Below are 108,464 nucleotides of genomic sequence, written 5' to 3'. Positions count from 1 at the left end.
CTGTGGTGCGCCTGGGGCGACAGCCCCTGGCGCGGCAATAGCAGGGTGCATGACTGTCTAGTTCAAAGAATGCATAGAGGCGATTCACATGCCCAAGATTCCGTCGCGCTACAGCTATTTCGCCTATGGCGTTATCCAGGCCGGCCTGACCTGCTCCATCGCTGCTGCCATCGCAAGCCTTCCATTTGCAGAGGAAGGCCGGTTCCTTCAGCACTGGCTAAGGTCCTGGAGCGTTTCCTGGCTGACCATGCTGCCGGTCGTCGTGTCGGCCACGCCCATCATTCGCCGCCTGGTCGATCGCATGACAAACCACTCTTAGGTCATACCGTCCTTGTCGATGGCCTAGTTGAAAACGATGAACATGTGCCTGTTGACTGTGTCATCGCTCAACTACATTGAAGCCTGCACAACCAGCACGCATCGGCACCATGACCAAGAACCTGACGCTCGGACATGCGGAAACGGAGGCCGAGATCCGTGCCTGCTTCCCTGTCATGCGGCAACTGCGCCCCAAGCTGCAAATGCCGGAAGACTTTCTCGACACCGTCATGGTGCAAAGCGGACAAGGGTACCGGCTGCTCGCGCTCTGGGACGATGGCAAAGCTGTTGCGCTGGCCGGATATCGGCGTCTTGACAACCTGATCCACGGGCGCTTTCTGTACGTCGACGACCTGATCACCGATGCCGAAGGCCGGGGGCAGGGTCACGGCGAGCGTCTGCTGCAAGCGCTTTGCGAGCTTGGACGCACAGAAGGCTGCCAGCGACTTGTCCTGGATACCGCACTCGCGAACGCGCTGGCCCAGCGCTTCTATTTCCGTTCCGGCCTGCTTGCCAAGGGCCTCCACTTCTGCATGGAGCTGCAATGAAGCTCCTCAACCTGCTGCTGCTCGATTGCTGCCCGCGCCGTGACTATTCCACGAGCCGGCGCTCCGAGTCGATCTGGCGCGGGGATGCCGCGTTCCCTAACATGGAATCGTTCCACCTTCCTCAGCACGGAGAAGAATCATGAAGATTGTCATCATTGGCGGGACCGGCCTGATCGGCTCGAAGACCGTTGCCATTCTGCGCCAGGGCGGCCACGAGGTCGTGGCCGCCTCGCCCAGGAGCGGTGTCAACAGCATCACTGGCGAGGGGCTCCAGGAGGCCCTGACCGGCGCTCAGGTGGTGATCGACCTTGCCAATTCCCCGTCGTTTGAAGACAAGGCGGTGCTGGAATTCTTCGAGACTTCCGGCCGCAACCTTCACGCGGCGGAGACCGCTGCGGGCGTTCAGCACCATGTCGCGCTGTCCATCGTCGGCACCGACCGGACGCCCGAAAACGGCTACTTCCGCGCCAAGGTCGCGCAAGAAAAACTGATAGAGGCCTCCGGCATCCCCTACACCATCATCCGCTCGACCCAGTTCATGGAATTCATCGGCGGCATCGCCGATTCCAGTGCGCAAGGAAATGTCGTCCGCCTTTCGCCTGGGCTGTTCCAGCCGATTGCTGCGGACGACGTCGCCGCCCTCGTTGCCGATGTAGCGCTCGCGCCACCCCGAAACGGCATCGTCGAGATCGCCGGCCCGGAACGAGCCCCGTTCAACGAGATCGTCGCCCGCTATCTCAAGGCGGTTGGCGACCCGCGTGAAGTCGTGCGCGACCCCGAGGCCCGCTACTTCGGCGGCCGGGTCGAGGAACATTCGCTGGTGCCGTTGGGCGAGGCGCGCCTCGGGCGCATCGGCTTAGAGGAATGGCTGCGTCAATCGCAGCAACGATAGTCCGCAGGGCGCATGCCCACGTAAGCAGCACCGCTTTCGTCAGTCCCACATTGAGCAGATCACCAGGAGCAAATATGACCCAACGTACGAATTACTTCCAGCAATCCCCGGAACTGTCCAAGAAGCTCATGGAGTTCGGCGCGCTGTTCCAGAAGACCACGATCGAAGAGCCCATTCGCGAGCTTGTCGAGATTCGCGCATCGCAGCTCAATGGCTGTGCGTTCTGCGTCGACATGCATATCAAGATGGCGAAGATCCACGGCGAGCGCGAATTGCGCCTGCACCATGTGGCGATCTGGCGCGAGTCGACGCTGTTCTCGCCGCGCGAACGCGCCGCGCTGGCCTGGACCGAGGTGCTGACCAGGCTTCCCGCCGAAGGCGTGCCCGACGATATCTATGAGCGCGTGCGCACCCAGTACAGCGAGAAGGAACTGTCTGACCTCACCTTCCTGGTGGGGGCGATCAATACCTGGAACCGCCTGAACGTGGCATTCCGTATGGTGCCTGGTTCGTCGGACAAGGCGTTCGGGCTCGACAAGGCCAACCTGGAGTGATGCCATGAAGACGGTCACTTCCGTTGCGGCAGCCCTTGTGTTGTCGTGCCTGACGGTTGCAAAGCCGGCCGCCGCCGCGCCGGAGGCGAGTGTCACGCCCCTGGCCAAGGAAGCGTTGCCCGAGTATCCGGGGAAGGAAGCCGAGATGATCATCGTGGAGTATCCGCCGGGCAGCGCCGATCCCGTGCATCGCCATGACGCCCACGCCTTCGTCTACGTGCTCGAGGGCAGCATCGTCATGGGCCTCAAGGGCGGAAAAGAGGTAACGCTCAAAGCGGGCGATACCTTCCACGAAGGTCCCAACGATATCCACACCGTCGGACGCAATGCCAGCAAGACGCAGCCAGCAAAGTTTGTCGTGTTCCTGCTCAAGAAAAAGGGCGCGCCGATCCTGACGCCGGTGAAGTAGTCGTCGTCCATTCAGGCACCGGCAATGCCGGTGCGCACTGTCCGGCACGGCAAGAGCGGCGCTACCGCATGCTCTTGCCGTGCCGCTGTTTTCCAGGGTGGCGTGAAGGGTTGTGGGACGGAAATTGATACTACGTCGGTTTCTTGGCAATATCACCATGACAAAACCAGGTCCCGGGCAGCGACCTGGTCGGTGGTGATGGCGGTTGGCCGTGCTGCCTGCCGGCAGTTCGGACCTTGGACCCGCGACCTGCCGCACCCCGCGAGACGCGCACCATGCACCTGGGAAAATCGTACACAATATCCGAGTTCACGTTCTGGTCGAGACGGCAACTTTATGCCTCGCTAGCATGCGGTTCGCTGCCGGTAGTCCTTTATCAGTTCTTCGGGCTGAAATGGCTGTCGGTCCCGGTCTCGGTTGTGGTGCTGCTGGGCACGGCCACGTCATTCATCGTGGGTTTCCGGAACGTGCAGACCTACAGCAGGGCCCTGGAGGCACAGCAGATCTGGACTGAGATCCTGAATGGCAGCCGGTGTCTGGGTGTGATGAGCCGGGACTTTCTGGCAGGGCAGGCGGCCGGGCGGGATCTGATGCTCCGGCATTGCGCGTGGCTGACGGCGCTCCGCTATCAACTGAGAACCCCAAGGATCTGGGAAAGCGCGGGCAAGGCATCCAACGTGGAGTACCGGAAGTACTACCGAGTTCCAGAGTGGGAGACTCCATTGCACGAGACGCTTGCGCGGTATCTGCCACAGGCCGAACTCGACTCGCTTGCGCACGCCGAGAGCAAGACAAGCCGGTTGCTGGGAACGCAGTCGGCGACGATCAGGCGGCTCCTTGACGCTGGCGAGATCGGCAATGCCTTCTATCTGGAGTTGGTAGGATCGATCAAAGGCTTCTTCGTGCAGCAAGGACGGGCGGAGCGTATCAAGGACTATCCGTATCCCAGGCAATACGCGGTCGTCAACAAGCTCTTTGTCCGTACTTTTTGTCTGCTACTGCCTTTTGGCATTCTTACGGAATTCGAAAAGCTCAATGCCAGCGTTTCAGGCGTCATGCATGGCAGCATGATCTGGCTGGTCATTCCATTTAGCACGATGATCTCCTGGATGTACCTCGCGCTGGAGCAAGTGGGCGAAAGCACGGAGAACCCGTTCGAAGGAAACGCCAATGATGTGCCCATGGCACAGATCTGCCGGAAGATCGAACACGAACTCATGGACATGCTTGGCGAGAAGTGCGATATCCCCGCGCCAACGGCCGAGCACGGTATTGTCCTCTGACCACTCAAGGTTATCGCTTTAGTCAGGCGTCCTGTCATGACTGCGGGACGTGCGTCGTCTGTTCACTCAGTGCGCAGCCGCTGCAGCGGCCGCGGAGCCGCCCCTGGCGGGCTTCGTGAGCCAGATCAGCGGCACGATGGCGACGAAGATCACGCCCGAGATCCAGAAGATGTCGTTCAGGCCCAGCATGATGGCCTGCGTGTTCAGGCCGCGTTCGAAGTAGGCGGCGGCCTGGCCCTGCGTAAAGCCCATCGTCGCTTGCAGCGATTCGATTGTCCTGGCGTACAGCGGGCTGTGCACGCTGGCCTGTTCCGACAGCTGCGCGTGGTGCAGGATGGCGCGGTTGTTCCAGCCGGTGGTCGCGAGCGAAGTACCCACCGCACCGCAGAACACGCGGACGAAGTTTGACAGGCCTGCGGCGGCGGGAACCTTTTCGGCCGGCTGGCCGGACAGGATGATGGCCGTCAGCGGCACGAAGAAGAGCCCGGTCGGAATGCCTTGCAGCAGGGTAGGCAGCACCAGCGTGTAGGTATCCACGCCCGTGGTGTAGTGCGAGCGCATGAAGTACACCGCCGCGAATCCCAGGAAGGAGAGGGTGGCGAGCACGCGCAACTCCGACTTCGGCAGGATCTTGCCCACCACCGGGGCCATCAGCACGGCGAAAATGCCCAGCGGCGCGGTCACCAGCCCGGCGTTGACGGCCGGGTAGGCCAGATACTGCTGCATCCACTGCGGCAGCACGACCAGGTTGGCGAAGAACACGGCAAAGGCGACCGAGATGGCAACGGTGCCGGCCAGGAAGTTGCGGCCCTTGAACAGGCGCAGGTCGATGATCGGATTCGGTTCGGTCAGCTCCCAGATCACAAAGAAGATGAAGCTGAGCAGCGCGACGATGCCCAGCCCGATGATGACGGGCGAACTGAACCAGTCCAGGTCCTTGCCCTTGTCGAGCATGATCTGCAGCGACGCAACCCAGGTGACCAGCGATGCCAGGCCCACCACGTCGATCGACAGCTTGCGCGTCGGCGTTTCGCGGTCGCGGTAGATCGCCCAGGTCACGGCAGCGGCGAACAGGCCGACCGGCACGTTGATGTAGAAGATCCACGACCACGCGTAGCTGTCGGTCAGCCAGCCGCCCAGCGCCGGGCCGGCGATGGGGCCGACCGTGGCGGTGATGGCCCACAGCGCCAGTGCGGTGGCGCTTTTTTCCTTGGGGTACGACGACAGCAGGATCGATTGCGACAACGGGATCAGCGGCCCGGCCACGGCGCCCTGCAGGATGCGCGCGGCGAGCAGCGTGGTCAGGTTGGGCGCCACGCCGCATAGCCAGGACGACAGCACGAACAGCAGGATGGCGCCGACGAACAGGCGGACCTGTCCGATCCGCTGCGTGAGCCAGCCGGTCAGCGGGATCGCGACAGCATTGGCCGCGGCGAACAGCGTGATCACCCAGGTGCCTTCGTCGATCGACACACCGAGGTTGCCGGCGATCGTCGGGATCGCCACATTGGCGATCGACGAATCCAGCACGTTCATGAAGGTGGCCAGGGCCACGGCGAAGCTTCCGATCAGGAGCTTGCCGCCGGTGAGCGGGGCTGACACGAGTGAGGTCTGGGCTTGGGGTTGCAAGATGCGCTCCGGGGTTTTGGGCCGCTTTTTCTGATGGGTCAGTTAAATTGGCGCGGGAAGGCGATTGGCGTGATGCCGCTCATGCGCCGGAGGCGGGGCCGGCAGCTTGCGCCGTGCGCTTGATCGCCTGAGGCTGCTGCGCAACTTGCGAAGCTGGCGATGATTGCCCCACAGCCGACTTGCCGTTGCTGTTCTGCGCGATGATCCGCGTGATCTCGCGGTCGGCCTCTTCGCCGTAGCGCTGGAATACTTCGGTGCGATAGGCGGTGCGTTGCGGTACTTCCGCGCCCGGGCTCAAGGGCGAACCGGAATCCATGCGCGTTTCCACGTCGACCTGCATCGACAGGCCGATCTGCAGCGGATGCTTGCGCAGCTCCGCCGGATCGAGATGGATGCGCACCGGCAGGCGCTGCACGACCTTGATCCAGTTGCCCGTGGCATTCTGCGCCGGCAGGGCCGAGAATGCGCTGCCGGTGCCGGCGGACAGGCCGATCACCTTGCCGTGATAGGTCACGCTGCTGCCATACAAGTCGGCGTGGAGCTTGACCGGCTGGCCGATGCGGATGTGCTTGAGCTGGACCTCCTTGAAGTTGGCATCGACCCACACGCCGTCGAGCGGCACGATGGCCATCAGCGGGTTGCCGGGGGCAACGCGCTGGCCCACCTGCACCGAGCGTCGCGCCACATAGCCGGTCACGGGTGCCGGCAGCGTGTTGCGGGCGTTGGCCAGGTAGGCGTCGCGCACCTTGGCGGATGCGGCCTGCACGCTGGGGTGGTCGGCTACGCTCGTCTTGTCGGTCAGCGCATGGTTGGCAGCAAGCTGCTGGCGGGCGGTCTCGAGCGCGGCTTCGGCGGTCTTGACGGCGTCACGGGCATGCGCCACATCTTCCGCCGCGACGGCGCCGGATTCGGCCACCCCGGTGCGGCGGCGCAGGTCGTCCCAGGCGCGGTCCAGGTCAGCCTGGCGTTGCTTGACGGTGGCACCAAGCACGTCATTGGTGACATAGAGCGCGCTGACCTGGCGCACGGTCTGGCCGAGGGTGGCCTCCGCATTGGCCAGCGCCACCGTTGCATCGGCAGCGTCGAGCGTCACCACGGGCTCGCCGGCCTTCACGATCTGCGTATCATCGGCATTCACCGCGATCACCGTGCCGGCGACCTGCGGCGTGAGCTGGACGAGGTTGCCGTTGACGTAGGCATCGTCGGTGTCCTCGTGGAAGCGGGCCACGGTGTAGTAGTAGGCGCCATAGCCGGCGGCGGCGAGCGCGCTGGTCAGGCCGAGCAGGGCCAGCAGGCGCTTGCGGGTGTTCCTGGCGGGCGTCGGGGCGGCCGCGGCGGATGCGGTTTGTGGGTCGGCCGGGGTGGTCTTGGTCATATCGTTCATGGCGTCAGCTGCAACTGTGTTTGTTTGCGTCGAGAGGAGAGTCAGCGGACCAGGGCCGCCTTTGTGGTCGATTCGGAAGCATCGGTAAAACCGCCGCCCAGCGTGGCGGCCAGCGCAATCTGCCGGTCGCGGCGGTTCATGCGCAGGTTGGCCACCACCTGGCTGCTGCGCAGCGCGTTGGTCTGTGCGTTCAGTACGGTCAGTTGCGTGGTCAGGCCGGCCTTGTACTGCGCCAGCGCCAGTGTCAGGGCGCGTTGCGCGGCCGTGTCGCTGCGTACGGCGTTGTCGATCTGCGCGTCGACGGCGCGGATGTCGGAGAGCTGGGTGGCCACGTCGGTCAGGGCGTTCACCAGCGTCTCGTTGTAGTTGGCGACCGCGAAGTCGAACTCTGCATAGCGGCCCTTGAGCTGGGCGCGCAGCGCGCCGCCGTCGAAGATCGGCAGGTGGATCGCGGCGCCGGCCGAGGCGGTGCGGCTGGCGGCGCGCAGGAAGCGCCCCCACCCGATGGCATCCAGGCCGATCATCGCCGTCAGGTTGATGTCCGGGTAGAACTCGGCCTTGGCCACCTTGATGTCGTGCAGGGTGGCGTCGACGCGCCAGCGCGCGGCAACGATGTCGGGGCGGCGCGAGACTAGGTCGGCCGGCAGGTTGTCGGGCAGGCGGACGTCGTCGCCGGCGCCGAGGTTGGGGCGGGCGATCGCCAGGCCGCGGTCCGGGCCCTGGCCGAGCAGCGCGCCGAGCTGGTAGCGGGTGCGCTGGATGCTGCCTTCCAGCGCGGCGACGGCGACTTCGCTGGCGGCGAGATTGGCCTCGGCGGTGCGCTTCTCGACTTCGGTCTCCAGGCCCATGGCCACCCGGCCGTTGGTCACGCGCAGCACTTCGCGGCGCTGTCTGACTTCATCCCTGGAGATATCGAGCAGCGTGTAGAGGCGGGCCAGTTCGTTGTAGGCGCGCGCGATGGCGCTGCTCAGCGTCAGCTTCACCTGTTCGGCCTCGGCTTCGTCGGCATGCACACCAGACACCGCGGACTTCAGCGCCTCCCGGTTCTTGCCCCACAGGTCGAGGTCATACGAGGCGTTGATGAACGCCTTGTTCTCCGACTGCCACGTCCCGGCGAACTGCGGCGGCACCATCGCGTTTTCCGTGTAGCGCTGGCGGTTGAACGAATAGCCTGCGCCTACCTGCGGCTGCGTGTTGGCATTGGCGCTCTCGCTGAACGCCACCGCGGAGGCCACGCGGGCACGGGCCTTTTCCAGCGATGGGCTGCCCTGCAGCGCTTCCGCGATCAATGCCTTGAGCTGGGCATCGCCGAACTGGTCGGCCCAGCCCACCGAAGGCCAGTGGCCTTGCGCGGCGGGAATGCTCTGCGTGGTGGTGTAGGTGGTAGGTTCGGCGATTTGCTTGTCGCTGCGGATGCCGGCGTAGTTGGCACAGGCGCTCAGGACTGCAGCTACCAGCACCGAGAGCAGGAGACCGGCAAAGCGGCGGGCCACGCGGGGCGCGGCCGGGCGAGTAATTTGACTGAGCATTGTCTGATTTGTCAGTTAAATGGGTAAAAAAAGGCGGGCACAGGCCCTGGCACCTTTTGACCAAATCCACTAAATGGGCAAAAAAGACGCGTTCAGGCGTCCGCAAACTTGGCGAGCAGCCGGCGGAACTCCGCAAATTCTTCCTTGCTGAAGTTCCTGAGCCGCTGATTGAGTACTTTGGGGGCCACATCCGGGATGCGCTCGGCAACTTCCTGGCCCTTTCGGGTCACCGTCAGGTTGACCACACGGCGATCGTCGAGACTGCGGCTGCGTGACAGCAGGCCCTTGGCCTCCAGCTTGTCCAGCATGCGGGTCATCAGGCCGGTGTCGATGCCCAGCAACTTGCTCAGCTCGAACGGGGTGGTAGCGACGCCATGCGTGAGCGACATCAGGATCCCCATCTGCTGGCCCGTGATGTCCAGGTCCTTCAATGCCGCATCCATTTCCATCAGCAGCGTGTTGCGGGCGCGGTTGAGGAAGAAACCGATGCTCTGGGTGATCTGGAAGTCTTCCTTTGAGTAGTGGTCCATGGCGGGTTTCCTTGCTTGCTGACGAGACAATAGCTGATCTGTCAGTTAGTTGCAAGGAGGGGTTATCGAATGAGGGGGCGACTCTATTTCTCGCGATCACAGGGCCGTAAGGCGGCTGGCCGAACTGCACCTATAATGCTTGATAACGCAACGATTGATCGAGCAATAAAATGACCCCACAGCCAGAGAAGTCCGAGGCCAACGGCCAGGTTCTGCCGTTTCGCGAGTCCCTGCTGGCCATGCTGGGCGTGGCCTTTGTGGTGATGCTGGTGGCGCTGGACCAGACCGTGGTCGGCACGGCGCTGCCGACCGTGGTGGCCGAGTTGCAAGGCTTCGAGTACTACGCCTGGGTTGCCACGGCCTACCTGCTGACATCGGTGATCACCGTGCCGGTGTTCGGGCGGCTGGGGGACTATTACGGGCGCAAGCCGTTCGTGCTGGCATCGATCGTGGTCTTCTCGGTGGCCTCGGCGCTGTGCGGCATGGCGCCGAGCATGCCGTTCCTGGTGCTGGCGCGCGCCCTGCAGGGGATTGGCGGCGGCATGCTGGTCGGCACCGCCTTTGCCTGTATTGCCGACCTGTTTCCGGATACGCATGTGCGGCTGCGCTGGCAGGTGATGATGAGCGCGGCATTCGGCATTGCCAATGCGGTGGGGCCGTCGCTGGGCGGGCTGCTGACGGAGTGGTATGGCTGGCGCGCGGTGTTCTATGTCAACCTGCCGGTGGGCGTGCTGGGGCTGTGGTTTGCGTGGCGCTACCTGCCGCACCTGCGCCAGCAGGCACATAGCGGCCCGATCCGCGTGGACTGGCTCGGTGCCTTGCTGATCGCAGCCGGGCTGGGGTGCGTGCAGCTGAGCGTTGAACTGCTGCCGGCGCGCGGGATCGACGCCTATACCGGCGGCTTGCTGGTGCTGGCGGCGGTGGCACTGGTGGCGCTGTGGCAGTGGGAGCAGCGCTGTGCCAACCCGATCCTGCCGGTAGAGATGTTCCGCAACCCGGGGCTGGCGCCGTTGTTCCAGCTGGCGGTGTTCACGGGCTTCACCATGTTCGCGTTGCTGCTCTATGCGCCGCTGCTGTTCCAGGGCGGCTTTGGCTATTCGCCGAAGGAGGCGGGCATCCTGATCACGCCGCTGGTGGTCTGCATCACCGTGGGCAGTATTCTCAACGGCCGCATCGTCACGCGCATCCGGCGCCCGAATACCATGCTCTATGCCGGCTTTGGCATGCTGGCGGTGTCCTGCCTGGGCCTGTCGCAGGCCACGCGCAGCATGCCGCACGGCGTCTTGCTGACGATCATGCTGATCGGCGGGTTCGGGCTAGGCTTCATCATGCCGAACCTGACGGTGTTTGCGCAGCAGACGGCAGGGCGCGAGCACCTGGGCATTGCCACGGCCATGCTGCAATCGCTGCGCATGGTGGGCGGCATGGTGGGCACTGCGATCGTGGGCACGCTGGTCACACGCAGCTATACCGGAGGTGTGGAACATGCGCTGGCCGCCGCCAATGCCGGACAGTGGACGGCGCGCATGGCGGATCCGCAGGTGCTGATCGACAAGGCGTCGCAAGTCGCGTTGCTCGGCCAGCTTGAGCAAGCCGGGCACAATGGCGCCCTGCTGCTGGAGCAGGCGCGCGTGTCGCTGGTCAGTGCCATCCACCTCGGCCTGGTGGTGGCTGCGGTGGCCGCCGCGCTGGGCGTGTGGTGCGCCCGCCGGGTACCGTCGATCAAGCTGAGCCGGGCGCCGGCGCCCGCCATGGCCGCCGACTGACGCGCCGGCCTGCAACGTAACCTGAGGAAAACGGATGGAACTGGAGCGACAAAGCGTGGCCGTACTGCAGCAGTTCGGCCGCACCTACCGCGCCTACGCGGCCGCGTTCGAGCAGCGCCTGGGGCTGCCGCTGCCCCGCTGGCGCATCCTGCATGCGCTGCATCACCAGGAGGGCGCGATCGGCCAGAAGGCGCTGGCTGACCTGGTCGGCATGGACCCCGGCGCGCTGACGCGCCAGCTCAAGGCCATGCAGGAGCTGGGCTGGGTGGAGCGCAGCACCTCGGAACGCGACAACCGCGTGACGCACGTCACGCTGTCACGGACCGGCCAGCAGGTGGTGGCGCAAGCCATGCCGCTGCGCTCAGCCTTCCTGGAGGATGTGCTGGCGGAGGTCTCGCCGTCGACCATGCGCGAGCTGTCGCGCGGCCTGGCGCGGCTGGAGGCCGGCATCGCCTACGCGCAGGCCCACGCGGCGGCCGACGCCGCCTGATACGGCTGCGCCCGTGCCGCTGGCGCTCAGGCAGTCAGCAGCATGCCGTTAAGCGCCGCAAATTCGAACAGTTCCCGGTCGTTGGTGACGCCGAGTTTCTGCATGGCGCAGTTCTTCTGCCGGCTGATGGTCTTGACGCTGCGGCAGAGCAGGACAGCGATCTCGCTCACGGACCGCCCGGTCAGGTACAGCCGCAATACTTCCATTTCACGCCGGGACAGGCGCTTTGCGCCGGCCTGGCCGGGTGCGGCCGGGTTGCCCGGATCGGCCTGCGACAGGACTTCCAGCGCGGATTTGCCGATGTAGTGGAAGCCCCGCTGGATACGGCAAACTACAGTCACCAGTTCTGACAGCGGCGAGTCCTTGAGCAACAGGCCGTGCACCTGGGTGTCGAGGATGGAGCGCAGCACCAGCGGATTGGTGATCATGGTCAGGACGATCACGGCCAGCGACGGATGCCGCCGCCGCAGGCTGGCAAACAGGCGCAGGCCGTCGCTGTTGCCCTCGCCCTGCGCGGGCATGTGGTAGTCGGTGATCACGACATCGGGACGCAGGCTTTCCACGCTGTTCAGCAAGGCCGTCGCGCTGGTCACGCTGCCGCACACCTCCCACCCGGTCTGGGTATGCAAGCGGTCCGCTACGGTCGCGCTGACCAGGGGGTGGTCGTCGGCAAGCAGGATCCTCAATGTCATCTGGTTGCTCCTCGATTCTGGTTCGTGGCAGCGCCGGCATCAAGAAAACGCCGCACGTCAGCGAGACGTGCGGCGCAAAAACGACGCCAAACAATACGACGCCAGACAACTGCATGCATTGCCCCGGGACCGGGCCAAACGGGAGACGGCCGGACCGCTGCAATGCCATTGCAGGATATCGGCAGCGCGGTCTGGCGAAACTAGGAGGATTCGCAAAGCGCCGCCATGGCGCATCGGCCTGAGCGGGCCAAAGTCGCGCGAGTGTAGCGCAAGGTCAGCGCTCGGAAAAATGTCTCAAGACTGTAATAAAGACAGACGCCGCCGCTGCTGCGGGGCCAAAGAAAAAGGCGCTGGCGCCATACGGCTGCCAGCGCCTTCCGGGCGCCGCTGCTGCGGGAGTTGCGTCAGGCCGGCGCGGGCTGCGCGTGGGCCGCGGGGCGCCCGTTGCGGCGGCCGTCGATGGCCTTGAGCGGGTCGCGCAGCACGGCGCTGCCGACGTCCATGATGTCGCGCAGCACGCCCTTGTCGCCGCTGCGCTCCGGTGCCCAGAAATGCAGTGCGGCCCATTCCGGGAAGCTGCTTGGCGGTGCCAGCAGGCGCGTGGTGCGCTCGCGCGTGACCAGCGGCACGTTGAAGTCCAGCACCGGGCAGATGCCCCCGGCCGAATGCAGCAGCGTGATCTGGGTATGCCATGACGGGACCACGGTCTCGCGATGCCCCGGGGTGCTGGCCTGGCGGCTCAGGAAGGTCCGCAGCGGGCTGCCGGCCTCGCAGTCTTCCTGCAGCAGGATCCAGTCGCTTTCGCTTTCGCCTTCGTCATGGCTGCCGCCGCGCGTGGCGCTGACCAGCCGGCGCGGCGTGGCCATGATGTTGTGCTGGCGCACGCGTTCGGGATCGTGGCCGCTGTCGACGACGAAGGCGCAGTCAAGTTCGCCGCTGCCGAGATGGCCGGCAAGGGCGGCGTCGGCAATCACCGGACGCGTGACAAAGCTGTCTTGCGGAAACTGCTCGCACAGTGCCGTCAGGATCTCGGTGATGACCGGGTCGCCGATCGACGATGAAAAGCCGATCGAAACGCGCCTGCCGTCGTCACGGCGCTTGCTCAGGCCAGGCTCGCCGGGGCGCACCAGATGGTTCCATTTGGCGAGGATCTGCCGCGCCGTCTGCTCCAGGCGCAGGGCGTGCGGAGTGGGTTCGAGCATCCCGTTGCGCTTGACGAATAGCGGATCGCCGGTGATTTCGCGCAAGCGCGCGAGGCTGTAGGCCACCGTGGGCACGCGTCCCTGCGTGCAGGCTGCAACGGCGCTGAGGTCCCGGTATTCCATGACGAGGACAAAGACATGCAACAACTTCGTGCTGACGTGACGCATTCCGACTTCTCCCGATCCACGACTTTGTTTTCGCTTTTTTTTTTGTTTGTCCGACGCGCACGGCACTGCGTCGGACATGGGGCGCAAGAGCGGCCAGGTGTCAGGGCAATGATCCGGTCCGTGACAGGGACAGGCGCAAACGGCATGTACGGCGCGCGCTGCGGGCATGTCCGGATGAAAACCAGGCGGGCAAAGGCCCGGGCAGGATGCTGCGAAAACGCATGGCACGACTCCTAAATGTCCGACTTGCGTCGACAAATGGCGCAGTGACGACTCGATCCTTCAGGCCCGGTACAGGTTGGCAGCGTGGAATGCGCACCGTACAACGTCATGGTGCCAGCTGCCTGGCCGCTCTTCTGCCGGCGCCGCCAGGGCGCCGCGCGAAGGCGTGCGAAATTTAGTTGTGCCGAGGAAGCTTAATACATGCTCAGCGAAAGTCATAGAAACTTGAACTGAGGGCAGTCTTCTAATTTTCTTTAGTACGTCTTTGTCCGTACATCAATACATGGCTTGAAATCGGGGTTGCGGGCCGATTCATGCACGACCACCGCCGTGCAGAAGGCCGTCATGCCCATGTGATATGGGGGCCGGCATCTCCGTTTCCGCGACGCGCAGCGCTAATGGCCTAACTAGACTCCAAATTGGCTTAACGAAATTTGGCAATGCGCGCCAGCGCACGCGGCAGCTTGCGCAGAGATAATTTTCTTAACTCGCGCAGCGAAGACACTGAATTGCCTTTTGGCGCGCCCCTGGGCTAACGTAGGGCCAGAGTCGGCACGGTTGGCGGCGCGGCTGGCGCCGCTTGTGGCCCGCTGCTGTGATGCGGAGAGATTCGTGAACAGACGGTATTCGGAAGAGCAGATCCGCAGCTACCTGGCCGAGGCGGCCAGTGGCGTGCCAGTGCGTGAGCTGTGCGCGCGCTATGGTTTCAGCGATGCTTCGTTCTACGGATGGCGTGCCCGTTATGGTCAGCCCAGCCAGGGTGATGCACGTGACGGGCGCAAGCTGCGCGAGCTGCAGGAAGAGAATGCCCGGCTGAAGAGTATGCTTGCGGATGCGCTGCTCAAGCTTGAGCTGATGCGCAACCGTACCGGCCGCCGCAATGGCACAGGCAAGGATCGCTAGCGGCGGACGGTTCCTGCAATGCGCCGCGGTGTCGGTTCCACATACCGCGGAGGGTTCTGGAGTATTGGTTTGACGAAGTTTCTGATCAAGGCGGGCGTGCTGGCATGCGCCGCCATGGTGGCTGTCCCGGCGTGGGCGGCCAGTGCTGCATCGGCGGCCGCGGCCGCCGGCACCCCGATGGTGGCCCCGCCGCCGCCACGGATGCTGGACGAAGCCACGGCCGTGGTGGAGGGACCTGATGGCACGCTGTCCGCGTCGCAGCGGCAGCACTGCCAGTCATTGCTGGACCAGATCAACGCGCTGCCCGGCGGGCCGCAGTGGTCCACCGGCAAGTCGTCGGTAGTCACTGCCGACGGGCGCACCTATCCGACACTGGAACGCCAGGCAGATCGCAAGCGCCTGGAGGAGGCGTATCGCCAGGAATGCGCGCAGCAGCGCCGCTGAGGCGCCCCCCGGCAGCAGGCCGTCACCTGCGTATTTGCGGAGAGCCTACATGCACTGTTTCAAACACCTCTTCGCATGGTGCCTGGCAATGATGCTGATGGCGCCGCACGGGCCAGCGATGGCGCAGTCCAAACTGAGCAATGCCCAGCTTGACCAGCTGACCGCGCCGATTGCGCTGTATCCCGATGCGCTGCTGTCGCAGGTGCTGATGGCGGCCACCTATCCGGCCGATGTCGCGGCTGCGGCGCAATGGTCCAAGGCCAATCCCAGCCTGTCTGGCGATGCTGCGACCAAGGCAGTCGCCAGCCAGACCTGGGACCCCAGCGTGTAGTCGCTGGCCGCGTTTCCTTCCGTGCTCGACATGATGGGCCGCCAGCCGCAGTGGGTGCAGTCGGTCGGCGACGCGTTCCTGGCCCAGCCCAACGACGTGATGGATTCGGTGCAGCGGCTGCGGGTGCAGGGCAGAACGCGGGCATGCTGAAGACGACCGAGCAGCAGAAGGTCGTGACGCAGACCACCGGCGGTACCACGATCGTGCAGATCGAGCCGGCCAATCCGCAAGTGGTCTACGTGCAGGCCTACAATCCGACCACGGTCTACGGCACCTGGGCGTACCCCGCGTATCCGCCGGCGTACTACCCGCCGCCGCCCGGTTCCGTGTTTGCCACGGCACTGGTAACGGGCATCGGCTTCGGGCTTGGCGTGGCGGCGGTCGATGCGATGTGGGGCGGGTTCAACTGGAATAGCCATGACGTCAACATCAATGTGAAGCGCTACAACAACATCAACGTCAACCAGCGCCTGGACGTCAATCGTGCCAACGTGAACTGGCAGCACAACCCCGCCAACCGCCGCAACGTGCCATACAACAATGCGGCGGTGCGCGGTCGCTCCGCAGTTTTTCGCCGGCCGGCTGGCAGCGCGTCGCGGACCGCTGAGCCTTCTTGCGCCCCGGCCAGCCGTCTAGGCCAGCCGGGGTTCGCCAAACTCCGAGCCGTAGGCGTCTGATCTGGCCGCCGCCTGGCGCGGGGCCGGATCCAGGTCGGCATAGACCGAGGCCAGCCCGTCGCGGTCGATGATGCGCAGGTGCCGCTGGCGCACCGAGATCAGCCCGACCGAGGCAAAGCGCGACAGCAGCCGCGACACCGTTTCCAGGGTCAGCCCGAGCAGGCTGGCGATGTCCGTGCGCGACATGGCCAGCGTCAGCGCGCCATCGCGGTTGCCGTCGCGGCGCGCCTGCTCGCCGGCGAGGTCGAGCAGCAGCATGGCCAGGCGCTGCGGCGCCCTCATCGATCCAACTGCCACCAGCAGCACGCGTTCGCGCTCGGCATTGCGGCGCATCGCGTCCAGCACCGTTTCACGGAATGGGACGGCCTGCATGAGCGCGCGCAGGGATTCGACCGATACCGCACAAACCACCGAGTCCTGCAGCGCGATGGCGCCGGTCCCGTGGACCGGGCCTTCATGCGGCTCAAGCCCCAGCACATCGCCGGGCAGGGAAAAACCCGTTACCTGCCGCCAGCCCAGCGGCGATTCGTAGACCTGCTTGGCGCTGCCATGGCGCAGGGGGTAGACCGTCAGTGCAGGGCGGCCCTGGCGGAAAACATGCTCGCCGGTGCGCACTTCCACCCGCTCCGGCTGCAGCGCCACCGGCGCGTGCGACAGGGGAGCTTGCGCCCCGGCGCTATGGCAAACGTGGCGAAAGAGGCAGAGCAGGCAGGCTGGGGCGCCGCTGTCCGGCATGGTGGCATTGTCCTCCGGTGGCGATGGCCAAGTATAAGACGCCGGCAACGCAAGCCATCTCGCCGCGATCTGCATTCTTTCGTATTGCTAATTTAGAAATTTCGCATCGCGGGGGCGAGGCGCGTTGCGTTTGTGCCATAACGACGGGGCACGCCTGTCCAGCCGGTGGACGTAAGGCTGATTATGGTATGCTGCAACGCAACAATAAAGGTATAGGGGGGAGATTCCGTCACACGACCAGGAGTCCTCATGACCAAAAGCCTCGCCGCTGACTGGCATGCGCAGATCCGGCGACTGAGCCGCGCGCAAGCCCGCACGGAAGCCCAGGTGAAGTCCTGGCTGGGCCGCATGGATTCGCTGAATCCGCTCACACCGGCTCGCCCTGCTGGCCCGCGGGGCAAAGTCCGGCCCGCCCGGCCGGCACCCGCGCCGGATTCCCTGCCCGGTACCTGGCAGGCGCACAGGCTGCGCCTGGCACCGCTGCCCGGCGAACTGGTGCCGCAACTCTCGTATCACCTCTACATACCGTCCAAGGCCCATCGCGGCCCGTTGCCAGTGGTGGTAGTGCTGCATGGCTGCCGCCAGACGCCGGATGACCTGTCGGCCGGCACCCGCATGAATGCGCTGGCCGAGCGCGAGGGATTTATCGTGGCCTACCCGCAACAGCCCTTGCGGCGCCAGGTGCAGCGCTGTTGGCAGTGGTTCGACCTGGGCGCCGCCGAGGGCGGACGCGAGGCGCAGGCGGTGGCCGCGCTGATCGATACGCTGGCCGCGCGCCACGACGTACGCGAGCGCGAGATCTACCTGGCCGGCATGTCCGCCGGCGCGGCCATGGCCGCGCTGGTGGCGTTGCGCTACCCGGGCAAGGTGGCGGCCGCGGCCCTGCATTCCGGCGTGGTCATCGGCGCGGCCGACAACCCGCGCGCCGGCCTGCGGGCGATGCAGCAAGGCTCGGCCGCCGAGCCGTCATGGCTGCTGGATGCCGCCGGCGTGACGCCGGGCGGTCCCGAGATGCCCGCGCTGGTGATCCACGGCCTGGCCGACGATGCCGTGCATCCGGTCAACGGCCGTCTGCTGGCGCGGCAGTTCCTGGCCTACAACGGCCTGGAAGACCGGCTCGCCGGTACGCCCGAGCCGTCCAACCCGGATGACGAAGCGCCGGGCCGGTCCCATGAATACCGCTTCGGCCGCTGGCGCCGCGACCTGGTGACGCTGGTGGAAGTGGAGGGCCTGGGCCACGCCTGGAGCGGCGGCGACGCCAGCTATGGCTACCACAGCGATATCGGCCCGGATGCCAGCTCGATGATGTGGCAGTTCTTCAGCCAGCACCGGCGCTGAAGCCCGGCGGCACCAATGCGCATGAAGCGCGCATGAAAAAAGGGAGGGCGCCTGCCCTCCCTTTTTCATTGCGGCAACAGTGTCAGCCGCGCGAGCGGTCCTTGACGAACAGCGCGGTCACCATGCCCAGCACGCACAGCGCGACCACATAGTGGGCCGGCGCCAGCGGATCCTGCTTCAGCATCAGCGTGACGACCATCGGCGTCAGCCCGCCGAAGATCGCATACGACACGTTGTACGAGAATGACAGGCCCGAGAAGCGCACCTGCGCTGGGAACGCATTGACCAGCACGAACGGCACCGCGCCGATGGTGCCGACCAGGAAGCCGGCCAGCGCATAGAGCGGCAGCAGCAGGTCGGGGCGGGTGAAGATGGTGGTGTAGAACGCGTAGGCGCAGATGGCCAGCAGCAGGCCGCCGAAGAACAGCGTGCGGCGCGCGCCGATGCGGTCGGCCAGCGCGCCGGAGACGACGCAGCCGACCGTCAGGCACAGCGTGGCAACGCTGTTGGCCACCAGCGCCGTGCGCGCGTCAAAGCCGTACAGCTTCTGCAGGAAGGTGGGCGTCATCAGGATCACCACCACGATGCCGGCCGACAGCATCCAGGTCAGCAGCATCGACACCGCGACGCTGCCGCGGTGGTTGCGCACCACCGACTTCAGCGGCATTTCCGCGGCCAGCGCCTTGCGCTGCTGCAGTTCGGCGAAGACCGGGGTCTCATGCAGCCAGCGCCGCAGGTACATCGAGGCGATGCCGAACACGCCGCCGATCAGGAACGGCACGCGCCAGCCGTGGTCGGCCAGCTCGGCCGGGGTGAAGACGCTGTTGATGCCGGTGGCGACCAGCGAACCCAGCAGGATGCCGGCAGTCAGCCCCGCGGTCAGCGTGCCGCAGGCATAGCCGACATGGCGCGCCGGCACGTGCTCCGAGACGAACACCCAGGCGCCGGGCACTTCGCCGCCGACGGCCGCGCCTTGCAGGATGCGCAGCACCAGCAGCAGCACCGGCGCGGCCAGGCCGATCGACTGGTAGGTGGGCATCAGGCCCATCAGCAGCGTGGGCACCGACATCAGCAGGATCGACAGGGTGAACATCTTCTTGCGGCCGAGCAGGTCGCCGAAGTGCGCCATGATGATGCCGCCCAGCGGCCGGGCCAGGTAGCCGGCCGCGAAAATGCCGAAGGTCTGCAACTGGCGCAACCAGTCCGGCACCGACGGCGGGAAGAACAGCTGCCCGATGACCGTCGCGAAAAAGACGAAGATGATGAAGTCGTAGAACTCAAGGGCGCCGCCAAGCGCGGCAAGGGCAAGGGTCTTGTAATCCTGGCCGGTCAGCGGGCGCGCGCTGGCTCGCGGCGCGCCGACACCCGCGGCGGTACTGCTGGTGGTAGACATGAATGGACTCGCATGGAAGAGATCGCATGCGAAGCGCGCAGCACGGAATCGTGATGGGTGTGGCCGGAGGGTACAGCGCAGGGGAGGCAGGCACGATGTGGCGGGTAAGCCGCAGGCTTGCGACGAAACGCTTCGCAAAGGACGTAAAGATACCAGATCGGCCCATGCGGCGTTGAGGGGGCAATTCTGATTTCTTTGCTTTGTCCGAAACCGTTGCCATAATGTCGAAAAATGTGAAATCCGGGGCACAAACCATCGTGCAGCATCGGGATGCGGGGTCAGATCTTCTGGAACGACATGGCTTTCAAGCAATCCATCCTGGCAGTGGCTGCCACGCCACGCGGCCGGCTGGCGACCCGCGTCGCCGGCGGCGTGGTCGCGGCGCTCGCGGTGTTCGGGCTGGCGGGGTATTTTGGCGGCCCGCCGCTGCTCAAATACCTGATTGAAAAGAACGCGACCGAGGCGCTGGGGCGCAAGGTCACGCTGGGCAAGGCCCACGTGCGCCCGTTCGAGCTGGCGGCCACGCTGACGGATCTCACTATCTATGAGCGCGACGGCAAGACCCCCGCGCTGACGCTGGGCGAGGCCGAGGCCAATACCTCGCTGGCCTCGGTCTGGCACCTGGCGCCGGTGGTGGACAACCTGCATGTCGACCGGCTGGCCGTGCACGTGCTGCGCGGCGCCGACGGCCGCATGAGCTTTGCCGATGTCCAGGACAAGCTTGCGGCCCTGCCGCCTAAGCCGCCCGATGCCAAGCCGGCGCGCTTCTCGGTCAACAACATCGCGGTCACCGGCACCAGCTTCAGCTATGACGACAAGCAGCTCGGGTCCAGCCTGCGCGTCGACAACCTGACGCTGACCCTGCCGTTCCTGTCGAACCTGCCGCATGACGTCGAGATCGTGACGCGGCCCACGTTGAGCGCGCAGGTCAACGGCACGCCGCTGGCGCTCGATGGCGAGGTGCTGCCGTTTGCCGATTCGCGCCAGACCCGGCTCAACGTCAACCTTGACGGCCTCGAGGTCGCGCGGCTGATGGCGTTCGCGCCGCCGTTGCGCGATGCCGAGGTCAAGTCCGGAAAGCTCGATACGCGCCTGACCGTGGCCTTCCGCCAGCAGAAGGACACGCAGGAGATGCTGGTGATGGGCACGGCCGCGTTGCGCGATGCCGAGGTCGTCACGCGCGCCGGCCAGCCGCTGGTCAAGAGCGGCCGCCTGGCGGTGGATATCGGCAAGCTCGAGCCGCTGGCCCACCGCGCGCAGCTGCGCAGCGTGGAGATCGAAGGGCTCGGCGTGGAAGCCGCGCGGCGCGCGGATGGCTCGCTGAACCTGGCCACCGCGTTCCTGCCGAAGGCCGTCAGCAAGTCCACCGATGGCGTGGCGCCGGCACCGGCACCGGCGGCACCAGCATCCGCGCCCGTCGCGGCGTCAGGCGCCCAGGCAACGCCCGCGGCGCCGCCAGCCACGGCAGCCAAGGACGTGCCATGGCGCTACGCGGTCGACCGCATCGTCGTGAAGCAGGCCAGGCTGGGGTTTGAGGACGCGCTGGCGCCGTCGGGCCCGGGCAAGCTCGCGCTCGGCCCGCTTGATGCCGAGGTCAAGGGCTTTGCCGGCACGGAAGGCGACAAGCCGGCCCGCATCGACGCCACGCTGACCGTGGCCGACGGCCAGACGCTGCACCACACCGGCGACCTGTTGCTGCGCGACGGCACGCTGGCCGGCACGCTGGAAACCACCGGCCTGCGCCCGCAAGGGTTTGCCGCGTGGTGGCCGCACGAGCTGCGCAGCCAGTTCGGCGAGACCGCGGTCAATGCCGAGCTGCACTACCGCATGGCGTGGGCCACGCCGCAGTTCCAGTTCGTGCTGGAAAAGTCGCGGCTGGAGCTGGCGCCGCTCTATGTCGCGACGCGCGAGCCGGTGACGATGCCGGTATCCGCGGCCGCCCGCGCCGGCGCTGACGCGCAGGAGCGGGCTACCGCCAACGGCAACGCTGGTCCCCGTGCCAGCCGCCGCCAACGCGAGCGCGCCGCCGCCGACCGCGAAGGCGCCAACCTGCCGCTGCTGCGTGCGGAAAAGCTGGTGCTGGAAGATATCCAATTCGACCTCGCCAAACAGACCTTCGCCACCAGCCAGGTCACGCTGGCGCAGCCGCAGATCGCCGCCACGCGCGACTACCACGGCCAGCTGATCGAGATGGCGCGACTGTGGGCCACGGAATCGGCACAGCAGGCGCGCGCCACGCCGCGCCAGGCCGCACCGGCCGCAGCCACCACCAACGGCGCGCCAGCCCCCGGCGGCTGGAAGGCCAACATCGGCAAGGTCACCGTTGACGGCGGCAGCGCGCGCCTGGCGGACTACCAGCCAGCCGAGGCCAACCGCGGCCGCCCGGTGATCCACGAGTTCCGCAATATCGCGCTCGCCACCGGCGCCATCGCCTGGCCGCTGACGCCGGCGGCGGTGCCGGTCAGGCTGCATGCGGAGTCAGGCCAGCGCGGCGTGATCGGCGTGGACGGCTCGGTGCTGCCGACTGTCCCGGCCAGCCGCCTGCAACTTGACCTGCGCGAGGTGGAAATGCGCCCGCTGCAGCCCTACCTGGCCGACCGCTTCAATGCCGCGCTGCGCAGCGGCACGCTGACGGTCAAGGGCAAGCTCAATGTCGATGCGCCCACCGGCAAGCCTATCGCGGCGCAATTCGCTGGCAACGTGCTGTCCGGCAACGTGCGCACGGTCGACCGTATCAGCGGAGACGACTTCCTGCGCTGGCGCTCGCTGGCGGTGTCGGGCATCGACTTTGCCATGGACGAGAGCAAGGGGCCGATGCGCGTGAGCCTGGGCAATGTCGCGCTGTCTGACTTCTATGCCCGCGTGATCCTGAACGCCAACGGCCGCCTGAACCTGCAGGACGTGATGGCTGGCGGCGCCGCGAAGGGCGAGGCAGCGCCGTCCACCAGCCTGACGCAGGCCAGCCCGGCATCGGCGCCGGCAACGCCGCCGGTGCAGGTCGGCGATACGCGCACGGCCCAGGTCGAGCAGAAGCCGGGCGGGCCCAAGCCGCAGGTGCGCATCGGCGGGGTCTCGCTGGAGAAGGGCAACATCAATTTCTCGGATTTCTTCGTCAAGCCCAACTACTCGGCCAACCTGACCGGCATGAAGGGCAAGGTGTCCAAGGTGTCGTCGGGCGACCCCACCCCGGCCGACCTGGTGCTGGATGGCCGCATCGATGACGATGCGCCGGTCAATATCAGCGGCAAGCTCAATCCGCTGGGTGAGCAGCTGTTCCTGGACATTGCCGCCAAGGCCTCGGGCGTGGAACTGACCCGGCTCACGCCCTATGCGGCCAAGTACGCCGGCTACCCGATCACCAAGGGCAAGCTGACGGTGGACGTGGCCTACAAGATCGAGAACGGCGAGCTCGATGCGAGCAACCACCTGTTCCTGGACCAGCTCACCTTCGGCGAGCGCGTCGACAGCCCGGATGCGACCAAGCTGCCGGTGCTGCTGGCGGTGTCGCTGCTGAAGGACCGCAACGGCGTGATCGACGTGAACCTGCCAGTGTCGGGCTCGTTGTCGGATCCGGAGTTCAGCATCGGCGGCGTGATCGTGCGCGTGATCGTCAACCTGCTGACCAAGGCGATCACGTCGCCGTTCTCGCTGATCGCCTCGGCCTTTGGCGGCGGCGGGGGCGAGGAGCTGGGCTATGTCGAGTTCGCGCCCGGCACCGCGACGCTGACGCCGGCGGCCAAGGACAAGATCACCAAGCTGGGCCAGGCGCTCAATGACAGGCCGTCGCTGCGGCTGGAAATCAGCGGCCGCATCGACCCGGCCACCGACGAGGCCGGCGCGCGCCGCGCGTGGCTGGATGCGCGCGTGGCCGAGCAGAAGCGGCGCGACCAGCGCGACAGCGCACAGGCGGGCGGCGAGGCCGGCAACGACGAAGCCGGCGAGCAGGGCGCCGAGATCAAGGTTTCGAAACAGGAATACCCGAAGTACCTGGAGCAGGTCTACAAGCGCACTTCCATGAAGAAGCCGCGCAATTTCGTCGGCTTCACCAAATCCCTGCCGCCCGAGGAAATGGAAAGGCTGCTGATGGCCAATGCCACGGTCACCGAGGCCGACCTGAAGCGCCTGGCCGAGCAACGCGCACTGGTGGTCAAGCAGTCGCTCGAGCGCGAGGGCAAGGTGCCGGAAAGCCGGCTGTTCCTGACCGCGCCCAAGCTCAGCGCCGAGGGCATCAAGGACAAGGGCGCGCCCAACCGCGTGGACTTCTCCATCCGCGGGTAGACGCCGGGGGAGACGATTCGCAAGGCCGCCCGCCGCATGGCGGGCGTGTCATGCCATCACACCGCGAGGCGCCCCGATCTCACGTTTCGCCCCACTGCCTCAGCAGATTGTGATAGCACCCCACCAGCGTCCTCCGGGCGCCCTCGTCGGCGCCGGTCTGGTTCAAGGTCTGGATCGCATTGTCCATATCGAACAGCATCGCACGCCGGGCGTCGTCACGGATCAGGCTCTGGATCCAGAAGAAACTGGCCAGCCGCACGCCGCGCGTGATCGGCGTGACCTGGTGCAGGCTGGTGGCGGGATAGACGACCATGTCGCCGGCCTCCAGCCTGACCGAATGGGCACCGTAGGTGTCCTGCACCTGCAATTCGCCGCCATCGTAGCTGGCCAGCTCCGACAGGAACAGCGTGGCCGAGATGTCGGTGCGCAGCTTGCGCCCGTCGTACGGATGGATGCGCACGCTGCCGTCCACATGGGTGCCGAAGGTCATCCCTTCGCTGTAGCGGTTGAACATCGGCGGATAGACGATGTTCGGTAGCGCCGCGCTGATAAACAGCGGATTGCGCTCCAGCATCGACAGGATCAGCTGCTGGCACTCCCGCGCCACTTCCGAGCGTTCGTCGATTTGCTGGTTGAACTTGACCGGCGCGCCCGAGTAGCCGGCGGTGACGCGCCCGTCCACCCAGGCATCGCCGGCCTGCTCCAGGCGCTGGCGCAGCGCGCCGACCTGTTCGGCGCTGAGGACTTTGGGGATGACGACTAGCATGGGGCTCCTGGCGCCACGACCGGCGGCGCCGAGGGGCCGCCAGCCGCGGGTTACATCCGGTAGGTGAACGAAAGCATCGCCGTGCGGCCGGTGCCGGGTACGGACCGTCCGCCGTCGGACTGAATCAGCGCATCGTAATACTTCTTGTCGAAGATATTGAACAGATTCAGCCGCACATCGTACTTCGGCTGGTGGTAGGCCAGCATGCCGTCCCAGCGCACGAAGCTGCCCACCTGGACGGTGTTGGTGTTGTTGGCAAAGCGTTCCGACATATAGAAGGCACCGCCGCCGATTTCCCAGTTGGGCAGGAAGGCGTAGCTGGTCCAGGCGGTGGCGGTGTGCTTCGGCGTGTTGGTCGGCACCTTGCCGGTGGTGTTGGCGGCAACACCGTTGACGATCTCGGCATCCAGGTAGGTGTAGCCGGCGAACACCTGCCAGCGGTTGGTGATGCGCCCGGTTGCGCCCGCGCGGAAGCCGTTGACGCGGATCTTGCCGCTCAGCGCATAGGTGGTGGCGTCGATCTGGCTGCGGGCGTTGTCCTTGGTGATCTGGAAGATCGCCGACGTCAGCGACAGGTCGCCGCCAAGCAGATCCCACTTGCCGCCCGCTTCATAGGACTTGTTCTTTTCCGGGTCCAGGCTCGGCTGGCCCACGGTGCCGGTCAGCTGCTCCAGCGACGGGTTGAACGAGGTGCCATACGACACGTAGTAGGACTGCGCCTCGGTAGGCTGCCAGATGCCGCCCAGGCGCACGCTGGTGAAGTTGACCGTCTGCTCGGCATTGGCCAGTGCGGTGTTGCCCCGGGTGTTGGTCGAGTTGACCGAGTTGGTGATGCTCGCGATGTAACGGTCGTAGCGCACGCCCGCCACCGCCTTCCATTGCTTGCTGAACTCGATCGAGTCGTTCAGGTAGGCCGCCAGCGTATTGGCCGAACCGCCCTGCAAGTTGCCGGTGCTGGTGGGCACGTTGCCAGGCGAGGCAGTGTAGCCGGGATTGACCAGCGGCTCGCAGGCCACGAACCCGGAAGTGCCAGCCGCGGCGGTCGCGGTGGCAGCGGGGTTCAGCGGCACGCCGTTGCAGCTGCCATTGCGGAAGTAGTTCTGGTTGTTGTAGCCGTCGTGGCCCACCTCGGCCCCGACCAGCAGCGTGTGCTTGACCGGCCCGGTGTTGAAAATCGAGGTCAGTTCGGTCTGGTTGAAGATCGAGTAGTCACGGATCTTGCGGTCATGGCTCTGCAGGCGCACAGAAAGCTGGTCCAGCGGCAGCGTGCTGGTGGTGAGCGGCGTGAAGCCCCTGGCGCTGACCGAGCCAACCGAGTTGGGCGCGGTCTCCCGGGCATCGGTCTCAACGTAGTTGAACTGCGTCTGGTTGCGCAGCCGCAGGTTGGGCGAGAACTTGTGCGTGATGCCGGCGTTGAGCGACGCGATGTCCTGGATGGTGCGGTCGTCGGTGAAGCCGTAGAAGGTATTGCGGTCGACATTGGTCGGATGGCCGTTCAGGTTCGAGAAGCCATAGTCCGGCATGTCGCGGTTATGCTGCAGCAGCGCCGACAGCGTGATCTCGGTCGAGGTGCCAATGCCGGTGCGCCACGACGGCGCGATGCCAAAGTCCCGCACTGTCATCTCGTCGCGCGTGCTCGGCTTGCCGTCCTGCGCCATGGCCGAGATGCGGAACGCCGAGGTGTCGCCCGTGGGCGTGTTGTAGTCGGCGGTGGCGCGCACCAGGCCGTTGGTGGTGACCGAGCCGGTCACCTCGGTGGCGGCCTTCAGCGTCGGCTTCTTGCTGACCTGGTTGATCACGCCGCCGGTGGAGCCGCGGCCGAACAGCATCGACGACGGCCCCATCAGCACCTCGACCTGCTCGAGCGCGAAGGTATCGCGATAGTACTGGCCGCGGTCGCGGAAGCCGTCCAGGTAAATGTCGGTCCGCGCCGAGAAGCCGTTCAGGTTGATGTTGTTGCCGATCTGGCCGCCTTCGGCACCGCCGATGGTGATACCCGGCACGTTGCGCAGCGCATCGGCCAGCGAGCTGACGCCTTGCGATTCCATCAGCGCCTTGTTCACCACGGTGACCGACTGCGGCACGTCGCGCAGGTCGGCGGGCAGCTTGCTTAGCGACGCCTTGCCGGCGTTGAAATCGCCGCGGGAGGCCTCGCCATTGACCACCACTGGCGGCAGCGTGGCGGCCGGCGTTGTCTGCGTGGTGGTGGCGGAAGGTGCGGGAGCTTGCTGGGCGAGGGTGGCGGCGGGCGTGGCGCACAACGCGAGCAGCGCGGTGGCAATGGGGGTGCGGCGATTCATGGTTATGGTCTTGGTCTACCCCTGCGGTCGGGGCCCAGCCGTCCTACGCCGCCACGCACGAATATGCCTGGGCCGGTGTTGCGGGAAAAGGGGGGGCAAAATGAGGTCTTCCTCTGGGCGAGTCGGAATATAAATGCGAATGATTGTTGTTGCAATTCGCGTTGTGTTGCCGACACAGACAATTCAGACTGTGGGTCAATGTATGGAGTAATAGTCATTTGCAATATTAAGTGCGCTATTAGTAATTTTTGAATAGGTCCCGTATATTGGGAGAGCCTGCGGCGGCGCAAAAACGACCCCGGCGCAAAACAGCGACCATACATTTGCTCGCAAACCGGAAATAACGACTGAAGAAAATAAGCGGTGGCTTCGGGAAACACCCGCTCAGGGCGGATTTCCTGATCGTGAACGATTCTCGGGCTGACTGGACGGCGGCGCACCGCGCGGCGGTGCAGCAAGCAAGCCCGCGAAAACCGGTATGATTCGGCCCGGACAATCCGTTCCATAGCCGATTCAGGAGTGTGTTTTGCAGCAGGATCAACTGGAAGCCGCCGTCGCCTACAAGACCTGGGTGTGCGTGATCTGCGGCTGGGTCTACGACGAAGAACAGGGCTGGCCGGAAGACGGCATCGCCCCCGGCACGCGCTGGGAAGACATCCCCGAGGACTGGCGCTGCCCGGAATGCGACGTCGGCAAGGCCGAATTCGCCATGATCGAGCTGTAACGCCGCAGGCACTTCCCTGTCCGGCTGATCCTTCCAGGCTCAGCCCTGGGCTTGCGCCAGCATGGCAGCAAGCAGCACATTGGCGCCCGCCTCCAGATGCTCGGGCCTGGCGTCCTCGATCTCGTTATGGCTGATGCCGTCCTTGCACGGCACGAAGATCATTGCCGTCGGCGCCACCCTGGCCAGGTAGACCGCGTCGTGGCCCGCGCCGGTAACGATGTCGCAATGCGTGTAGCCACGCGCCGCGGCCGCCCGCCGGACATGCGCCACAAGCTCGGGCGCGAAGGGCGTCGGCTCGAAGCGCTGGATTGCTTCGACTTCCACCGCCAGCGCGGCACCTGTGGTGCTGCCGCTGGCCAGTGCCGCGCACGCTGCGCGCAGCCTTGCTTCCATCCGGTCAAGCTGGCCGCCATCGAGATGGCGAAGGTCGACGCTGAACTGCACCCGCCCCGGGATGACGTTGCGTGAAGACGGGTGGACATTGACCACCCCGACCGTCCCCCGCCCATTGGGGGCAAAGTCGTTCGCAATCTTCGTCACTTCCTGGAACAGGAACGACGCGCCATGCAGGGCGTCCCGGCGCAGCGGCATGGGGGTGGGGCCGGCATGCGCCTCCATGCCAGTCACCGTGACGTCATACCAGCGCAGGCCAAGCGACCCCGTCACCACGCCGATGACCTTGTCCTCAGCCTCGAGGATCGGGCCTTGCTCGATATGCGCCTCGAAGTACGCGCCAACCTTATGGCCGACCGGCGCGGTGCCCGCATAGCCGATCGCCGCGAGTTCGCCGGCAACGGACTTGCCGGCGTTATCCGTTGCCGCCAACGCGGTGGCCTCCGGGAAAACGCCGGCGAACACGCCCGATCCCATCATCACCGGCACGAAGCGCGCGCCTTCCTCATTGGTCCAGATCGCCAGTTCCAGCGGCGCCTCGGTGGTCAGGCCGTGGTCATTGAGCGTGCGCATGACTTCCAGCCCGGCCATGACGCCATAGCATCCGTCGAACTTGCCGCCGGTGGGCTGGGTGTCGATATGGCTGCCGGTCGTGACCGGGGCAAGCGCGTCGTTGCGGCCCGCCCGGCGCCCGAAGATATTGCCCACGCGATCGATGCGCACCGTCAGGCCGGCCTCTCGCATCCAGCCGGTGACGAGGTCGCGCGCCTGCCCGTCCAGCGCGGTCAGGGCCAGGCGCGCATTGCCGCCCCTGGGCGTGGCGCCGACCTGCGCCAGCTCCATCAGCGCTTGCCACATGCGTTCGCCATTGATCGTGATTGCGTTCATGCGCCCGCTCCTGACTGTTGGATGCCGCCGAAGAAGGCCTTTGCATTGGCGGCGAGCGATTCGAGGTGGTAGCCGCCCTCCTGCACAATCAGCGTGGGCAGGCCCAGTGCGGCAACGGCGCGGCCGAGGCGGGCGAAGCCTTCGGTGGACACATCCACCAGCGACTGCGGATCTTCGCGGTAGATGTCGAAGCCGAGCGACAGCACCAGCGCGTCTGCCTGGAAGCGTTCGATGGCGCCGCGCGCCGTGTCCAGCTTGTCGAAGAAGACGGACTCGGGCGAACGGTGCGGCATCGGCAGGTTGAGGTTGTGGCCGGTGCCCGCGCCGCGGCCGTGCTCATCGTCGAAGCCCGCGACCACCGGATAGAAATTGGTCGGGTCGCCGTGGATCGACACGTAGAGCACATCGGCCCGGTCGTAGAAGATCTCCTGGATGCCCTGGCCGTGGTGCATGTCGGTATCGAGGATGGCCACGCGGCCAAAGCGCGCGCGCAGGGCCTGGGCGGCGATCGCGGCATTGTTCAGGTAGCAGAAGCCGCCCGCCGCGTCGCGCCGGGCATGATGGCCCGGCGGCCGGCACAAGGCGTAGGCGCTGCGTTCGCCGTCCAGCAGCGCCAGGGCGCCGGCCACCGCGCTCTGCGCCGACCAGTAGGCCGAGCGCCAGGTGTTCAGGCCCACCGGGCAGCTGCCGTCGGCGAGATAGCGCGCGGCCTGCGCCAGCACGCCGCGCAGGGCGTTGGGCTCGCGCACGAAGATATTGGACATGACCTCGTCGCCCCAGTCCTCCGGCAGCTCGCGCCAGCTGGCATGGGCGTCCTGCAGGAACTGCAGGTAAGGCTGGTCGTGCACGGCGGCGAGCGGCGCGAGGCCGTGGTCAGCGGGGGCGTGGAGCGCGAAGCCAAGCGCCTCTGCCGCCTGCACCAGCCGCTGTGCCCGCGCGGGCAGCTCTTGCGGCGAGCGCATCTTGCCGCGCGAGTAGTAGCTCTGCGGATGGTGCAGCAATTGCTCGGGATGGAAAAACGTCAGCATGGGGTTGGCAATGTCCGTGGAAGGGCGTCAGGCCTGCGCGGCTTGCGCGGCGGGTTGTGGTTGCTGGCGCTGGCGTGCATCGATGCAGGCGATGCACAGCAGCGACACGCCGGCCAGCAAGGTGTAGAACACCGCCAGCGGCCACCATTGGCCCTGGAAGCGCTGCGCGAGGATGGTCCCCACCAGCGGTGTCAGCCCGCCCGCCACCGCGCCGCAGACCTGGTAGGACAGCGAGATCGCCGAGTAGCGCACGCGTGTTTCGAAGACTCCGCTGACAAAGCCCGCGATCACCGAATAGAAGCTCGCCATGCACACCACCGCCAGCGCGATGCCGAGCACGATGGCCGGCGCCTGGCGCGTCTGCACCAGCAGGAACATCGGATAGGGGGAAGCCATGGCCAGCAGCGCGGCCAGCTTGAGGAAGCGCGCGCCGCCAAGCTTCTCTGCCAGCCAGGCGGCCAGCGGCTGCGCCAGGAACTGGATGATGGCGACGGCGAACAGGCAGTCGAGGATCAGCGTCCTGGACAGCGACAGGTATTGCGTGGTGTACGCAATCATGAAGGTATTGGTGAAGTACACCCCCGCAATGCCGATGGTATTGGCGCCGATGCACAGCAGCACCGGCACGCGGGCCGTGCGCCAGACTTCGGCAATCGGCAGCCTGGCGGTCTTGCGCTGCGCCTGCACCTGCGCGAACTCGGGCGATTCGTTCACGCCCAGCCGGATCGCCACGCCCACCAGCAGCAGCGCCGCGCTGGCCAGGAATGGCAGGCGCCAGCCCCAGTCCATGAACACGTCGTGCTCCATCGATGTCACCGCGCGGAAAGCCAGCAGCGACAGGATCAGGCCGGCCGGGCTGCCGAGCTGCGCGAACGAGGCGAAGAAGGTGCGGCGGCCCTTGGGGGCGTGCTCGCCCGCCATCAGCACCGCGCCACCCCATTCGCCGCCCACGGCGATGCCCTGCACCACGCGCAGCAGCACCAGCAGCACCGGCGCGATGGCGCCCGCGGTGGCGTAGGTCGGCAGCAGGCCAATGCCGATGGTGGCCACGCCCATCATCATGAGCGTGGTCATCAGCGCCTTCTTGCGGCCGATGCGGTCGCCCCAGTGACCGAACACGATGCCGCCGAGCGGACGGGCAAAGAAGCCGACCGCGAAGGTGCCGAATGACGCCAGCGTGCTCAGGAAGGGATCGCCGCCGGGGAAGAACAGCGGGCCGAACACCAGCGCGGCGGCGGTGGCGTAGATGTAGAAGTCGTACCACTCGATCATGGTGCCGACAAAGGCGGCGGTGGCGGCGCGCACGGGCTGGCGCGTGCCGGAAGGGGACACTTGCATGGACTGGCTCCTCACTATGTTTGTGCCGCTGCATCAGGGGCAGCTGTGGGAGGAGTTATCGCCCGTTGACAAACATCAGTCAAATTTCTAATATTTATTTTTAATATAACCTGAATTTATACGTTGGCGTGATGGAGCGTTCTGCCCTGGACCGGGCCCTGCTGACCGACCGGCTCGACTGGAACCTGCTGCGCACCTTCCTGACCATCGTCCACGAGCGCAGCCTGAGCCGCGCCGCGGTCCGGCTGCATATCACCCAGCCGGCGGTGAGCCTGGCCTTGCGCCGGCTCGAAGAGCATCTGGGACACACGCTGATCGAGCGGCGCGGCAGCAATTTCCGCCTGACCCGGGCCGGGGAAGAGGTGCTGCGCATCGCCACCGATGTCTATGGCAGCGTGGCGCGGCTGGGGGCGGAACTGGCGGAGCAGCAGGATGAAGTCAGCGGCCTGCTGCGGCTGCTGACCGTGAGCCGGATCCATTCCGGCGTCTATGACGAATGCCTGGCCGCGTTCCATCGGCAGCATCCGCGCGTCACGCTGCAGGTGGACGTGATGCGCAGCACCGAGATCGCAGACGCGCTCGCGCAGAAGGCTGCCGGCGTGGGCCTGAGCCTGTACCGGCAGTCGGGCCGGCAGTCGGGCGACGGGCTTGAGCACATGCTGTTCCTGCGCCAGCGCTACGCCATCTTCTGCGGGCGTCACCACCGGCTGTTCGGGCGCACCGGGCTGGCCATCGCCGACCTGCTGGCCGAGAATTTCGTGTCGTTCAGCAGCGACCAGCTTGGCGACGTGCTGGCGCCATTGGCCGTATTCCGCGACCAGCACGGTTTTTCGGGCCGCATCGTCGCGACCTCGCCCAGCCTCGATGAAATCCGGCGCCTGGTGTTCGCCGGCTATGGCATTGGCTGCCTGCCGGAACACATCGTGGCCGACGATGTCGCCCAGCAACGGCTGTGGCGCCTGCCGCCCGAAGAGGGCGTGGCCGATATCGACATGTACCTGCTGTGGAATCCGGAGCGGCGCCAGACGCCGGCCGAGGCGGCGTTCCTCGAGCACTTCCGGCACTACGTGGCGCGCTATTCGCTGATGGAGCGGCTGGGAGAGTCAGTGAACGCACCGCTGGCGGCGTTGCGTGTGCCGACGGCGTGACGGGCGATTGCCCGGTTCGCGTACCGGGCAAGGTGCAAGCGGGGTCTTGCTACTGCTAGCCGTGCCGTCGCAGCGTATGCCGGCACAGCCCCGCGCGTTGCCGTTGTGCAGCGCAGCGCCGGTAGCGCATCCGGTACGGATGGCTGCAGCGCCAGATGGCCCGCAAGACGGTAATGAACAGCAGCGCCGCCATGACGGCAGCGAGCAGGCCGATCGACATAACGGCCCTCCTCCCCAAAAACCGTCTGTCCGACCTCTGCGGGGTCAGATCAGCAGCGGTAATGCCTCTAGCACCAACACCGCAACCAGTGCGCCGATCAGGGCGCCCATGGTCCGGCAACTGATGCGCAGGAATTTGGCGGTCACCGGGATCGAACCCATGGCGATCACGCCTACCAGCGCCATCGGAATCAGGAATACAAGATCATGCGCGGTGAAGTGCATGGTGGTCTCCTGTCTCTCTTTTGTGATTCCAGTATAGGCAGTGTGTGCCCGATGCACGGCTGCGAGCATCGGGATTGTCCCGAACCCGCGCGCTGCAGCTACCAACCAGGTATCGATGCGCGCACATAAAGCCGTGCAGGCGTTGCGCTGCGTACGCATGCCTCACGTTTTTCGCCATGCGAACCCCGAAGCGCGAAACACGTGTCCTATGCTGATCAGAGACGCGGGGCCCCGTTCCCATTCCAGTCCAATGCCCCGCAGACCGAGAGAGACGGAGGTGGCTATGGAACTTCACATGCAATCGCACCACTACGTGCGGCGGCAGCCGGACTGGACCGCGGCAGCGGTCTCGGGGCTGGCGGCCGGGGCGTTGCTGCTGGTGCTGGAGCTGTTCTGGTCGTCGATGGTGTCGGGCGTGAACCCGTGGGTAGCCACGCGCATGATCGCCGGGATCCTGATGGGCCAGAGCGTGCTGCAGAGCGCAACGTTCACCGTCGGCACCGTGGCCGCGGCGCTGGTGATCCATTTCGTGCTGGGTGCCGTGCTGGGCATGATCCTGGCGGCCATCATCGCGCCATTCACGCTGGATTCGAGCCTGGGCATGGCAATGCTGGCGGGCGCCGTATTCGGCCTGGTGGTGTACTTCTTCAATTTCTATGTGATGACGCGGGCCTTCCACTGGTTTGTCGAGGTGCGTGGGTGGCATACGTTTATCGGGCACCTGATTTTCGGGATGGCCGCGGCGGCGTGCTACTGGAAGCTGGAGAGCAAGGACGTATCGCACTGACAATCGCATCGGGGCAGGGCGCGGTGAGCGCCCGCACATGACGGTTGCATTGCGCGCGCCAGCCTCTGGGCGGATACGTGCGCAACGCCTGCGGCGGCCGGAACCAGGGGTTCCCGCCGCCGCTTTTTCCCGCGCTGCGCGCTTGTGCAGTGCGACACCAATGCATTGGCATGTCGCCTTGCAGTGACCTGACGGCATGCACTAGTCTTATGTCTACCTGCGTGACTTGCACATCCCTCGCCGCGCGCGAGTAGGAGGGTGGATATGGCGTTGGCCATCGCACTCGTAGTCATGGTCGTCGCTTCGGTGCTCTTCCATTTCCTGAGCCCGTGGTGGGCGACTCCGCTGGCGTCCAACTGGAAGCAGATGGACGACACGTTGACCATTACCCTGGTCATCACCGGCATTTTCTTCATCGGCATCAACCTGTTTGTCGGCTACATCGTCTGGCGCTACCGGCATGAGGCGCCGCACCCCAATGGCGGCACCGGCCACCGCGCGTCCTACCACCCGGAGAACAGCAAGCTTGAACTGTGGCTGATCGGGGGCACCACGCTGGGCGTGGTGGCATTGCTGGCGCCGGGCCTGTTCGTCTACGCCGACTACGTGCGCCCGCCGCGCGACGCGATGGTGATGGAAGTGGTGGGGCAGCAATGGTCCTGGGCCTTCCGCTTTCCAGGCAAGAGCGGCCAGCTGGGTGCGTCCGATCCGCGCTTTGTCACCGGCGCGAATCCGCTCGGGCTGGACCCCGACGATCCGCGCGGCCTGGACAATATCGTGATCGTCGGCCCGGAGGTGCACCTGCCGCTGAACAAGCCGGTCAAGGTGCTGTTGCGCTCCAAGGACGTGCTGCATGATTTCTATGTGCCGCCGTTCCGCGCGCGCATGAACATGGTGCCGGGCATGGTGACGTCGTTCTGGTTCACGCCGACGCAGACGGGCCGTTTCGACGTTCTGTGCGCGCAGCTGTGCGGCGTGGGGCACTACAACATGCGCGGCACGGTGGTGGTGGAAGAACCGGCTGCGTACGAGGCATGGCTGGCGAAGCAGCAGACCTTTGCCATGACGCTGGCGAAGGCCGCGGCACCGCCGGCGGCAATGGCAGCTGCCGCACCCGGCGCAGCGGGCGACGCCGGCACCGTCGAGAAGGGCCGCGCGCTGGCGCAGAGCAAGGGCTGCGTCGGCTGCCACAGCATCGACGGCAATCCGGGCGTGGGGCCGACCTGGAAGGGCCTGTACGGCAAGACCGAGACCTTTGCCGACGGCAGCAGCGCCAAGGTGGACGATGCCTTCCTGCACAAGGAGATCACCGACCCGCATGCGCGCCTGGTCAAAGGCTTCGGGCCGGTGATGCCGAAGTTGCCGATGAGCGAGGACGAGGTCGCTGCGCTGACCGCCTATATCAAGTCGGCCGGCAGCGGCGCGGCGGAAGCTGGCACGGTGGCGCCGGTACCGCCCGCGGATGTGCCCGCCGGCCCGGCTGCCGCGACCAGCGCCGCCACCACGGCAACCGCCGGCTCTGGCGCGCCCGCTGCCACGCCCGGGGCCGCGTCCGGCACCTATACGACTTCGACGGCCGTGGCCGTGCCGCCCTCGGCGGCGCCCGCGCCCGCCAGGAAGTGAGGAGACCCGCATGGCTTACGCCGACGATGCCGCCCATCACGCGCCGCAGAGCTTCTGGACCCGCTATGTCTGGAGCCAGGACCACAAGGTGATCGCCGTGCAGTACACCATCGTGGCGATCATGGTGGGCCTGGTGGGCGTGGCGCTGTCCAACCTGATGCGCATGCAGCTCGGCTTCCCGGGGCGCTTCGAGTTCATCGACGCCAACCGCTACTACCAGTTCGTCACCATGCACGGCATGATCATGGTGATCTACCTGCTGACCGCGCTGTTCCTGGGCGGCTTCGGCAACTACCTGATCCCGCTGATGGTAGGGGCGCGCGACATGGTGTTCCCCTTCCTCAACATGCTCAGCTTCTGGGTCTACCTGCTGTCGGTGATCGTGCTGCTGACCAGCTTCTTCGTGCCCGGCGGACCCACCGGCGCGGGCTGGACGCTATACCCGCCGCAGGCCATCCTGCCCGGCACCCCAGGCCATGACTGGGGCATCATCCTGATGCTGGTGTCGCTGGCGATCTTTATCGTCGCGGCCACCATGGGCGGCCTCAACTACGTCACCACCGTGCTGCAGGCGCGCACGGAAGGGATGACGCTGCTGCGCATGCCGCTGTCGGTGTGGGGCATCTTCATGGCCACCATCCTGGCGCTGCTGGCGTTCCCGGCGCTGTTCGTGTCGGCGGTGATGATGCTGCTGGACAAGACCCTCGGCACCAGCTTCTTCATGCCGGCGATGGTATCGATGGGGCAGCAGCTGTCGTACAAGGGCGGCAGCCCGCTGCTGTTCCAGCACCTGTTCTGGTTCTTCGGCCACCCCGAGGTGTATATCGTCGCGCTGCCTGCCTTCGGCATCGTCTCGGACCTGGTCAGCGTGCATTCGCGCAAGAGCATCTTCGGCTACCGCACCATGGTGTGGGCGATCCTGGCGATCGGCGTGCTGTCGGTGGTGGTGTGGGCGCACCACATGTTCGTCAGCGGCATGAACCCGTACTTCGGCTTCTTCTTTGCCACCACCACGCTGATCATCGCCATCCCCACCGCGATCAAGGTCTACAACTGGGTCATCACGCTATGGCGCGGCGATATCCATTTCACCGTGCCCATGCTGTTCGCGATCGCCTTCATCAGCACCTTCGTCATCGGCGGCCTGACCGGGCTGTTCCTGGGCAATGTCAGCGTGGATATCCCGCTGTCCAACACCTACTTCGTGGTGGCGCACTTCCACATGGTGATGGGCGTGTCGCCGATCCTGGTGGTGTTCGGCGGCATCTATCACTGGTACCCGAAGGTAACGGGCCGGATGCTGGACGACAACATGGGCCGGATCCATTTCTGGGTCACCTTCGTCGGCACCTATGCCATCTTCTTCCCGATGCACTACCTGGGCGTGCTGGGCATGCCGCGCCGCTACTACGCCTACGAGAACTACGCCTTTATCCCGGAATCGGCGCATGTGATGAACATGTACATCTCGGTGGCCGCGTTCATCGTCGCAACGGCGCAGCTGCTCTTTGTCTTCAACCTGGTGTGGAGCCTGTGGCATGGCCGCAAGGCCGACGCCAACCCGTGGCGCGCCGCCTCGCTGGAATGGCAGACGCCGCAGACCCCGCCCGCGCACGGCAACTGGGGCCCGCACCTGCCGGTGGTGTACCGCTGGGCCTATGCCTACAGCGTGCCGGGCGCGCGCGAGGACTTTATCGCGCAGAACGCGCCGCCGGAAGAGGGCGGGGCCGAGCCTGAACCGCATGCCAGCCGCGGAGCCGTCGCATGAACGCCGAAGCCCTGTACAAGGTCAGCCGCGACGATTTCGGCGGCAATCCGTCCGACGAGAATGCCGCCAACCACCGGCCGCGCGGGCGCGCCCCCGCAAGCATCGGCCTGTGGGTGTTCATGGGCGTGGTGACCTCGCTGTTTGCGCTGTTCCTGACCGCCTATGCGCTGCGCATGGACAGCCCGGACTGGCACCGCATCGGGCTGCCCTGGCAGGTGTGGCTGTCCACCGCGCTGCTGGCCGCGGGCAGCGTGGCGATGGCAGTGGCGTCGCGCGCCGCGGGCCGGGGCGAGATGGCCGTGGCCAGGCAGGCGCTGCGCCTGGGCGGTCTGGGCGCGGCCGGCTTCGTCGCCTCGCAGCTGTGGGCCTGGCAGGCGCTGGGCGCGATGCAGGTGATGCCTGCCGGCAACCCGGCCGGCAGCTTCTTCTACCTGCTGACCGCGATGCACGGCCTGCACGTGCTGGGCGGCCTGGCCGGCTGGGGCTTTGCCATGTCGTCACGCGGCAGCGGCGAGGCCGTGGTGCTGCGCATGCGGCTGTGCGCGCGCTACTGGCATTTCCTGCTGGCGGTGTGGGTGGTACTGCTGGCGGCGCTGGGGTGGCTCACGCCCGAACTGGTGCGCTATATCTGCGGCACGGCCTAGCGGCGGCGGCAGCAAGGAGGACCGGCATGTCAACGCAACTGTCTTCACCATCGGGCACACCCGGCGTGGCGCCTGCGCCCCAGGTGGGCGGCGTGCGCGGCCTGCTGGCCGACTGGTCGTCGGACCAGCAGGCCTTCAAGGTGTCGTGGGGCAAGGCGATGATGTGGATCTTCCTGCTGTCCGACACCTTTATCTTCAGCTGCTTCCTGACCGGCTACATGACCGTGCGCATGTCGACCACGGTGCCGTGGCCCAATCCCAGCGAGGTGTTCGCACTGCACGTGGGCGGCGCCGACATCCCGTTGCTGCTGATCGCCATCATGACCTTCGTGCTGATCAGCAGCAGCGGCACCATGGCGATGGCGGTCAACTTTGCCTACCGGCGCGCGCGCCGCGAGTGCGCGCTGTTGATGTTGGTGACCGCGCTGTTCGGCATGATGTTTGTCGGCATGCAGGCCTTCGAGTGGACCAAGCTGATCGTGGACGAGGGCGTGCGCCCGTGGACCAACCCGATGGGGGCGGCGCAGTTCGGCTCGACCTTCTTCATGATCACGGGCTTCCATGGCCTGCATGTGTCGTGCGGCGTGGTGTACCTGCTGATCGTGGCCACGCGCGTGCTGCGCGGGCGCTACGAGGCCACCGGCAACTACCAGATCGTGGAGATCGCGGGCCTGTACTGGCACTTCGTCGACCTGGTCTGGGTGTTTATCTTTGCGTTGTTCTATCTCTGGTGAGGGCGGCCATGGCATCGAATCCGGCAACTCCCGCAACCCCGGTGACGCCAGCGCATGGCTCCGGCCCGGATGCCGGCCATGCCGCGCACTCCGGCCAGCAGCATCCCATCGGGCTGTACCTGAAGATCTGGGCGCTGCTGTTCGTGCTGTCGACGCTGTCGTACCTGGTCGACTATTTCCATGTCACCGGCTACCTGCGCTGGACGCTGATCCTGGTGTTCATGGGGCTTAAGGCGGGTCTGATCGTGGCAGTGTTCATGCATATGGCATGGGAGCGCATGGCGCTGATCTGCGCCATCCTGGTACCGCCGCTTTGCCTGCTGGTGCTGGTCTGGCTGATGGCGGAAGAAGCCAATCACACTTTCCTCACGCGCGGCCTGTTCTTCCGCTGACCGGCCGCGCCGCTGCCGGATGTCAACGCGGAACGGAAGCCGAGCCCATGCACGCTGCCACGCAAGCCATCCTCACCTTCAACCATGGCCGCGATCCCGAGCGGCTGACCCGCAAGCTTGCGGCGATCGCCGCGGACCCGTTTGCCTTCTTTCGCGGCACCAACCATCTCTATGCCGCATCGCTGCGCGATGAGGCGGCAATGTGTGATGCGCCCATCACCTACGTCTGCGGCGATCTGCACCTGGAGAACTTCGGCAGCTTCAAGGGCGACAACGGGCTGGTCTATTTCGACCTGAACGACTTTGACGATGCCCTGGTCGCGCCGCTTACGGTGGATGTGGTCCGGATGCTGTCGAGCGTGCTGGTGGCCGCCGGCCAGCTGGGCCTTTCCGAGGCCGGCGCCATGCGCGCCTGCGAGGCCATGCTGTCCACCTATGCCGCCGTGCTGCAGACAGGCAAGCCTCGCTGGCTCGAGCGTGCCACCGCGGTCGGCATGGTGGCCACGCTGTTGCGCCGGGTCAAGGGCCGCAAGCGCGGCGCGCTGCTGGCCGAGCTCACCACGGTGCGCAAGGGCAAACGGCGCCTGGTCTGCAACAGCCGCCATGCGCTGCCGGCGGACAAGCCGGTCCGTGAGCGCGCTCGCGCGATCCTTGCGGCCTACTCGAAGCAGGGCCATCATGGCCACCGCCTGGCCCTCGACGATGCCGCGCGGCGCGTGGCGGGCATTGGCAGCCTCGGGCTGGAACGCTATATGGTGCTGGCGCGGGATGAACTGAGCGGCATGCAGCGCCTGGTCGACATCAAGCGCGCCGCGCCGAGTCCATGGCAGGACCTGCCCAGCCTGTCCCTGCCACCCTGGGGCAGCGATGCAAGGCGGGTGGCGGCCGTGCAGCAAGTCATGCAGGCGGCTTCGCCGGCGCTGCTGTCGGCTGTCGACATGGGCAAGGCTTCCTATCTGGTCAAGAGCCTGCAGCCAACCGCTGACCGCGTCGACCTGGCGCATTGCAGCAACTTTGCAGCGTTACGCGAGTTGCTGGGCACCATGGCGCATGCCGCGGCGTGGGCGCATCTGCGTGGCTGCGGGCACCAGGCCGCGGACCGGATCGAGCAGCTGCAGGCGTTTGCCGGCGGCACCCGCTGGCGCACCGGCGTCCTGCGGCTGGCACGGCATGGCTGCGCGGTGTCGGTGGCGCAGTGGAAGGCGTATGCGGACGATTACCGCGAGGCGCGGGGAGGGTGAGCGGGGGCCGAACGGGGGAAGAAGGGCGCTGGCGCCGCTCAGGCAAGCGTGAACGGCGCCAGCGTCAGGATGGTCAGGCCTGGGTGATGAACTTGGTCACCAGGTAGCCGTCGAAGGTCTCCTGGCCGCCTTCGCTGCCGATGCCAGAATCCTTGATGCCGCCGAACGGGGTTTCGGCCAGCGCCATGCCGAAGTGGTTGATATTGACCATTCCGGCTTCCAGGCCGTTGGACACTTCGGTCGCGGTCTTCAGCGAGTTGGTGAACACATACGACGCCAGGCCAAAGGGCAGGCTGTTGGCGCGGCGCAGCACCTCGGCCGTGTCCTTGAAGCGCGTCACCGGCGCCACCGGGCCGAACGGCTCGTCGGTCATCAGGCGCGAGTCGTCGGGCAGGTCGGTGACCACGGTGGGCGCGAAGAAGTAGCCCTTGTCACCCAGGCGCGAGCCGCCTGCCACGACCTTGCCGCCGCGCTGGCTGGCATCGTCCAGGAACTGCTCCATCGACAGCACGCGGCGCTCATGCGCAAGCGGCCCCATCTGGGTGCCGTCTTCCAGGCCGTTGCCCACCTTGATCGAGCCGATCACCTCGGTAAAGCGCGCCAGGAAGCGGTCATAGGCCTTCTCCTGGACGTAGAAGCGCGTCGGCGACACGCAAACCTGGCCGGCATTGCGCAGCTTGAAGCGCGCCAGCATCTCGGCGGCGGGGTCGATGTCGGCGTCGTCGAACACCAGCACCGGCGAATGGCCGCCCAGCTCCATGGTCACGCGCTTCATATGCGCGCCGGCCAGCGCCGCCAGCTGCTTGCCCACCGGCACCGAGCCGGTGAACGAGATCTTGCGCACGATCGGCGATTCGATCAGGTAGGTCGAGACCTCGCTGGGCACCCCCCAGACGATGTTGAGCACGCCCGGGGGCAGGCCGGCATCATGGAACAGCTGCGCCAGCGCCACCACCGCGCTGGGCGAGTCTTCCGGGCCCTTCAGGATCAGCGTGCAGCCGGCACCGAGCGCCGACACGATCTTGCGGATGGCCTGGTTGAACGGGAAGTTCCACGGCGTGAAGGCGGCGCACACCCCGATCGGCTCGCGCACCACGATCTGGCGCACATTGGGCTGGCGCGGCGGGATCACGCGGCCATAGATGCGGCGGCATTCCTCGGCGTGCCAGTCGGCGTGCTCGGCGCAGACCATCACTTCGCCGACGGCCTCGGCCAGCGGCTTGCCCTGGTCCAGCGTGATATTGCGGCCGATCTCCTTGGCGCGCTCGCGGGTGAGCTCGCCCACGCGGCGCAGGATCCTGGCGCGCTCCAGCGGCGAGGTCTTCTTCCAGGTTTCAAAGGCGCGCTGCGCGGCGGCCAGCGCGCGGTCCAGGTCGGCGCGGCTGGCATGCGGCAGCTTGCCCAGCACTTCCTGCGTGGCCGGGTTGATGACATCCTGCTCGCGCCGGTCGCCTCCCTTGATGAATTCCCCGTCGATATAGAGGGCGAGATCCTGGTACATGCGTGTTCTCCTGGTGGGCGGTGAAACCGCAAGCTTAACCCGGCGGCCGCGTTCATGCAGCGCGCCGGGTGCGTTCCCGGGAGGAATGTGCGGGAATGTCCCCGCTGCCGGTGCAGCCGATATCAGGCGGTATCGCGCGTCCGTGCCACGGGCAGGACTTCAGCCCCGGTGCGGGTGGCTTCCACCACCAGGATCACGAGCAGCGTGATCAGCGTCAGGGCGAACACCGCATAGCCGATGCTGTCGCCCTCGATGGCGAACAGGCTGGGCGCGTAGGTCGGGCTGGTGCAGATCATCGTGCCCGCCGACATGCCGGTGTAGTGCATGCCGCAGACGGCAACGCCCATGACCACCGCCGCTGCCAGCTGCTTGCCGCGGGTCTTCACCGTGGTGGCCAGCCACAGCGCCACCACCGACACCACCACCGCGATCACCACCGACAGCCCGATGATGGCCAGGTCCCAGTCGAAGCGGGTGTTGGAGCGGATCGCCGCCATGCCGGTGTAGTGCATCGCCACCACGCCCAGCCCGGTCAGCACGCCGCCCTTGACCACATTGTCGGTACGGCTGCCGCGCGGGCGCGAGGCGATCGCCAGCCCGGCGCCGGCCAGCGCCATCACGACGACCAGCGAAGCCAGCGTCATGAACAGCCCGAACTCGCGGTGCGTCGGGGTCTGGTAGGCCACCATGCCGATGAAATGCATCGACCAGACCGCGCCGCCGCCCAGCGCCACGCTGGCGCACAACAGCCGGTCCACATCCAGGCGGCCGTCGGGCATGCGCACGCGCCGCGACCAGCGCAGGCCCACGTAGGCGCCGCAGACAGAGATCAGGAACGACAGGCCCACCATCGGCCAGTCATAGGCAAACGGCACCAGGGCGCCGGAAACAGGCTGGAAACCGACAAACATGACCCCACCTCCTCGTTTTGACTGCGACTGAAGGGCGCACGCGCATGCCGGGCATTCCTTCCGGCAGCCGGCCTGGGACGCGGTGGTCCCGCGCCGAGTATGCGGGGGGCCGCAACCGCAGGGGAATAACTCATTCAGGTAAAAAGCGCGGTGCCGGGGCCGGCCGTGTGTCCTTGTAGCCGCCTCCGGGCAGGAATAGACTTGGCGGATTTCCCCATGCGCAACGCCTCATGAAGCCAGACGCCAGACTGACCACCGGCCCGATCGGCCGCACCCTGCTGCTGTTCTCGCTGCCGGTGCTCGGCAGCAACATCCTGCAGTCGCTGAATGCCTCGATCAACTCGGTCTGGGTCGGCCGCTTCCTGGGCGAGGCCGCGCTGACGGCAACCTCCAACGCCAACATCATCCTGTTCTTCCTGCTGGGCGTGGTGTTCGGCATCAGCATGGCCAACACCATCATGATCGGGCAGGCCGTGGGTGCGCGCGACCTGGGCGAGGCGCGCCGCGTGGTCGGCACCAGCACCACCTTCTTTGTCGCGCTGTCGGTGCTGGCCTCGGCGCTTGGTTATTTCTATACGCCGGCCATCCTGGCGGCGATGCACACGCCGGAGGACGCCGCGCCGCTGGCGGTGAGCTACCTGCGCATCATCTTCCTGGCGCTGCCGTTCATGTACTTCTACAACTTCGTGATGATGACGCTGCGCGGCGCGGGCGATTCGCGCACGCCGTTCTGGTTCATGCTGTTGTCCGTGGTGCTGGACGTGGCGCTCAACCCGGTGCTGATCTTCGGCATGGGCCCGATCCCGCCGCTGGGCATCGCGGGCTCGGCGCTGGCCACGCTGATCGCGCAGCTAGTGAGCCTGGCGGCGATGATGGTGCTGCTGTACCGGCGCCGCCATTTCCTGCTGCTGCACCGTGGCCAGCTTGCACTGCTGCGGCCCGATCCGGCAATCCTGCGGGCGCTGGTGGTCAAGGGCCTGCCGATGGGCCTGCAGATGGTGGTGATCTCGTCGTCGGCGATCGTGATGATGGCGCTGGTCAATGCCTATGGCTCGCAGACCACCGCCGCCTACGGCGTGGCCTCGCAGTTGTGGACCTATGTGCAGATGCCCGCGCTGGCGGTAGGCGCGAGCGTGTCGTCGATGGTGGCGCAGAACGTCGGCGCCGGGCTGTGGCGGCGGGTGTTGCGCATCACGCGCGTGGGCCTGCTGATCAATGTGGTGATGACGGGGGCGCTGGTCGCGCTGATCTATCTGTTCAACCGGCATTCGCTCGGCCTGTTCCTGGGCACTGACGGCGTGGCCATCGGCATCGCGCAGCATATCAACGTGGTGGTGCTGTGGTCGTTCATCCTGTTTGGCTTCACCATCGTCATCTTCGGCACGGTGCGCGCCACCGGCGCGGTGATGGCGCCGCTGGTGATCCTGTTCCTGTCGATGTGGGTGATCCGGCTGCCGTTCGCGTGGGCGCTGGGCCCGCGCATCGGCGCCGAGGCGGTCTGGTGGAGCTTTCCGCTGGGCTCGGTGGTGTCGCTGGTGCTGGCGGCCGGCTACTACCGCTTCGGCAACTGGCGCCGCAGCCATATCCTGCCCACCGTGCCGCACCCGGTGCAAGCCGTGGGGCAGGCGCCCGATACCAGCATGGGAACGCCCTGCGAAGACGCGGGCGAGGTCGTCGAGGAGACCGCCCCGGCAACGCCCGAGCCCGCAGGCGTGCGCTGACCTGCAGCGGCCCGCGATCGTGTCGCCGGCTCTGAAAGCCATTCGAAAGATCGGTGTGTCATCGTGTCGTCGCTGGCACTCCCTCCCAGCGCACGCGTCGCCTGCCTAGCAGGCGTGCGCGTCTTTCCGGCCGCGCCTTGCCTTGACGCAAGTGCGCGCGCCGTCTTGTTCGTCTGACCTTCCCGTCGATTTTTCTCCTGGTTTCTTCACGAATTAATGCATCACGTTGTGATGTATTTGTTCGTGCGCGTCGGCTGGATTTGCCTTGTTTTCAAGGGGTCTCGGTGAATACCCCTAAACCAAGACAAATGAAAGGCACCTGAAAGATCACGTCTCTAAGGTTCGGGTCAACCGTCGGGGAGCATGCGCAGCGCATGCCTTGCCGCCCGAGCCAGTGCGCCCCCGGCACGGCATTTCGTGAACTTTGAGGAGAATCGTTTTGCGCATACGCAGCCAAAAGGACTTTGCCTCCGGCCTGATGTTCGTTCTGGTCGGTCTGGGCTTTTCCTGGGTCGCTCGCGGCTATTCCATGGGAACGGCCGCGAAGATGGGACCCGGATATTTTCCATTCCTGCTGGGACTGGTGTTGGCAGTGCTCGGGGCGGTGGTGCTGCTGTCCGCGCTGTCGTCCAAGGGTGAGGAAGACCATCTCGCCCGCTGGGACCTGAAGACGCTGCTGTGGATTCTCGGTTCGGTGGTGCTGTTCGGCCTGCTGCTCAAGCCGCTGGGCATGGTGCTGTCGGTGTTCGTGCTGGTGATGGTGTCGTCGATGGCCAGCCATGAGTTCAGCTGGAAGGGTGCGCTGCTCAACGCCGTGGTGCTGGTGCTGATCAGCCTTGGCGCATTTGTCTACGGCATCAACCTGCAGATGCCGGTGTGGCCGGCCTTTATCACTGGTTAAGGAGCGCCGACCATGGAATTGATTGATCATCTTGCGCTGGGCTTTTCCACGGCCCTGTCGCTGCAGAACCTGGCCTACGCCTTCCTGGGCTGCGTGCTGGGTACCCTGATCGGTGTGCTGCCGGGCCTGGGGCCGCTGGCCACCATCGCCATGCTGCTGCCGGTGACCTACACGCTGCCGCCGGTGGCCGCGCTGATCATGCTGGCCGGTATCTACTACGGCGCCCAGTACGGCGGCTCGACCACCGCCATTCTGGTGAACTTGCCTGGTGAATCGTCCTCGGTGGTGACCACCATCGATGGCTACCAGATGGCGCGGCGAGGGCGAGCGGGGGTGGCGCTTGCCACTGCCGGTCTCGGCTCGTTCTTCGCCGGCTGCGTGGCGACGCTGATCCTGGCCGCCTTTGCCACGCCGCTGTCGGAACTGGCGTTCAAGTTCGGCCCTTCCGAATACTTCTCGCTGATGGTGCTGGGCCTGATCGGCGCCGTGGTGCTGGCTTCCGGCTCGCTGCCGAAGGCCGTGTCCATGATCGTGCTGGGCCTGCTGATGGGGCTGATCGGCACTGACGTGAACTCGGGCGCCGCGCGCTTCTCGTTCGACGTGCCGGAACTGACCGACGGCATCGACTTCGTGGCGCTGGCCATGGGCATGTTCGGCTTCGCGGAAATCATCGCCAATCTGGAGCAGAAGGAAGCCCGTGAAACGTTCACCGATAGCGTGACGAACCTTTGGCCGACCAGGGCAGACTTCAAGCGCATGATCCCGGCTGTGCTGCGCGGGACGTTCCTGGGCTCGGCCCTGGGCATCCTGCCGGGCGGCGGCGCGGCACTGGCTTCGTTCGCGGCCTACTCGCTGGAAAAGAAGACCTCGAAGTACGCGCATGAATTCGGCAAGGGTGCGATCGAAGGCGTGGCCGGTCCGGAGTCGGCCAACAACGCCGCGGCGCAGACCTCCTTCATCCCGCTGCTGACGCTGGGCATTCCGCCCAATGCGGTGATGGCGCTGATGGTCGGTGCGATGACCATCCACAACATCCAGCCCGGCCCGCAGGTGATGACCAGCAACCCGGCGCTGTTCTGGGGCCTGATCGCCTCGATGTGGATCGGCAACCTGATGCTGATCATCCTGAACCTGCCGATGATCGGCGTGTGGGTGAAGCTGCTGACCGTGCCGTACCGCTTCCTGTACCCGGCGATCCTGGTGTTCTGCGGCATTGGCGTGTACTCGGTCAACAACCAGACCTTCGACGTGTTCATGGCTGCGGGCTTCGGCATCATCGGCTACCTGTTCCTGAAGCTGCGCTGCGAACCCGCTCCGCTGCTGCTGGGCTTCGTGTTGGGGCCGATGATGGAAGAGAACTTCCGCCGCTCGCTGCTGCTCTCGCGCGGTGACTTCAGCGTGTTCGTGACGCGCCCGCTGTCGCTGGGCCTGCTGATCGCAGCCGCCGCCCTGGTTGCAGTGGTGGCCCTGCCGTCGATCAAGGCCAAGCGCGAGGAAGCGTTCCAGGAAGAATAGCGCCACGCGCGCTCCCCGGAATGGCGCCGGCCTGGTTCATGCCGGACGGCGCACGCAACGCAAGCAAACGGGGTGCCTTCGCGCACCCCGTTTGCTTTCGCGGGCCGATCGCGCTGCGCGTTCGCCCGCCATCCATACCAGAGAGTGCCCGACTGCGGCAGCAGTCATGGGCTGCGCATGATGATCAGGATTCCCGCACCATCGGGTGCGCCGACAGCGCCCATGAAACCGCCTATCTTTGACCGGTTTTTCTCACGTATCTATGTGCTCAAGCTCGTCCAGTCGAGCCCGTCCACGGTCCTGAGCCTGGTCGACCGGCTGCGCGAGCGCGGCATCGACAAGAATATCCGCTCGTTGCGGCCGATCCTGCGCAGCCTGATGATGGCGCGGGCCATTACCGCAGAACTGGTTGAAGGCAGTGGCCGCGTTTATTGCATCACCGAGCAGGGGCGGGCGGAGCTGGAGGCTTATATGTCGCACCTGGCGGTGCTGAAGGCGGAGCTGGAGCCGGAGGCAGAAGAGTAGGGCCAGTCAGCCGCCCCGTCAGACAAAAAAGGCCGATCCTTCGGACCGGCCTCCTGCATGCTGCCCGCCTGCCGCAGGCAGCTAGCTGCAAGCACGCTGTTACTGCGTTACGAGCTCAAGGCCAGCTTGCGACTCGTCATCACCACGCGCCACCAGCACCTTGATCTTGTTCGGCGTGAGCCCGCCGATGCCGTCGACCGGGATCGTGGTGATCAGCCAGTCGGCATTGTTCGCCAGCGTCAGCGCGCCCGAGTCAAAGATCACCGTCTTGGTGCCCGCCGTAGTGATACGCAGACGATAAGTGCCGCCGTCGAGGTCAAGAGAGTCCTTGCCTGAAGCCGGAGAGGCCTGCTTGTATCCCACAGCGCCGAAAGTCGGTGCCACCGAATTCAGGTCGATCGCCGGGATGGTGATGTAGACATCGACGTTCTGCGCGTTGAACGAGGCGTTCAGGGAGCGCACGCGGGCCTTGTTGGACAGCAGGCCCTTTTCGAACGGATCGTCGATCGTCAGCGTTTCCGCGACGCTGGCACCCGGCAGCGCCACCACGGTGTATTTGTGGCCGGTGGCGGCGACCAGGGTGGCGCGGGCCAGTTCGGTCTGCGTGCCGGCGGTGTTGAACGATATCAGCTGGTTGCCGGTTTCAACGTTGAAGTAAGTCGAAACGAACTTGTACGGCTTGTTCACGAAGCTGGTCTTCACGCCGTTCTGCAGCACGTCGACATTGGGACCGCCGGTGATGGCGTGGATCACGCGGATGGTCGGCTTGCTCAGCCCGATGCGGTCGCCGAGATCGTCGTCACCGCCGCCGCAGGCCGACAGCACCGCCGTGGCGGCCAGCGCCAGGCCTATCAAAAGTGTCTTGGATCGGAACATGGATCACCTCTTGCCGTTCGTTGGATTCAGGGACGTGCTGGCCCATGCCCGCGCGGGCGCGCCGGTAGCGAGGCCAGTTCGCCATCTGCTTGCTTGGCGTGCAGGCGCGACGAAGCGCTTGCCGTGATGCAAAGATAGGCATCAACCCAGGGGCGAGACAGGCGCGGGGTTCCGAATCGCATGTCGGACGATTCCGACATGCGATGACGCGTGCGTGCGCGGCGGGGCGGCCAGGCCCACAGGCGCGGGGCCTGGCGGAGGTGGGCGTGCAGGTGGCGCGGTTGGCGGGTGGTTGCCAGTGTGTAACTGGTTGTTGCAGCTGTGCTGCTGCCGTGACTCAGCCTTGCGACATCATCACCACCTGGTTGCGGCCATTGCGCTTGGCCTGGTAGAGGCCGGCATCGGCCGTCTCCACCAGCCGGTCCGACGGATCGCCAGGCTGGGGCACCAGCACCGCGCCGCCGATGCTGACAGTGACGCAGTCGCTGGTGGGCGAGCCGCTGTGGGCGATGGCCAGCGCCTGCACCGCGCGCCGCACCTTCTCGGCCAGCAGGCGCACGCCGCCCGGAGAGGTCGCCGGCAGCACCATCGCGAATTCTTCACCGCCGAAGCGCGCGGGCAGGTCGGCGGCACGCGCGCAATTGTCGCGGATCACCGCGGCCACGCGGCGCAGCACCTCGTCGCCGGCCACGTGGCCGTAGGTGTCGTTGTAGGCCTTGAACGCATCGACATCGATCATCAGCATTGCCAGCTGGGTCTGCTCACGCTGTGCGCGGCGCCATTCGGCGCCCAGGTACTCATCGAAATAGCGCCGGTTGGACAAGCCGGTCAGGCCGTCTGAATTGGTCAGCCGCTGCAGCTCCAGGTTGGTTTCCAGCAGCTGTTGCTGGCTTTGCCGCAGCGCGCGATAGGCCTCGTCGCGCTGCAGCTGGTTCAGGTACGAGCGCGAGTGGTAGCGGATGCGCGCAATCAGCTCGATGCTGTCCGGCAGCTTGACCAGGTAATCGTTGGCGCCGGCGGCAAACGCCGCGCCCTTGGTCGCGGCTTCTTCCTTGGTCGACAGCACGATGATGGGGATGTCGCGCGTGGCGGGATTCTCGCGATAGCGCTGCACCAGCGTCAGGCCGTCCACGCCCGGCATGACCAGGTCCTGCAGGATTACGGTGGGCTTGGTGCGCTGCGCCACCGCCACGGCCTCATCGGGCTGCGAGCAGTAGTGGAAGTCGATGTCGGGCTCGGTGGAGAGCGCGCGGCGCACCGCTTCGCCGACCATGGACTGGTCGTCCACCAGCAGCACCATGGCAAGGTAGTCCTTGTCGGCTGGAGGCGCTGCGGGTCGGTTGGGTGATTCGGCTTGCATGTTCAGTTCCTGGGTGTCACGGTCCCGGTGCCGGCCGGGACGTATTGCATTGGGTCAAAGTAGCGCGGCGCCGCCGCATGCCTGCACCAGCCGCGGCGCGATGCGCGGCAGCGGCAGGATCTCCGCGGCCGCGCCGATGGCCGCGGCGGCCTTGGGCATGCCGTACACGGCGCTGGTGGCGCGGTCCTGGGCGATGGTCAGGAAGCCGCGCTCGCGCATCGCCTTCAGCCCCAGCGCACCGTCGCGGCCCATGCCGGTGAGAAGCACGCCGATCACGTCGCCGCGCCAGTGCTCCACCACGCTTTCGAAGAAGACATCGATGGAGGGGCGGTACAGGTAGTCGCAGGGCTGCTCGGTGTAGGCCATGCGCGTGGGGCTGGCCAGGCGCAGGTGGTCGTTGGTGCCGGCCAGCAGCACCGTGCCGGCCTGGGGCGCGTCGCCGGCGCGGGCAATGCGCACCGGCAGCGCGCACTGTCCGTCGAGCCAGTCGGCCATGCCGGCGGCAAAGGCCTCGTCCACATGCTGCACGGTAACCACGGCGGCGCCGAAGTCCGCCGGCAGCGCCCCCAGCAGCGTGGCCAGCGCGGCCGGGCCGCCGGCCGAGGCGCCGATTGCCACCAGGCGTGGCGCAGCCACTGCGCGCGGCGCCGCCGTCAGCGTGTGCTGCGGGGCCACGCGGCCCGCCAGCAGGCGGCCGATATTGCGCAGCTTGCGCAGCAACGCCCCGGCGGCAAGCTGGGCATCGGGCTCGGCCAGGGTGGGGGTGTCGACCGCGTCGATGGCGCCGTGGCCCATCGCGTCGAACACCTGCGAGGCGTTGCGGCCCAGGTCCATGGTCACTACCACGATCGCGCAGGGGGTGGCGGCCATGATCCGGCGCGTGGCCTCGACCCCGTCCATGACCGGCATCAGCAGGTCCATCAGGATCAGGTCCGGGGTCTGGCGCGCGGCCATCTGCACCGCCTGTTCGCCGTCGCCGGCGACCCAGGCGATCTCGAACGACGGATCCAGCGCAAGCGCGCGGCGCAGCGCGGCTACCGCAAGCGCCGAGTCGTTGACGATGCCGATCTTCATGAACGTGCCTCGCCGATCAGGTCCTGGACCGCGTCGAGCAACGCGGCGTCGTGGAAACTGCCCTTGGCCAGATAATAGTCCGCGCCGGCCTCCAGGCCGCGCTGGCGGTCCTGTTCGCGGTCCTTGTACGACACCACCATCACCGGCAGCTGCCGCAGCGCGGCGTCCTGCCGGATCCGGCGCACCAGCTCGATGCCGTCCATGCGCGGCATGTCGATATCGGTGATGACCAGGTCGAAGGGCTCGGCGCGCAGCACATTCCAGCCGTCCATGCCGTCGACCGCCACCGCCACGTCATAGCCGCGCCCGGCCAGCAGCTTGCGCTGCAGCTCGCGCACGGTGAGCGAGTCGTCCACCACCAGCACGCGCCGCGCGCGCGCCTGGACGCTGGCCACGGCCGCCTGCCGCACGCCTTCGATGCGGCCCTCGGAGACCAGCTTCTCGACCGAGCGGATCACGTCCTCGACATCGAAAATCAGCACCGGCGTGCCGTCGTCGGTGAGGCTGCCGGCGGCAATGTCGCGGACCTTGCCCAGTGCCGCGGGCAGCGGCTGCACCACCAGCAGGCGCTCGCCCAGCATGCGGTCGACGGCAATGCCATAGATGCGCTCGGCCTCGCCGATGACCACCACCGGCACTTGCTCGCGCATGTTGGCAGCGTCGCCCTCGGGGCGTTGCAGCACCTGCGCAGCGCTGACCAGCCCGATGGCACGGCCTTCGTGGCGGAAATGCTGGTGCCCTTCGGTCTGCTCGATCTCGCTGCGCGCCACCGAGGTCGCGCGCAGCACGCGGCCCAGCGGGAAGGCATAGGCTTCGCCCGCGACCTCCACCAGCAGCGTGCGCACCACCGACAGCGTCAGCGGCAGCTCCAGCCGGAAGTGCAGGCCCTGGCCCGGCTGCTGCGTCAGGCGCAGGCTGCCGCGCACGCGGCGCACCATCTCCTGCACGGCGTCCAGGCCCACGCCGCGGCCGGACACCTCGGAAACCGTGTCGCGCATGCTGAAGCCCGGCAGCAGCAGGAAGTCGAGCAGCTCAGCCTGCGACAGCCGCGCCGCGGTCTCTTCGGACGCCAGCCGCCGCCGCACGATGGCGCGGCGCAGGGCACCCAGGTCGACGCCTGCGCCGTCGTCGAAAATCTCGATGACCAGGCGGCCCGCATTGTGGCGCGCCTGCAGCGTGACGCTGCCCTCCGCCGGCTTGCCCTGCGCCGCGCGCACCTCGGGCGCTTCGATGCCGTGGTCCACCGCGTTGCGCAGCAGGTGCGCCAGCGGCGCGTCCAGTGCTTCCAGGATGTCGCGGTCCACCTGCGTGCCGGCGCCGATCAGCTCCAGGTGCACCGGCTTGCCGAGCGTGCGCCCGAGGTCGCGCACCATGCGCGCGTAGCCGGTCAGCGCGTCCGCCAGCGGGCGCATGCGCGAGGCCAGCGCGCTGTCATAGAGCCGGCGCGCCAGTCGCGTGGCGCGGTGATCGTACTGTTCGAACTCGTCCAGCCGCGCGGCCAGCTGGTCGTGGCCTTCGTCCAGCAGTTGGCGCAGTTCGGCCAGCGCGGTGTGCGCAGCCGCGCCAGGGTTGCCGTCCGGTGCGTCCCGCAAGGCTTCCTGCAGTGCATCGACGGCGCGCAGTGCGCGTGCCTGTTGCCGCCTTGCTTTCTGCAGCGAGGCGCCGAAGGGGCGCAGCCAGTGCGACTCGACCATGGCCTCGCCGGAGAGCGCCAGCAGCTGGTCAAGCGCATCGGCATTCACGCGCAGCATCCGCTCTTGGGTGTCGTCTGCCGATGCGGGTGCAGGGGCTTCTGCAACCGGCGGTGCCGGTATCGCGGGCGCTGGTTCCGGTAACGAGGCCGGCGCTGGCGGTGCCGGCACGACCAGCGCCCCGGCACCGCCATCGACCGTGCCGAGCCGCTGCACCACTGCATCGATCTCGGCGCGGCCGGCGTGCTCGGCCCAGCCCGGATCGCCGCCGGGTGGATGGCCGATGCGCAGCAGCAGGTCGGTGCCTTGCAGCAGCGCGTCGATATGCGCGGCGGTCAGCGGCAGGCCGCCCTGTGCGGCGACCAGGCAGTCTTCCATGGCGTGTGCCACCCGCACGCCGCCATCGAGCCCGACGATGCGGGCCGCGCCCTTGAGCGAGTGGGCGGCACGCATGCAGGCTTCGAGCTGCTCGGCGGCTGCCGGGTTGCGCTCCAGCGCCAGCAGGCCGGCATTGAGGACTTCGGCCTGGGCATCGGCCTCGAGCGCGAACAGTTCCAGCAGCGAGGCGTCGCGCAGTTGCTCGGGATTCATGCCAGGCTCCTGGCCAGCGCCTGGCGCACCAGTGCGGCATCGAGCAGCCCGACGCTGCGGCCCTGGTCGAGGAAGAGCGCCTGGGTATAGCGCGCCGACGCCCGCGCAAGGGTGGCGGGCAGCGGCTGCAGCGCGGGCTGCGGCACGCGTGCGATGCCGGACACCTCGGCCACCGGCAGCGCAATCGCGGCGCGGCCCTGCCCGAGGATCAGGAAGCGGCTGCCGCTGGCGCTTTCACCGGCGCCCGCGTCGAACAGCCGCGCCAGCGACAGGCAGGCCAGCAGGTTGCCGCGCACCGCGGCCAGGCCCAGCACGGCGGCATCGCGGCGGTGCGGCAGCGAATGGATGGGGCAGGGGGCGGTGACTTCGCCCAGCGCGGCGGTCGGCAGGGCCAGCCATTCATCGCCGATGCGGAACACCAGGCAGGCCAGCGCGATGCCGCGTTCGGCCGGCAAGACCCCGTCATCGCCGGTGAGCGTGGCGGCATCGGGCAGTGCGTCCGGCACGACGTCCAGCCGTTGCGCGTCCAGCAGCATGGCCGCGGCCTGGGCGTAGGTGGGACAGTTGCGGCAGTGCGCGTGCTCGGCCAGCGCGGGGCACGAGCCGTCGCCGCGCACGCCGATGCGCCGCCAGCAGTCGTTGACGTTTTCGGTGCGCAGGGCAATGCCTTGGGGCTCAGCCATGGTGCTTGCGGGTGTGGCGTTGCGCGCGCTGGCGCAGGCGCATGGCGCCATCGTGATCGCCTTCGGTATCGAGCAGCGCGGCCAGGTGGTACAGGCTTTCCTGGTGCGCCGGGTCCAGGTACAGCGCCTTGCGGTAGGCGGCATGGGCCTGCGCGGTGCGGCCGGCGGCGTCGTGCAGCACGCCCAGCATGCAATAGGCGTCGGCGTTGGCATCCGGGTTGCGCTCGAGCAGCGCCAGGCAGGCGGCGGTGGCGGCCTCCAGCTCGCCGCGGTCGGCCTGGGCGGCAATGACAGCCAGCGCGGCGCGCTGATCATTGCCAGGCGCGGGCGCGGCGGGCCGCAGGGGTGGGCGCGTGAGCGGGGGCCGCAGCGAAGCTGGTGGCCTCGGCAGCCGTGGCGGTGCGGCCATGCGGGGCGGCTGGGCCGCGTGCACGGGCACACGCGGCGCCGCCCTGGCGGCTGGCACGGCGGACGGCTTGCGGAAGGCAAAGGTCAGCGGCAAGCCGACCGGCTCCAGGCCCTGCGCGCTCAGCACGCTGGCCTCGGCTGGCCCGACAAAGAGCAGGCCGTCGGCAGCGGCCAGCCGCACCAGCGTCTGCACCGCATGCCGCTGCCCCGGCGCGTCGAAGTAGATCAACAGGTTGCGGCAGAACACGAAGTCATAGGGTGGCTCGCCGGCCAGCAGGCCGGGATCGACCAGGTTGCCCTGCAGCAGCCGCACCTGCGCGCGCACGCGTGCATCCAGCACATAGCCGGTGGGCGTGGCCGTGAAATAACGGTCGCGGAAATCCAGTGGCGCGCTGCGAAAGGCGTTTGCGCAGTATTCGCCCAGGCGCGCGCGGGCCAGCGCGCGGGCGCTGATGTCCACTGCATCGATGGCAAAGCGGCCCGCCGGCACGCCCGCATCGAGCATGGCCATGGCGATCGAGTAGGGCTCTTCGCCGGTGGAGCAGGGCAGGCTCAGCACGCGCAGCGTGCGCCTGCCGTCGGCAAAGGCGCGCTCGGCGGCAAGGCGGCCCAGCGCCAGCAGCGCTTCGCGATGCCGGAAGAACCAGGTCTCGGGCACCACCACGGCCTCGATCAGCGCCTGGAATTCATCGGCGGTACCGTGCAGCAAGTCCCAGTAGGCCTGGGTGTCCGGCGCCTGCCGTGCCTGCTGGCGCTCACGCACGGCACGTGCCACTGCGCCGGTGCCGATGGCGCACGCGTCCAGGCCGATGCGGGCCTTGAGCAGGGCCTCGATGTGCGTGGCAGTGCTCATGCCGCGGCCTCCCCGGCGGTGTCGGCAAACAGCATGGCATGGACGTCGTCCGGCAGCAGGGCCTCGACCCGCACCCACTGCAGCAGGCCGCGCGCGTCGTGCCGCACCGGCCCCAGGTAGCGCGGGCTGGCCCCGCCGATGCCGCCGTCGACAAACGATTCCGCCGGGCAGCGCAGGGTCTGGGTGGCCGATTCCAGGCGCAGGCCCAGCAGCCGGCTGGCCTCGCCGCCATGGCGGCGGTAGTGGACCAGCACCGTGCGCGTGCTGGTGCGCAGCGCCGCCGGCACGCCGGTGGCCAGCGCCGGCAGGTCAATCACCGGCACCGGCTTGCCGCGGCGCTCCATCAGGCCCGCCACCCAGGCCGGCGCGCCGGGGATCTGCTTGAGCCGCGTGAGCGGCAGCACCTCGGCCACCTCGGCGGCATCGAGCGCATAGTGGTCAGCGCCGAGGCGGAACAGCAGGAAGAGCTTCATGGCGGCGGGGCGCAGGCCCTAGACCTTGAAGCGCGAGACGCCGCTGCGCAGGTCGTTGGCCACCAGCGTCAGTTCGTCGATCGCCTGGCTCGACTGGCGCAGCGACTCCACCGTCTGCTGCGCGGCCTCGGACAGCTGCATCAGTGCCTGGTTGATCTGCTCGGCGCCGCCGGCCTGGGCCTGCATGCCTTCGTTGACCATCAGCACGCGCGGCGCCAGCGACTGCACCTGCGCGATGATCTGCGACAGCTGGTCGCCCACCTGCGTGACCTCGGACATGCCGCGGCGCACTTCCTCCGAGAACTTGTCCATGCCCATCACGCCCGCCGACACCGCCGACTGGATCTCGCGCACCATCTGCTCGATATCGTAGGTGGCCACCGCGGTCTGGTCGGCCAGGCGGCGGATCTCGGTCGCCACCACGGCAAAGCCGCGGCCGTACTCGCCGGCCTTCTCGGCCTCGATCGCGGCGTTCAGCGACAGCAGGTTGGTCTGGTCGGCCACCTTGGCGATGGTGGTCACCACCTGGTTGATATTGCCGGCCTTTTCGTTGAGCGTGGCCAGCTTGGCATTGACCGAGCCGGCGGCGTCCATCACATGCTGCATGGTGCCTTCCATGCGCGACAGCCCCACCTGGCCGGTGCCGGCCAGCCCGGCCGCCTGCTCGGCGGCGCTCGACACTTCATGGATGGTGCGTACCAGGTCGCGCGCGGTGGCCGAGATCTCGCGCGAGGTCGCGCCGATCTGCGTCGTGGTGGCGGCGGTCTCGGTGGCGGTGGCCTGCTGCTGGCGCGCCGTCGCGGCGATCTCGTTGACCGAGGTGGTGACCTGGATCGCGGTGCGCTGCGCCTGGCCCACCAGCGAGGTCAGCTCGCCCGTCATCTGGTTGAAACCTTCCTCCACTTCATGGAATTCGTCCTTGCGGCGCAGCGCCATGCGCAGGCGCAGGTCGCCGCCGCGGATGCCGGACAGCAGGTTGACGATCGACTGCATCGGCACCGTGATCGCGCGCAGCAGCAGGTAGCCGCAGACCACGGCGACCACCAGGGCCACGATCAGCGCCGCTTCGATGCCGATCTTGGCGGCACCGACGGCATCGTCGATACCCCGCGCCGCCCGCGAATTGACCGCGCTGTTGTCGTCCACCAGGTGCTGGGCCGCCTTGCGCGCCTCGACCCAGCGGTCATGCGCTTCGCCGCGCAGCGCTGCCGCGGCGGCGGCGCCGTTCCACTCGCCCTGGCGGGACAGGATCTCGGAGGCCTGTTCGTAGCGCGCGCGCACTTCCCGATAGGCCTTGAAGGCGACGCGGTCTTCGTCGCGCGTGATCGAGGTCTCGTACTGCTGCTCGAGCTTGTCGAGGCGGCCGGCGGCGTCCTGGCTTTGCTGCTGGAAGCCGCGGCGCTCAGCCGGGTCGGTGGCATTGATGGTCTGCCACGCCAGCACATAGCGCTCGCCCCAGACGCCGCGGATGCCGGTGCTGTAGTTCAGCCCGGGCAGCGCGTCCTGCAGCATCAGCGTGGTTTCGCGTTCAATGGCGCTCAGGCGGGTGTAGGCAACCACGCCCATCAGTGCCATGACAAGCAGGATCAGCGAGAAGCTTGCCAGGATGCGCGTGCGGATGGTCCATTCGTTCACGGTGAGGTCCCGATGATGTTCTTGTTCAGGAGCGGCCGTTCCCCGCAAAGCCGCCTCAGGGGCGCCGCTCCGGGGCAAGCAGGAGGTCGCGGGGCGGCGGGGGCGGCCTGATGCGCGGTAGGGTACTGTAAGCCGGGAACCGATTCAACGCGCAATGCGGCGCCAGCTTCCCCGCCGTTGCGCGGCCGCATAGCCGTTCCCGCCGCAATCGGAACTGCTTGATTTTTTCCAAGTTTTCGTCACACTTGCTAAATTGCTAGCAGGTAACAATGTCGACAATTACAGATGGGGCAGGGATGGTGGCCAAGTCGGGGGCGAAGGCGGCTGGCGCCTCGCCAGGCTCGGATCTCGATCCGCTGACCGGCGTTGACAATCGCCAGGGATTTCTGAAGCGGCTGGAGGCACGCCTGCAGAGCGAGGCGGTGCCCCGCTGTGCTTTGCTTTTGATCGGCATTGACGATTTCCGCGCCTTCAACGACATGCACGGGCATGCCGAAGGCGACCTGATCCTGCAGCGCGTGGCCCGCCGCCTGCGCGACGCCTCGCCGCGCGACGCCGCCATCGGCCGCATTGGCAGCGACGAATTCGGTGTGTTGCTCCCCTCCATTGCCGATCCCACGCTGGTGCGCCATGTTGGTGCGGCGATCCTCTCGATGCTGTCCTCCCCGCATGAGAGCGCCGGCCGCCGCCACCATGTGCTGGCCAGCATCGGCGCCTGCGTGATCCCCGCCGCCGGCGAACAGGGTTCGGACGTGCTGGCCGCGGCCAGCCTGGCGCTGGCCCGCGCCAAGCACGACGGCGGCCGCACCATCCGCTTCTTCAAGCCGCAGATGCGCTCGGACGTGACCACGCGGCTGTCGCTGGTGCAGGCGCTGCACGAAGCCTATGCCCAGCGCCAGTTCGAGCTGCTGTACCAGCCGCAGGTCGACCTGCGCGACGGCCGCGTGCACGGTGCCGAGGCGCTGATGCGCTGGCGCCATCCGACCCGCGGGCTGCTGCCGCCCGCCGCCTTCATCGACGCGCTGGCCGGCAGCAGCATCGCCAGCGATGTCGGCATGTGGCTGCTGCAGACCGCCTGCGCCCAGGCGCGCGCGTGGTCGCTGGCCTTTCCCCAACCGCCGCGGGTGGCCATCAACCTGTTCGCGGCCCAGCTGTCCGAAAGCCGGCTGCTGACCGAGGTGCGCCACGTGCTGCGCGCGCTGGAACTGGCGCCGGACTGCCTGGAGATCGAGATCACCGAAACCATCGCGCTGCAGCAGGGCGACGAGGTCGCGGACCAGCTCCAGGCGCTGCGCCGCGACGGCGTGACGCTGACCTGCGATGACTTCGGCACCGGCTATGCCTCGCTCAGCTTCCTGAAGTCGTTCCCGGTGGACCGGCTCAAGATCGACCAGTCCTTTATCCGCAACGTGACCGAAGACCCGGTCGATGCCGCAATCGTGCGCTCGGTGATCAGCGTGGGCGCAAGCCTGCACATTGGGGTGGTCGCCGAAGGCGTGGAAACCACCGAGCAGCGCGATTTCCTGCTGGCCAACGGCTGCCATGAGGCGCAGGGCTACCTGTACGGACGCCCGATGCCGGCCGAGCGGCTGACCGAAATGCTGCGCCAGCAGTCCGGCCGCTGAGCCGCCTCTGCCCCCCGTTCCGCCCGCCTCCGCTCCCCGCGCTGCCAGGGAAGTTGTTTCCACCTTTGACGGCGAGCCTGCCCGTCCCGGGCACCCGCTGACCCCCCGCCCGCCCGCAGCCTGCCCGGGATAGCGCTGCGGCCTGCGCTGCATTGCCGCATGGCGAAATACGAACTTACAAAGTCTGCCGCGCCGGGCGTGCCGCGGCATCCGGGGCAATGTATGGTGACATTAGGGTTGCCGCTGACATCGGCCGGCCGCCCCGGTGCGTTATGCGTTTTGTCCCGGTCCTGACTTCCATGTTCGATCCTTCCCAATCTTCCCGCCCTGCTCGTGGCCAACTCCGTGGCAGGCTGGCGCTGACGGCCCTGGCCGCTGCCGCCGGCCTGGCGGTGGCGGCTGCTGCACTGGCCCAGGTGCCCGCCGGCCCTCCCGGCGAGGCCTATCTTGATGCGCCGGCGACTGACGGCCAGTACCAGCAAGCCGATCCTTCCTCGCGCATTGCCACGCTGACCGCCGTCGACGGCAACCTCAGCTTTGCGCCGGCAGGCTCGGACGACTGGGCTGCCGCCGGCCTGAACCGGCCCATCACCACCGGCGACCGGCTCTGGCTGGACCACGGCGGCCGTGCCGAGCTGCATGCCGGCACGGTGGCGGTCCGGCTGGGCGGCGCCACCGCGGCCAGCATCCTGAACCTGGACGACAGCGCCACGCAGGTCAAGCTGACCCAGGGCACGCTGCAGCTGCGCGTGCGCGCGCTGCCGCCGGGCCAGACAGTCGAGGTCGACACCCCCAACCTGGCCTTCGTGCCGCGCGAGCCGGGCGACTACCGGCTGGACGTGGCGCCGGACGGCAGCACCACCACCGTGACCATGCGCCACGGCAGCGCCGTGGTCTACGGCGACAGCCGCTCGATCGAGCTGCAGCGCGGCGACCGCATGCGCTTTGCCGGCACCGACCTGGCCGACGCCGGTGGCGGCGGCGCGCCGGAAGACGCCTTCGACCGCTGGACCGCGGCACGCGATGCGCGCGAAGACGCCTCGCCGTCCGCCCGCTACGTGCCGCGCGAGATGCCGGGCTACGCCGCGCTGGACGGCTACGGCGACTGGCAGGAAGACCCCGGCTACGGCGCGGTCTGGTTCCCACGCGTGGTCAGCGCCGGCTGGGCACCTTACAGCGCCGGGCACTGGGCCTGGATCGCCCCGTGGGGCTGGACCTGGATCGATGACGCGCCCTGGGGCTTCGCGCCCTCGCACTACGGTCGCTGGGCCTATGTGGGCTCGCGCTGGGGCTGGGTGCCGGGCCCGCGCGTGCGCCCGTGCTACGCCCCCGCGGTGGTGGCCTTTGTCGGCGCCAGCGGGCCGAACTGGAGCGTGCGCGTTGGCAGCGGGCCGGGCGTGGCCTGGTATCCGCTGGGGCCGCGCGACGCGTACCGGCCCGTCTATCGCGCCAGCCCGACCTATGTCGCCCGCATCAACCGGGTCACCGTCAACAACATCGTGATGGGCGACCGCCGGCCTCCGCCTTACGCCAACCGCAACGTGCCCGGCGCCATCACCGGCATGCCGGCACGCAATTTCGTCGAAGGCCGCCCGGCGCGAGGCATGCATCGCGATGAATGGCGCAACCTGCCGGCAGGCGAGGCCAGGGGGGCGCCGCCGGTGGCGCCGGTCAAGAGCAGCCTGGTGGGATCGGCCCCGATGCGGCCGCTGCCGCCGCAGGCCCGCCCTGGCTTCGAGCGCCAGGCCATCGCCGCCCGTCCGCCGGGCCGGCCCGCCACGGACGACCTGGCCCGCCGCTTCGCGCGTGAGGGCGGGGTTGTGCCCGGCGCCGGCCCAGCCTGGCGCGGTGGCAATGAACGGCGGCCCGGGCGCGAGGTGCAGCGGGCACCCGATGTGCGCATGAGCCAGGCAGCCATCGCCGCGCGCGACCACACGCCGCCGCAGCCGCGCGCCGGCCGCGGCGATGCCGATGGGCCCGCACGTGGCGATCGCGGCGATCGCAACTATTCGAACGCCCCGGGCGAACCCTGGCGCGGCAACGGCCGCGGCCAGAGCAGCCGGCCCGACGAAGCCCGCGGCTTTGTTGGCCAGCCGGGCCAGCCGGGCGGACCGGCCGACGCGCAACGGCAGGCGCAGGGCATGCAGCGCGAACAGCAGCAGGCTTTGCAGCGCCAGCAGATGGAACAGCAGCGCGCGCTGCGCGAGCAGCAGCGGCAGGGGCCTGATCTGCAGCGGCAACAGCACGAGGCCCAGCAACGCGACGCCCAGCAACGCCAGTGGCAGGACCAGGCCCGCGACCAGCAACGCCAGCAGGACCAGCAGCGCATGCAACAGCGCCAGTGGGCGGATGGGCAGGACCGTCCCGATCCGGCGCGGCAATCGCAGGAAATGCAGCGGCAGCGCTTTGAGCAGCAACGGCAGATGCAGGATGCCCAGCAACAGCGCCAGATGCAGGAGGCCCAGCAGCAACGGCAGATGCAGGAGTCGCGGCAGCGCCAGGCGCAAGACACCCAGCGCCAGCAGATGGAGCAGCAGCGCCAGTCCGAAGTCCAGCAGCAACGGCAGATGCAGGAATCGCGGCAGCGCCAGGCGCAAGACACCCAGCGCCAGCAGATGGAGCAGCAGCGCCAGTCCGAAGCCCAGCAGCAACGGCAGATGCAGGAATCGCGGCAGCGCCAGGCGCAGGACATCCAGCGCCAGCAGATGGAGCAACAGCGCCAGTCCGAAGCCCAGCAACGCCAGGCCGCCGACCAGCAGCGCCAGCAGGTGGAGCGCCAGCGCCAGATGGCCGAGCAGCAGCGGCAGGGCCAGGAGATGCAGCGCCAGCGTTTCGAGCAGCAGCGGCAAATGCAGGAGGCGCAGCAGCGGCAGGCCGAGGCGGCCCAGCGCCAGCAGATGGCACAACAACGGCAGATGCAGGAGCAGCAACGCCAGGCGCAGGAGCAGCAACGGCAGCAGGCCATGCAGCGCCAGCAGGCGGAACAGCAGCAGCGCCACATGCAGGAGCAGCAGCGTGCCGCGCAGGAGCAGCAGCGTGCGACGCAGGAGCAGCAGCGGCACCAGCAGGACCAGCAACGGCAGATGCAGGAGCGCCAGCGGCAGCAGATGGAGCAGCAGCGCCAGCAGCAGCAACAGCGCGCGCAGAACTGACGCGGCCGGATGGAGACGTGCAACGGGCGCGACGGCGATCGCCGGCAGTAGCACGGCCCGCTTGACGGAGCCCGGAAGGCAAAAACCCCCGCAGGCCTCGCGGCCTGCGGGGGTTTGTTCTTGCGCGGCGCCGCGCGGGCGGCGCCCCAGCCTGGCTTACTTCGCCAGCTCCGACAACCGGACCTGCGAAATCTTGCCGTTCTGCACCCAGCCGACGATGGTGTCGGCCATCGACCCGCCCTTGGCGTCGATGCCGTCGACTTCGTTGGGGTTGACCTCCTTGGCCAGGCCCTTGACCGCGTCGGGCATCTTCGCCCGGATCGCTGCCGCGTCGCTGGTGGTGCCGGCCAGCTTCATCGCACCGGCCAGCGCGTACACCATGGTGTAGTTCAGCGACATCTCGGTGGTGGCATCGCGCCCGTCATGCAGCTTCTTGTACCTGGCGTTGAAGCTCTGCGCGGCGGGGCGGCTGTCGTTGACCAGCGGCAGCACGCCGATGGAACCTTCCAGCATGCCCAGGCCGTTGGTGACCTTGGCCATTTCATCCATCTTGGCCTGGTCCATCACGATAAAGCCGCCCTTGAAGCCCAGTTCGCGCGCCTGCTTGACCACCAGTGCGGTCGGCTCCGACGGTCCGCCGACGAACATCACGTCCGGCTTCTCGCTCATCGCGCGCGACACGCCGCTGTAGAAGTCGGTGGCCTTGGTGTATGACATCGGATTGTTGGCTACCACCTTGCCGCCGGCCGATTCCCACGCCGGCACGAAGGCCTGCACCCAGGCCTTGGCGTAGTCGTGGTCGGCCGGGGCCAGCGCCACGTTCTTGCCGTAGCGCTTCATCTGCGCCTTGACGAAGGGCTCGATATAGCCGGTGTACGCGGGCGGGATGCGGATGGTCAGCTTGTTGCCGGCGTCAGTGATGCGCGGCACGCTGGAGTAGGCCATCACCAGGAACTTCTCCTGCTCATTGAAGGCCTGCAGCGCGAAGATGCCGCCCGAATGGGGAACGAACACCGCCGGGGTCTTGTGCTGCTGCACCAGGCGGCGCCCGTTGATGGCGGCCTCGGCGGGCGAGTACTTGTCGTCCAGCGCCACCACCTCCAGCTTGACCTTCTTGCCCTTGACTTCCAGGCCGGATGCATTGATCTCGTCCACCGCCATCTGCACGCCCGACAGCACGTTCTTGCCATACAGCGCGGCGCCGCCGGACAGCGGTCCGGTATAGCCGATCTTGACCACTTCCTGCGCCAGTGCGGTGCCAGAGGCCAGCATGGCGGCCACGGCGGTGGCGGCCAGCGGGAAGATACGGCGCATGATGTTGTGTTGCATTGTCTTGTCTCCTGAAAGTACTGCGCTTGCTAGGTCTGGTTGTATTTTGCTTTCGCGAGGCCGGCTGCTCTGAACCTACCCCCCGATATACGCCTTCCGAATCCCCTCATCCTTCAGCAACGTATCCCGATCCCCTTCCATCACGATGCGCCCGCTCTCGATCACATAGGCGCGATGCGCGATCCCCAGCGCCGCGTAGGCGTTCTGCTCGGCCAGCAGCACGGTGGTGCCGGCGCGGTTGATGCGCTGGATGATCTCGAACATCTGCTTGACCACCAGCGGCGCCAGCCCCAGCGAGGGCTCGTCCAGCAGCAGCGCGCGCGGGCGGCTCATCAGGGCGCGGCCCAGCGCCACCATCTGCTGCTGCCCACCGGACAGCGAGCCGGCCGCATCGTCCTTCTTCTGCCGCAGGATCGGGAACAGCTCATAGACCTCTTCCAGCGTCTTGCGGATGCCAGCGCCATCGCGCCGGTGCACGTAGGCGCCCAGCACCAGGTTCTTCTCCACGCTCATCGCCGGGAACAGCTTGCGGCCCTCCGGGCAGTGCACCAGCCCGGCCTGCACGATCTGCGACGGCTTCATGCCCGACAGCTCGCGCCCGTCAAAGCGCATGCTGCCGCCGCTGATGCGGTGGATCGCGCTCATCGCCAGGAAGATCGAGCTCTTGCCGGCGCCGTTGGCGCCCAGCAGCACCACCAGCTCGCCGGCGCCGGCGTGCAGGGTGATGTTGTCCAGGGCGCGGAAGCTGCCGTACGACAGCGAGACGCGTTCAAGCTGCAACATGGTCGGCTCCCAGGTAGGCCTCGATGACATGCGGATCCTGCTGGATCTGGGCGGGCGTGCCTTCGGCAATCTTCTCGCCGTAGTTCAGCACCATGATCTTGTCCGCCAGGCGCATGATCATGTCCATCTTGTGTTCGATCAGGCAGACGGTCTTGCCATGGCGCACCATCTTGCGGATCAGCTCCGCGAGGCCGACGGTCTCCTCCGGGTTCACGCCGCCGGCTGGCTCGTCCAGTAGCAGCAGTTCCGGGTCGGTCGCCAGCGCCAGCGCAAAGGCCACGCGCTTGCGCGCCTCTTGGGTGATATCGGCGGCGACCTCGTGCGCCAGGTGCGACAGGCCGACGAAGTCCAGCGCGGCCTCGGCCTTGTCGCGGCACAAGCGCTCTTCTTCACGCAGGCGGCGCGTGTTGAATAGCACGTCGCGCAGGCCCGAGTGGGTGCGCAGGCGGTGGCCGACGATCAGGTTGTCGAGCACCGTGGCGCGGTCGAACAGCGCCGTGGCCTGGAAGGTGCGGGCCACGCCCAGGCGCGCGATCTGGTCGGCGCGCAGGCCGGCCACGTCCTGGCCCTTGAACAGGATCTGGCCGGAACTGGGCGCATGCGTGCCAGCCACCAGGTTGAAGAAGGTGGTCTTGCCGGCGCCGTTGGGGCCGATGATGGCGTTGATATGGCCTTGCTCGAAGGTCACCGAGACATCGTGCACCGCGGTCAGGCCGCCGAATTTCTTGGTCAGGTTGCGGATCTCAAGCATGGTCGGCTCCGGCGCGGGTGGTCGGGACAGCGGCGGCGGCTTGTGCAGGGGACTGCGCCGCCAGCTTGCCGCGCCGTTCGGCCGCGGCCTTGCGCGCCTGCTTCTTCAGCCAGGAACCCACGATCCCGTCCGGCACGAAGATGATCAGCAGGATCAGCACCGGGCCGAACACCAGCATGCGGTAGTCCTGCATGAACTGCAGCGACTGCGTGATCCATGGCACCAGCACCGCGCCCAGCAGCGGCCCGAAGATGGTGCCGATGCCACCCACCAGCATCGACATCACCATGTCGAAGGTCAGGTCGGTGCGAGCAATGTCCGGCCCCAGGAAGCGCACCTGCCCGGCGTACAGCGCACCGGCAAAGCCGGCGTAGCCCACCGACAGCACGAACGACAGCACCTTGGTGCGCATCAGGTTGATGCCCAGCGCCTCGGCCAGCGCATCGCTGTTGCGCACTGCCATGAAACTGCGGCCCAGCAGCGAGGTGACGATGCGGTGCATCAGGAAGGTGCCGACCGCCAGGAAGAACAGCACCAGGTAGTACTGCGCCTGCACGCTGTCAAAGCTGAGCGGCCCGATCGCGGCCGGCACCGGGATGCCGATCAGGCCCACCGTGCCATGCGTCAGGCTTTCCCACTTCTCGATCAGCAGGTAGATGATGTAGCCCACGCACATGGTGAAAATCGAGAAGTAATGGCCCTTCAGGCGCAGCGACACCACGCCGATCACATAGCCCAGCACCATGCAGATCACGCCGGCCAGCACGAATGCCAGCCAGAACGGCACCTGGTGGTCCACCGTCAGGATGCCCAGCGTATAGGCGCCGATGGCCATGAAGCCGCCATGGGCCAGGTTCAGCTGGCCGGTGTAGCCGGTGATCAGGTTCAGCCCGAGCGTGGCGATGGCGTAGATGAAGGCCAGCGTCATCACGGTCAGGTAGTAGCTGTTGGGCGTGATCAGCGGGAAGGCGATGGCCAGCGCCAGCAGCAGCGTCCAGCCGGTTTTTCCTTGCAGTGCTTTCATGTCTTGCGCTCCTCAGGCTGCCTTGCCGGCAAACAGGCCCTGCGGCCGGATCGACAGGATCACCACCAGCAGCACGAAGGCGATGATGTCCTTGTAGTCGGTGGAAACGTAGAAGCCGCCGAAGCTCTCGGCCATGCCGATGATGAGCCCGCCGACGATGGCGCCGGGGATGCTGCCCATGCCGCCCAGGATGATGATGACGAAGGCCTTGGTGATCACCAGGTTGCCCATGCTGGGGTACACCAGGTTGATCGGGGCGTAGAGCGTGGCGGCGATTGCGGCCAGCGCGCCGGAGATGGCAAACACCAGCAGCGTCACGCGGGTGGCGTCGATGCCCACCAGCGCGGCGCCTTCGCGGTTCTGCGCCATGGCCATGATGGTGGCGCCGGTCATGGTGCGCGTCAGGAACAGGTGCAGCAGCACCATCAGCGCAAAGGCGGCGCCGATGATCAGCAGGCGCTGCAGCGGCGCGGTCAGCCCGAACACGTCGACGATCTGGCCATAGGGCGTGGGCATGCGGTGGAAGTCCGCGCCCCACAGCGCCTGCGCGCCGGCTTCCAGGAACAGCAGGATGCCGATCGCGGCGATCATGTCGTGCAGCTCGGGCGAGTTGCGCAGCGGGTGGAACACCAGCCGGTCGGCAGCCATCGACAATACGGCCACCGCCAGCGCCGCGCCCAGCATCGCCAGCCAGTAGTTCACGCCCAGCGATGTCATCAGGAAGTACGACACATAGGCGCCAGCCATGTAGAAGGCGCCGTGCGCGAAGTTGGGCACGTGCAGGATGCCGTAGACCAGCGTCAGGCCAAGCGCCACCAGGCTGTAGACGCCTCCCAGCGTCAGGCCGTTCAGGAACTGTTGAAGGAACAATGCCACAGGGGTACCTCGTGCGGTTCGTGAAACCAGGCACGCAGCGGCAAGGGCCGTGCGTGTTCCATCGCGGCGGCGCCAGGCGCGGCCACGGTCAGGAAGTCGGGGGGCGGAACTCAGGCGGGCGGCGGTGCCGGCTCGCGCGCGGCGATGCGCGGGCGGGATGGCCTGGCCCAGGGCGCGCCGTGGCGGTCACGGTGCGGGTGTGCAGATGCGTGTTGCAGGTGCTGCATGGTTGTCTCCTGTGCGATGCGGCGCGCTGGCCGCCCGGCAAGCCCGGGCACTGGCCGCGTCGGCGTGGACGGCGGCGTTGCGACCCGGTGACGAGGTGTCGGGAGTGTTCCCGCACGATCGTTCGTTTTCACCGACTGTTGCATACGCTTCGCGGCACCGTCAAGGAAAGCGGCGGAGTATTCCGCACCGCGAAATAGCAGGGCGCTGGCCTCCGGGTATGTCCGGAGAGGGTCTGCCCGCCGCCATCGACAGGGCATATGACCCCTATGTTTTCCCTGCATGGACTGCTGTGCGTGAGGGATGTGCCGACCTACGCCGCTTTCGGCGAGCTGCCTGGCGCTGTGCGAGGCTTCCGCGGATCCGTCCATGGCTGCGTACCCGCCGTTGTGCACCATACGGCGAAGCGCTATGCTCGTGCGCGCTGTATCCCGGCCGTTGGGACCTTGTCTGCTTTCCCGCCTTTTCGCTCCGTAACCTGCAACCCAGGAGACCCTACCCATGCCTTGCCGCATTTTTTCTCTGCGCGCTGCCGTCCTGTTCATCGCCGGTGCCACGCTTGCCGGCACCGCCGCAGCCACCGCGGTCGAGCCGGTTCATCAGCTCGCACGACAGGAGAAGCCCGCACTCATCGCGACCTTGAAAGACCTTGTGTCGATCGAGTCCGGCAGCAAGGACATCGAAGGGCTGGACCGCATCGCCACGCTGATCCGGGGTCGGCTGGCGGCGCTGGGAGCCACCGAAGCCAAGCTGGTCGAGCCAGCCGAAATCTACCGGATGGAAGACACGCCCAAGCAAGTGGGCAAGATGGTGATGGCGCAGTTCAAGGGCAGCGGCAAGCGGAACATCATGCTGATCGCCCATATGGACACCGTGTACCTGCGCGGCATGCTGGCCCAGCAGCCCTTCCGCATCGAGGGTGACCGCGCCTACGGGCTGGGCATCGCCGACGACAAGAACGGCGTGGCCGTGATCCTGCACACCATCGCCATCCTGCAGAAGATGAAGTTCAAGGACTACGGCACGCTGACGGTGCTGATCAACGGCGACGAGGAAATCAGCTCGCCCGGTGCGCGGGCCGTGCTGACCCGGCTGGGCGCGCAGCAGGATGCCGTGTTCTCATGCGAGGCCAGCCGCGTCACCGGCGACCGCCTGTCGCTGGCGACCAGTGGCATCGGTTCGATCTATCTTACGGTGCAGGGCAAGGCGTCGCACGCGGGCAGTGCGCCCGAGCAGGGCCGCAATGCGCTCTATGAACTGTCGCACCAGGTCCTGCAGATGCGCGACCTGTCCAATCCGGCCACCGGCCTCAAGGTCAACTGGACAGTCTCCTCGTCCGGCACCAATCGCAACGTGATCCCGGCCACCGCTACCGCGCAGGCAGACGTACGCGTGCTGCGCACCGCTGACTACGATAGCCTCGAGAAAACGCTGCAGGAACGCATCCGCAAGCAGCTCATTCCCGACACCAAGGTTGACGTGAAATTCGAGCGCCGCCGTCCACCGCTGGAGGTAAGCGACGCAGCACGCAAGCTCGCCGCGCATGCGCAAGGCATCTATGCGGAGATCGGTGAAACGCTCCAGGTCCACGATACCGCGGAAGGCGGAGGCACCGATGCCGCCTTCGCGGCTGCGGACACCAAGGCGCCGGTGATCGAGCGCTTCGGGCTGCGAGGCTTCGGTGCTCACTCCAATGATGCCGAGTATGTCGATCTGAACTCGGTCACGCCGCGGCTGTACCTGCTGACGCGGATGATCATGGACGTCTCGCAGGACAAGGCTGGGCGTTAAGGGAGCGATAGCCCTCAAGGTCATTGAGGGCGATTCGCCGCAGGCACGACTACCGAGTAGGGCGGGCTGTGATGCTCGCCAGTGCACCGGCATGCAGCTTCCGCGCATGCCATCTCATTCAGGCAATGCCTGGCACGGATTGACGCGCCTCGGTCATTCGGTGGATGCAAGCCGCGTCTTGACCGCCAGTACGGTGAGGTTGGCCATGGTGCGCAACGCGGCCAGTTCGGCGCCAGACCAGATCGACCGATCCGCCAGGTAGTTGAACGTCCCGATCACCCTGCCCGCGTAGCAGAGCGGCACGTTCACAACAGCCCTGCAGCCCAGCGAGCGGATGGTGTCGATATCGTCGAACACCTCGGCGAGCGCCGCGTCACCTTCACCGACGAAGACTTCACCGCGCTCCAGCAGCTGACGCTTCCACGGGCTGTCGCCCTTGGTCTTGCGGCCGCCTACGGGGTAGGCGGTAGTACTCGATGACCAGAGCCGCTCGATCTGCGCGGCATCGGCATACCAGGCATTGATGGTCAGCAACCCCGGGCCAAGCATCTCCATGGTCGCGTGCCCAATGGCGTCGAGCGTTGCAAGCGGACTTGCCGCACGCTGCAAGGCATCACACAGGCGGTTCACCTGCGCGATCAACTGCTGCGGATTGCCGAGAATTGCTTCCACGTCACTCGCCCTGGATGCCAAGTTCGCGGATCAGTTTGCCATAGCGGTCGGCATCGCGGCGCAGGATGGTGCCGAACTGCTGCGGTGTCGATGTGGTCGTTTCGACGCCGATGGCATTCATCTTCGCCTTCACCTCGGGCATCGACATGACGGCATTGATCTCGCGGTTCAGGCGCGCGGTCAGGTCGGCCGGCATCCCCTTCGGGCCGAAGGCGCCGTACCAGACCGCCAGCTCGTAGCCGGGCAGGGTCTCTGCCACCGTAGCCACGTTGGGCAGCAGCGGTGAGCGCCTGGACTCCGTCACGGCGAGCAGGCGCAGCTTGCCAGCCCTCACATGCGGCAGCGTCTGGGTGCCGGCCGAGAAGAGCAGCTGTGTCTGGCCCGCGACCGTGTCGACCACGGCTGGCGCTCCCCCCTTGTACGGGACGTGCAGCAGCTGGACGCCGGCCAGCTTTTCGAACAGCGCGGCGCTCAGGTGGTTGGTGGAACCAGAGCCGGCGCTGGCATAGGCCAGCTTGCCGGGATTGGCCTTTGCGTAGGCGATCAGTTCCTTCACGTTCTGCGCGGGCACCGACGGGTGCACCACCATTGTGTTGGTCACATACGCCAGCAGCCCCAGCGGGGTGAAATCCTCGACGCCCCGAAACGGCATGTTCTGCATCAGCGCAGGGTTCATGGCGTGCGTGCTCATTGAACCGACCAGCAGGGTGTAGCCGTCGGGCTTGGCACGGGCGACCATGGCGGAGCCGATGTTGCCCGAGGCACCCGGCTTGTTGTCGACGATCACCGGCTGGCCGAGCGAGCGGGTCAGGTGCTCGGACAGCACGCGCGCCAGGATATCCGTCGAGCCGCCCGCCGCCCAAGGCACGATCAGCGTAATCGGCTTTTGCGGATAGGCTTCGCTTGCCTGGGCAAGCCCGGCGACGCCAAGCGCCAGCACGACGATGCCGCGCAGCAGGGATTTCACGACGCACTTCATGGGTTTTCTCCTTGATGTCTGGCCCGGCTGTCAGGTACAGCCGGCCTTTAATGGTTGCCGTTCAGCGTCCGACCGCGTAGCCCTGCATGCCGCGCGGGTTCGCCCCGGCACGCAGCACGAGGCGGCCGCGGGGGTCCCGCTCGCGCGAGCAGGCGGACATGCGCCCCTCCGACCAGGGCTCGCCAATACGCACTTCGTGGCCGAGCTCACGCAGTGCAGCCAGGGTCGCCTCGGGAAAGCGCGATTCGACGCTGATGCGGTTGAGCACCGTCTGGCGCGGCCAGAACGATGCCGGGAAATGATCGATGTGCCAGGCCGGCGCGTCGATTGCCTCCTGCAGGTTCATGCCGTGGACGGCATGGCGCAGGAAGAACGCCAGCGACCACTGGTCTTGCTGGTCGCCGCCCGGCGTGCCGAACACCATGTATGGCTCGCCGTCGCGCAGCGCCAGCGATGGCGACAGCGTGGTGCAGGGCCGCTTGCCGGGTGCGAGGGTGTTGGGCAGGCCGGGCTCCAGCCAGGTCATCTGCAGGCGGGTATTGAGGGCAAAGCCCAGCGACGGAATGGTCGGGCTCGACGACAGCCAGCCGCCCGACGGCGTCGCCGCGACCATATTGCCGTGGCGGTCGATCACGTCGATATGGCAGGTATCGCCGACAAAGATCTCTTGCTCGGCCCATTCGGCTACCGGCGGCAGTTCGGCAAAGGTCGGCTCGCCCACGCCGAAGCGCACGTCGGCGCGCTGCAGCGTGCGCTCGGCCGCGGCCAGGTCGGGCAGGCGCGGTGCCATGCCGTTCACCATGCCGGGGTCAAGCGACAACGCCGCACGCGTGCCGATGCGCTGCGCGCGCGCCGCCAGGTAGCCATCGTCGAGCAGCGCCGCCAGCGGGCTCTGCGCAAAATGCGGATCGCCATACCACGCCAGCCGGTCGGCCATGGCCAGCTTGGTGGCCTCGGCAATGCGGTGCACGAATTCCGGCGAGTCTGGCGCGTGCTGCTCCAGAGCGGCGTGGCGCAGCATGCCCAGCTGCTGCAGGAACACCGGCCCCTGGCTCCAGACGCCGCACTTGGCCACGGTGTAGCGGCCGAAGTCCAGCGTGACCGGGGCCTCGATCTCCGGCGCCCAGCTGGCCATGTCGTCGTAGCGCAGCAGGCCGGTGTGCTTGTCGCCGGTGGTATCGCGCACCGGTGTATTGCGACAGTACGCGTCGATCTCCTGCGCGACGAAACCGCGGTACCAGCAGTCCATCGCCGCGTCGATCTGGCCGGTGCGGGTATCGCTATGCCGCCGGGCCTCTTCGACGATACGGGTGTAGGTGGCGGCCAGCGCCGGCAGCGTATGCAGGCTGCCGGGGCGCGGCACCTTGCCGTCCGGCAGCCACGTCTGTGCCGAACTGTGCCACTCGTCGCGGAACAGCGCCTGCACCGCCAGGATCGCGCGCGAGATGCGCGGCACCAGCGGGAAGCCGTCGCGGGCATAGCCGATGGCGGGCGCCAGCACGTCGGCCAACGACCACGTGCCGTGCTCGCGCAGCATCGTCAGCCACGCACCGAAGGCCCCGGGCACGGCGGCCGGTATCAGGCCGATGCCTGGCACCAGGTCCAGGCCCATGGCGCGCAGCGCGTCCGGATCGGCCAGCGCCGGGGCCGGGCCCTGGCCGCAGACAGTGCGCATGGCGCGTTCGCGCTCGCTCCAGTAGACGATCGGCACTTCGCCGCCGGGGCCGTTCAGGTGAGGCTCGACCACCTGCAGCACAAAGCCGGCGGCGACAGCGGCGTCGAAGGCGTTGCCGCCGCGCTCGAGCACGCCCATGGCGGTCTGCGTCGCCAGCCAGTGCGTGGAGGCGGCGACGCCGAAGGTGCCAACGATCTCGGGACGGGTGGTGAACATGGCTTGCAGCTCCTGTGATGCTAGCCAGTATAGGATTGGCGAATAACCAGCAGTGCCTCTTTGGTTATTGTGGTATTACCATCCGGTAATGCGACTTGCTCCTCCATTGCAGGAAGGCCCCGTGTCTATCGCCCCCGACAAGCTGGTCCACAACCTGGTGTCCCGCCTGCGCCTCAGGCACCTGCCGCTGCTGCTGGCGCTGGAGCGCCAGCGCTCGGTGTCGCGGGTGGCTGCCGAGCTCAACCTGTCGCAGCCGGCCGTCACCAAGACCCTGCGCGAGATTGAAGACATCTTCATGGCGCCGCTGTTCACCCGCACCCGGCGCGGACTGGAGCCCACGCCCACCGGCCGTGCGGTGCTGGCGCATGCCAGGCTGACGCTGGCCGATGCCGATGCGCTGGGGCGCGAACTGGCAGCGATCGAGTCCGGGCTGTCGGGCCGGCTGCGCATCGGCGTGATTCCGTACATCAGCCGCAGCGTGCTCGACGCCGCCTGCACCTTCGGCCTGGCCCAGACACCGCGGATCTCGGTGCTGGTACGCGAAGGCACCACCGACGAACTGGTCAGCGCACTGCGCGAGCACGAACTGGACTGCGTGGTGGCGCGCACTTTCTATGCGCCGGGCGCGGACATCGCGCAGCAGCCGCTGTATCGCGAAGAACCGGCGCTGGTCGTGCCCACCGCGGCAGCGGCCCGGCTGGCGCGCGGACCGCTCGACTGGCGCCAGCTGGCCGAGCGCGACTGGATACTGCCACCGCCCAACACGCCGATCCGGCGCACCATCAACACCATCTTTGCGGTGGCGGGGGTGGCGCAGCCCACGCCGATCGTCGAGACCTATTCGATCAAGACCATGGCTACGCTGATGCGCAAGCATCCGGCGGCAACGACCATCGTGCCGAAGGCGGTGGCCAGCGAACTGGCCGATTCCAAGGGGGCGACTGCGTTGCCGCATGCGCTTAGCTGGGATCTGCCACCGGTGGGGGTGATGTGGCGGCGGCAGGCGGTGGACGATGATGTGGTGACGGCGCTGGTCGCTTGCCTGGGGGCGTTGCGGTGGGAGGGAGAGTGAGCCGGATGGCCCATCCCACGCATCGCACGCCTCCACATCCGCGAGCCGGCTCCGACACACTCAGGCTGTCGCAGGGCCGTCTGGGATTTCTCCCGAAATCCCTTCCTATCCACTTGTTTTAATTGCGGTTTAGGTTCGCGCGAGGGTCTCGTCTTCAACCAGCCAGCTCGCGGTGCAACGCCACGTATTCCTGCGCAAGCTTGTGGCGCGGATCCAGATGGATCATGGGGGTGGCATGCTGATGCGATTCGCGGATCTTCACCGATGCAGACAGCCGCGATTCAAGTACTGGCAGGCCCTCGCTTACCAGTTCGTCGACCAGTTTCTGCGGCAGGCTGGCTCGCGGCTGGAACTGGTTGATCACGATCCCTTCGACCTGCAACCCGTCGTTGTGGTCCTGCTGGATTTCCTTCACGTTATCAAGCAGCGTGTAGAGGGCGCGGCGCGAGAAGTCATCGCAATCGAACGGGATCAGGCAACGCTCCACGGCGATTAGTGCGGAGCGGGTATAGAAATTCAGGGCCGGTGGCGTGTCGATGTAGATGGCGTCATAGACTGCCTCCAGCTCGAGCAAGGCGTCGCGTAGCTTGTAGATCTTGTAGCGGGACTCGAGCTTGCCGTGGAGGGAATCCAGGTCAGGATGCGCCGGCATCACATCGAGGTTCTCGAACGGCGTCGGGTGGACAAAGGACGTAAATTCCACCGGCCTGAAGTTGTAGGTCAGGGAGGTCTCGAAAAAATTGGCCGCGGTCGGACTTGCCTCCGCGGCCTGCGCGCCAAGCAGGTACTGGGTGGAGTTACCTTGTGCATCCAGGTCTATGACCAGGGTGCGCAAGCCCTCGCTGGCGCTGATTGCCGCGAGATTGCATACAATGGTCGATTTTCCGACCCCACCCTTCTGATTGAATACGACGCGCCGCATTTGCCCCTCTGGAGAGAATCGATCCGAAAGCGGCAGCATACCTTAGCGTGAGGTTCCCGGCAGCACCCGCCCGGCTATGAAACGATATTCCAGGCCCGGGGCTCGCTGTACCATTGGCGCCATGAGCTGGTCCCGCGCTTGCACTTCATGGACCAGCCTTGTGCTGCACACCATGCGGCTCACGCCACCGAAAGCATCGACATGGTTGCCGACCTTGCCCGCTCCTGGTTGACCTTCAGCGCGCCTGTGGCCGCTGCACAGGCTGCCGGCCGCCCGCTCGTGGCGCTGGAATCGACCATCATCGCCCACGGCATGCCCTACCCGGAGAACGTTCGCACGGCGCGCGAAGTGGAGGCCCTGATCCGCGACCTGGGAGCCGAGCCCGCGACGATCGCCCTGATTGGCGGGCGAATCCGCATCGGGCTTTCGGCCGACGAACTGGAACTGCTCGGGCGCTCGGACCGGGTACACAAGGTGAGCCGCCGCGACCTGCCGGCCGTGCTGGCCGGCGGCGGGCTCGGCGCCACGACCGTGGCCGGCACGATGATATGTGCCGCGCTGGCGGGCATTGAGGTCTTTGTCACCGGCGGGATTGGCGGCGTGCACCGCGGTGCGCAGGAGACCTTCGACATCTCGGCCGACCTGCAGGAACTGGCCAGGACCTCGGTGGTGGTGGTCTGTGCCGGGGCGAAGTCCATCCTGGACATCGGACTCACGCTGGAATACCTGGAAACACACGGCGTGCCGGTGCTCAGCTGTGAGCAAGACAATGTGGCTGCGTTCTACACGCGCGACAGCGGCTTTCGCGCTGACTTCAGGCTGGACGACGCGGCGGAGCAGGCGCGCTTCATCCGCACCAAGTGGGACTTGGGCCTGGCGGGCGGCGTGGTGTTGAGCACACCGGTGCCGCAAGCGGCAGCGATGACGTCCGGGGAGATCGACGCGCTGACTCGGCAGGCGCTTGCCGAGGCCACGGCGCAGGGAATCACCGGCAAGGCCGTGACACCTTTCCTGCTGGCTCGCATCAAGGCGCTGACGAGCGGACGCAGCCTGGCGACAAACATCGCGCTCGTAAAACACAACGCCGAGGTGGGGGCAAGGCTGGCGCTGGCATTGGCGGCCACCGGGCAGCCGGTCAGGTGAGCAGGCCGGCGTCCGCAGGGTGCGGGCGCGCACCTGGCAAGCTGTGTCTATGCGCCGACGTCGCCTAATCTTGTAACTTAGCGACCGGGGAGCGGAAAACTCGCCTGAAGTCGCAACGCGTACATTTTCGATCCGGGGCTGGCAGAAGGAGTCATCATCATGCGACTCTCACTGATAGTCAGCGGCGCCATGCTGGCGCTTTCGGCGTGTACATTGGAGCCGGCCGGAACAGGCGCCTTTACCGTCATGGGGCCGGCCAGCTTCGATCGCACCTTCACCGCAGCCGCCGGGGCCATGCGCGACCAGGGCCTGGCGATCAGCGTCGAGGACCCGGTCAACGGCGTGGTCGTCGGCAGTCTGGATACCAGCACGGTGATGGCCGGAGTTCACCAGCAGGCAGACGGCTTCGTACGGGTGGAATTCGACGGCATGGCTGCACCCGATCCGGCGTTGATGGCGCGCATTTCGCGCAGCTACAACCGCCGCATGGGCCGCTGAAGCGCGTCAGAGGTCAGGCGATTGCTTCACTACCTCAGTTCGCTATGCGATCGAGCGCAGGCGTTCGGATCGCCGACGCGCGCTCGCATGCCATACGCCGCCCGCCGGCATTGATCGCAAAAATGACCGCCGCAAAGCCAGGAGCACAGGAAGCGCACGTTGGCCGTACGAAACAAATGTAATCGTTTGTTAATGCCGCCCGCGCAGCCCCGTATTGACAACAGATGCTTCCTTCCGCTTTGGTACGATCCCGCTCTTTCCGCAAAGCGTCCCGCCACCGTGAATCGCCGCTGTCTATTGTTTTGTCGTGAGTACTGCGCACGGTGGCTCATCCGCATCCAATCGCTGGCCGCTGCCAGCATCACGATAGCCAGGCGCGTCTTTCCCGGCGCGCTGCGCCGGCTTCGCCACCCGACACGACGCGGCATCATGCTGACGCTCGCCGCAGTGCCGGCGCTGTTTCTGCTGTACGTGCTGGCGCTCGTGCCGTTTACGCCGGGCATTGGCGATATCCGCAAAGCCCGCATCGACCGCCCAGCGCTGATCGTATCGGCCGACGGCAGAGTGATCGACGAATTCAAGCCGGTCAATCGCGAGTGGGTATCGCTCGGGCAGATCTCGCCGTACATGGTGGCTGCATTGGTCGCCACCGAAGATCGCCGCTTTTATGAGCATTACGGGATCGACTGGCTGCGTACCGCGTCGGCCGCGCTGCATACGTTCTCCGGCGACCGGCAGGGAGGCTCGACGATCACGCAGCAGCTCGCGCGCAACCTGTATCCCGACGAAGTCGGCCGCGCGCCGACCCTCGCGCGCAAGATCAGGGAAGCGATCACGGCGCTCAAGATCGAAGCCGTGTACAGCAAGGACCAGATCCTTGAGACGTACCTGAACAATGTGCCGTTCCTGTACAACGCCTACGGCGTGGAAATGGCCGCACGCACCTACTTCGGCAAATCGGCGCATCAGCTCGACATCCTCGAAAGCGCGACACTCGTCGGCATGCTGAAGGCCAACAGCACCTACAACCCTGTCCTGAATCCCGAGCGCGCATTGGAGCGGCGAAACACCGTGCTCGGGCAGATGAACAAGTACGGGAAGCTCAAGCCCGACGCTTACACCTGGTTGCGGCGGCAACCGCTCAACGTCAATTTCGGGTTGCAGACCGCGCCACGAGGCGCGGCGCCGCATTTTTCCGCGCAGCTGCGCAAGTGGCTGATCGCATGGGCCGAGCGCAACGGCTACAACATCTACGCCGACGGGCTGGTCGTGCGCACGACTATGGATTACCGTCTGCAGGCGATGGCGGTGCAGGCGATGGACTGGCAGGCGAGCCAGCTGCAATGGATCGCGAACGGGGCGTGGAACGAACGCACGGGCTGTTGGCCTGGCAACGACCTGTTCCGGACGTTCATCCGGCAAACGCCCGACTATCGCGCCGCACGCGATGCTGGTCAATCGGATCAGGCGGCGCTCAGGAAACTCGGCACCAACCCGACGTTCGTCCGCGCACTCTGCCGGAGCAAGACTCAGGTCCAGGCGGGTTTTGTCGCGATTGATCCGCGCAACGGCGATATCAAGGCATGGGTCGGCAGTCGCGACTTCAGTGACGCACCGTTCGATCACGTGCAGCAGGCCCGGCGCCAGCCGGGTTCGACCTTCAAGCCGTTCGTCTACGGGGCGGCGTTCGCGGACGGCGCGCGGCCAAGCGATACGATCGTAGACCGGAACGTCGCCATTCCACTGGCCGGCCAGGCGACCTGGCGGCCTACCGACGCGGCGCCGCCCACCGACCGGCCGATGACGCTGCGCGACGCGCTAGTGTATTCGCGCAACCGCGTCACCGCTCAGCTCATGCAAAAGGAACGCCCCGAGAAGGTCGCACGGCTTGCGCGCGCGATGGGCGTGCGCGACAGTCCGCTCGAAGCGGTGCCGTCGCTCGCGCTCGGCACGAGCCCGGTCACGCTCAAGGAAATGGTATCGGCGTACAGCACGATCGCGAACCGTGGCGCCTATGTCGAACCGCGCATGGTTACCCGCATCGAGGATCACGACGGCAAGGTGCTCGCCGAATTTGCGAGCGCAGCGCCGGAGCAGGCACTGCCCGCCGCCGCCGCGCAAACGCTCGTCGATGTGATGCGCGACGTCGTTATCCGGGGCACCGGCGCAGGCATCCGGACGCGCTTCGGGATTCGCGCCGACGTGGCCGGCAAGACGGGCACCACGCAGGACAACGCGGATGGCTGGTTCATCCTGATGCATCCGCAACTGGTCGCGGGCGCGTGGGTGGGTTTTGACGATGGACGTGTGACGCTCGGCAACGACTGGGGCCAGGGCGCGCATAGCGCGCTGCCGATGGTGGGCGCATTCTACGATATGGCGCTGCGTGCGCGGGTGATCGATCCGGACGCGCGGCTCACCCCTGAGACCAGGGCTCCTCGCAAGGTCCAGGCGCAACAGCATCGGCGCTTCCTGTTCTGGAGGTTTTGACGCCGACGCTGGCGGACGCGAAATTCGCCTTCACAGCTTCCGCCGACGCAGCGACCCGAGCCGGTCGACCGCAGCGGCGGCCGTCCGGAACCCGGCGCGCGACGCGGTCAAGCGCGCGATGGGACAGATGCCCCAATGACGGGCGCCATCGCGCGTCGCCTCGCTCAGTCGTCGTGACGATGCTTCTTTTGGCCCTTGTGCTTGCCCCGATTGCCATTCTTGTCATCGCCATAGCTGTTGCGCGACACATTGCCGTTCCTGTGGTCATCGGCATAGTTGTTGCGCGACACATTGCCGCCCAGCGCCGAACCCGCTGCACCACCGGCCGCGGCACCGACGATGCCGCCGGTCCGGCCGCCCAGGGCATTGCCGGCCGCAGCGCCGGCGCCACCGCCCAGCGCGCCACCCACGACGGCGCCAGTCCGTTCCTTCTTGTTGGCAGTCACCGCGCCGCCCGCACCGCCGCCCACCGCGCCGCCGATCACGGCACCCGTGCTGCCGCCCAGTGCGCCACCGACGGCCGCGCCCGCGGCACCGCCCAGACCGCCTCCCACGGCGTTCTTCAGGTCATCGGCCAACGCCGGTGTGGTGGCAGCGGCTAGCAGCAGGGTCAGGTACAGCGTGCGAAGTGATTGTCGAGTCATGTTCTTCCTCAATAGGGGGTGGTTGGCGATCCGCCGATGCAGGAGTTTACACGGGGCGGCAAGCGGCTCCGTCCGGAACTCGCAACGGTGGCCGGCTACCTCCGCCGCCATGACCCCGAGGCCTGTCGCGCTGAGCCCGGAATGCTGTTGTCAGTCGATATTGGCGCAGGAAATAGCGACCCCCAGGATGGGGTCGCCACGAGCCGGAAAGCAAAAAAGCCCTTCGCAATTCGTGGAGGGCTTTGTCAATTCAGGCCGTCAGGCGGCGCAGGGCGACTATAGCGGGCGAATCTGTGACGCTTGTGGGCCTTTCTGACCTTGCGTGACTTCAAATTCCACTCTCGCACCTTCCTCCAGCGATTTGAATCCGGTGCCCTGGATTTCGCTGTGGTGGGCAAACAAGTCCTTGCCGCCATCATCCGGCGTGATGAACCCATAGCCCTTTTCACTGTTAAACCACTTCACGATGCCAGTCGCCATCTCGTCCTCGACATTTAGTGCACACAGGTTGCGTGCTGAGAAGTCCCGCCCCAGAATCGCCCCGTCGCCAGAATATGGTTGAACGCGATACGGCGCGCCGAACCCCTAGCATACCGAAGAGGAGGGCGGGCAGTATCTGCGGGTTAACCTCTGGGTGAGAGCGCTGAAGATGAGGCGGGCGAGTCGCGATACGGGCTGGGTGCGCAAATTTCCGACCGCCGAATCGGAGGAAATCCCCCCGATCCAGGCTTACTCAGTCCAGACGGCATCGACGTCCCGCAACAGGTGCCCGGCCAGGATGTAGTCGCCAGCCTTCATGGCTTTTGTCTCCAGGGCAACCAACTCGTTGGCTGCGAGCTGGTCCAATGCAAACTGGCAGTAAAGGTTCCGTTGCCGGAAGGACACCTTTGGCCGGCTGAGGCCGGCAATGAGCGCCGCGAGGGACTTCACGGCAATGCTTTCGTGTCCCCGATACTCCACCCGTATCCCTACCTTATTACCTAGGCGCCCGAGCTCAATGGCATCCTGCCAGCCTGACTCATAGTCGAGCTCGACCAGCGCGACCCCCTCTGCCTCCAGGAGCCTGATAGCTTCCCCTTTGGTTCCAGCCCGAGCCGTTGTCATTTCTGCCTCCACTCACACCTTCCCGCGCGCGGGTCGCCGGCCTGCTTCAACGTGCAACTGAACTCAACGGCACGTCGCCCCGCTCATGACTCTTGGCTTCAGATTTGGAGTCAAGATCCTGCTTAATTCTGACGTAAGAAAAATCTAAGTCAATATAGAATCGCCCTGTAGTCCTGCTACCACCACCCGCGCAACCGCTCCGGCGACGCGGGTTTTTTTTGACACAGAGCGGTGCTCATTCGGCCTGAAGCTCAATGCCTTTCCCCGGCAGCGGCATATTGGTAGCAGACCTCGGCGAGTGGTGCTAATGCAAGCCGTCCGGCCGGTCGGCGAATGAATGCTCCTGAACCTGGATGCATATCACGTTGCGATATTCGTCGAGCTTTCCCTGCGCACGTTTTGGCAATGGAGAAAATACCGGGGATTACGTCAGACATGCTTCCAATCATATTGAACACAAGGTGGTAAGCAACTAAGATGAACGTTCCGGGTGCGAGAACAAGCACCCGCCAGCCAGAACCTCGCGTCCGAGACGAAACAAGCGGCCTGTGCAAACCAGGCCGGCTGTCACGGACGGTAGTGAAGTCCCGTAGCAAAAGTAAACCTACAGCTTGGGAGACGACTGTGCTGAGTCATCATGAATTCGCCACGCTTGTACTGGTAAGCGGCAGCTCCGACCCAACGGAGCTGGACCGCGCGGATATGGATACGCTGCTCGCGTATCAACTGGTTACGCTTGAGCGCCTTGGGCCAAACCGAAGCCGCCCTCAGGTGACAATCCAGGGCTACGCTTTTCTGAAAGCCCTCGGCCGAGTTCGCGCAAGGGAAGGTCAGGCTCGCCAGGCCTGCTTATGAGCGTATTGCTTTAGCTGGTAGTGACTGCGGACGTTGGCGCGCTTTCGGCTGCCAGGGTCACAATGCAGCCATCGTTTTCCAATCGATTCACGTCCCGTCGGAGCTCTCATCGGATGGCTCAGGTGGCGGGTCGTACTTAGGAGACGCAAGATGACTCAGTGGTCCCCCGAGCAATTCATGAAGGTCCAGATGGCAGGCATTGAAGCCCTGACCGGGCTGACCGGCAAGGCCTTTGAGGGCTTCGAAAAACTGCTGGAGCTGAATCTCCAAACGATGAAGACGGCGCTGGCTGATTCACGAGAAGGCGCAAGGAAAGCGCTCTCAGCCAAGGACCCGCAAGAACTGGTCGAATTGCAAATCGAACTATTTCAACCCGCAGCCGACAATGTCTTGGCGTATCGCCGTCAACTGTACGACATCCTCGCCGCCACCCGGGCGGAGTTCGAGAAGGTCGCCGAGGTCCAATACACGGCAGGCAAGCAGGGTCTGCAAGACTTCCTTGGAAGCGTGGTGAGCCAAACGCCAGCCGGCACGGCGGCGGCGCCGTTGGCTGCCTGGCAGGAGGCCGTCAACGCGACCACTACGCTCTATGAGTCGATGCAAACGACGGCAAAGCAGGCCGTGCAAGTGGCTGAGAGCAGCTTCAATACTGCTGCGCAGGTGGCCTCGAAAGGCATGCAACGTCGTGCGGCACAGGCCTCAAAGGCGGCTGCAAATTAAGTCGGCTTTGGCTCCTGGAAAGCCAGAAGAGGTGGAGCGCTGGAGGCGGCCATGTGCTTTGCACCGCCGCCGATCTCTCGCCTCCCCTGTGCCGCAGCGGGGCCACGAACCGCCGGCCTAGACTTCCTTCGTGTCGAATATCAGCATGTCAACGCCGGCCTGGGCAAAATTGGCCAGGTCGGCTGCTGCGGCGGCGCCCTCAGGCGAAGCCATTGCCTGCCGGAGCGCCGCCAGCGAATCGAAGCTCAGCACCGCAACCAGGTGAATCGGCGAATCGCCGGCTGGGCTTGCAACCGGGCCGCTGCTGACCTCGTAGCTTCGCAGGCCGGCGATCTTCTTGGCGATCGGAACATGGGTCGAGAAGTAATAGGAATCAAACGCCGCCGTGTCCGCAGGCTTCTTGTATAGCACCATCAGCTTTGCCATCGTGGTTCCTCCAAGCGTGAGTTAGATAGAGCCCGAGCTTGCCAGTGTAGCTTCCCTGCAGCGTGTGAACCCCATTTCCGTCAGGACACGTATCGTCCGGCGCGCTTGATGCACAGCGCGCACTGCGGATTGACCAGTGTCTTCATGCTACGATTTTCCTATCTAAATCGGAGGTCGTCATGACAATCGAAAGCTACCAGGGCTACATCGTCCGCGGCTTTGCCAAGCAGCTTGGCGACGGATCCTTCGAGGCATCCGGTGCAGTTGAGAAGGACGGCCGCATCGAGGAAGGATCGGATCCCTTGGGGTACTACCCCTCGTTTGAGCGTGCTGCGGCAGCCGGCATTGCCTGGGCGAAAGCGTGGGTAGATGATCACGGCTGAACCCCTCTGAAATCGACCGCCCAGATCCACGGATTGGCAGTCTACGCGCCGCCGCAGTTGATGCCGGATGGGGCGTTCTTTCGTCATGCTAGGATTCCTCCAAACGATGGGAGGTCGCCATGTCGAGCCATGCCTGGGTAGAAGAAGGGGAATACTACTGCCACTGCACGGTCTGGAAGACTAAATCCGGGACCTGGGAGGCATCGGTATTGTTCGAGCGAAGAATCGATCACGCAAACGAGTTTGTCCCAGGCTTGCGGCACAAGATCAAAGCCTCGTTCAGTAGCGAGGACGAGGCAATGACCGAGGCAATCGCTTACGCAAAGGCTTGCGTCGAGAACACCAAGACCGGCTTGTAGCCCCATGCGGCTACGCCGAAGCGTTTCGATTCCTTCACCGACTAGCTCGCCATCTCAGGCACGTTGACGACCGGTGCTGCCGTCATTGGCGCGGGTTGACGGCTACAGCTAGCCCCGCCCCCCGCGCTGTGGGACACGATTTCTTACAACCGGGGGAGGTGCCCGTCGGTATCCTTGCGGCAAATTCGCCAACTGCAAGCGCAGGTCACCATGAAATCCCTATTTGTGCTCACCGTAGCCACGGCAGCACTTCTCACCGGCTGCGCCATCGCTCCCTATGATGACGGCTACTACCACGGCGGTTACTCGCGTCCGATTTACGGCGGCGGTTACTCCGATTGGGACGGCGCGAGGTACTACGGCGGCAACCGAAAGTGGGGCGGTGACTGGGATCGGGGCTGGGACCGGGACGAGAAGCGAAACAGGGGCCGTGATTGGAGCGACCGTGACAACCGCGGCTGGAACCGTGGCGGAGATCAAGGCGAAAACCGCGGCGAGAAGCGTGGATGGAATCGCGGCGATGAGCGCGCGGAGAATCGCGGCCGGGACCGGCGAGGCGAGCGTGGCGAGGACCGGGGCAATGACCGTGGCGGTAACCGCGGTGATGACCGTGGGCGGAATCGTGATGCCGACGGTGGCAACGGTCGCGGCAGAGACCGCAACAAGGATTGATGCGCCAGCCGCTGACTTCTGCCCGCATCGCAGGGCAGGCCTGCGAGCACAGCTGCGACGCGCTGACCGATAGCCCTACCCGTTGACGGAAAGGTCTCTGGAGCTTGACTGAAGCGTCAGCTTACGAAGGAGTGGATACAAAGCCTTACAAGACGCACAAGCGCCGTGGTCAACCGTCACAACCTGCCGCCGTTACACGAGGTAACCAGCTTTAGGTTCTGCTCATACCAAACAGGGCGAGAACGCCCTAAGGTATTGGCAACATTCGACGGAACAGCATCATGCAGAAGATCTTGGCAGTTTGTGCAATCGCAGCCGCATCCGTGCTTGCGTCAGGCGCCGCCCAGGCAAGGGTAGACGTCGGAATTGGCATCGGTATTCCAGGTGTCGTAGTTGCAGCGCCTCCACCCCCGGTGTACTACGAGCCGGCCCCAGTTTACGTGGCTCCGCGCCCGGTGGTAGTGGCGCCAGGTTACTACGACGATTGGCAAGCACGCGCATGGCGTGAACAACAGTGGCGTGAGCGGCGGTGGAGGGAACGCGAGTGGAGAGAGCGCCATCGCGAGTGGCACCGTTGGCACGATGACGACTAGGACTTAGGCCGTCAGGTTCTACGCTAAGTCTGCCTTCCTGCGGGCCTGACCCGAGGCGCGGGCTTCCCTGCGGAAGCCCGCTTTTCGTCCACCCGTCTCAGAAGGTGGCCGGCGAATTCACCCACAGCACCCTGGCCACGACGTCGCCCACATTGCGGTAGCCATGCGGCACCTGGCTGGCGAACGTGAAGGCATCGCCCGGGCCGATCAGGTAGACGTCGTCGCCGAGCATCAGTTCGAGCTGTCCTTCTAGCACGTAGCCCACTTCCTCGCCCTGGTGCTCGATCTGCCCGTCGCTGGCCTCGCCGGGCCAGACGATGTGGATGTTGGCCTGCAGCAGGCCGCCACGCTTGGGCAGCACCACGCGTTCGAGCGCCACGCCGCCGGCCCGGATCACCGGGCGTTCACCATGCCGCAGGATCGGCGACTGGTTTGGCTCCTCGTCGCTGGTCAGCGCGCCGATATTGGTGTCCAGCGCTACGGCCAGCCGGTGCAGCGTGGTAAACGACGGGGTGGCCAGCCCGCGCTCAATCTTTGAAATCAGGCTTTCCGAGCAGCCCGCCTTCCCGGCGAGCTGCAGCAGCGTGTAGCCGGCCACCAGCCGGGCGTGGCGCAGCTTGACGCCAAGCGTCAGGGTGGCCGACTTGCTGTCGGCCGCTTCAGGAGGGTGGCGCTCGGTCTTTGCCATGCAGGCTCGGAATGGGTTGGACTTGGATCGGCCGCCAGGCGCCGTACGTCGATGTGTTCAGCGGCTGGCCAGTTCGGCGACAGTGTAAGCCAGTGCCTGGGCTCCAAGGAACAGATCGGCGCCTTCCGTATCTTCGGCGGCATTGTGGCTGATGCCCCCTTTGCTTGGCACGAAGATCATCGCCGTGGGGCAATGGTCGGCCAGGTACATGGCGTCGTGGAACGCGCCGGAGGTCAGCCGCATCGGCAGCGCGCGGCCGGCGTTGCCGCTGGCACGCGAGCAGGCGCGCTCGATGGTGCCCAGCATGGCCTCGGGGAAATGCGTCGGCTCGCGATGGAAGAAGCGCGTGACCGTGACCGCTTCGGGCGCATGTGCGTGCCTGACACACGCCGCGCGCAGTGCCGCTTCGGCGCGGTCAAGCGCGGCGTCGTCCAGGCAGCGCATATCGACCGTGAACGTGACGTGGCCGGGAATGGTGTTGACCGAGTTCGGCGCCACGCTCCAGCGGCCCAGCGTCAGGCGCAGTTCGGGAGTGCCGGGGGCGGCCGCATGGCGCGGCGCCAGCGCGTACAGGTCTTGCGCGATGGCCACGGCCGCGGCCATCGCATCGTGTCGTACCGCCATCGGCGTGGTGCCGGCATGGGCCATCGTACCCGTGCATTCCACGCGGAACCAGCGCACCGCCTGGATGCCGGTGACCACGCCCAGCGGCACATTTGCGCCTTCCAGCACCGGCCCCTGTTCGATGTGCAGTTCGACGCATGCCGCCATCGGCCGCGCCATCGGCACCCTGGTCACGTCATGGCTTTCCGCCAGCGCGGCATCGAGCGCCTCGCCGAAGCGAATGCCGGCCGCGTCAGTCACGTCGCGATAGCCTGCCAGCCGCGCGGGTTCGACGAAGGCGCTCGACCCCATCGCGCCGGGACCGAAGCGGCTGCCTTCCTCGTTGGTCCAGGACACGACCTCGATGGGGCGCAAGGTCTCAATGCCGGCCGCGTTAAGCGCGGCAATCACTTCCAGGCCGGCCAGCACGCCGTACGCGCCGTCGTACTTGCCGCCCACCGGCTGCGTATCGGCGTGGCTGCCGGTCAGCACCGGCGGCAGGTCTTCGCGGCCGGGGCGGCGGAAAAACAGGTTGCCGCAATCGTCGATGCCGACTGTGCAGCCCAGCGCGCGTGCCTGGTCGATCAGGTGGCGCCGGGCGGCCAGGTCGGTCGCGGTCAGCGTTTCGCGGGAAACGCCGCCGTCGTGGCGCAGGCCAAACCGGGCCAGGGCTGCCAGCGATGCGGCCAGCCGCCCGGCGCCCACATGATCCTGTGCGCGTTCTGCAATGGTTTGTGCGCTGGCGAAGGTGGGCGGGTTCGATACGGTCAATTTGATCTCCAGATATCAGGCAACGCTGGCGCCGAGCGCCTGCTCAAGGCGATGAGCCATGCCGAGCACGCGGGCATCGGCATGGCGCGGCCCCGTCACGGTCACGCCAACCGGCATGCCGGTGGCGCCGGTGCCCGTCGGTACATGGACGCATGGGGTGCCCAGCAGCGACCACATGCGGCAGAAAATCGGATCGCCGGTGGCGCCAAGGCCGGCAGGCGCTTCGCCTTCGGCGCTAGGGGCCAGCACGACGTCGAATTCGGCCATCGCCATGCTGAACGCCGTGCGGGCAGCTTCCGCGTGGGCCAGCGCGACATGGAAGCGCTGGCCGGTGACGGCGCGGCCCGCTTCGAGTTGGCGCGCGAAAGCCGCGCTGAAGCCTTCTGCGTGCTCGCGTGCTTCCGGCGCGAATGCGGCGAGTGCCTCGAATGCCATGATGTCCAGTTGGGCTTCAGTCAGCCCGTGGCAAGCCTGCGGCAGGTTGAAGTCGCGCACCGTGCCACCGATGCGTTCGAGCGCACGGATCGCGGTGTCCAGCGCGGCTTGGGTATCGGCACTGGCGCGTTCCCAATGCGGCGTGCGGCAAATGCCGATGCGCAGCGGCGCGTGGTGTAGCGTGGACGCATCCGCTACCGCGGCATCGCGCGCCAGGGTGCCGATGAAGAAGGCCGCGTCCTCCACGCGGCGGGCCAGCACGCCCACCGTATCCAGGCTCGGTGCCAGAGGCTTGATACCGGCCAGCGGCAGCGTGCCATGCGTGGGCTTGTAGCCCACCACGCCGCAATAGGCGGCCGGCCGGACTATCGATCCCGCAGTCTGTGTGCCGAAGGCCAGCGGCACCATGCCTGCGGCGACGGCGGCCGCCGATCCGCTCGACGAGCCGCCGGGGGTGCGGGGCCTGTCCGCCGGCGCGCGCGGGTTGCGGGTCGGGCCCGGCTGAAACGTGGCGAATTCGGTGGTGACGGTCTTGCCGACCACGACCGCGCCCGCCGACCGGGCCAGTGCCACCGCCGCCGCATCCACGCCCGGCCGATGTCCGGCGTATATCGGCGAACCATAAGTGGTCGGCATGTCGGCCGTATCCATCAGGTCCTTGACGCCAAGCGGCACGCCCGGCAACGCGCCTGACGCGCCGCCGGCGTCCAGCCGCCGCGCATGCGCCACGGCGGTGTCGCCACCCACGTGCTGCCAGGCCAGAATGCCTGGGTCTTGCGCCGCAATTCGTGCCAGCGCCGCACGGACCACCGCTTCGGCGCTCAGTTCGCGCCGGGACACCATCTGCGCCAGAGTGCGGACCGGAAGATCGAGGAAGTCGTCCATCGCATGTTCTCCGGATCAGCCGAAATAGGCTGCGCGAACCTCATCGTTCTCGCGCAGCGCCTGCGCGGTGCCCTGGGCCGCGACACGGCCCTGGCTCAGCACATAGCCCTGGTGTGAGATGGCCAGCGTCTGGCGCGCGTTCTGTTCCACCAGCAGTACCGTCATGCCCAGTTCGTTGATCTGCTGGATGACCTTGAAATTCTCCTTCACATAGAGCGGCGACAGGCCCAGCGACGGCTCGTCGATGACCAGCAGCCGCGGCTGCGCCATCAGTCCGCGCCCGATCGACACCATCGCCTGTTCGCCGCCGGACATGGTGCCGGCGAGCTGGCCCGCGCGCTCGCGCAGCCGGGGGAAGATCGTGTACACGCGCTCGATGCGCTCGCGCACCCTGGCCGGGTCCGCCTGAAGGAAGGCGCCCAGCGCAAGGTTTTCAGCCACCGTCATGCGCGGGAACACCTTGCGGCCTTCGGGAATGCAGGAGATGCCGCGTGCGATGATGTTGTGGGTCTTCTCGCCCGCGATGTCCGTGCCGTCCCACAGGATGCGTCCCTGGCGCGGCGGTGTCAGGCCCAGGATCGAGCGGATCAGCGTGCTCTTGCCGGCGCCGTTGGCGCCAAGGATGCATGTGATCTTGCCCGGCGGCACCTCGATCGAGACATCGTGCAGGACGTTGACCTTGTCATAGCCCGTGGTCAGCCCTTCCACGCGCAGTGTGCTGTCGCTCATGCGGCTTCCTCCCCCAGATAGGCGGTCTGCACGTCGGGATCGGCGGTAATCTCGGCGTAGGTTCCCTCGGCGATCTTCTTGCCGTAGTTCAGCACGATGCAGCGGTCGGTGATCCGCTCGATCACGTTCATCTCATGCTCGATCAGCACCACCGACAGGTCCTGCAGCTTGCCGCGCACCTGCAGGATGTCGTCCATCAGCTCGTGGGTCTCGTCATGCGTCATGCCAGCCGAAGGCTCGTCGAGGAGCAGCAGGCGAGGGCGGCTCATCAGGGCCCGGCAGACCTCGATGCGGCGGCGGTCGATCATCGTGAACGTTTCCACCGGCTCGAACAGGCGCGCCACCAGCGGCGGGCTGAAGCTGCCCAGCAGCTCGCGCACCGACTCCACGTAGCGCTCGTACTCGGCGCGGAACGCCTTGCGCCGGAACAGGTTGAAGACCAGCCCGTGCTGCATGTTCTGGTAATCGCCGATCACGATGTTGTCGAATACCGTCAGCGGCAGCGACAAGCGCGAACGCTGGAACGTCCGCGCCACGCCGCTGCGGTAGATCTGCTGTGGCGTCTTGCCGATGACGTTGTCGCTGTCATAAGTGATTGTCCCGGCGCTTGCCTTGTATAGCCCCGTCAGCACGTTGAAGAACGTGGTCTTGCCGGAGCCGTTGGGGCCGAGCAGGCCCAGGATCTCGCCACGGCGGATATCGAGCTGGAGGTTGTCCAGCGCGGTCAGGCCGCCAAAGCGCATGGTCAGGTCGCGCACCTGGATCATCGCGTCGCTCATTGCGCATCCTCCCGGGGAAAGAACAGGCGGGTCTTGCGCGGCATCAGGCCGTCCGGGCGGAACAGCAGGATGGCGATCACCAGCGCCGCGTAGAACAGGAAGCGGTATTCCTGGATGAACTGCAGCTTTTCGGGCAGCACCAGCACGATGATGGCCGCTGGCACCAGGCCCACCACGTTGCCAAGGCCGCCCAGGATCACGATCGACAGCATCAGCAGCGAGTCGGCGAAGGTGAAGTTGTTGGGCGCCACGAACGCAGTGACCATGCCGTAGACACTGCCCGCGATGCCGGCGAAGAAGTTGCCGAGCATGAACGCAATCACCTTCCACCGGGCGATGTGCAGGCCGAACGCGGCGGCGGCGGTCTCGTCGGTGCGCACCACGTCCATCGCCAGGCCTACCCACGAGCGCTCCAGCGCCTTGACCACGGCAAACGTGCCCGCACAGATCAGCAGGCTCAGCAGCGCATAGCTGGCGTAGAACGACACGTCCACGCCGAACAGTGTCGCGCCCTCATTGAACGCGAAGCCGAACAGCGTCATCCCGGGAACCTGCAGGCCCTGCGGCCCGCCCAGCACGTCGTTGACTTCAAGGAAGGTCTTGAACAGGATGCCGAACGCGATGGTCACCAGCGCCGCATAGTGGCCGCGCGTGCGCAGCACGGGCGCAACCAGCACCGAGCCGATCACGGCCGCTGCCACGCCAGACAGCACGATCACCAGCACGTGAGGAATGCCCGTGTGCGCGGCCAGCACGGCCGTGGTGTAGGCGCCGATGCCAAAGAACGCCGCGCCCGCGAAGTTGGACACGCCGGAAAACCCGAACTGGACTGTCAGCCCCAGGCAGGCGGTGGTGTAAAGCAGCACGGCGCACAGCATCAGCAGGACGAAATGGCTCTCGTGGAACAGCGCGATCAGCGCGAGCGTGCCGGCCAGCGCCCATAACCTGGACTGGCCCGGTCGCCGCACTGCCGCCTGCTCCACGGCCTGCGTCAGGCCCAGCCGGCCTGCGGCAAACACCGCAGCCCCGGCCAGTGCCAGCAGCACGGCCACCGCCAGTTGCGATTCCGCATGCAGGAAGCCGTAGAGATAGGCCACCATGGCGATGGCCGCGATGGCCAGCACCATGGCCGGGCGCCGCTGCGGGCCGTCGGCTGTGGCGCCGGGGGCCGCAGGCAGCGGCTTCGAGACGTTGTCAGACACGTTCACTGGCTTTCTCCGCGATGAGTCCGGTCGGCTTCCAGGCCATCAGCACGATGACCACGGCAAAGGCGAATACGTCCTTGTAGGCGCTCGGGATGTCGGGCACCAGGGCCGGCAGCATGGCACTGCCCAGCACCTGCAGCGCCGCAAACAGGAAGCCGCCGAGGATGGCGCCGTAGATATTGCCGAGCCCGCCAAGGATGGCAGCGGCAAAGCCGATCACTCCCAGCAGCAGCCCGACGTTGAAGTTGATCTCGTTGTAGTAGAGGCCGTTCATCACGCCCGCCAGTGCCGCCATGGCGGACCCCAGCGCAAATGTGACCAGTACCACCACCTCGAAGTTGATGCCCATCAGCCGGGCCGTTTCGCCATCCTGGGCCACGGCACGAATGGCCATGCCAAAGCGCGTGCGGGTGATCAGCAGATGCACGCCGAGGATGATGGCCACGCCGGCGGCCAGCAGGATCAGGTTGTCCGCGCGGATGGAGAGCGCGCCGATGGTGAACTCGCCAGCGGGCAGCAGCGCGGGAAACGGCTTCGGGTTCGAGCCGTCCGGGTAGAACAGCCGGACCGCCTCACGCAGCACGGTGCCCAGCATCAGCGTGGCCAGCAGCGTGTTCAGCGGTGGCGCACGGCGCAGCGGCAGGATCAGGACGCGGGCGATGCCGGCGCCCAGCAGGCCGGTCACCGTCACCGCGCACACCACGATGGCCAGCAGCTGCAGCCACGGGGAATCCACGTGCATCGCCACCACGCCGGCTGATGCCGCCAGCCCGGCAAACGCGCCCACCATCAGCACATCGCCATGAGAAAACTTGATCACGTCGAGCACACCGAAGAACAGCGTGAACCCGACCGCCACCATGGCGTAGATCATCCCGAGCATCAGCCCGTTAAAGACGTACTGCCCTAATACACTCATTGGTATCCCCCGAATTCCGGATGCCCAGGCAGGCGGGCGCGGGGCCGGGCGGGGGGCAGGAGCGCCCCGAACCCGGCCGCCATGCTTACAGGCCGGTCAGCTTCTTCTTGCCCTTGCCGTAGGTGCTGTCTTCCCAGATCACCCACTTGCCGTCTTCCACCACATACTTGGTGATCAGCGGCACCACGTTCTGGCCGTGGTCGTCGAAGGTGACCTTGCCGATGATGGTGTTCACGTCCCTGGTGCCGTTCAGCACATCACGCACCTTCTTGCGGTCCGGTCCCACCTTTTCCACGGCGTCCATGATCAAATTGGCCGCGGCAAACGCAAACGGGCCATACGCTTCGGGCGGTTCACCGTATTTCTGCTGCGTGTAGCGTTCCATGAAGAACTGGCCGCCCGCCAGCTTCTCCACCGGCGCGCCTTCGATGAACGCCAGCGAACCTTCCGACAGCGGTTTGCCCACGCCTTCGATATAGGCATCGGACTTGATGCCCGACGTGCCTTCGAACTGGGCCTTGATGCCGAGCTTGTCCATCTGCGTGCGGATGCGCACGCCCAGCGGCGTGAGGCCGCCGAAATACACCACGTCGGGCTTCAGTTCGCGGATCTTGGTCAGCTCCGTGGTGAAGTCCTGCTGATCGGCTGTCACGCCGAACGTGCCGACGATGGTGCCGCCATCCTTCTTCAGGAACTCGCTGAAATACTTGTTGTGGCCCTTGCCGTAGTCGGTGGTGTCATGGATGATCGCCCACTTCTTGTAGCCCAGCCCGGTCATGAATTTGGCCGCCACTTCGCTCTGGTTGATCATCGTGCCGTTGACGCGATGGATCTCCTTGAACTTGTTGCCGTAGGTGACCTCGGGCAGCACGGCGCCCCACACGACGGCGGGCATGCCGAAGCGGCTGTAGACGCCCACTGTGCCCATGGCCACGGCAGAGCAGAAGTGCGTCACGCCGGCAACGATGGACTTGTCCGCCGCTATCTTGGTCGCCACCTGCACGCCGACGTTCGGCCGGCATTCGTCGTCCTGTACCACCAGTTCATAGGTGTACCTGGCCTTCGGGTCCGCATTGCGCAAGCGCACGGCCAGGTCCGCGGAATTGCGTCCGCCCAGGCCGATCGACGACACGCCACCGGTCAGCGGACCGACAAAGGCAATCTTGACGACATCCTTGGCCTGCGCCGGTGCTGCCGTCAGGACCATTCCGGTCGCAGCGGCTGCGATGGCGGCGGCTACTGCAGTGTGTTTCTTGCGCACTCTCTTCCCCCTGGGTTGCATGAACAAATTGGACGGACCGCTGCGCGGCGTCACGGACCCGAACCGATGCAAGGCGCCTGCGGACGCCCGGGAAAGCTTGGAAAGCTGCCTGCACCATCTTCAAGTCACTTGAATACTATGCAACAGACATGCCAACCTTCAACGAGCGAAAACCCGTAGCTTGAATGGGGGCTGGGAAAATGAGGGGGGGCCGTGCTCAATCTGGCGCATGGGCGCACGGTTGCGGTGCGCCGCAGAGCAAACAAGGGAAGAAACAAATGGTGGGACTAAGGTGCTGCGTGCATCTGAAAAATTCGCCATCGGCGCGTCGGGGGGCTCTCAATGCCACCTTTTCGCCACTGGCATCGGCATGACATGGGTTCACGAGCATCCTCATTACCCGGATATTCATCACGGCACTTACATCCATCAAATCCAGACTCCAACGCGGAGAGCTGTTGAAGCCGCACCGTGCACTGGCGACTGCCGAACGGCACGTATGGCACGTATGGCACGAGGTGGACGGCCATTGTCATCTTGGATGCACATGCCAAGGCCAATGTCTTTGTCTCCACTCTGTAACAATATTTCCGACTTGCGCTAGCCGGCAATTCTCCCACCGCCACATTTCCGAAAAGAATCAACGAACTAGCTTTGTTGGCACCGATCTCGCTTCGCTTCCCGGATCAATTCGCTATTCCGGGGAGACCGTCGGGCGTGCGCCGGCGACGCCGGTGCGCACTCAAGTTGGCAGTGAAGCTGCCGCCCGAAGGGAGCATTGGATGGACCCGGACCAGACCAAGAATGTCGTCCCGGGCGCTTCCCGCCTTTGCCACGCTGGCGGGATGTTCCGCCCGCGCAGGGGTCAGCCAAATGCGCCACAGAATTCAGCGCAGGGAGGGCGCCACGAGTACCTTGGTTGAAACAGCTTTTTATGGTCGGGGGTAGCTGCTGGCTGCAGACCTCGAACTATATTCCTGAACAGATGGCCTCAAAGGAGGTCGTATGAAGAACCGTCATAAGGCCCTGTCACTAGCGGTGACAGGCACATGCTCATTCTGGCTTATCGCCACTCCGGTCGGTACCGTTCTGGCGGCGGATGGATGTCCTGCCGCCGGTCCGGCGGTATGCGGAGAAAAGAGTGGTTTGATTCCGATTCACAAGGACTTTATCCACACCTCCCTGATATGGAATAAGAAGTACGCGGAATGTCCGAAGATGCTGATCTGGATGCGGCCGTCGGAATACAAGCCGAAGCACTATCTCAATCCGCCGGTGCAGGGCGGTGGCTTCCCGGGATTCAACCAGAAGTACATCGAGCTGGTACAAGGCGGTTTCGGGCTCGGGCAGCTCGACGAAAGCGGCTGGTCGCGCTACAGCTCTGACCTCGAGCGAGAAAACACCCAGATCGTCGATGTCTGTGGACTGCAGTCCTTGATCAATGCCGGCACATTCACCAAGACGGCAGTTGCCGATCTGACCAGCGCGGACATCAGCTATACCGACCCGTTCTTTTCGGACGCCGGTTTTTCCAGGGGACTGGGATATAACCTGTTCTGTACTGGCCACGTCGCCGGCATTGATGGCCGCATCTACGTAGTCGGGCTGCATGACAAGGGTGGCAACAATGGCGGCAGGAAAGTCAATATATTCGACCCCAAGACCGAGCAATGGGTATTCAGGCCTGTCCCTTGCGTCAGATCCGGCTTTGAATCGGACCCGACCGGCGTCTTGTCACATTGCGATCCGCTGAAGGAGGACAACACCGATCCACCGATTTCCTCGGATATGGAGTACCAACGCTGGTACCCGACCGCCGTGACCCTGCCCGATGGCAAGATCCTGATCCTGTCCGGCTCGGACCAGAATACCGCCGTGGGGCCGGCCAATGCGAGTGCCACCAAGGTGCGCCAGGCAGTCCCGGAATTATATGACCCCAAGACGGATTCGACGGTTGCACTAAAGAACGCGCAGAAGCTGCTGCCAATGTATCCCCGCGCCTTTGTCGTCCAGACCGGCCCTGGCGAGAACGACTGGAAGGTCGCGGTAACATCCGAAGTCGTACCGCCCCTGCCAGGAGAACCGGGCGGGCTCAGTATCCGGGGATATGATCCTTTCTTCTACAGCGGCAAGACCTACCTGTTCGATGTCCAGGCGGCGCTGGCCGATCCACTGATCGCCACGCAGGCACAGAACCATTGGGCATATGTCGATACGGCGCAGAACGCCCACGACAGTGGCGCCGGGGTCATCATGGTGACGATCAATGCCGATGGCACATGGTCACAGGATGTGTTCCTTTTCGGCGGATCGAATGGCGGCAACACACCGGCCGCAGCGACGGCAGAAACGATCAATTTCTCCAGTGCGGCACCAAAATGGAGGCCCCTCGCCAACCTGGCACTGCCCGCCACGCAGAATAATGTGGTGGCCCTGCCGGATGGGAAACTGCTGGTCGTTGGTGGTGCCGATGGAAACGTGAACAGCCTTGCCTATCAGATGTTCAATCCGGCCGACGGCAGCAGGACCGACGTGGTCACGTCGCCGGTGCCCCGGCATGACCATTCCACTGCGCTACTGATGCCAAATGGTGGTGTATGGGTGATGGGAGGCAACCGGGTCAACCTGATACCGGGATCACCCCAGACTCCCCAGACCCAGGCGCAGCGGGACGCCGCAGTTCCGGTCCTTGAATTCTACAAGCCGCCTTATTTCTTCAAAGGAGCGAAGCCGGTCATCAATAACAGCCCGAACAGTATCCACTACGGCAATACCTTCAAGCTGGACGTCTCCGCCGCCGAGGTCGAATCGGTTGCGCTGGTGCGTACGGGGCCGGTCACTCACAACTGGACTTGGGGAAACCGATACGTGAAGCTCCCGGTCCGGGTTCAGAACGATGGCAAACTGGATGTCACTGCTCCGCCGCTGCCAGGGCTTGCGATTGCCGGCGACTACCTGCTCTTCGCCGTTGGCAAGAATGGGACCGTCAGCGAAGGGCGACATGTGCTGCTAAAGTCCAAAGGCGACCCTGCGAACGATTAGTCTTGGCAGACACTGGCCCACCGCCGAACGGGTCGGCCCTTGCCAGCTTACCTGCAATTTGCGATCGTCTGGAAACCTGGCCGACACCCCGCATCGGCCAGTCCTGCGGCAACCGCCATGCGCTACTGGTCTGCCTTCGCCCCCGAGCGCCGCACGATTTCCGCCCATTTCCTGCCTTCGGAAGCGTTGTAGCGGGCAAAGTCGCCGGGTGAAGAGCCGACCGGCTCGGCGCCCATGTCGGCATATTGCTGCCGCACATCGGGCCGCTTCAGCGCGCTGGCCGCATGCGCGGCCAGCTTTTCCACGACCGGGGCCGGCGTGCCGCGCGGCGCCCACAGGCCGTACCAGGTGCTGATGTCGAAGCCGGGCAGGCCGGACTCGGCGACGGTGGGCACGTTTGGCAGCGCGCTCGCGCGGCGCGCGGTGGTCACGGCAACGGCACGCAGCTTGCCGGACTTGATGAAGGGCATCGCCGACGGCATGGAATCAAACATCAGCTGGATCTGGCCGCCCATCAGGTCTGTCAGCGCCGGCGCGCTGCCCTTGTACGGCACATGCTGCATCGGCACCTTTGCTGCCAGCTTGAACGATTCGCCGGCCAGGTGCTGGGCCGAGGCATTGCCCGCCGAGCCGAAGTTGAGCGCACCGCCCTGACTATTTGCGTAGGCGATCAGGTCCTGCACAGTCTTTACCGGCGATGCGTTGTTGACCACCAGCACCAGCGGCACGTCGGCCAGCTGCGTGACGGGAACGAAGTCCTTGAATGAGTCATAGCGCATCTTCGGCTGGATGCTGGGGTTGATCACATGCAGCGAGGCATTGGCCAGGATGGTGTAGCCGTCGGCGGGCGCGCGCGCCACGGCTTCGGCGCCGATCATGCCACTGGCGCCGGGTTTGTTGTCGACCACCACGCTCTGGCCCAGGCTCTCGCCCATCTTGACCGCGACCACGCGCGCGAGCAGGTCGGTCGGTCCGCCGGCGGGGTAGGGCAGCACCATGCGCACGGGATGCAGCGGGAAGTCCTGCGCGACGGCGGCAGCCGGCAGCGCGGCAGCGGCTGCCGCAAGCATCAGTGCGGCGCGCAGCCGCGGCCACGCAGGAAGTCGTTTCTGGTATCGGGTGTTCACGTCTCTGTCTCCTTGATTTTTATCGCTACCTTGCCCACCACCTGGCGGGATTCCAGCGCGGCCAGGGCGTCGCCCAGGCCGGTGATCGGATAGACCGCGGATACGGTCGGCTCCAGCTTGCCCCGCGCGGCCCAATCGAACAGCGTCGCCATGACTTCCTGCAGCGCGGCCGCATGCTCGGCCCGTTCGTTGGCGGGCGTCCAGCCGATGTAGCGGCCAAAGAAGAACCCGTGCAGCGTGAGGTTCTTGACCAGCAGCAGGTTGACCGGAGCCTGCGGGATGGTGCCGCTGGCAAAGCCGATGCTGAGGATGCGAGCGTTCGCCGCCGCAGCGCGCAGCGCCTGGTTGAACAGGTCACCGCCGACCGGGTCCACCACCACATCCGCGCCACGGCCGTCCGTCAGCGCCTTGACCGATGCGGCCAGGTCCGCCGGGGCCAGCGCGTGCGTGGCGCCGCGCCGCAGCGCGTCGGCACGCTTGGCCTCGGTGCTGGCGCAGGCGATGACCGTGGCGCCGAGCTGGCGCGCAATCTCCACGGCGGCCAGCCCGACACCGGCCCCGGCGCCAAGCACCAGCACCGTGTCCTCCGGGCGCAGCGCACAGCGCCACACCAGCCCGCAATACGCCGTGCCATAGGAAATCGGGATCGGCAGCGCAGCCTTTGGCGGCAGCGCGTCCGGGACGCGGTAGACGGTGTACTCGGGCACGGTGACCTGCTCGGCAAAGCAGCCCCAGTCCGCGATCGCCACCACCCGGTCGCCGGAACGCAGCCGCGTGACCGCGTCACCGCAGGCCACCACGCGGCCGACCGCTTCGGTGCCGGGCACGAAGGGCAACGGGGGGCGCCGCTGGTACTGGCCGGCGATCATCAGGCCGGTGGCATGGCTGACGCTGGCGTACTCGACGGCAATCGTGACCGCATGCGCGTCGGCCAGCGCCGGTTCCGGAATGGTCTGCAGCGCCACGTCCTGCACGCCGCCGAACTGCTTGCAGACAAGCGCCTTCATTGCACACCTGCCTTGGCCGCCGGGGCCGTCGCCTGTCGCACCACACCCTGCTGCAGCCATGCGTCGATGGCCTGCTGGCCGAAGCCGGCCTCGCGCAGGACCTGCACGGTATGTTCGCCGTTGGCCGGCGCCGGGCCGGCTGGCCGGCGCATGTCGCGCGCCGGGATGCCGGCGAAGGGAAGCGGTCCGAGCCCCGGCTGCGCGATCGTCTGGAAGGTCTGCTGGTGTGCGGCCTGCGGGTGCGCCAGCACGTCGTCATAGCTGCGCACCGGGGCATGCAGCACGTCATGCCGGCTGAGGATGTCTTGCCATTGCGCGGTCGTGCGCGTGGCGATCTGCTCGGCCACCTGCTGGTTCAGCAGCCCGGCGTGGGCCATGCGCGCGGCGTTGTCGGCGAAGCGCGGGTCTTCCAGCCAGCCGGTGCGGTCCAGCGCATGGCATAGCTTGGCGAACTGCGCGTTGTTCAGCGCCAGCAGCGTCACGCTGCCGTCGCTGCTGGCATAGACGCCATTGGGCGCGCTCACCGGCCCGGCGGCCGCCGGGCCACCGATCGCATGCTCGAGCAGGTTGTTGGCCTGCAGCGCACAACAAGCATCGAACAGGTTCAGCTCGACATGGCCGCCGCGCCCGCTGCGAAAGCGCCGGCACAGTGCCGCGGCGCAGGCCTGGGCGGCATAGAGGCCGGTGGCGGCGTCGGCCAGCAGCATGCCGATGCGGCGCGCGCCACCGTCGGCGGCACGGTTGGCGAACATCAGCCCGGAGTCGGCCTGCATCACCGAGTCCGAAGCCGGATAGTCGGCATAGGGACCATCCGGGCCATAGCCGCTGATCGACACATAGACCAGCGCGGGCCGTTGCGCGGCCAGTGCCGCATAGCCCACGCCCAGCCGTTCCGCCACCTGCGGGCGGAAGTTCTGCACGACGATGTCGGCCTGCAGCGCAAGGCCGAGCAGCACTTCCTTGCCGGCGTCGGTGGTGGCGTCGATGCAGACGCTGCGCTTGCCGGCGTTATAGGCAATCGTCAGCGCGCTGGTCTCGCCGCGCACGACCCCGACCTTGCGGCCCCAGTCGCCCGCGGGCGGCTCGACCTTGACGATTTCCGCGCCTTGCTGCCACAGGATGTGCGCGCAGTATGGGCCGGCAATGCCCTGGCTGATGTCCAGCACGCGCAGGCCGGTGAAGGGCAGGTCGGTGTCGGACAGGTCGGAAGCGGGCAGTGCGGACATGGGATTCGAAGGGTGGATAAGCAGGAGGTTTATGCTAGGGTTGGCTTCCTGACAGGACAATCCCTCGATTTGTGCCTACGGTGTTGACTCATGATTGACAATAATTTCGATCTCAACCTGGTGCGGCTCTTCGTCACCATGGTCGAGTCGCGCACGCTGACCGCCGCCGCCGAGCGCAGCGGCATGACCCGCTCCAACGTATCGCGCCGCCTGAAATTGCTGGAGCAGCACCTGGGAGCTCAGTTGATGCGCCGCACCACGCGCCATGTCGAACTGACCGAAGCGGGCCAGTTGCTGTACGCGCATGGGTTGCGCATGCTGGACGAACTGCAGTCGGCCAATACCTCGATCGACAGCCTTGGCCAGGTGGTGCGCGGCGACGTGCGTATCCGCCTGCCCACGGGACTGGGTCATCTCTACCTGACGCCATTGCTGCTGGAATTCGCGCGCAACTACCCGCAGATTTCGCTGCGCGTCGTCATCAACGACAACATTGGCGACCTGATCCCGGCCGAGGTCGACATGGCGCTGAAGATCACCTCGCAGCCGCCCGATGACCACGTGGCGCGGCGCATCTGCGATGTCGGCTGGTGCCTGTGCGCGTCGGCATCGTTCCTGGACAGTCACGGGCCGATCCGGACCGTGGCCGACCTGGAGCGCTGCGACATGATTGCCCCGGCATCGCTGGGGCGCCGCTTTACGCTGAAGGTATGGTTGGCGGGCACGCCGATGACGTTGCGCGTGTCGCCCCGGATCCAGTCAGGCGACTATCCGTTCCTGTTTGAGTCGGTGATGGGCGGGCTGGGCGTGGCACTGCTGCCGCGCTATGCGGTCTGGCGGCAACTGCAGTCCGGACAAATGCGCGAGGCACTGGCCGAGTGCGAAGCCGAAGGCGTGGGCGACAGCGTCTACATGCTGACCGCGCCAAACCGCTATCCGACGCTGGCAACGCGGACGCTGATGGACTTTATCCGCCTGCACCTGGAGCGGCAGGCAGAGAACTGGGGGCGCCGCAACCTGCCTGCGGCATCGGCCAATGAAAGCAACGCCGCCCCAGCGTCTTGACCGATGGGGCGGCATGGCGGGCGCAGCGATTACTTCTCCTGCATCCTGGCGGCCTTGACGATCTCGCCCAGCCGCTTGCGCTCCGCATCGACAAACTTCACGAAGTCAGCACGTGTGCCGCCGACCGGCTCGATGCCCACGGCCTTCAGCTTGGCGGCGGCGGCCGGGTCCTTCATGGCCTTGTCCACCGCGGCGGCTACCTTGTCCAGGATCGCGTCGGGCGTCCCCTTGGGTGCATGGACGCCGGCCCAATGCGCGATCTGCAGTTCCGGGAAACCTTGCTCCACGGCGGTGGAGAGTTGCGGGTAGGCCGAGATGCGTTGCGTCCAGGTGGTGGCCAGCGCCTTGAACTTGCCGTCATGCAGGATATGCGGAAGGGCGATGATGCTGGCCTCGGAGGTTCCTTCCACCTGGCCGCCCAGCACTGCCGTAGTGCTTTCCGACCCGCTCTTGTAAGGCACCGGCTGCAGTTTCGCGCCGTACTTCACATTCAGGATCTCCGCCACGAAGTGCGGGGTGCTGCCGGTTCCCGCGGTCGCGAAGTTGAAACCTTTCCCCTTCTTTGACGCTTCGACGAAGTCGCGCAGATCCTTGTAGGGCGCGTTCTTCGGCACCACGATGACTGAGGGCGCAAGGCCGATCATGGCCACGGGGACCAGCGCGTCATCCTTGAACGGCATGGACTTCTTGATCATGCTGTTGGAGATGACGCCGGCTGCGCTGATCAGGAAGGTGTAGCCATCCGGCGCGCTCTTGGCCACGATGTCGGCGCCCACGGTGCCGCCCGCGCCGGGCCGGTTCTCGATCAGCACGGTCTGGCCCAGCGCCTTGGTGGCGCCCTCGGACGCGGCGCGCGCCATCAGGTCATTGGCGCCGCCGGCGGCAAAGGGCACGACAAAGCGGATCGTCTTGCTCGGCCATTGCTCTTGTGCGCAAGCTGGTGTAGCCGCGATAACGCTTACCGTCGCCAACAGGCCCAGGGTGAATCGGCTCTTTATGGTCAAGGCATGTCTCCGTCCGTGGATGTTGATATGGGCTGGTGAGTGCTACGAGAACCAGTCCATGCCGTGCTCGCGAATGAATGCTGTGGCGACCTGCATTTTACCGGCGCGGCGCCGAGCAGGCGGCCTGCACTGGCAATTGTGGCAACTACAATCAAGCGGGAACTAGCGCAGATAGGAGCGTGTCATGGCTGCATACCTGATTGCCGACGTTGACGTCACGGACCCCGCCGTTTTTGAAGAGTACAAACGAGACGTACCTGCTACCGAGGTGCGATATGGAGGGAAGTATCTGGGCCGTGGCGGTCCAACCAAAGTTCTCGAAGGAGACTGGCAACCGCATCGTCTCGTCATCGTCGAGTTCCCGGACATGGATGCCTTGATGGCCTGGTATGACTCGCCAGAGTATGCCCGCCTCAAGGCGATTCGGGAAAGGTGTGCGACAACAAGGATTATCGCGCTGGAAGGGGTCGCGGCCGTCACCGTCTAGGAAATCGGCGCAAGCGTTGCCGGCGTCTGGCTCCGACCGGGTCGGCCTGGTCAGCGGGTTCCTGTTCGCGCGGCCGCGTGCGGGTGCTGTCTGATTCGGTCCGTGGCGACGCAACCGCGGGCCCGCCGCCCTTCACGCTGCGCCCAGGCGCTTCGCATTTGCCATCGCACGGCCGTGGATCGGCGCGAGGATCTGCTGCATCAGGTTTGTCGCCAGGTCTGCCAGCTTCAGCGGGTTGCCGGGGAACCCGGCGGCCAATTGCAGAAGGTCGGCCTGGTGTTCGAACCATTGCGCGGCGGATCGACTGGACGCCAGCGTCGCCGCGGCCGCGGATGTCGCCCAGAGATGCTCGCTGGTGTCCTTTGCAAGGGCCATGGTCAGGTTGATCCATCCCGAACCCATCGCAAGCAACGATTCCGATGCGGCCTCCCCCTTCTCAATGCTCATCAGGCTGAATTCGCGCTGGTCCTGCTCGTCAGGCGCCGGACCGGCGATCGCCATGCGCGTGGTGCGGATGCTGACGACATGTATTGCCGCCTGGAGCAGTTCGCACATTTCAGTGAAGAGGCGGGAGGAGTTTGTTGCAGAAGCGTCGAGGACAGGCTGCGGAATAACGGAGGAGGGCACGCGGGTTTTCCTTCGGCATCCGATGAAAACGGACACCTGGCAAATTCTTGGGAGGCGAGCGGCGTCTGGATCGCTTTTCGAAGGCGCGTCCGGCCGGCATGCCTCCAGCATAGGTGCATTTATGTTGCATTGCACCATTTCTTTTGGTTTTCTGCGCTGGGTGGGCACGACACGGCACGGCAGGACTTGGCGCCTCAACTCCCGCAAGCGTGAATCAGGAACTCCCTCAGGGCATCCGCCGGCTTGCCCAGCTTGCGCCCGGGCTGCCACAGCATGCCGACCTCCATGTCCGGCACCGCATTGGCAATCGGCCGGGCCTCGATCTGCTTTCCCTCCAGTGACCAGGGGCGATACACCATGTCGGACAGCACGGTGACGCCGAAGCCATGCGCCACCAGCCCGCGCAGGGCCTCCATCGAGCCGGTCCGGAATGCGACCTTGGGTGCGAGCCGGTGGCTGCGCCAGTAACGCAGGGTGGATTCCTCGGCCTCGTCCACGGTGATGAGGATATACGGATAGGCCGCAATATCGCGCAGCGAAGGCCGCTCCACGGCCAGCAGCGGATGGCTGGACGAGGTCCACAGCTGGCGCCGGGAACGCATCAGCGTATGACGCTGGAAGCGCTGGGGCCGCTCCAGGTTCGACAGCAGCGCGATGCCCAGCTCGATCTCCCCCGCCAGCACGGCCCGCTCGATATCCGGCCGGTCCATGTCGAGCAGATCCAGTTCGATGTCCGGATAGTTGGTGCGAAAGCGCGCCAGCAGCCCCGGCAGGAAGTAGCCCAGCACCGTGTAGGAGGCGGCCAGGCGCACGCTGCCCTGCAACCCGTGCACCTGGAAGCGCGGCTCGCGCAGCGCATCCTCGACCGAATCCAGGATCTGGCGGGCGTGTTGGAAGAAGAGGTGGCCTTCTGCCGTCAGCGTCACACCATGGGGCCGGCGCTCGAACAGGCGTACGGCCAGGCGCTGCTCAAGCGCCAGCACGGCATTGGTGATGGCCGACTGCGAGACATGCTCGGCGGTCGCGGCCATCGAGAATTGCCCGGTCTCCGCGGCCGCGACGAAATAGCGGAACTGCCTCAGCGTGACTTCCTTGGCCAGTCTTTCCGAGCCTTCGCGCACCTTGAACATGGGGGTCTCCGAGGTATCCGTTATGCAGATATCAGGTGTTGGAATTCATGATTTTACGATGACGGCACGGATTTCTAAACTGCTGCGGATACAAGAGAACAAGCACGGAGACTGAGAATCGTGAATGCCCCGCTGAATCCCGCCTTGATCGAAGCCCTGGCCAGCGCCAGCCTGGACGACAAGTACACCCTGGAGCAGGGCCGCGTCTACATGAGCGGCGTGCAGGCCCTGGTCCGCCTGCCCATGCTGCAGAAGGCGCGCGACCGCGCCGCCGGCCTCAACACTGCCGGGTTTATCTCGGGCTATCGCGGCTCGCCGCTGGGCGGCGTGGACCAGGCGCTGTGGAAGGCCAAGCAGCACCTGGCGGCCAGCGACGTGGTGTTCCAGCCCGGCGTAAACGAAGACCTTGCCGCGACCGCGGTCTGGGGCAGCCAGCAGGTCAATCTGTTCCCCGGCGCCACGCGCGACGGCGTGTTCTCGATGTGGTATGGCAAGGGACCGGGCGTGGACCGGTCCATCGACGTGCTCAAGCACGCCAATTCGGCCGGCTCGTCGCGCCATGGCGGCGTGCTGCTGCTGGCCGGCGACGACCATGCCGCCAAGTCCTCCACCGTGGCGCACCAGTCGGAACACGTGCTGCAGGCTGCCGGCATCCCGGTGCTGTACCCCGCCAATGTGCAGGAGTACCTCGACTACGGCCTGCATGGCTGGGCCATGAGCCGGTATTCCGGCCTGTGGGTGGCGATGAAGTGCGTCACCGACGTGGTGGAGTCGACCGCCTCGGTCGAGATCGATCCCGAGCGCGTGCAGATCGCGCTGCCGGAGGACTTTGTCGTGCCGCAGGGCGGCCTCAATATCCGCTGGCCCGATTCCCCGCTGGAGCAGGAAGCGCGGCTGCTTGACCACAAGTGGTATGCGGCGCTGGCCTATGTGCGGGCCAACCGGCTTAATCGCGTCGTGCTCGATTCGCCGAACGCGCGCTTCGGCATCATGACCGCCGGCAAGGCGTATCTGGACGTGCGCCAGGCGCTCGCAGACCTGGGCCTGGACGATGACACCTGCGCCCGCATCGGCATTCGCGTCTACAAGGTGGGTTGCGTGTGGCCGCTGGAGGCGCACGGCGCCCGTGAGTTCGCCACCGGCCTGGAAGAGATCCTGGTGGTGGAAGAAAAGCGCCAGATCCTCGAATACGCGCTCAAGGAAGAGCTGTACAACTGGCGCGAGGATGTGCGGCCCAAGGTCTTCGGCAAGTTCGACCAGCGTGGCAACGATGGCGGCGAGTGGTCGGTGCCGCGTGGCAACTGGCTGCTGCCGGCGCACTATGAATTGTCGCCGGCGCTGATCGCCAAGGCCATCGCCCGCCGGCTGGAGCGCTTCGACCTGCCGGAAGCGGTGCGCGCACGCATTGCCGCGCGCGTGGCGCTGATCGAGGCCAAGGAGCGCGAGGCAGCGCAGCCGCGCATCGCGGTGGAGCGCAAGCCCTGGTTCTGCTCAGGGTGCCCGCACAATACGTCCACGCGCGTGCCGGAAGGCTCGCGTGCGCTGGCCGGCATCGGGTGCCACTACATGACCCTGTGGATGGACCGCAATACCGACACCTTCAGCCAGATGGGCGGCGAGGGCGTGGCCTGGACCGGCCAGATGCATTTCACCGGTGACAAGCACGTGTTTGCCAACCTGGGCGACGGCACGTATTTCCACTCGGGGCTGCTGGCCATCCGCGCATCGATCGCGGCCAAGGCCAATATCACCTACAAGATCCTGTTCAATGATGCCGTGGCAATGACCGGCGGGCAGCCCATCGACGGCGTGCTGACGGTGCCGCAGATTGCGCACCAGGTGCTGGCCGAAGGCGCGAAGAAGCTGGTCGTCGTCACCGACGAGCCGCAGAAGTATGGCGACGGCACCATGCTGCCGTCCGGCGTGACGGTGTTCCACCGCGACCAGCTCGACGCCGTCCAGGTTGAGCTGCGCGATACCGCGGGCGTCACCATCCTGATCTACGACCAGACCTGCGCGACCGAGAAGCGCCGCCGCCGCAAGCGCGGCACCTATCCTGACCCGGCCAAGCGCGCCTTTATCAACGACGCGGTCTGCGAGGGCTGCGGCGATTGCTCGGCCAAGTCCAACTGCCTGTCGGTGGAGCCGCTGGAGACCGAACTCGGGACCAAGCGCAAGATCAACCAGTCGTCGTGCAACAAGGATTTCTCCTGCGTCAACGGCTTCTGCCCGAGCTTTGTCACCGCCGAGGGGGCGCAGGTGCGCAAGCCGGCGGCAGCGGGCGGCAAGGGCACCGGCGCCGACTTCGAGGCGCTGCCGCTGCCGCGGCTGCCGGCCCTGGAGCGGCCGTACGGCGTGCTGGTCACCGGCGTGGGCGGCACGGGCGTGGTCACCATCGGCGGCCTGCTGGGCATGGCATCGCACCTTGAACGCAAGGGCGTGACCGTGCTCGACATGGCTGGCCTGGCACAGAAGGGCGGGGCGGTGATCAGCCACGTGCAGATCGCACCGGGCCCGGACGACCTGCATGCGACGCGTATCGCGACGGGCGAGGCGCGCCTGGTGATCGGGGGCGACGCCATTGTCTCGGCCTCGGCCGAAGTGCTGTCGAAGATCCGGCACGGACTGACCGCCGCCGTGGTCAACAGCGCCAACACGCCCACCGCGGAATTCATCAAGAACCCGAAGTGGAAGTTCCCCGGTGCCAGCGCCGAGCAGGACCTGCGCGCCAGCGTGGGCGATGCCTGCGCGTTCTTCGACGCCAGCGCATGGGCGGTGACCCTGCTGGCCGATGCCATCTACTCCAACCCGCTGCTGCTCGGTTTTGCCTGGCAGAAGGGCTGGATCCCGCTGCAGCGTGAAAGCCTGCTGCGCGCGATCGAACTCAACGGGGTGTCGATCGACAAGAACCGGCTGGCATTCGAATGGGGACGGTATCTCGCGCACCATGGCGAGGCGGCGGTCAAGGCGCTCCTGCCGGGTGCTCCGGCGGCCCCGGCCGCACAGGTCGTGGCAATCCCGCAGACGCTCGACACCCTGATCCGCAAGCGCGAGACGATGCTGGCCGATTACCAGAACACCGCATACGCTGCCCGCTACCGCGAGGCTGTCGAGCGCATCCGCGCCGCGGAGCAGCAACTGGGCATCGACCGCAAGCTGCCGCTGACCGAGGCCGTGGCCCGCAACCTGGCCAAGCTGATGGCCTACAAGGACGAGTACGAAGTGGCGCGCCTCTACGCCGATCCCGCCTTCCTGGACAAGCTGCGCGCCCAGTTCGAAGGGGAGCCCGGCCGCGATTACCAGCTCAACTTCTGGCTGGCGCCGCCGTTGCTGGCCAAGACCGACAAGGGTGGCGCCAAGGGCCACCCGGTCAAGCGCCGCTTCGGTCCGCGCACGATGACGGCATTCCGCTTGCTGGCGCGCCTGAAGGGTTTGCGTGGCACGGCGTTCGATGTGTTTGGCAAGACTGCCGAGCGCCGCGCCGAGCGGGCGCTGGTCAACGACTATCTGGCCATGATCGACGAATTCGCGACGTCCCTGAGCGCGGACAACGTGGACGCCGCGCTGGCGCTTGCCGCGTTGCCAGAGGACATCCGCGGCTACGGCCACGTGAAGGAGGCCAGCATGGATGCGGCCGCAGTACGGCGGGAGGCGTTGCTGGTGCAGTATCGCGGCGCGGCCCGGCGGGCTGCGGCTTGAGGGGCGGGCGGTTCGAGCCCTGTGCCGAACCGCCCCCTGTCTAGGCCTCGCGCCGGGCCAGCGCCAGGAAGGCGCCCAGGCCCAGCATCGTGACACCCGACATCCGGGTCATCAAGCGGGCGCGAGCTTCGCGGGCGGCGCCAGACTTGAGCAGACGATGCGCGGCAAACACGACGACAACGTCGACCAGCGTATTGAGCGCGACGCAAATGCAGCCCAGCAGCACCAACTGCGGCACCAGAGGTTCGCTCGCCGAGACAAACTGCGGCAGGAACGCCAGAAAGAACAGCGCCGTCTTGACATTCAAGACTTCGACCATGATGCCCTCGACCAGGGCGCGGCGCGCACCTTTGGATGGCATGGTTTCGAACATGACCGGCGCTTGCTTGCGCATCAGCATGCGAATCCCCAGGTACACCAGATAAGCCGCACCCAGATACTTGAGCAGGTTGAACGCCACGGCTGACTGGGCAATGACCAGAGACAGGCCCAAGGCCGCCGCGAGCACATGGAGCAAGCCTCCAAGGGCGGTGCCAAAGCATGAAGCCAGGCCCTCGGATCGGCCGCCAGCCACTGTTCGCGCAACGACATAGGCGATGGCCGGGCCGGGGGTGATGGCGAGAACGATGGCAGCGATCAGGAAGGGGATGAAAGACATGGCGGGGTGTTCGTCAATGGTGAGGAAAAGCTGAGCGCGGGGCCGGGGCAATTCAACCAGCCTTGCGCATGGACTGCGCAAGTTCGCCATACCCCCGCGCCTCCAGGGTGTTGGCGGCACCGAGGCGATCCCGCAACTCCTTGTTCTGGCTGAGCTTGACCTTGCCCACCAGCGAAGTGACGGCGATCTCGATGCCCACGATGTTGCGCAGCATGCTGTCGATGTACTCCGGCGCGGAGTCCCCCATCTTCCAGGGCCTGGATTCGGCCGCCTCGTGCCGCCGGGTCAGACGCGCAACCAGGCGGCGAACGAAGCGCTCGTCGTCATGCACGGTGATCGTGCCGTGCGCGTGTACCACCTCGTAGTTCCAGGTCGGCACCTGGCGGTGCGCCTCATGCTTGCTCGGGTACCAGTTGGGCGAGATATAGGCCTCGGCGCCGCGGAAGACGACCATGACCGGTGAGCCTGTGGGGCAACGCTGCCAGAGCGGGTTCGCGCGGGCCACGTGGGCTGTGAGCACGCCGTGGGTTCCCTCGCCGGGATCGAACTCGAACGGGATGTGGTCGGCATCCAGTCCGGCGCTGCCTTGCGTAACCAGCATCCCCAGCGGGTGCTCGCGGATGATGCGGCCCAGTTCCTCTGGCCGGTTTTCAGCAAAGTGAGCAGGAATGTACATGGTGGGGAATCGGAAGGGATGGAATACTCGATACTCTCGCCGACAACTGGCACAATCGGAAGGTCCGGTTTTCATGATTCTTTATGGGCCAGTCACGCCAGCTAGCCGGTAACCGTGCCGGAGCCACGGGCGCGGGACGCCGCATCTACGATCTCCTTCGCGGCCAGATCGCGGATGGCACACTGCCGCCGGGCGCCCGGGCGCCGTCCACGCGAGCGCTGGCGTCCGAGTTGGGGGTATCGCGTACCACCGTCACCGCCGCCTACGAACAACTTGTGGCCGAGGGCTTCCTCGTCACCGCGGTGGGGCGTGTGGCCCGAATCGCCAGCCCGTTGGCTGCACCGGCACCAGCCGGGCTGACCGCAGGCCGGCACTCCAGGTCTGCCCCAACCCTGTCCGAATTCGGGCGCCGCGTGGCGGGACTCGCCATGCCGGCACCGCTGCAAGCTGAACCGGTTCGCTTCGACTTCCTGTATGGGGCGGTGGCTTCCCGGGACTTTCCGACCCTGGCCTGGCGGCGTGCCTACCAGGCCGAACTGCTGCGTCAGCAAAGCAGCCTGTCGTATGCCCCGCCCGAAGGTGAGGCATCGCTGCGACGCGCCCTCCAGGGTTACTTGCGGCGTGCCCGGGGACTGGCCTGCGAGGCCGAGCAGGTTCTGGTGGTACATGGCTCGCAGCAGGCCATCGACCTGTGCGCACGGCTGCTGCTGGATGCCGGCGACGCCTTTGCCTTCGAAGACCCTGGCTACCTGATGGCGAGGCGCTGCTTCGAAGCCACCGGCGCCAGGTGCCAGGCCACGCCAGTGGACGG

The 108,464-nt window shown here is 66.4% G+C and carries 97 protein-coding genes and 1 pseudogene (1 of these 98 only partly in view); 44 read left to right on the top strand and 54 right to left on the bottom strand.

Annotated elements, in window-relative coordinates:
- Positions 1 to 88 precede the first annotated feature (88 nt).
- From AC07UK_RS13595 to AC07UK_RS13565, 7 genes are all read left to right on the top strand, one after another.
- Positions 89 to 319, top strand: coding sequence for a DUF2798 domain-containing protein (locus AC07UK_RS13595; protein ID WP_494687123.1), 231 nt, complete (start codon positions 89 to 91; stop codon positions 317 to 319).
- A gap of 109 nt (positions 320 to 428) precedes the next feature.
- The gene (locus AC07UK_RS13590) at positions 429 to 866 is read left to right on the top strand and encodes a GNAT family N-acetyltransferase (RefSeq protein WP_494687122.1); all 438 of its coding nucleotides are present in this window, start codon (positions 429 to 431) and stop codon (positions 864 to 866) included.
- A complete protein-coding gene (locus AC07UK_RS13585) occupies positions 863 to 1,009 on the top strand; it encodes a hypothetical protein (RefSeq protein WP_494687121.1) in 147 nt (48 codons plus the stop codon). Before AC07UK_RS13590 ends, AC07UK_RS13585 begins: the two co-directional genes overlap by 4 nt.
- Positions 1,006 to 1,758 carry an SDR family oxidoreductase gene (locus tag AC07UK_RS13580; RefSeq protein ID WP_494687120.1) on the top strand — a complete coding sequence of 251 codons (753 nt, stop codon included), beginning with the start codon at positions 1,006 to 1,008 and terminating at the stop codon, positions 1,756 to 1,758. Before AC07UK_RS13585 ends, AC07UK_RS13580 begins: the two co-directional genes overlap by 4 nt.
- Positions 1,759 to 1,832: 74 nt before the next feature.
- Positions 1,833 to 2,312, top strand: coding sequence for a carboxymuconolactone decarboxylase family protein (locus tag AC07UK_RS13575; protein ID WP_013953672.1), 480 nt, complete (start codon positions 1,833 to 1,835; stop codon positions 2,310 to 2,312).
- Positions 2,313 to 2,316: 4 nt separating this feature from the next.
- On the top strand, positions 2,317 to 2,721 hold the full coding sequence (locus tag AC07UK_RS13570; RefSeq protein ID WP_494687119.1) for a cupin domain-containing protein: 405 nt from the start codon (positions 2,317 to 2,319) through the stop codon (positions 2,719 to 2,721).
- A 275-nt stretch (positions 2,722 to 2,996) separates the two neighbouring features.
- Positions 2,997 to 4,004 carry a bestrophin family protein gene (locus tag AC07UK_RS13565; RefSeq protein WP_494687118.1) on the top strand — a complete coding sequence of 336 codons (1,008 nt, stop codon included), beginning with the start codon at positions 2,997 to 2,999 and terminating at the stop codon, positions 4,002 to 4,004.
- Between the two features lie 66 nt (positions 4,005 to 4,070).
- Here AC07UK_RS13565 and AC07UK_RS13560 read toward each other — a convergent pair whose 3' ends face one another.
- From AC07UK_RS13560 to AC07UK_RS13545, 4 genes are all read right to left on the bottom strand, one after another.
- Positions 4,071 to 5,633 (bottom strand): DHA2 family efflux MFS transporter permease subunit, encoded by a 1,563-nt coding sequence (locus tag AC07UK_RS13560; RefSeq protein ID WP_494687117.1) that lies wholly within the window; start codon positions 5,631 to 5,633, stop codon positions 4,071 to 4,073.
- A 79-nt stretch (positions 5,634 to 5,712) separates the two neighbouring features.
- Positions 5,713 to 7,017: an HlyD family secretion protein gene (locus AC07UK_RS13555; protein WP_494687116.1), complete on the bottom strand. Its 1,305-nt coding sequence runs from the start codon at positions 7,015 to 7,017 to the stop codon at positions 5,713 to 5,715.
- Between the two features lie 41 nt (positions 7,018 to 7,058).
- Positions 7,059 to 8,546, bottom strand: a complete 1,488-nt coding sequence (locus AC07UK_RS13550; RefSeq protein WP_494687115.1) for an efflux transporter outer membrane subunit — start codon at positions 8,544 to 8,546, stop codon at positions 7,059 to 7,061.
- Between the two features lie 92 nt (positions 8,547 to 8,638).
- Positions 8,639 to 9,076 (bottom strand): MarR family winged helix-turn-helix transcriptional regulator, encoded by a 438-nt coding sequence (locus AC07UK_RS13545; RefSeq protein WP_436224907.1) that lies wholly within the window; start codon positions 9,074 to 9,076, stop codon positions 8,639 to 8,641.
- 170 nt (positions 9,077 to 9,246) lie between these two features.
- On the opposite strand from AC07UK_RS13545, the gene AC07UK_RS13540 reads away from it, so the two are divergent.
- The gene (locus AC07UK_RS13540) at positions 9,247 to 10,842 is read left to right on the top strand and encodes an MDR family MFS transporter (RefSeq protein ID WP_494687114.1); all 1,596 of its coding nucleotides are present in this window, start codon (positions 9,247 to 9,249) and stop codon (positions 10,840 to 10,842) included.
- A 34-nt stretch (positions 10,843 to 10,876) separates the two neighbouring features.
- A complete protein-coding gene (locus tag AC07UK_RS13535; RefSeq protein WP_114133277.1) occupies positions 10,877 to 11,332 on the top strand; it encodes a MarR family winged helix-turn-helix transcriptional regulator in 456 nt (151 codons plus the stop codon).
- Between the two features lie 26 nt (positions 11,333 to 11,358).
- Here AC07UK_RS13535 and AC07UK_RS13530 read toward each other — a convergent pair whose 3' ends face one another.
- Positions 11,359 to 12,024 carry a response regulator gene (locus AC07UK_RS13530; RefSeq protein ID WP_494687113.1) on the bottom strand — a complete coding sequence of 222 codons (666 nt, stop codon included), beginning with the start codon at positions 12,022 to 12,024 and terminating at the stop codon, positions 11,359 to 11,361.
- Between the two features lie 404 nt (positions 12,025 to 12,428).
- Complete coding sequence (locus AC07UK_RS13525) at positions 12,429 to 13,394, bottom strand: LysR substrate-binding domain-containing protein (protein WP_436224910.1); 966 nt, start codon at positions 13,392 to 13,394, stop codon at positions 12,429 to 12,431.
- Between the two features lie 834 nt (positions 13,395 to 14,228).
- Between AC07UK_RS13525 and AC07UK_RS13520 the strand changes: the two genes are divergently transcribed.
- The 3 genes and pseudogenes from AC07UK_RS13520 to AC07UK_RS13510 all read left to right on the top strand — a co-directional run.
- Positions 14,229 to 14,519, top strand: a complete 291-nt coding sequence (locus AC07UK_RS13520) for a transposase (RefSeq protein ID WP_013953661.1) — start codon at positions 14,229 to 14,231, stop codon at positions 14,517 to 14,519.
- Positions 14,520 to 14,588: 69 nt separating this feature from the next.
- Positions 14,589 to 14,963: a hypothetical protein gene (locus tag AC07UK_RS13515; protein WP_494687112.1), complete on the top strand. Its 375-nt coding sequence runs from the start codon at positions 14,589 to 14,591 to the stop codon at positions 14,961 to 14,963.
- A gap of 49 nt (positions 14,964 to 15,012) precedes the next feature.
- A pseudogene (locus tag AC07UK_RS13510) lies at positions 15,013 to 15,926 on the top strand (DUF3300 domain-containing protein); the annotation flags it as partial.
- Here AC07UK_RS13510 and AC07UK_RS13505 read toward each other — a convergent pair.
- Entirely contained in the window at positions 15,927 to 16,706 is a 780-nt protein-coding gene (locus AC07UK_RS13505) for a Crp/Fnr family transcriptional regulator (RefSeq protein ID WP_494687111.1), read from the bottom strand.
- Between the two features lie 249 nt (positions 16,707 to 16,955).
- Here AC07UK_RS13505 and AC07UK_RS13500 point away from each other — a divergent pair, with 249 nt between their 5' ends.
- Positions 16,956 to 18,044 (top strand): extracellular catalytic domain type 1 short-chain-length polyhydroxyalkanoate depolymerase, encoded by a 1,089-nt coding sequence (locus tag AC07UK_RS13500; protein ID WP_436224913.1) that lies wholly within the window; start codon positions 16,956 to 16,958, stop codon positions 18,042 to 18,044.
- A gap of 82 nt (positions 18,045 to 18,126) precedes the next feature.
- Here AC07UK_RS13500 and AC07UK_RS13495 read toward each other — a convergent pair whose 3' ends face one another.
- Positions 18,127 to 19,437 carry an MFS transporter gene (locus tag AC07UK_RS13495; protein WP_436224914.1) on the bottom strand — a complete coding sequence of 437 codons (1,311 nt, stop codon included), beginning with the start codon at positions 19,435 to 19,437 and terminating at the stop codon, positions 18,127 to 18,129.
- 270 nt (positions 19,438 to 19,707) lie between these two features.
- Here AC07UK_RS13495 and AC07UK_RS13490 point away from each other — a divergent pair, with 270 nt between their 5' ends.
- Positions 19,708 to 23,715: a DUF748 domain-containing protein gene (locus AC07UK_RS13490; protein WP_494687110.1), complete on the top strand. Its 4,008-nt coding sequence runs from the start codon at positions 19,708 to 19,710 to the stop codon at positions 23,713 to 23,715.
- A 79-nt stretch (positions 23,716 to 23,794) separates the two neighbouring features.
- Here AC07UK_RS13490 and AC07UK_RS13485 read toward each other — a convergent pair whose 3' ends face one another.
- On the bottom strand, positions 23,795 to 24,481 hold the full coding sequence (locus AC07UK_RS13485; protein WP_494687109.1) for a Fe2+-dependent dioxygenase: 687 nt from the start codon (positions 24,479 to 24,481) through the stop codon (positions 23,795 to 23,797).
- Positions 24,482 to 24,531: 50 nt separating this feature from the next.
- Positions 24,532 to 26,781, bottom strand: a complete 2,250-nt coding sequence (locus tag AC07UK_RS13480; RefSeq protein WP_494687108.1) for a TonB-dependent receptor — start codon at positions 26,779 to 26,781, stop codon at positions 24,532 to 24,534.
- 526 nt (positions 26,782 to 27,307) lie between these two features.
- Here AC07UK_RS13480 and AC07UK_RS13475 point away from each other — a divergent pair.
- Positions 27,308 to 27,505 carry a rubredoxin gene (locus AC07UK_RS13475; RefSeq protein ID WP_011617624.1) on the top strand — a complete coding sequence of 66 codons (198 nt, stop codon included), beginning with the start codon at positions 27,308 to 27,310 and terminating at the stop codon, positions 27,503 to 27,505.
- Between the two features lie 39 nt (positions 27,506 to 27,544).
- On the opposite strand, the gene AC07UK_RS13470 is transcribed toward AC07UK_RS13475, so the two are convergent.
- The 3 genes from AC07UK_RS13470 to AC07UK_RS13460 are packed head-to-tail and all read right to left on the bottom strand — an operon-like array spanning position 27,545 to position 31,152.
- Positions 27,545 to 28,786, bottom strand: a complete 1,242-nt coding sequence (locus tag AC07UK_RS13470; RefSeq protein WP_436224918.1) for a Zn-dependent hydrolase — start codon at positions 28,784 to 28,786, stop codon at positions 27,545 to 27,547.
- The gene (locus AC07UK_RS13465) at positions 28,783 to 29,814 is read right to left on the bottom strand and encodes a histone deacetylase family protein (RefSeq protein WP_436224919.1); all 1,032 of its coding nucleotides are present in this window, start codon (positions 29,812 to 29,814) and stop codon (positions 28,783 to 28,785) included. Before AC07UK_RS13465 ends, AC07UK_RS13470 begins: the two co-directional genes overlap by 4 nt.
- Positions 29,815 to 29,841: 27 nt before the next feature.
- A complete protein-coding gene (locus AC07UK_RS13460; protein ID WP_494687107.1) occupies positions 29,842 to 31,152 on the bottom strand; it encodes an MFS transporter in 1,311 nt (436 codons plus the stop codon).
- A 131-nt stretch (positions 31,153 to 31,283) separates the two neighbouring features.
- On the opposite strand from AC07UK_RS13460, the gene AC07UK_RS13455 reads away from it, so the two are divergent.
- Positions 31,284 to 32,300: a LysR family transcriptional regulator gene (locus AC07UK_RS13455; protein ID WP_018308810.1), complete on the top strand. Its 1,017-nt coding sequence runs from the start codon at positions 31,284 to 31,286 to the stop codon at positions 32,298 to 32,300.
- Positions 32,301 to 32,355: 55 nt separating this feature from the next.
- Here the strand turns inward: AC07UK_RS13455 and AC07UK_RS13450 are convergent, their stop codons facing one another.
- Positions 32,356 to 32,520, bottom strand: coding sequence for a hypothetical protein (locus AC07UK_RS13450; protein WP_010811070.1), 165 nt, complete (start codon positions 32,518 to 32,520; stop codon positions 32,356 to 32,358).
- Positions 32,521 to 32,564: 44 nt separating this feature from the next.
- Positions 32,565 to 32,744, bottom strand: coding sequence for a hypothetical protein (locus tag AC07UK_RS13445; RefSeq protein ID WP_041228702.1), 180 nt, complete (start codon positions 32,742 to 32,744; stop codon positions 32,565 to 32,567).
- Positions 32,745 to 33,027: 283 nt separating this feature from the next.
- Between AC07UK_RS13445 and AC07UK_RS13440 the strand changes: the two genes are divergently transcribed.
- The 7 genes from AC07UK_RS13440 to AC07UK_RS13410 all read left to right on the top strand — a co-directional run bounded on the left by AC07UK_RS13440 (position 33,028) and on the right by AC07UK_RS13410 (position 39,933).
- Positions 33,028 to 33,531, top strand: coding sequence for a membrane protein (locus AC07UK_RS13440; RefSeq protein WP_041228701.1), 504 nt, complete (start codon positions 33,028 to 33,030; stop codon positions 33,529 to 33,531).
- Between the two features lie 264 nt (positions 33,532 to 33,795).
- Positions 33,796 to 35,154, top strand: a complete 1,359-nt coding sequence (locus AC07UK_RS13435; RefSeq protein WP_436224920.1) for a c-type cytochrome — start codon at positions 33,796 to 33,798, stop codon at positions 35,152 to 35,154.
- 10 nt (positions 35,155 to 35,164) lie between these two features.
- Positions 35,165 to 36,922, top strand: coding sequence for a cytochrome c oxidase subunit I (gene ctaD / locus AC07UK_RS13430; RefSeq protein ID WP_436224921.1), 1,758 nt, complete (start codon positions 35,165 to 35,167; stop codon positions 36,920 to 36,922).
- Positions 36,919 to 37,566, top strand: coding sequence for a cytochrome c oxidase subunit 3 family protein (locus AC07UK_RS13425; protein WP_436224922.1), 648 nt, complete (start codon positions 36,919 to 36,921; stop codon positions 37,564 to 37,566). The genes ctaD and AC07UK_RS13425 overlap by 4 nt, the downstream gene beginning before the upstream one ends.
- 26 nt (positions 37,567 to 37,592) lie before the next feature.
- Entirely contained in the window at positions 37,593 to 38,300 is a 708-nt protein-coding gene (locus AC07UK_RS13420) for a heme-copper oxidase subunit III family protein (protein WP_013953643.1), read from the top strand.
- A gap of 8 nt (positions 38,301 to 38,308) precedes the next feature.
- The gene (locus AC07UK_RS13415; RefSeq protein ID WP_013953642.1) at positions 38,309 to 38,692 is read left to right on the top strand and encodes a cytochrome C oxidase subunit IV family protein; all 384 of its coding nucleotides are present in this window, start codon (positions 38,309 to 38,311) and stop codon (positions 38,690 to 38,692) included.
- Positions 38,693 to 38,739: 47 nt separating this feature from the next.
- Positions 38,740 to 39,933 (top strand): DUF2252 domain-containing protein, encoded by a 1,194-nt coding sequence (locus AC07UK_RS13410; protein ID WP_436224923.1) that lies wholly within the window; start codon positions 38,740 to 38,742, stop codon positions 39,931 to 39,933.
- 73 nt (positions 39,934 to 40,006) lie between these two features.
- Here AC07UK_RS13410 and AC07UK_RS13405 read toward each other — a convergent pair whose 3' ends face one another.
- The gene (locus AC07UK_RS13405; protein WP_011617618.1) at positions 40,007 to 41,434 is read right to left on the bottom strand and encodes an NAD-dependent succinate-semialdehyde dehydrogenase; all 1,428 of its coding nucleotides are present in this window, start codon (positions 41,432 to 41,434) and stop codon (positions 40,007 to 40,009) included.
- A gap of 122 nt (positions 41,435 to 41,556) precedes the next feature.
- Complete coding sequence (locus AC07UK_RS13400) at positions 41,557 to 42,345, bottom strand: MHYT domain-containing protein (RefSeq protein ID WP_436224924.1); 789 nt, start codon at positions 42,343 to 42,345, stop codon at positions 41,557 to 41,559.
- A 230-nt stretch (positions 42,346 to 42,575) separates the two neighbouring features.
- Here AC07UK_RS13400 and AC07UK_RS13395 point away from each other — a divergent pair, with 230 nt between their 5' ends.
- The 4 genes from AC07UK_RS13395 to AC07UK_RS13380 all read left to right on the top strand — a co-directional run bounded on the left by AC07UK_RS13395 (position 42,576) and on the right by AC07UK_RS13380 (position 47,007).
- Positions 42,576 to 44,066, top strand: coding sequence for an MATE family efflux transporter (locus AC07UK_RS13395; protein ID WP_494687106.1), 1,491 nt, complete (start codon positions 42,576 to 42,578; stop codon positions 44,064 to 44,066).
- A gap of 439 nt (positions 44,067 to 44,505) precedes the next feature.
- Positions 44,506 to 44,967, top strand: a complete 462-nt coding sequence (locus tag AC07UK_RS13390) for a tripartite tricarboxylate transporter TctB family protein (protein WP_436224926.1) — start codon at positions 44,506 to 44,508, stop codon at positions 44,965 to 44,967.
- A gap of 12 nt (positions 44,968 to 44,979) precedes the next feature.
- Positions 44,980 to 46,482 carry a tripartite tricarboxylate transporter permease gene (locus tag AC07UK_RS13385; protein WP_013953637.1) on the top strand — a complete coding sequence of 501 codons (1,503 nt, stop codon included), beginning with the start codon at positions 44,980 to 44,982 and terminating at the stop codon, positions 46,480 to 46,482.
- A gap of 222 nt (positions 46,483 to 46,704) precedes the next feature.
- Positions 46,705 to 47,007, top strand: a complete 303-nt coding sequence (locus AC07UK_RS13380) for a transcriptional regulator (protein WP_340527331.1) — start codon at positions 46,705 to 46,707, stop codon at positions 47,005 to 47,007.
- 99 nt (positions 47,008 to 47,106) lie between these two features.
- Here the strand turns inward: AC07UK_RS13380 and AC07UK_RS13375 are convergent, their stop codons facing one another.
- From AC07UK_RS13375 to AC07UK_RS13340, 8 genes are all read right to left on the bottom strand, one after another.
- Positions 47,107 to 47,883 (bottom strand): DUF4397 domain-containing protein, encoded by a 777-nt coding sequence (locus tag AC07UK_RS13375; RefSeq protein ID WP_114134983.1) that lies wholly within the window; start codon positions 47,881 to 47,883, stop codon positions 47,107 to 47,109.
- A gap of 337 nt (positions 47,884 to 48,220) precedes the next feature.
- Positions 48,221 to 49,243 (bottom strand): diguanylate cyclase, encoded by a 1,023-nt coding sequence (locus AC07UK_RS13370; protein ID WP_436224927.1) that lies wholly within the window; start codon positions 49,241 to 49,243, stop codon positions 48,221 to 48,223.
- 54 nt (positions 49,244 to 49,297) lie between these two features.
- Complete coding sequence (locus tag AC07UK_RS13365; protein WP_436224928.1) at positions 49,298 to 50,317, bottom strand: chemotaxis response regulator protein-glutamate methylesterase; 1,020 nt, start codon at positions 50,315 to 50,317, stop codon at positions 49,298 to 49,300.
- Positions 50,314 to 52,599 (bottom strand): hybrid sensor histidine kinase/response regulator, encoded by a 2,286-nt coding sequence (locus AC07UK_RS13360; protein WP_436224929.1) that lies wholly within the window; start codon positions 52,597 to 52,599, stop codon positions 50,314 to 50,316. The genes AC07UK_RS13365 and AC07UK_RS13360 overlap by 4 nt, the downstream gene beginning before the upstream one ends.
- On the bottom strand, positions 52,596 to 53,282 hold the full coding sequence (locus tag AC07UK_RS13355) for a chemotaxis protein CheW (protein ID WP_436224930.1): 687 nt from the start codon (positions 53,280 to 53,282) through the stop codon (positions 52,596 to 52,598). The genes AC07UK_RS13360 and AC07UK_RS13355 overlap by 4 nt, the downstream gene beginning before the upstream one ends.
- The gene (locus AC07UK_RS13350; protein WP_494687105.1) at positions 53,275 to 54,543 is read right to left on the bottom strand and encodes a CheR family methyltransferase; all 1,269 of its coding nucleotides are present in this window, start codon (positions 54,541 to 54,543) and stop codon (positions 53,275 to 53,277) included. Before AC07UK_RS13350 ends, AC07UK_RS13355 begins: the two co-directional genes overlap by 8 nt.
- Entirely contained in the window at positions 54,540 to 55,016 is a 477-nt protein-coding gene (locus AC07UK_RS13345) for a chemotaxis protein CheW (RefSeq protein ID WP_436224932.1), read from the bottom strand. The genes AC07UK_RS13350 and AC07UK_RS13345 overlap by 4 nt, the downstream gene beginning before the upstream one ends.
- An 18-nt stretch (positions 55,017 to 55,034) precedes the next feature.
- A complete protein-coding gene (locus tag AC07UK_RS13340) occupies positions 55,035 to 56,651 on the bottom strand; it encodes a methyl-accepting chemotaxis protein (RefSeq protein WP_436224933.1) in 1,617 nt (538 codons plus the stop codon).
- 296 nt (positions 56,652 to 56,947) lie between these two features.
- Between AC07UK_RS13340 and AC07UK_RS13335 the strand changes: the two genes are divergently transcribed.
- Both AC07UK_RS13335 and AC07UK_RS13330 read left to right on the top strand, forming a co-directional pair.
- Positions 56,948 to 58,276: a putative bifunctional diguanylate cyclase/phosphodiesterase gene (locus AC07UK_RS13335; RefSeq protein WP_013953627.1), complete on the top strand. Its 1,329-nt coding sequence runs from the start codon at positions 56,948 to 56,950 to the stop codon at positions 58,274 to 58,276.
- 299 nt (positions 58,277 to 58,575) lie between these two features.
- Positions 58,576 to 61,428 (top strand): DUF6600 domain-containing protein, encoded by a 2,853-nt coding sequence (locus tag AC07UK_RS13330; RefSeq protein ID WP_494687104.1) that lies wholly within the window; start codon positions 58,576 to 58,578, stop codon positions 61,426 to 61,428.
- 156 nt (positions 61,429 to 61,584) lie between these two features.
- Here the strand turns inward: AC07UK_RS13330 and AC07UK_RS13325 are convergent, their stop codons facing one another.
- The 5 genes from AC07UK_RS13325 to AC07UK_RS13305 all read right to left on the bottom strand — a co-directional run bounded on the left by AC07UK_RS13325 (position 61,585) and on the right by AC07UK_RS13305 (position 66,191).
- Positions 61,585 to 62,757, bottom strand: coding sequence for an ABC transporter substrate-binding protein (locus AC07UK_RS13325; protein ID WP_436224935.1), 1,173 nt, complete (start codon positions 62,755 to 62,757; stop codon positions 61,585 to 61,587).
- Between the two features lie 75 nt (positions 62,758 to 62,832).
- Positions 62,833 to 63,540, bottom strand: coding sequence for an ABC transporter ATP-binding protein (locus AC07UK_RS13320; RefSeq protein WP_114134976.1), 708 nt, complete (start codon positions 63,538 to 63,540; stop codon positions 62,833 to 62,835).
- A complete protein-coding gene (locus AC07UK_RS13315) occupies positions 63,527 to 64,291 on the bottom strand; it encodes an ABC transporter ATP-binding protein (protein ID WP_042879684.1) in 765 nt (254 codons plus the stop codon). The genes AC07UK_RS13320 and AC07UK_RS13315 overlap by 14 nt, the downstream gene beginning before the upstream one ends.
- Entirely contained in the window at positions 64,284 to 65,315 is a 1,032-nt protein-coding gene (locus tag AC07UK_RS13310) for a branched-chain amino acid ABC transporter permease (RefSeq protein ID WP_436224936.1), read from the bottom strand. Before AC07UK_RS13310 ends, AC07UK_RS13315 begins: the two co-directional genes overlap by 8 nt.
- Before the next feature lie 12 nt (positions 65,316 to 65,327).
- On the bottom strand, positions 65,328 to 66,191 hold the full coding sequence (locus tag AC07UK_RS13305; protein ID WP_114134973.1) for a branched-chain amino acid ABC transporter permease: 864 nt from the start codon (positions 66,189 to 66,191) through the stop codon (positions 65,328 to 65,330).
- 726 nt (positions 66,192 to 66,917) lie between these two features.
- Between AC07UK_RS13305 and AC07UK_RS13300 the strand changes: the two genes are divergently transcribed.
- Complete coding sequence (locus tag AC07UK_RS13300) at positions 66,918 to 68,207, top strand: M20/M25/M40 family metallo-hydrolase (RefSeq protein ID WP_436224937.1); 1,290 nt, start codon at positions 66,918 to 66,920, stop codon at positions 68,205 to 68,207.
- Between the two features lie 153 nt (positions 68,208 to 68,360).
- On the opposite strand, the gene AC07UK_RS13295 is transcribed toward AC07UK_RS13300, so the two are convergent.
- From AC07UK_RS13295 to AC07UK_RS13285, 3 genes are all read right to left on the bottom strand, one after another.
- On the bottom strand, positions 68,361 to 68,879 hold the full coding sequence (locus AC07UK_RS13295) for a GAF domain-containing protein (RefSeq protein WP_494687103.1): 519 nt from the start codon (positions 68,877 to 68,879) through the stop codon (positions 68,361 to 68,363).
- Between the two features lies 1 nt (position 68,880).
- Positions 68,881 to 69,858: a Bug family tripartite tricarboxylate transporter substrate binding protein gene (locus AC07UK_RS13290; RefSeq protein WP_013953618.1), complete on the bottom strand. Its 978-nt coding sequence runs from the start codon at positions 69,856 to 69,858 to the stop codon at positions 68,881 to 68,883.
- Positions 69,859 to 69,919: 61 nt separating this feature from the next.
- Entirely contained in the window at positions 69,920 to 71,749 is a 1,830-nt protein-coding gene (locus tag AC07UK_RS13285) for a gamma-glutamyltransferase family protein (RefSeq protein WP_494687102.1), read from the bottom strand.
- Positions 71,750 to 71,870: 121 nt separating this feature from the next.
- Here AC07UK_RS13285 and AC07UK_RS13280 point away from each other — a divergent pair, with 121 nt between their 5' ends.
- On the top strand, positions 71,871 to 72,821 hold the full coding sequence (locus AC07UK_RS13280) for a LysR family transcriptional regulator (protein ID WP_436224940.1): 951 nt from the start codon (positions 71,871 to 71,873) through the stop codon (positions 72,819 to 72,821).
- Between the two features lie 154 nt (positions 72,822 to 72,975).
- Here the strand turns inward: AC07UK_RS13280 and AC07UK_RS13275 are convergent, their stop codons facing one another.
- Positions 72,976 to 73,743 (bottom strand): ParA family protein, encoded by a 768-nt coding sequence (locus tag AC07UK_RS13275; protein ID WP_013953615.1) that lies wholly within the window; start codon positions 73,741 to 73,743, stop codon positions 72,976 to 72,978.
- 201 nt (positions 73,744 to 73,944) lie between these two features.
- Here AC07UK_RS13275 and AC07UK_RS13270 point away from each other — a divergent pair, with 201 nt between their 5' ends.
- The 3 genes from AC07UK_RS13270 (at position 73,945) to AC07UK_RS13260 (ending at position 77,874) form a co-directional block, all read left to right on the top strand.
- The gene (locus tag AC07UK_RS13270; RefSeq protein ID WP_436224941.1) at positions 73,945 to 74,886 is read left to right on the top strand and encodes a pseudouridine-5'-phosphate glycosidase; all 942 of its coding nucleotides are present in this window, start codon (positions 73,945 to 73,947) and stop codon (positions 74,884 to 74,886) included.
- Positions 74,887 to 75,045: 159 nt separating this feature from the next.
- Positions 75,046 to 75,384 (top strand): penicillin-binding protein, encoded by a 339-nt coding sequence (locus AC07UK_RS13265; protein WP_436224942.1) that lies wholly within the window; start codon positions 75,046 to 75,048, stop codon positions 75,382 to 75,384.
- 429 nt (positions 75,385 to 75,813) lie between these two features.
- On the top strand, positions 75,814 to 77,874 hold the full coding sequence (locus tag AC07UK_RS13260; protein WP_494687101.1) for a penicillin-binding protein 1A: 2,061 nt from the start codon (positions 75,814 to 75,816) through the stop codon (positions 77,872 to 77,874).
- A gap of 164 nt (positions 77,875 to 78,038) precedes the next feature.
- On the opposite strand, the gene AC07UK_RS13255 is transcribed toward AC07UK_RS13260, so the two are convergent.
- The 3 genes from AC07UK_RS13255 to AC07UK_RS13245 form a co-directional block, all read right to left on the bottom strand.
- The gene (locus AC07UK_RS13255) at positions 78,039 to 78,518 is read right to left on the bottom strand and encodes a YMGG-like glycine zipper-containing protein (RefSeq protein WP_436224943.1); all 480 of its coding nucleotides are present in this window, start codon (positions 78,516 to 78,518) and stop codon (positions 78,039 to 78,041) included.
- A gap of 276 nt (positions 78,519 to 78,794) precedes the next feature.
- Complete coding sequence (locus AC07UK_RS13250; RefSeq protein WP_013953610.1) at positions 78,795 to 78,998, bottom strand: cold-shock protein; 204 nt, start codon at positions 78,996 to 78,998, stop codon at positions 78,795 to 78,797.
- Positions 78,999 to 79,247: 249 nt separating this feature from the next.
- Positions 79,248 to 79,622 carry a hypothetical protein gene (locus tag AC07UK_RS13245; RefSeq protein ID WP_010812735.1) on the bottom strand — a complete coding sequence of 125 codons (375 nt, stop codon included), beginning with the start codon at positions 79,620 to 79,622 and terminating at the stop codon, positions 79,248 to 79,250.
- A 1,005-nt stretch (positions 79,623 to 80,627) separates the two neighbouring features.
- Here AC07UK_RS13245 and phaP4 point away from each other — a divergent pair.
- Positions 80,628 to 81,197 carry a TIGR01841 family phasin PhaP4 gene (gene phaP4, locus AC07UK_RS13240; protein WP_436224944.1) on the top strand — a complete coding sequence of 190 codons (570 nt, stop codon included), beginning with the start codon at positions 80,628 to 80,630 and terminating at the stop codon, positions 81,195 to 81,197.
- Between the two features lie 117 nt (positions 81,198 to 81,314).
- On the opposite strand, the gene AC07UK_RS13235 is transcribed toward phaP4, so the two are convergent.
- Positions 81,315 to 81,623, bottom strand: a complete 309-nt coding sequence (locus AC07UK_RS13235; RefSeq protein WP_013953608.1) for an EthD family reductase — start codon at positions 81,621 to 81,623, stop codon at positions 81,315 to 81,317.
- A gap of 179 nt (positions 81,624 to 81,802) precedes the next feature.
- Here AC07UK_RS13235 and AC07UK_RS13230 point away from each other — a divergent pair, with 179 nt between their 5' ends.
- The 4 genes from AC07UK_RS13230 (at position 81,803) to AC07UK_RS13215 (ending at position 83,630) form a co-directional block, all read left to right on the top strand.
- A complete protein-coding gene (locus AC07UK_RS13230; RefSeq protein WP_010812739.1) occupies positions 81,803 to 82,006 on the top strand; it encodes a hypothetical protein in 204 nt (67 codons plus the stop codon).
- Between the two features lie 119 nt (positions 82,007 to 82,125).
- Positions 82,126 to 82,365 (top strand): hypothetical protein, encoded by a 240-nt coding sequence (locus AC07UK_RS13225; protein WP_436224945.1) that lies wholly within the window; start codon positions 82,126 to 82,128, stop codon positions 82,363 to 82,365.
- 210 nt (positions 82,366 to 82,575) lie between these two features.
- A complete protein-coding gene (locus AC07UK_RS13220) occupies positions 82,576 to 83,037 on the top strand; it encodes a hypothetical protein (RefSeq protein WP_189374564.1) in 462 nt (153 codons plus the stop codon).
- A gap of 281 nt (positions 83,038 to 83,318) precedes the next feature.
- Positions 83,319 to 83,630 carry a hypothetical protein gene (locus tag AC07UK_RS13215; protein WP_436224946.1) on the top strand — a complete coding sequence of 104 codons (312 nt, stop codon included), beginning with the start codon at positions 83,319 to 83,321 and terminating at the stop codon, positions 83,628 to 83,630.
- A 97-nt stretch (positions 83,631 to 83,727) separates the two neighbouring features.
- Here AC07UK_RS13215 and AC07UK_RS13210 read toward each other — a convergent pair whose 3' ends face one another.
- From AC07UK_RS13210 to AC07UK_RS13175, 8 genes are all read right to left on the bottom strand, one after another.
- Positions 83,728 to 84,318 (bottom strand): helix-turn-helix domain-containing protein, encoded by a 591-nt coding sequence (locus AC07UK_RS13210; RefSeq protein WP_436224947.1) that lies wholly within the window; start codon positions 84,316 to 84,318, stop codon positions 83,728 to 83,730.
- 57 nt (positions 84,319 to 84,375) lie between these two features.
- Positions 84,376 to 85,692, bottom strand: coding sequence for a M20 family metallo-hydrolase (locus AC07UK_RS13205; RefSeq protein WP_436224948.1), 1,317 nt, complete (start codon positions 85,690 to 85,692; stop codon positions 84,376 to 84,378).
- A 15-nt stretch (positions 85,693 to 85,707) separates the two neighbouring features.
- Complete coding sequence (locus tag AC07UK_RS13200) at positions 85,708 to 87,012, bottom strand: amidase (RefSeq protein ID WP_436224949.1); 1,305 nt, start codon at positions 87,010 to 87,012, stop codon at positions 85,708 to 85,710.
- 15 nt (positions 87,013 to 87,027) lie between these two features.
- The gene (locus AC07UK_RS13195; RefSeq protein ID WP_436224950.1) at positions 87,028 to 87,741 is read right to left on the bottom strand and encodes an ABC transporter ATP-binding protein; all 714 of its coding nucleotides are present in this window, start codon (positions 87,739 to 87,741) and stop codon (positions 87,028 to 87,030) included.
- A complete protein-coding gene (locus tag AC07UK_RS13190; RefSeq protein WP_494687100.1) occupies positions 87,738 to 88,520 on the bottom strand; it encodes an ABC transporter ATP-binding protein in 783 nt (260 codons plus the stop codon). Before AC07UK_RS13190 ends, AC07UK_RS13195 begins: the two co-directional genes overlap by 4 nt.
- Positions 88,517 to 89,728: a branched-chain amino acid ABC transporter permease gene (locus AC07UK_RS13185; protein WP_494687099.1), complete on the bottom strand. Its 1,212-nt coding sequence runs from the start codon at positions 89,726 to 89,728 to the stop codon at positions 88,517 to 88,519. Before AC07UK_RS13185 ends, AC07UK_RS13190 begins: the two co-directional genes overlap by 4 nt.
- Positions 89,715 to 90,644: a branched-chain amino acid ABC transporter permease gene (locus AC07UK_RS13180; RefSeq protein ID WP_013953596.1), complete on the bottom strand. Its 930-nt coding sequence runs from the start codon at positions 90,642 to 90,644 to the stop codon at positions 89,715 to 89,717. The genes AC07UK_RS13185 and AC07UK_RS13180 overlap by 14 nt, the downstream gene beginning before the upstream one ends.
- Before the next feature lie 85 nt (positions 90,645 to 90,729).
- The gene (locus tag AC07UK_RS13175) at positions 90,730 to 91,905 is read right to left on the bottom strand and encodes a branched-chain amino acid ABC transporter substrate-binding protein (RefSeq protein WP_436224952.1); all 1,176 of its coding nucleotides are present in this window, start codon (positions 91,903 to 91,905) and stop codon (positions 90,730 to 90,732) included.
- Between the two features lie 1,005 nt (positions 91,906 to 92,910).
- Between AC07UK_RS13175 and AC07UK_RS13170 the strand changes: the two genes are divergently transcribed.
- The gene (locus AC07UK_RS13170) at positions 92,911 to 94,947 is read left to right on the top strand and encodes a galactose oxidase-like domain-containing protein (protein ID WP_494687098.1); all 2,037 of its coding nucleotides are present in this window, start codon (positions 92,911 to 92,913) and stop codon (positions 94,945 to 94,947) included.
- A 122-nt stretch (positions 94,948 to 95,069) separates the two neighbouring features.
- On the opposite strand, the gene AC07UK_RS13165 is transcribed toward AC07UK_RS13170, so the two are convergent.
- From AC07UK_RS13165 to AC07UK_RS13155, 3 genes are read right to left on the bottom strand one after another with little or no spacing between them, the layout of a single operon-like run.
- On the bottom strand, positions 95,070 to 96,017 hold the full coding sequence (locus tag AC07UK_RS13165) for a tripartite tricarboxylate transporter substrate binding protein (protein WP_436225365.1): 948 nt from the start codon (positions 96,015 to 96,017) through the stop codon (positions 95,070 to 95,072).
- Positions 96,018 to 96,070: 53 nt separating this feature from the next.
- Complete coding sequence (locus AC07UK_RS13160; protein WP_494687097.1) at positions 96,071 to 97,081, bottom strand: NADPH:quinone oxidoreductase family protein; 1,011 nt, start codon at positions 97,079 to 97,081, stop codon at positions 96,071 to 96,073.
- The gene (locus AC07UK_RS13155) at positions 97,078 to 98,307 is read right to left on the bottom strand and encodes a CaiB/BaiF CoA transferase family protein (RefSeq protein ID WP_494687096.1); all 1,230 of its coding nucleotides are present in this window, start codon (positions 98,305 to 98,307) and stop codon (positions 97,078 to 97,080) included. The genes AC07UK_RS13160 and AC07UK_RS13155 overlap by 4 nt, the downstream gene beginning before the upstream one ends.
- A gap of 90 nt (positions 98,308 to 98,397) precedes the next feature.
- Here AC07UK_RS13155 and AC07UK_RS13150 point away from each other — a divergent pair, with 90 nt between their 5' ends.
- Positions 98,398 to 99,372 carry a LysR family transcriptional regulator gene (locus AC07UK_RS13150; RefSeq protein ID WP_436224956.1) on the top strand — a complete coding sequence of 325 codons (975 nt, stop codon included), beginning with the start codon at positions 98,398 to 98,400 and terminating at the stop codon, positions 99,370 to 99,372.
- Positions 99,373 to 99,401: 29 nt separating this feature from the next.
- On the opposite strand, the gene AC07UK_RS13145 is transcribed toward AC07UK_RS13150, so the two are convergent.
- Positions 99,402 to 100,352, bottom strand: a complete 951-nt coding sequence (locus AC07UK_RS13145) for a Bug family tripartite tricarboxylate transporter substrate binding protein (protein ID WP_494687124.1) — start codon at positions 100,350 to 100,352, stop codon at positions 99,402 to 99,404.
- A gap of 208 nt (positions 100,353 to 100,560) precedes the next feature.
- Here AC07UK_RS13145 and AC07UK_RS13140 point away from each other — a divergent pair, with 208 nt between their 5' ends.
- Positions 100,561 to 100,863 carry a DUF1330 domain-containing protein gene (locus AC07UK_RS13140; RefSeq protein WP_013953587.1) on the top strand — a complete coding sequence of 101 codons (303 nt, stop codon included), beginning with the start codon at positions 100,561 to 100,563 and terminating at the stop codon, positions 100,861 to 100,863.
- 132 nt (positions 100,864 to 100,995) lie between these two features.
- Here AC07UK_RS13140 and AC07UK_RS13135 read toward each other — a convergent pair whose 3' ends face one another.
- Complete coding sequence (locus AC07UK_RS13135; RefSeq protein WP_436224957.1) at positions 100,996 to 101,490, bottom strand: polyhydroxyalkanoate granule-associated phasin; 495 nt, start codon at positions 101,488 to 101,490, stop codon at positions 100,996 to 100,998.
- Positions 101,491 to 101,684: 194 nt separating this feature from the next.
- Positions 101,685 to 102,620: a LysR substrate-binding domain-containing protein gene (locus AC07UK_RS13130; protein ID WP_436224958.1), complete on the bottom strand. Its 936-nt coding sequence runs from the start codon at positions 102,618 to 102,620 to the stop codon at positions 101,685 to 101,687.
- A 120-nt stretch (positions 102,621 to 102,740) separates the two neighbouring features.
- Here AC07UK_RS13130 and AC07UK_RS13125 point away from each other — a divergent pair, with 120 nt between their 5' ends.
- On the top strand, positions 102,741 to 106,319 hold the full coding sequence (locus AC07UK_RS13125) for an indolepyruvate ferredoxin oxidoreductase family protein (RefSeq protein WP_494687094.1): 3,579 nt from the start codon (positions 102,741 to 102,743) through the stop codon (positions 106,317 to 106,319).
- A gap of 40 nt (positions 106,320 to 106,359) precedes the next feature.
- Here AC07UK_RS13125 and AC07UK_RS13120 read toward each other — a convergent pair whose 3' ends face one another.
- Together AC07UK_RS13120 and AC07UK_RS13115 are read right to left on the bottom strand one after the other, a co-directional pair.
- Positions 106,360 to 106,977, bottom strand: a complete 618-nt coding sequence (locus tag AC07UK_RS13120) for a LysE family translocator (protein ID WP_436225367.1) — start codon at positions 106,975 to 106,977, stop codon at positions 106,360 to 106,362.
- Between the two features lie 52 nt (positions 106,978 to 107,029).
- Entirely contained in the window at positions 107,030 to 107,653 is a 624-nt protein-coding gene (locus AC07UK_RS13115) for an FMN-binding negative transcriptional regulator (protein ID WP_436224960.1), read from the bottom strand.
- A gap of 83 nt (positions 107,654 to 107,736) precedes the next feature.
- On the opposite strand from AC07UK_RS13115, the gene pdxR reads away from it, so the two are divergent.
- Positions 107,737 to 108,464: the 5' end (the start) of a MocR-like pyridoxine biosynthesis transcription factor PdxR gene (pdxR, locus tag AC07UK_RS13110; RefSeq protein ID WP_494687093.1), read on the top strand. 844 nt of this gene lie beyond the right edge of the window; only the first 728 of its 1,572 coding nucleotides appear in the window; its start codon is at positions 107,737 to 107,739; its stop codon lies off the right edge, out of view.

The organism is Cupriavidus sp. GW821-FHT07C08, from assembly GCF_059419025.1.
This window is presented reverse-complemented; position numbering and strand designations above follow the sequence as displayed.

Coding starts and splice junctions, on each gene's coding strand:
- AC07UK_RS13595 (WP_494687123.1), top strand. CDS start 89: ATGCCCAAGATTCCGTCGCGCTACAGCTATTTCGCCTATGGCGTTATC.
- AC07UK_RS13590 (WP_494687122.1), top strand. CDS start 429: ATGACCAAGAACCTGACGCTCGGACATGCGGAAACGGAGGCCGAGATC.
- AC07UK_RS13585 (WP_494687121.1), top strand. CDS start 863: ATGAAGCTCCTCAACCTGCTGCTGCTCGATTGCTGCCCGCGCCGTGAC.
- AC07UK_RS13580 (WP_494687120.1), top strand. CDS start 1,006: ATGAAGATTGTCATCATTGGCGGGACCGGCCTGATCGGCTCGAAGACC.
- AC07UK_RS13575 (WP_013953672.1), top strand. CDS start 1,833: ATGACCCAACGTACGAATTACTTCCAGCAATCCCCGGAACTGTCCAAG.
- AC07UK_RS13570 (WP_494687119.1), top strand. CDS start 2,317: ATGAAGACGGTCACTTCCGTTGCGGCAGCCCTTGTGTTGTCGTGCCTG.
- AC07UK_RS13565 (WP_494687118.1), top strand. CDS start 2,997: ATGCACCTGGGAAAATCGTACACAATATCCGAGTTCACGTTCTGGTCG.
- AC07UK_RS13555 (WP_494687116.1), bottom strand. CDS start 7,017: ATGAACGATATGACCAAGACCACCCCGGCCGACCCACAAACCGCATCC.
- AC07UK_RS13550 (WP_494687115.1), bottom strand. CDS start 8,546: ATGCTCAGTCAAATTACTCGCCCGGCCGCGCCCCGCGTGGCCCGCCGC.
- AC07UK_RS13545 (WP_436224907.1), bottom strand. CDS start 9,076: ATGGACCACTACTCAAAGGAAGACTTCCAGATCACCCAGAGCATCGGT.
- AC07UK_RS13540 (WP_494687114.1), top strand. CDS start 9,247: ATGACCCCACAGCCAGAGAAGTCCGAGGCCAACGGCCAGGTTCTGCCG.
- AC07UK_RS13535 (WP_114133277.1), top strand. CDS start 10,877: ATGGAACTGGAGCGACAAAGCGTGGCCGTACTGCAGCAGTTCGGCCGC.
- AC07UK_RS13530 (WP_494687113.1), bottom strand. CDS start 12,024: ATGACATTGAGGATCCTGCTTGCCGACGACCACCCCCTGGTCAGCGCG.
- AC07UK_RS13525 (WP_436224910.1), bottom strand. CDS start 13,394: ATGCGTCACGTCAGCACGAAGTTGTTGCATGTCTTTGTCCTCGTCATG.
- AC07UK_RS13505 (WP_494687111.1), bottom strand. CDS start 16,706: ATGCCGGACAGCGGCGCCCCAGCCTGCCTGCTCTGCCTCTTTCGCCAC.
- AC07UK_RS13500 (WP_436224913.1), top strand. CDS start 16,956: ATGACCAAAAGCCTCGCCGCTGACTGGCATGCGCAGATCCGGCGACTG.
- AC07UK_RS13495 (WP_436224914.1), bottom strand. CDS start 19,437: ATGTCTACCACCAGCAGTACCGCCGCGGGTGTCGGCGCGCCGCGAGCC.
- AC07UK_RS13490 (WP_494687110.1), top strand. CDS start 19,708: ATGCGGGGTCAGATCTTCTGGAACGACATGGCTTTCAAGCAATCCATC.
- AC07UK_RS13485 (WP_494687109.1), bottom strand. CDS start 24,481: ATGCTAGTCGTCATCCCCAAAGTCCTCAGCGCCGAACAGGTCGGCGCG.
- AC07UK_RS13480 (WP_494687108.1), bottom strand. CDS start 26,781: ATGAATCGCCGCACCCCCATTGCCACCGCGCTGCTCGCGTTGTGCGCC.
- AC07UK_RS13470 (WP_436224918.1), bottom strand. CDS start 28,786: ATGAACGCAATCACGATCAATGGCGAACGCATGTGGCAAGCGCTGATG.
- AC07UK_RS13465 (WP_436224919.1), bottom strand. CDS start 29,814: ATGCTGACGTTTTTCCATCCCGAGCAATTGCTGCACCATCCGCAGAGC.
- AC07UK_RS13460 (WP_494687107.1), bottom strand. CDS start 31,152: ATGCAAGTGTCCCCTTCCGGCACGCGCCAGCCCGTGCGCGCCGCCACC.
- AC07UK_RS13455 (WP_018308810.1), top strand. CDS start 31,284: ATGGAGCGTTCTGCCCTGGACCGGGCCCTGCTGACCGACCGGCTCGAC.
- AC07UK_RS13450 (WP_010811070.1), bottom strand. CDS start 32,520: ATGTCGATCGGCCTGCTCGCTGCCGTCATGGCGGCGCTGCTGTTCATT.
- AC07UK_RS13445 (WP_041228702.1), bottom strand. CDS start 32,744: ATGCACTTCACCGCGCATGATCTTGTATTCCTGATTCCGATGGCGCTG.
- AC07UK_RS13440 (WP_041228701.1), top strand. CDS start 33,028: ATGGAACTTCACATGCAATCGCACCACTACGTGCGGCGGCAGCCGGAC.
- AC07UK_RS13435 (WP_436224920.1), top strand. CDS start 33,796: ATGGCGTTGGCCATCGCACTCGTAGTCATGGTCGTCGCTTCGGTGCTC.
- ctaD (WP_436224921.1), top strand. CDS start 35,165: ATGGCTTACGCCGACGATGCCGCCCATCACGCGCCGCAGAGCTTCTGG.
- AC07UK_RS13425 (WP_436224922.1), top strand. CDS start 36,919: ATGAACGCCGAAGCCCTGTACAAGGTCAGCCGCGACGATTTCGGCGGC.
- AC07UK_RS13420 (WP_013953643.1), top strand. CDS start 37,593: ATGTCAACGCAACTGTCTTCACCATCGGGCACACCCGGCGTGGCGCCT.
- AC07UK_RS13415 (WP_013953642.1), top strand. CDS start 38,309: ATGGCATCGAATCCGGCAACTCCCGCAACCCCGGTGACGCCAGCGCAT.
- AC07UK_RS13410 (WP_436224923.1), top strand. CDS start 38,740: ATGCACGCTGCCACGCAAGCCATCCTCACCTTCAACCATGGCCGCGAT.
- AC07UK_RS13405 (WP_011617618.1), bottom strand. CDS start 41,434: ATGTACCAGGATCTCGCCCTCTATATCGACGGGGAATTCATCAAGGGA.
- AC07UK_RS13400 (WP_436224924.1), bottom strand. CDS start 42,345: ATGTTTGTCGGTTTCCAGCCTGTTTCCGGCGCCCTGGTGCCGTTTGCC.
- AC07UK_RS13395 (WP_494687106.1), top strand. CDS start 42,576: ATGAAGCCAGACGCCAGACTGACCACCGGCCCGATCGGCCGCACCCTG.
- AC07UK_RS13385 (WP_013953637.1), top strand. CDS start 44,980: ATGGAATTGATTGATCATCTTGCGCTGGGCTTTTCCACGGCCCTGTCG.
- AC07UK_RS13380 (WP_340527331.1), top strand. CDS start 46,705: ATGAAACCGCCTATCTTTGACCGGTTTTTCTCACGTATCTATGTGCTC.
- AC07UK_RS13375 (WP_114134983.1), bottom strand. CDS start 47,883: ATGTTCCGATCCAAGACACTTTTGATAGGCCTGGCGCTGGCCGCCACG.
- AC07UK_RS13370 (WP_436224927.1), bottom strand. CDS start 49,243: ATGCAAGCCGAATCACCCAACCGACCCGCAGCGCCTCCAGCCGACAAG.
- AC07UK_RS13365 (WP_436224928.1), bottom strand. CDS start 50,317: ATGAAGATCGGCATCGTCAACGACTCGGCGCTTGCGGTAGCCGCGCTG.
- AC07UK_RS13360 (WP_436224929.1), bottom strand. CDS start 52,599: ATGAATCCCGAGCAACTGCGCGACGCCTCGCTGCTGGAACTGTTCGCG.
- AC07UK_RS13355 (WP_436224930.1), bottom strand. CDS start 53,282: ATGGCTGAGCCCCAAGGCATTGCCCTGCGCACCGAAAACGTCAACGAC.
- AC07UK_RS13350 (WP_494687105.1), bottom strand. CDS start 54,543: ATGAGCACTGCCACGCACATCGAGGCCCTGCTCAAGGCCCGCATCGGC.
- AC07UK_RS13345 (WP_436224932.1), bottom strand. CDS start 55,016: ATGAAGCTCTTCCTGCTGTTCCGCCTCGGCGCTGACCACTATGCGCTC.
- AC07UK_RS13335 (WP_013953627.1), top strand. CDS start 56,948: ATGGTGGCCAAGTCGGGGGCGAAGGCGGCTGGCGCCTCGCCAGGCTCG.
- AC07UK_RS13330 (WP_494687104.1), top strand. CDS start 58,576: ATGTTCGATCCTTCCCAATCTTCCCGCCCTGCTCGTGGCCAACTCCGT.
- AC07UK_RS13325 (WP_436224935.1), bottom strand. CDS start 62,757: ATGCAACACAACATCATGCGCCGTATCTTCCCGCTGGCCGCCACCGCC.
- AC07UK_RS13320 (WP_114134976.1), bottom strand. CDS start 63,540: ATGTTGCAGCTTGAACGCGTCTCGCTGTCGTACGGCAGCTTCCGCGCC.
- AC07UK_RS13315 (WP_042879684.1), bottom strand. CDS start 64,291: ATGCTTGAGATCCGCAACCTGACCAAGAAATTCGGCGGCCTGACCGCG.
- AC07UK_RS13310 (WP_436224936.1), bottom strand. CDS start 65,315: ATGAAAGCACTGCAAGGAAAAACCGGCTGGACGCTGCTGCTGGCGCTG.
- AC07UK_RS13300 (WP_436224937.1), top strand. CDS start 66,918: ATGCCTTGCCGCATTTTTTCTCTGCGCGCTGCCGTCCTGTTCATCGCC.
- AC07UK_RS13290 (WP_013953618.1), bottom strand. CDS start 69,858: ATGAAGTGCGTCGTGAAATCCCTGCTGCGCGGCATCGTCGTGCTGGCG.
- AC07UK_RS13285 (WP_494687102.1), bottom strand. CDS start 71,749: ATGTTCACCACCCGTCCCGAGATCGTTGGCACCTTCGGCGTCGCCGCC.
- AC07UK_RS13275 (WP_013953615.1), bottom strand. CDS start 73,743: ATGCGGCGCGTCGTATTCAATCAGAAGGGTGGGGTCGGAAAATCGACC.
- AC07UK_RS13270 (WP_436224941.1), top strand. CDS start 73,945: ATGGTTGCCGACCTTGCCCGCTCCTGGTTGACCTTCAGCGCGCCTGTG.
- AC07UK_RS13265 (WP_436224942.1), top strand. CDS start 75,046: ATGCGACTCTCACTGATAGTCAGCGGCGCCATGCTGGCGCTTTCGGCG.
- AC07UK_RS13260 (WP_494687101.1), top strand. CDS start 75,814: ATGCTGACGCTCGCCGCAGTGCCGGCGCTGTTTCTGCTGTACGTGCTG.
- AC07UK_RS13255 (WP_436224943.1), bottom strand. CDS start 78,518: ATGACTCGACAATCACTTCGCACGCTGTACCTGACCCTGCTGCTAGCC.
- AC07UK_RS13250 (WP_013953610.1), bottom strand. CDS start 78,998: ATGGCGACTGGCATCGTGAAGTGGTTTAACAGTGAAAAGGGCTATGGG.
- AC07UK_RS13245 (WP_010812735.1), bottom strand. CDS start 79,622: ATGACAACGGCTCGGGCTGGAACCAAAGGGGAAGCTATCAGGCTCCTG.
- phaP4 (WP_436224944.1), top strand. CDS start 80,628: ATGACTCAGTGGTCCCCCGAGCAATTCATGAAGGTCCAGATGGCAGGC.
- AC07UK_RS13235 (WP_013953608.1), bottom strand. CDS start 81,623: ATGGCAAAGCTGATGGTGCTATACAAGAAGCCTGCGGACACGGCGGCG.
- AC07UK_RS13230 (WP_010812739.1), top strand. CDS start 81,803: ATGACAATCGAAAGCTACCAGGGCTACATCGTCCGCGGCTTTGCCAAG.
- AC07UK_RS13225 (WP_436224945.1), top strand. CDS start 82,126: ATGTCGAGCCATGCCTGGGTAGAAGAAGGGGAATACTACTGCCACTGC.
- AC07UK_RS13220 (WP_189374564.1), top strand. CDS start 82,576: ATGAAATCCCTATTTGTGCTCACCGTAGCCACGGCAGCACTTCTCACC.
- AC07UK_RS13215 (WP_436224946.1), top strand. CDS start 83,319: ATGCAGAAGATCTTGGCAGTTTGTGCAATCGCAGCCGCATCCGTGCTT.
- AC07UK_RS13210 (WP_436224947.1), bottom strand. CDS start 84,318: ATGGCAAAGACCGAGCGCCACCCTCCTGAAGCGGCCGACAGCAAGTCG.
- AC07UK_RS13200 (WP_436224949.1), bottom strand. CDS start 87,012: ATGGACGACTTCCTCGATCTTCCGGTCCGCACTCTGGCGCAGATGGTG.
- AC07UK_RS13195 (WP_436224950.1), bottom strand. CDS start 87,741: ATGAGCGACAGCACACTGCGCGTGGAAGGGCTGACCACGGGCTATGAC.
- AC07UK_RS13190 (WP_494687100.1), bottom strand. CDS start 88,520: ATGAGCGACGCGATGATCCAGGTGCGCGACCTGACCATGCGCTTTGGC.
- AC07UK_RS13180 (WP_013953596.1), bottom strand. CDS start 90,644: ATGAGTGTATTAGGGCAGTACGTCTTTAACGGGCTGATGCTCGGGATG.
- AC07UK_RS13170 (WP_494687098.1), top strand. CDS start 92,911: ATGAAGAACCGTCATAAGGCCCTGTCACTAGCGGTGACAGGCACATGC.
- AC07UK_RS13165 (WP_436225365.1), bottom strand. CDS start 96,017: ATGCTTGCGGCAGCCGCTGCCGCGCTGCCGGCTGCCGCCGTCGCGCAG.
- AC07UK_RS13160 (WP_494687097.1), bottom strand. CDS start 97,081: ATGAAGGCGCTTGTCTGCAAGCAGTTCGGCGGCGTGCAGGACGTGGCG.
- AC07UK_RS13155 (WP_494687096.1), bottom strand. CDS start 98,307: ATGTCCGCACTGCCCGCTTCCGACCTGTCCGACACCGACCTGCCCTTC.
- AC07UK_RS13150 (WP_436224956.1), top strand. CDS start 98,398: ATGATTGACAATAATTTCGATCTCAACCTGGTGCGGCTCTTCGTCACC.
- AC07UK_RS13140 (WP_013953587.1), top strand. CDS start 100,561: ATGGCTGCATACCTGATTGCCGACGTTGACGTCACGGACCCCGCCGTT.
- AC07UK_RS13130 (WP_436224958.1), bottom strand. CDS start 102,620: ATGTTCAAGGTGCGCGAAGGCTCGGAAAGACTGGCCAAGGAAGTCACG.
- AC07UK_RS13120 (WP_436225367.1), bottom strand. CDS start 106,977: ATGTCTTTCATCCCCTTCCTGATCGCTGCCATCGTTCTCGCCATCACC.
- AC07UK_RS13115 (WP_436224960.1), bottom strand. CDS start 107,653: ATGTACATTCCTGCTCACTTTGCTGAAAACCGGCCAGAGGAACTGGGC.